103 protein-coding genes and 3 pseudogenes (1 of these 106 running past the window's edge) are annotated in these 115,343 nt (G+C 47.8%); 35 read left to right on the top strand and 71 right to left on the bottom strand.

Translation table 11 applies throughout. The features are described from left to right. The 11 genes from JUB14_RS28050 to JUB14_RS25905 all read right to left on the bottom strand — a co-directional run. Nucleotides 1–750, bottom strand: partial view of an RHS repeat domain-containing protein gene (locus tag JUB14_RS28050; RefSeq protein ID WP_207509787.1) — the start only. Its footprint begins 1,938 nt before the window's first position; 750 of the gene's 2,688 nt are visible here — the first part of the coding sequence; its start codon is at nucleotides 748–750; its stop codon lies beyond the left edge, outside the window. Between the two features lie 93 nt (nucleotides 751–843). Further along, nucleotides 844–1,224 (bottom strand): DUF6443 domain-containing protein, encoded by a 381-nt coding sequence (locus JUB14_RS25950; RefSeq protein WP_207509786.1) that lies wholly within the window; start codon nucleotides 1,222–1,224, stop codon nucleotides 844–846. Nucleotides 1,225–2,853: 1,629 nt separating this feature from the next. Beyond that, nucleotides 2,854–4,533: a hypothetical protein gene (locus JUB14_RS25945; RefSeq protein ID WP_207509785.1), complete on the bottom strand. Its 1,680-nt coding sequence runs from the start codon at nucleotides 4,531–4,533 to the stop codon at nucleotides 2,854–2,856. Between the two features lie 99 nt (nucleotides 4,534–4,632). Beyond that, nucleotides 4,633–5,592 carry a site-specific integrase gene (locus JUB14_RS25940; RefSeq protein ID WP_207509784.1) on the bottom strand — a complete coding sequence of 320 codons (960 nt, stop codon included), beginning with the start codon at nucleotides 5,590–5,592 and terminating at the stop codon, nucleotides 4,633–4,635. 719 nt (nucleotides 5,593–6,311) lie between these two features. Further along, on the bottom strand, nucleotides 6,312–6,593 hold the full coding sequence (locus tag JUB14_RS25935) for a hypothetical protein (protein ID WP_207509783.1): 282 nt from the start codon (nucleotides 6,591–6,593) through the stop codon (nucleotides 6,312–6,314). A 766-nt stretch (nucleotides 6,594–7,359) separates the two neighbouring features. After that, entirely contained in the window at nucleotides 7,360–8,262 is a 903-nt protein-coding gene (locus JUB14_RS25930) for a helix-turn-helix transcriptional regulator (RefSeq protein ID WP_207509782.1), read from the bottom strand. Nucleotides 8,263–8,335: 73 nt separating this feature from the next. Continuing rightward, on the bottom strand, nucleotides 8,336–8,908 hold the full coding sequence (locus JUB14_RS25925; RefSeq protein ID WP_207509781.1) for a GNAT family N-acetyltransferase: 573 nt from the start codon (nucleotides 8,906–8,908) through the stop codon (nucleotides 8,336–8,338). A 429-nt stretch (nucleotides 8,909–9,337) separates the two neighbouring features. Beyond that, entirely contained in the window at nucleotides 9,338–9,562 is a 225-nt protein-coding gene (locus tag JUB14_RS25920; protein ID WP_207509780.1) for a hypothetical protein, read from the bottom strand. Nucleotides 9,563–9,616: 54 nt separating this feature from the next. Beyond that, on the bottom strand, nucleotides 9,617–10,522 hold the full coding sequence (locus tag JUB14_RS25915) for a DUF932 domain-containing protein (RefSeq protein WP_207509779.1): 906 nt from the start codon (nucleotides 10,520–10,522) through the stop codon (nucleotides 9,617–9,619). 296 nt (nucleotides 10,523–10,818) lie between these two features. Next, nucleotides 10,819–13,137: a DUF3991 domain-containing protein gene (locus JUB14_RS25910; protein ID WP_207509778.1), complete on the bottom strand. Its 2,319-nt coding sequence runs from the start codon at nucleotides 13,135–13,137 to the stop codon at nucleotides 10,819–10,821. A 22-nt stretch (nucleotides 13,138–13,159) separates the two neighbouring features. Further along, the gene (locus JUB14_RS25905) at nucleotides 13,160–13,507 is read right to left on the bottom strand and encodes a hypothetical protein (protein ID WP_207509777.1); all 348 of its coding nucleotides are present in this window, start codon (nucleotides 13,505–13,507) and stop codon (nucleotides 13,160–13,162) included. A gap of 53 nt (nucleotides 13,508–13,560) precedes the next feature. Between JUB14_RS25905 and JUB14_RS25900 the strand changes: the two genes are divergently transcribed. Further along, the gene (locus tag JUB14_RS25900) at nucleotides 13,561–14,202 is read left to right on the top strand and encodes a M23 family metallopeptidase (protein ID WP_207509776.1); all 642 of its coding nucleotides are present in this window, start codon (nucleotides 13,561–13,563) and stop codon (nucleotides 14,200–14,202) included. 10 nt (nucleotides 14,203–14,212) lie between these two features. Here JUB14_RS25900 and JUB14_RS25895 read toward each other — a convergent pair whose 3' ends face one another. Then, nucleotides 14,213–14,626 carry a hypothetical protein gene (locus JUB14_RS25895; protein ID WP_207509775.1) on the bottom strand — a complete coding sequence of 138 codons (414 nt, stop codon included), beginning with the start codon at nucleotides 14,624–14,626 and terminating at the stop codon, nucleotides 14,213–14,215. A gap of 90 nt (nucleotides 14,627–14,716) precedes the next feature. Continuing rightward, nucleotides 14,717–16,909, bottom strand: coding sequence for a YWFCY domain-containing protein (locus JUB14_RS25890; RefSeq protein WP_207509774.1), 2,193 nt, complete (start codon nucleotides 16,907–16,909; stop codon nucleotides 14,717–14,719). Nucleotides 16,910–16,978: 69 nt separating this feature from the next. Here JUB14_RS25890 and JUB14_RS25885 point away from each other — a divergent pair, with 69 nt between their 5' ends. After that, nucleotides 16,979–17,392 carry a hypothetical protein gene (locus tag JUB14_RS25885; RefSeq protein WP_207509773.1) on the top strand — a complete coding sequence of 138 codons (414 nt, stop codon included), beginning with the start codon at nucleotides 16,979–16,981 and terminating at the stop codon, nucleotides 17,390–17,392. A 40-nt stretch (nucleotides 17,393–17,432) separates the two neighbouring features. Here JUB14_RS25885 and JUB14_RS25880 read toward each other — a convergent pair whose 3' ends face one another. Together JUB14_RS25880 and JUB14_RS25875 are read right to left on the bottom strand one after the other, a co-directional pair. Further along, nucleotides 17,433–17,771 carry a hypothetical protein gene (locus tag JUB14_RS25880; RefSeq protein WP_207509772.1) on the bottom strand — a complete coding sequence of 113 codons (339 nt, stop codon included), beginning with the start codon at nucleotides 17,769–17,771 and terminating at the stop codon, nucleotides 17,433–17,435. Between the two features lie 135 nt (nucleotides 17,772–17,906). Next, nucleotides 17,907–18,896 (bottom strand): ParB N-terminal domain-containing protein, encoded by a 990-nt coding sequence (locus tag JUB14_RS25875; protein WP_207509771.1) that lies wholly within the window; start codon nucleotides 18,894–18,896, stop codon nucleotides 17,907–17,909. A gap of 209 nt (nucleotides 18,897–19,105) precedes the next feature. On the opposite strand from JUB14_RS25875, the gene JUB14_RS25870 reads away from it, so the two are divergent. Next, nucleotides 19,106–20,629 (top strand): RNA/DNA-binding domain-containing protein, encoded by a 1,524-nt coding sequence (locus JUB14_RS25870; RefSeq protein WP_207509770.1) that lies wholly within the window; start codon nucleotides 19,106–19,108, stop codon nucleotides 20,627–20,629. 389 nt (nucleotides 20,630–21,018) lie between these two features. Here the strand turns inward: JUB14_RS25870 and JUB14_RS25865 are convergent, their stop codons facing one another. Next, on the bottom strand, nucleotides 21,019–21,828 hold the full coding sequence (locus tag JUB14_RS25865) for a relaxase/mobilization nuclease domain-containing protein (RefSeq protein ID WP_207509769.1): 810 nt from the start codon (nucleotides 21,826–21,828) through the stop codon (nucleotides 21,019–21,021). Further along, nucleotides 21,825–22,154, bottom strand: coding sequence for a plasmid mobilization protein (locus tag JUB14_RS25860; RefSeq protein WP_207509768.1), 330 nt, complete (start codon nucleotides 22,152–22,154; stop codon nucleotides 21,825–21,827). The genes JUB14_RS25865 and JUB14_RS25860 overlap by 4 nt, the downstream gene beginning before the upstream one ends. 428 nt (nucleotides 22,155–22,582) lie before the next feature. Here JUB14_RS25860 and JUB14_RS25855 point away from each other — a divergent pair, with 428 nt between their 5' ends. From JUB14_RS25855 to JUB14_RS25770, 18 genes are all read left to right on the top strand, one after another. Continuing rightward, on the top strand, nucleotides 22,583–22,999 hold the full coding sequence (locus JUB14_RS25855) for a hypothetical protein (RefSeq protein ID WP_207509767.1): 417 nt from the start codon (nucleotides 22,583–22,585) through the stop codon (nucleotides 22,997–22,999). A 6-nt stretch (nucleotides 23,000–23,005) separates the two neighbouring features. After that, nucleotides 23,006–23,740 carry a P-loop NTPase family protein gene (locus tag JUB14_RS25850; RefSeq protein ID WP_207509766.1) on the top strand — a complete coding sequence of 245 codons (735 nt, stop codon included), beginning with the start codon at nucleotides 23,006–23,008 and terminating at the stop codon, nucleotides 23,738–23,740. 3 nt (nucleotides 23,741–23,743) lie between these two features. Then, nucleotides 23,744–24,298, top strand: a complete 555-nt coding sequence (locus JUB14_RS25845) for a hypothetical protein (RefSeq protein ID WP_207509765.1) — start codon at nucleotides 23,744–23,746, stop codon at nucleotides 24,296–24,298. 13 nt (nucleotides 24,299–24,311) lie between these two features. Further along, nucleotides 24,312–24,704 carry a hypothetical protein gene (locus JUB14_RS25840; protein ID WP_207509764.1) on the top strand — a complete coding sequence of 131 codons (393 nt, stop codon included), beginning with the start codon at nucleotides 24,312–24,314 and terminating at the stop codon, nucleotides 24,702–24,704. Nucleotides 24,705–24,950: 246 nt separating this feature from the next. Next, nucleotides 24,951–25,274, top strand: a complete 324-nt coding sequence (locus JUB14_RS25835; protein ID WP_229368309.1) for a DUF4134 family protein — start codon at nucleotides 24,951–24,953, stop codon at nucleotides 25,272–25,274. Between the two features lie 18 nt (nucleotides 25,275–25,292). After that, nucleotides 25,293–25,649: a DUF4134 family protein gene (locus JUB14_RS25830; protein ID WP_207509763.1), complete on the top strand. Its 357-nt coding sequence runs from the start codon at nucleotides 25,293–25,295 to the stop codon at nucleotides 25,647–25,649. Next, the gene (locus tag JUB14_RS25825; protein ID WP_207509762.1) at nucleotides 25,646–26,083 is read left to right on the top strand and encodes a DUF4134 family protein; all 438 of its coding nucleotides are present in this window, start codon (nucleotides 25,646–25,648) and stop codon (nucleotides 26,081–26,083) included. Before JUB14_RS25830 ends, JUB14_RS25825 begins: the two co-directional genes overlap by 4 nt. A gap of 9 nt (nucleotides 26,084–26,092) precedes the next feature. Then, entirely contained in the window at nucleotides 26,093–26,431 is a 339-nt protein-coding gene (locus JUB14_RS25820; RefSeq protein WP_207509761.1) for a DUF4133 domain-containing protein, read from the top strand. After that, entirely contained in the window at nucleotides 26,428–28,959 is a 2,532-nt protein-coding gene (locus JUB14_RS25815; RefSeq protein ID WP_207509760.1) for a TraG family conjugative transposon ATPase, read from the top strand. Before JUB14_RS25820 ends, JUB14_RS25815 begins: the two co-directional genes overlap by 4 nt. 66 nt (nucleotides 28,960–29,025) lie before the next feature. Next, the gene (locus tag JUB14_RS25810; RefSeq protein WP_207509759.1) at nucleotides 29,026–30,213 is read left to right on the top strand and encodes a hypothetical protein; all 1,188 of its coding nucleotides are present in this window, start codon (nucleotides 29,026–29,028) and stop codon (nucleotides 30,211–30,213) included. Continuing rightward, on the top strand, nucleotides 30,210–31,394 hold the full coding sequence (locus tag JUB14_RS25805) for a TraJ family protein (RefSeq protein ID WP_207509758.1): 1,185 nt from the start codon (nucleotides 30,210–30,212) through the stop codon (nucleotides 31,392–31,394). Before JUB14_RS25810 ends, JUB14_RS25805 begins: the two co-directional genes overlap by 4 nt. A gap of 7 nt (nucleotides 31,395–31,401) precedes the next feature. Further along, nucleotides 31,402–31,629, top strand: a complete 228-nt coding sequence (locus JUB14_RS25800) for a hypothetical protein (RefSeq protein WP_207509757.1) — start codon at nucleotides 31,402–31,404, stop codon at nucleotides 31,627–31,629. Further along, a complete protein-coding gene (gene traK / locus JUB14_RS25795) occupies nucleotides 31,613–32,230 on the top strand; it encodes a conjugative transposon protein TraK (RefSeq protein ID WP_207509756.1) in 618 nt (205 codons plus the stop codon). Before JUB14_RS25800 ends, traK begins: the two co-directional genes overlap by 17 nt. Before the next feature lie 248 nt (nucleotides 32,231–32,478). Continuing rightward, on the top strand, nucleotides 32,479–33,879 hold the full coding sequence (gene traM, locus JUB14_RS25790; protein WP_207509755.1) for a conjugative transposon protein TraM: 1,401 nt from the start codon (nucleotides 32,479–32,481) through the stop codon (nucleotides 33,877–33,879). A 33-nt stretch (nucleotides 33,880–33,912) separates the two neighbouring features. Next, nucleotides 33,913–34,887, top strand: coding sequence for a conjugative transposon protein TraN (traN, locus tag JUB14_RS25785; RefSeq protein ID WP_207509754.1), 975 nt, complete (start codon nucleotides 33,913–33,915; stop codon nucleotides 34,885–34,887). 248 nt (nucleotides 34,888–35,135) lie between these two features. Beyond that, complete coding sequence (locus JUB14_RS25780; RefSeq protein ID WP_207509753.1) at nucleotides 35,136–35,909, top strand: ParA family protein; 774 nt, start codon at nucleotides 35,136–35,138, stop codon at nucleotides 35,907–35,909. Further along, on the top strand, nucleotides 35,890–36,726 hold the full coding sequence (locus tag JUB14_RS25775; RefSeq protein WP_207509752.1) for a ParB N-terminal domain-containing protein: 837 nt from the start codon (nucleotides 35,890–35,892) through the stop codon (nucleotides 36,724–36,726). The genes JUB14_RS25780 and JUB14_RS25775 overlap by 20 nt, the downstream gene beginning before the upstream one ends. Before the next feature lie 1,508 nt (nucleotides 36,727–38,234). Then, nucleotides 38,235–39,260, top strand: a complete 1,026-nt coding sequence (locus JUB14_RS25770) for a replication initiation protein (RefSeq protein WP_207509751.1) — start codon at nucleotides 38,235–38,237, stop codon at nucleotides 39,258–39,260. Nucleotides 39,261–39,996: 736 nt separating this feature from the next. On the opposite strand, the gene JUB14_RS25765 is transcribed toward JUB14_RS25770, so the two are convergent. The 5 genes from JUB14_RS25765 to JUB14_RS28195 all read right to left on the bottom strand — a co-directional run bounded on the left by JUB14_RS25765 (nucleotide 39,997) and on the right by JUB14_RS28195 (nucleotide 46,877). Further along, nucleotides 39,997–40,362: a DUF3703 domain-containing protein gene (locus JUB14_RS25765; protein ID WP_207509750.1), complete on the bottom strand. Its 366-nt coding sequence runs from the start codon at nucleotides 40,360–40,362 to the stop codon at nucleotides 39,997–39,999. Between the two features lie 35 nt (nucleotides 40,363–40,397). Then, entirely contained in the window at nucleotides 40,398–40,844 is a 447-nt protein-coding gene (locus JUB14_RS25760) for a Fur family transcriptional regulator (RefSeq protein WP_207509749.1), read from the bottom strand. Between the two features lie 9 nt (nucleotides 40,845–40,853). Next, nucleotides 40,854–42,053, bottom strand: a complete 1,200-nt coding sequence (locus tag JUB14_RS25755) for an efflux RND transporter periplasmic adaptor subunit (protein WP_207509748.1) — start codon at nucleotides 42,051–42,053, stop codon at nucleotides 40,854–40,856. 17 nt (nucleotides 42,054–42,070) lie between these two features. Continuing rightward, nucleotides 42,071–46,456 carry a CusA/CzcA family heavy metal efflux RND transporter gene (locus JUB14_RS25750; protein WP_207509747.1) on the bottom strand — a complete coding sequence of 1,462 codons (4,386 nt, stop codon included), beginning with the start codon at nucleotides 46,454–46,456 and terminating at the stop codon, nucleotides 42,071–42,073. A gap of 103 nt (nucleotides 46,457–46,559) precedes the next feature. Continuing rightward, nucleotides 46,560–46,877 carry a DUF6660 family protein gene (locus JUB14_RS28195; protein WP_374757833.1) on the bottom strand — a complete coding sequence of 106 codons (318 nt, stop codon included), beginning with the start codon at nucleotides 46,875–46,877 and terminating at the stop codon, nucleotides 46,560–46,562. Between the two features lie 226 nt (nucleotides 46,878–47,103). On the opposite strand from JUB14_RS28195, the gene JUB14_RS25740 reads away from it, so the two are divergent. The 3 genes and pseudogenes from JUB14_RS25740 to JUB14_RS25730 all read left to right on the top strand — a co-directional run bounded on the left by JUB14_RS25740 (nucleotide 47,104) and on the right by JUB14_RS25730 (nucleotide 50,724). Then, the gene (locus tag JUB14_RS25740; RefSeq protein ID WP_207509745.1) at nucleotides 47,104–47,664 is read left to right on the top strand and encodes a methyltransferase family protein; all 561 of its coding nucleotides are present in this window, start codon (nucleotides 47,104–47,106) and stop codon (nucleotides 47,662–47,664) included. 118 nt (nucleotides 47,665–47,782) lie between these two features. Beyond that, on the top strand, nucleotides 47,783–50,335 hold the full coding sequence (locus tag JUB14_RS25735; RefSeq protein WP_207509744.1) for a heavy metal translocating P-type ATPase: 2,553 nt from the start codon (nucleotides 47,783–47,785) through the stop codon (nucleotides 50,333–50,335). Between the two features lie 56 nt (nucleotides 50,336–50,391). Then, a pseudogene (locus JUB14_RS25730) lies at nucleotides 50,392–50,724 on the top strand (YnfA family protein). A gap of 135 nt (nucleotides 50,725–50,859) precedes the next feature. Here JUB14_RS25730 and JUB14_RS25725 read toward each other — a convergent pair. From JUB14_RS25725 to JUB14_RS25655, 15 genes are all read right to left on the bottom strand, one after another. Continuing rightward, a complete protein-coding gene (locus tag JUB14_RS25725; RefSeq protein ID WP_207509743.1) occupies nucleotides 50,860–51,636 on the bottom strand; it encodes an IS5 family transposase in 777 nt (258 codons plus the stop codon). A 265-nt stretch (nucleotides 51,637–51,901) separates the two neighbouring features. Continuing rightward, complete coding sequence (locus JUB14_RS25720; protein WP_310586201.1) at nucleotides 51,902–52,204, bottom strand: DUF305 domain-containing protein; 303 nt, start codon at nucleotides 52,202–52,204, stop codon at nucleotides 51,902–51,904. A gap of 295 nt (nucleotides 52,205–52,499) precedes the next feature. Then, on the bottom strand, nucleotides 52,500–53,054 hold the full coding sequence (locus JUB14_RS25715) for a DUF2911 domain-containing protein (RefSeq protein WP_207509741.1): 555 nt from the start codon (nucleotides 53,052–53,054) through the stop codon (nucleotides 52,500–52,502). Beyond that, nucleotides 53,038–55,176 (bottom strand): copper-translocating P-type ATPase, encoded by a 2,139-nt coding sequence (locus tag JUB14_RS25710; protein WP_207509740.1) that lies wholly within the window; start codon nucleotides 55,174–55,176, stop codon nucleotides 53,038–53,040. The genes JUB14_RS25715 and JUB14_RS25710 overlap by 17 nt, the downstream gene beginning before the upstream one ends. Before the next feature lie 33 nt (nucleotides 55,177–55,209). Further along, nucleotides 55,210–55,737 carry a hypothetical protein gene (locus tag JUB14_RS25705; protein WP_207509739.1) on the bottom strand — a complete coding sequence of 176 codons (528 nt, stop codon included), beginning with the start codon at nucleotides 55,735–55,737 and terminating at the stop codon, nucleotides 55,210–55,212. A gap of 124 nt (nucleotides 55,738–55,861) precedes the next feature. After that, the gene (locus JUB14_RS25700) at nucleotides 55,862–56,416 is read right to left on the bottom strand and encodes a DUF3347 domain-containing protein (protein ID WP_207509738.1); all 555 of its coding nucleotides are present in this window, start codon (nucleotides 56,414–56,416) and stop codon (nucleotides 55,862–55,864) included. Between the two features lie 72 nt (nucleotides 56,417–56,488). Continuing rightward, entirely contained in the window at nucleotides 56,489–57,691 is a 1,203-nt protein-coding gene (locus tag JUB14_RS25695) for an efflux RND transporter periplasmic adaptor subunit (protein ID WP_207509737.1), read from the bottom strand. Between the two features lie 3 nt (nucleotides 57,692–57,694). Further along, the gene (locus JUB14_RS25690) at nucleotides 57,695–59,020 is read right to left on the bottom strand and encodes a heavy metal-binding domain-containing protein (RefSeq protein ID WP_207509736.1); all 1,326 of its coding nucleotides are present in this window, start codon (nucleotides 59,018–59,020) and stop codon (nucleotides 57,695–57,697) included. Next, complete coding sequence (locus JUB14_RS25685) at nucleotides 58,998–60,248, bottom strand: TolC family protein (RefSeq protein ID WP_207509735.1); 1,251 nt, start codon at nucleotides 60,246–60,248, stop codon at nucleotides 58,998–59,000. The genes JUB14_RS25690 and JUB14_RS25685 overlap by 23 nt, the downstream gene beginning before the upstream one ends. Further along, on the bottom strand, nucleotides 60,232–62,163 hold the full coding sequence (locus JUB14_RS27955; RefSeq protein ID WP_207509734.1) for an efflux RND transporter permease subunit: 1,932 nt from the start codon (nucleotides 62,161–62,163) through the stop codon (nucleotides 60,232–60,234). The genes JUB14_RS25685 and JUB14_RS27955 overlap by 17 nt, the downstream gene beginning before the upstream one ends. Next, a complete protein-coding gene (locus JUB14_RS27950; RefSeq protein WP_207509733.1) occupies nucleotides 62,160–63,455 on the bottom strand; it encodes an efflux RND transporter permease subunit in 1,296 nt (431 codons plus the stop codon). The genes JUB14_RS27955 and JUB14_RS27950 overlap by 4 nt, the downstream gene beginning before the upstream one ends. Nucleotides 63,456–63,466: 11 nt before the next feature. Then, the gene (locus JUB14_RS25670; protein ID WP_207509732.1) at nucleotides 63,467–64,099 is read right to left on the bottom strand and encodes a DUF2231 domain-containing protein; all 633 of its coding nucleotides are present in this window, start codon (nucleotides 64,097–64,099) and stop codon (nucleotides 63,467–63,469) included. Nucleotides 64,100–64,354: 255 nt separating this feature from the next. Then, nucleotides 64,355–65,755 carry a multicopper oxidase family protein gene (locus JUB14_RS25665; protein WP_229368307.1) on the bottom strand — a complete coding sequence of 467 codons (1,401 nt, stop codon included), beginning with the start codon at nucleotides 65,753–65,755 and terminating at the stop codon, nucleotides 64,355–64,357. Between the two features lie 199 nt (nucleotides 65,756–65,954). Continuing rightward, nucleotides 65,955–66,383 carry an HYC_CC_PP family protein gene (locus JUB14_RS25660; RefSeq protein WP_445515045.1) on the bottom strand — a complete coding sequence of 143 codons (429 nt, stop codon included), beginning with the start codon at nucleotides 66,381–66,383 and terminating at the stop codon, nucleotides 65,955–65,957. A gap of 177 nt (nucleotides 66,384–66,560) precedes the next feature. Next, on the bottom strand, nucleotides 66,561–66,899 hold the full coding sequence (locus tag JUB14_RS25655) for a four-helix bundle copper-binding protein (RefSeq protein WP_207509729.1): 339 nt from the start codon (nucleotides 66,897–66,899) through the stop codon (nucleotides 66,561–66,563). 281 nt (nucleotides 66,900–67,180) lie between these two features. Between JUB14_RS25655 and JUB14_RS25650 the strand changes: the two genes are divergently transcribed. Continuing rightward, a complete protein-coding gene (locus tag JUB14_RS25650; protein ID WP_207509728.1) occupies nucleotides 67,181–67,807 on the top strand; it encodes a DUF305 domain-containing protein in 627 nt (208 codons plus the stop codon). Between the two features lie 128 nt (nucleotides 67,808–67,935). Here the strand turns inward: JUB14_RS25650 and JUB14_RS25645 are convergent, their stop codons facing one another. Next, nucleotides 67,936–68,601 carry a DUF305 domain-containing protein gene (locus JUB14_RS25645; RefSeq protein ID WP_207509727.1) on the bottom strand — a complete coding sequence of 222 codons (666 nt, stop codon included), beginning with the start codon at nucleotides 68,599–68,601 and terminating at the stop codon, nucleotides 67,936–67,938. 552 nt (nucleotides 68,602–69,153) lie between these two features. Here JUB14_RS25645 and JUB14_RS25640 point away from each other — a divergent pair. Beyond that, complete coding sequence (locus tag JUB14_RS25640) at nucleotides 69,154–69,594, top strand: 5-fold beta-flower protein (RefSeq protein WP_207509726.1); 441 nt, start codon at nucleotides 69,154–69,156, stop codon at nucleotides 69,592–69,594. Nucleotides 69,595–69,707: 113 nt separating this feature from the next. Here the strand turns inward: JUB14_RS25640 and JUB14_RS27810 are convergent, their stop codons facing one another. The 4 genes and pseudogenes from JUB14_RS27810 to JUB14_RS25625 form a co-directional block, all read right to left on the bottom strand. After that, entirely contained in the window at nucleotides 69,708–70,013 is a 306-nt protein-coding gene (locus JUB14_RS27810; protein ID WP_262897634.1) for a DUF6122 family protein, read from the bottom strand. A gap of 324 nt (nucleotides 70,014–70,337) precedes the next feature. Then, nucleotides 70,338–71,174, bottom strand: a complete 837-nt coding sequence (locus JUB14_RS25635; RefSeq protein ID WP_310586200.1) for a potassium channel family protein — start codon at nucleotides 71,172–71,174, stop codon at nucleotides 70,338–70,340. A gap of 38 nt (nucleotides 71,175–71,212) precedes the next feature. Continuing rightward, a pseudogene (locus JUB14_RS25630) lies at nucleotides 71,213–71,998 on the bottom strand (IS3 family transposase); the annotation flags it as partial. Between the two features lie 79 nt (nucleotides 71,999–72,077). Then, a complete protein-coding gene (locus tag JUB14_RS25625; protein ID WP_207509724.1) occupies nucleotides 72,078–72,392 on the bottom strand; it encodes a transposase in 315 nt (104 codons plus the stop codon). A 654-nt stretch (nucleotides 72,393–73,046) separates the two neighbouring features. Here JUB14_RS25625 and JUB14_RS25620 point away from each other — a divergent pair. After that, nucleotides 73,047–75,218 carry a TonB-dependent receptor gene (locus JUB14_RS25620; RefSeq protein WP_207509723.1) on the top strand — a complete coding sequence of 724 codons (2,172 nt, stop codon included), beginning with the start codon at nucleotides 73,047–73,049 and terminating at the stop codon, nucleotides 75,216–75,218. Between the two features lie 24 nt (nucleotides 75,219–75,242). After that, the gene (locus JUB14_RS25615) at nucleotides 75,243–76,037 is read left to right on the top strand and encodes a cation diffusion facilitator family transporter (RefSeq protein WP_207509722.1); all 795 of its coding nucleotides are present in this window, start codon (nucleotides 75,243–75,245) and stop codon (nucleotides 76,035–76,037) included. Between the two features lie 1,037 nt (nucleotides 76,038–77,074). Here JUB14_RS25615 and JUB14_RS25605 read toward each other — a convergent pair. After that, nucleotides 77,075–80,062 carry a Tn3 family transposase gene (locus JUB14_RS25605; protein ID WP_207509720.1) on the bottom strand — a complete coding sequence of 996 codons (2,988 nt, stop codon included), beginning with the start codon at nucleotides 80,060–80,062 and terminating at the stop codon, nucleotides 77,075–77,077. Between the two features lie 120 nt (nucleotides 80,063–80,182). Between JUB14_RS25605 and JUB14_RS25600 the strand changes: the two genes are divergently transcribed. After that, on the top strand, nucleotides 80,183–80,797 hold the full coding sequence (locus tag JUB14_RS25600; RefSeq protein WP_019991099.1) for a recombinase family protein: 615 nt from the start codon (nucleotides 80,183–80,185) through the stop codon (nucleotides 80,795–80,797). A gap of 37 nt (nucleotides 80,798–80,834) precedes the next feature. Here JUB14_RS25600 and JUB14_RS25595 read toward each other — a convergent pair whose 3' ends face one another. The 18 genes from JUB14_RS25595 to JUB14_RS25515 all read right to left on the bottom strand — a co-directional run bounded on the left by JUB14_RS25595 (nucleotide 80,835) and on the right by JUB14_RS25515 (nucleotide 94,030). Further along, complete coding sequence (locus JUB14_RS25595) at nucleotides 80,835–81,239, bottom strand: bleomycin resistance protein (protein ID WP_229252761.1); 405 nt, start codon at nucleotides 81,237–81,239, stop codon at nucleotides 80,835–80,837. A 26-nt stretch (nucleotides 81,240–81,265) separates the two neighbouring features. Next, nucleotides 81,266–81,475, bottom strand: coding sequence for a GDCCVxC domain-containing (seleno)protein (locus JUB14_RS27805; RefSeq protein ID WP_083940642.1), 210 nt, complete (start codon nucleotides 81,473–81,475; stop codon nucleotides 81,266–81,268). Between the two features lie 6 nt (nucleotides 81,476–81,481). Next, nucleotides 81,482–82,069 (bottom strand): mercuric transport protein MerTP, encoded by a 588-nt coding sequence (gene merTP / locus JUB14_RS25590; protein ID WP_207509718.1) that lies wholly within the window; start codon nucleotides 82,067–82,069, stop codon nucleotides 81,482–81,484. Continuing rightward, nucleotides 82,066–82,461, bottom strand: coding sequence for an ArsR/SmtB family transcription factor (locus JUB14_RS25585; protein ID WP_019991102.1), 396 nt, complete (start codon nucleotides 82,459–82,461; stop codon nucleotides 82,066–82,068). The genes merTP and JUB14_RS25585 overlap by 4 nt, the downstream gene beginning before the upstream one ends. A gap of 283 nt (nucleotides 82,462–82,744) precedes the next feature. Beyond that, on the bottom strand, nucleotides 82,745–83,227 hold the full coding sequence (locus JUB14_RS25580; RefSeq protein ID WP_207509717.1) for a cyclophilin-like fold protein: 483 nt from the start codon (nucleotides 83,225–83,227) through the stop codon (nucleotides 82,745–82,747). A gap of 44 nt (nucleotides 83,228–83,271) precedes the next feature. After that, nucleotides 83,272–84,486, bottom strand: coding sequence for a PQQ-dependent sugar dehydrogenase (locus tag JUB14_RS25575; protein WP_207509716.1), 1,215 nt, complete (start codon nucleotides 84,484–84,486; stop codon nucleotides 83,272–83,274). A 129-nt stretch (nucleotides 84,487–84,615) separates the two neighbouring features. Further along, a complete protein-coding gene (locus tag JUB14_RS25570; protein ID WP_207509715.1) occupies nucleotides 84,616–85,104 on the bottom strand; it encodes a cupin domain-containing protein in 489 nt (162 codons plus the stop codon). 23 nt (nucleotides 85,105–85,127) lie between these two features. Then, a complete protein-coding gene (locus JUB14_RS25565; protein ID WP_207509714.1) occupies nucleotides 85,128–86,252 on the bottom strand; it encodes an alpha/beta hydrolase in 1,125 nt (374 codons plus the stop codon). Between the two features lie 50 nt (nucleotides 86,253–86,302). After that, nucleotides 86,303–86,872 (bottom strand): DapH/DapD/GlmU-related protein, encoded by a 570-nt coding sequence (locus JUB14_RS25560; protein WP_207509713.1) that lies wholly within the window; start codon nucleotides 86,870–86,872, stop codon nucleotides 86,303–86,305. A 111-nt stretch (nucleotides 86,873–86,983) separates the two neighbouring features. Continuing rightward, the gene (locus tag JUB14_RS25555; protein ID WP_207509712.1) at nucleotides 86,984–87,862 is read right to left on the bottom strand and encodes a helix-turn-helix domain-containing protein; all 879 of its coding nucleotides are present in this window, start codon (nucleotides 87,860–87,862) and stop codon (nucleotides 86,984–86,986) included. A 374-nt stretch (nucleotides 87,863–88,236) separates the two neighbouring features. Beyond that, nucleotides 88,237–88,965, bottom strand: a complete 729-nt coding sequence (locus tag JUB14_RS25550; RefSeq protein ID WP_207509711.1) for a cupin domain-containing protein — start codon at nucleotides 88,963–88,965, stop codon at nucleotides 88,237–88,239. 126 nt (nucleotides 88,966–89,091) lie between these two features. After that, nucleotides 89,092–89,529, bottom strand: coding sequence for an RrF2 family transcriptional regulator (locus JUB14_RS25545; RefSeq protein ID WP_207509710.1), 438 nt, complete (start codon nucleotides 89,527–89,529; stop codon nucleotides 89,092–89,094). Nucleotides 89,530–89,734: 205 nt separating this feature from the next. Further along, nucleotides 89,735–90,130 (bottom strand): group III truncated hemoglobin, encoded by a 396-nt coding sequence (locus JUB14_RS25540; protein WP_207509709.1) that lies wholly within the window; start codon nucleotides 90,128–90,130, stop codon nucleotides 89,735–89,737. Then, nucleotides 90,127–90,534 carry a cytochrome C gene (locus JUB14_RS25535; protein WP_207509708.1) on the bottom strand — a complete coding sequence of 136 codons (408 nt, stop codon included), beginning with the start codon at nucleotides 90,532–90,534 and terminating at the stop codon, nucleotides 90,127–90,129. The genes JUB14_RS25540 and JUB14_RS25535 overlap by 4 nt, the downstream gene beginning before the upstream one ends. Nucleotides 90,535–90,538: 4 nt before the next feature. Then, on the bottom strand, nucleotides 90,539–90,796 hold the full coding sequence (locus JUB14_RS25530) for a hypothetical protein (RefSeq protein ID WP_207509707.1): 258 nt from the start codon (nucleotides 90,794–90,796) through the stop codon (nucleotides 90,539–90,541). Continuing rightward, a complete protein-coding gene (locus tag JUB14_RS25525; protein WP_207509706.1) occupies nucleotides 90,793–91,044 on the bottom strand; it encodes a hexameric tyrosine-coordinated heme protein in 252 nt (83 codons plus the stop codon). The genes JUB14_RS25530 and JUB14_RS25525 overlap by 4 nt, the downstream gene beginning before the upstream one ends. 20 nt (nucleotides 91,045–91,064) lie before the next feature. Beyond that, nucleotides 91,065–92,084, bottom strand: coding sequence for a cbb3-type cytochrome c oxidase subunit II (locus JUB14_RS25520; protein WP_207509705.1), 1,020 nt, complete (start codon nucleotides 92,082–92,084; stop codon nucleotides 91,065–91,067). A gap of 53 nt (nucleotides 92,085–92,137) precedes the next feature. After that, a complete protein-coding gene (locus tag JUB14_RS25515) occupies nucleotides 92,138–94,030 on the bottom strand; it encodes a cbb3-type cytochrome c oxidase subunit I (protein WP_229368300.1) in 1,893 nt (630 codons plus the stop codon). 104 nt (nucleotides 94,031–94,134) lie between these two features. Here JUB14_RS25515 and JUB14_RS25510 point away from each other — a divergent pair, with 104 nt between their 5' ends. The 3 genes and pseudogenes from JUB14_RS25510 (at nucleotide 94,135) to JUB14_RS25500 (ending at nucleotide 98,441) form a co-directional block, all read left to right on the top strand. Continuing rightward, complete coding sequence (locus JUB14_RS25510; RefSeq protein ID WP_207509704.1) at nucleotides 94,135–94,278, top strand: hypothetical protein; 144 nt, start codon at nucleotides 94,135–94,137, stop codon at nucleotides 94,276–94,278. Between the two features lie 813 nt (nucleotides 94,279–95,091). Then, nucleotides 95,092–96,786 carry a TlpA family protein disulfide reductase gene (locus JUB14_RS25505; protein ID WP_207509703.1) on the top strand — a complete coding sequence of 565 codons (1,695 nt, stop codon included), beginning with the start codon at nucleotides 95,092–95,094 and terminating at the stop codon, nucleotides 96,784–96,786. Nucleotides 96,787–97,029: 243 nt separating this feature from the next. Continuing rightward, a pseudogene (locus tag JUB14_RS25500) lies at nucleotides 97,030–98,441 on the top strand (IS3 family transposase). 681 nt (nucleotides 98,442–99,122) lie between these two features. Here JUB14_RS25500 and JUB14_RS25495 read toward each other — a convergent pair. The 7 genes from JUB14_RS25495 to JUB14_RS25465 form a co-directional block, all read right to left on the bottom strand. Continuing rightward, nucleotides 99,123–101,207 (bottom strand): sulfatase-like hydrolase/transferase, encoded by a 2,085-nt coding sequence (locus JUB14_RS25495; protein WP_207509702.1) that lies wholly within the window; start codon nucleotides 101,205–101,207, stop codon nucleotides 99,123–99,125. Nucleotides 101,208–101,305: 98 nt separating this feature from the next. After that, nucleotides 101,306–102,787, bottom strand: coding sequence for an arylsulfatase (locus tag JUB14_RS25490; RefSeq protein ID WP_207509701.1), 1,482 nt, complete (start codon nucleotides 102,785–102,787; stop codon nucleotides 101,306–101,308). A gap of 112 nt (nucleotides 102,788–102,899) precedes the next feature. Beyond that, complete coding sequence (locus JUB14_RS25485; protein ID WP_229368298.1) at nucleotides 102,900–104,270, bottom strand: sulfatase family protein; 1,371 nt, start codon at nucleotides 104,268–104,270, stop codon at nucleotides 102,900–102,902. Nucleotides 104,271–104,412: 142 nt separating this feature from the next. Beyond that, on the bottom strand, nucleotides 104,413–106,005 hold the full coding sequence (locus JUB14_RS25480) for a RagB/SusD family nutrient uptake outer membrane protein (protein WP_207509699.1): 1,593 nt from the start codon (nucleotides 106,003–106,005) through the stop codon (nucleotides 104,413–104,415). Nucleotides 106,006–106,042: 37 nt separating this feature from the next. After that, on the bottom strand, nucleotides 106,043–109,255 hold the full coding sequence (locus JUB14_RS25475) for a TonB-dependent receptor (RefSeq protein WP_207509698.1): 3,213 nt from the start codon (nucleotides 109,253–109,255) through the stop codon (nucleotides 106,043–106,045). A 312-nt stretch (nucleotides 109,256–109,567) separates the two neighbouring features. After that, nucleotides 109,568–110,710, bottom strand: coding sequence for a FecR family protein (locus JUB14_RS25470; protein WP_207509697.1), 1,143 nt, complete (start codon nucleotides 110,708–110,710; stop codon nucleotides 109,568–109,570). 87 nt (nucleotides 110,711–110,797) lie between these two features. Further along, nucleotides 110,798–111,421, bottom strand: coding sequence for an RNA polymerase sigma factor (locus JUB14_RS25465; protein ID WP_229368297.1), 624 nt, complete (start codon nucleotides 111,419–111,421; stop codon nucleotides 110,798–110,800). A 267-nt stretch (nucleotides 111,422–111,688) separates the two neighbouring features. Here JUB14_RS25465 and JUB14_RS25460 point away from each other — a divergent pair, with 267 nt between their 5' ends. Further along, on the top strand, nucleotides 111,689–112,147 hold the full coding sequence (locus tag JUB14_RS25460) for a DUF4172 domain-containing protein (RefSeq protein WP_207509696.1): 459 nt from the start codon (nucleotides 111,689–111,691) through the stop codon (nucleotides 112,145–112,147). Nucleotides 112,148–112,224: 77 nt separating this feature from the next. Here the strand turns inward: JUB14_RS25460 and JUB14_RS25455 are convergent, their stop codons facing one another. Continuing rightward, entirely contained in the window at nucleotides 112,225–112,509 is a 285-nt protein-coding gene (locus JUB14_RS25455; RefSeq protein ID WP_207509695.1) for an integrase core domain-containing protein, read from the bottom strand. Between the two features lie 203 nt (nucleotides 112,510–112,712). On the opposite strand from JUB14_RS25455, the gene JUB14_RS25450 reads away from it, so the two are divergent. After that, nucleotides 112,713–113,720 carry an IS110 family RNA-guided transposase gene (locus JUB14_RS25450; RefSeq protein WP_207509694.1) on the top strand — a complete coding sequence of 336 codons (1,008 nt, stop codon included), beginning with the start codon at nucleotides 112,713–112,715 and terminating at the stop codon, nucleotides 113,718–113,720. Nucleotide 113,721: 1 nt separating this feature from the next. Here JUB14_RS25450 and JUB14_RS25445 read toward each other — a convergent pair whose 3' ends face one another. After that, entirely contained in the window at nucleotides 113,722–113,925 is a 204-nt protein-coding gene (locus tag JUB14_RS25445) for an integrase catalytic domain-containing protein (protein ID WP_207509693.1), read from the bottom strand. 100 nt (nucleotides 113,926–114,025) lie between these two features. Between JUB14_RS25445 and JUB14_RS25440 the strand changes: the two genes are divergently transcribed. Then, nucleotides 114,026–114,463 (top strand): hypothetical protein, encoded by a 438-nt coding sequence (locus JUB14_RS25440; RefSeq protein WP_207509692.1) that lies wholly within the window; start codon nucleotides 114,026–114,028, stop codon nucleotides 114,461–114,463. 35 nt (nucleotides 114,464–114,498) lie between these two features. Here the strand turns inward: JUB14_RS25440 and JUB14_RS25435 are convergent, their stop codons facing one another. After that, nucleotides 114,499–115,116: a recombinase family protein gene (locus JUB14_RS25435; RefSeq protein WP_207509691.1), complete on the bottom strand. Its 618-nt coding sequence runs from the start codon at nucleotides 115,114–115,116 to the stop codon at nucleotides 114,499–114,501. Between the last annotated feature and the right edge of the window lie 227 nt (nucleotides 115,117–115,343).

The following is a 115,343-nucleotide window of genomic DNA, read 5'->3' as shown; positions in this document are numbered from 1 at the left end:
GTAGGCATCGCCCCCCATGCCGTACAGCTGGCGTACCACCTGGATGGGCCGCTCGCGGTTGTCGTAGTAGGTCACCGTCCACAGCCAGTCGCCATAGGTGCCATCGTCGTTGAGGATGCGGCTGCGCTGCCCCGTCACCAGCCCTTTGCGCGACTCGCCCTGGGGGTTGTTGACAAATTCGTTACCCGAAAGCTGCAGCTCATTGTCATAGCCCCGGAAGGGCGAGAAGCCGTAGTCGTCGTAATAGTTGTAGACCAGTGGGTTGCCGTTGACGCCCATCTCCCTCTGGCGGTTGGCCTCGTCGTAGAGGTAGTAGAACGGCTGGCCGCGGCCGTCGGTCATAGTTTCCAGCAGATCCCGGCTATTGTAGGCCATCGTGGCCACTCCGGCTCCGGGTACCTTCTTCTCGACTAGTAGCCCGCGGTTGTTGTACTTATAGAGGAAGGCATACTTGTTCAGATCGCTTTCCTGCTGGTACTGGGGCTGCAGCACCGCCCGTAGCTGGCCGATCTCATCGTAGACGTAGTAGGTGTCCAGATCCCCCCCGTCGTTCTTTACCCGGCGCAGCACCAGGCGCTCGTGGCTGTCGCGGAACTCCTGGACGGTGTTGTCGTTCTCGTCCTTGGTCTCAGTGTAGGTCAGCTGATTAGCCGAATAGTTGCCGTTCTGGGTGATTTGGTTGAGCCCGCCCCCACTGACTCCGTAGCGTTTGACCGAGCCGTCGGTGTAGACTTTGTAGTAGGTGCGCACGCCGGTAGAAACGCCGGGGGCTTTCTGTTCGCTGGCGCGGCTCAGGGGGGAGTTCTCGAAGTAGGTTTCGGTAAAGGGACTGCCGGTGGGAGCTCAGACCAGGCCACTGTTGCCGTAGTAGCCGTAGTTGGGGCTACTGACAAAGCGGCCGTTGTTGCTGGCGGCGGCGGCGGGCAGGTAGGTCTTGTTGGGGCGGTACTGGTTGTCGTAGGAGGTCTGGCTGATGAGGTCCTGTCCGGAGGGTCCCACAAAGGCATCGACCTGCTGCTGGGGCAGTCCCAGTCCGTTGAAGTAGGAGATCTGGGTGTGGACCTGGTCGGGGGTGCCCCAGTAGGTGTTGCCCTGAGCTTCGGTGGCCCCGGGCTGCTTGTAGGTGCGTGTGAGCACGTAGTTGCGCTCCGGCGTCTGACCAAACAGACACAAGGGAAATAGTAACAGAAAAATACTATTCTTTAATCTGGTAAATATGGGCATAGAGGGGTGGTTGTGGTATATAAGCTTTTATTGATATGAGCAAGTCTGTAAAGATTCAGTTAAGTATTGTAGCACTTATGGCTCTGGCACGGTGACTCCTCCGGCAACCGCTCCTTACAACAGGGTAAGTATATGACTACTAATTCTCTTCGTAAAAGGAGAATAGCAGTACCAGCTACAGATATGTCATAGCCATATCAGATAGTAGGAGTTTAGCGCCGAAATAAATCGACAGCAGGTCCTCTTGTCACAAATTCATTTTGCGTCAACAGCAAAGGCTTTTTATGTCTTTGTTGTATGATGCAAGCAAAGAATTTTCTTCCTAGTAGTTTATACCACTAGTATAGTGTGATTGCATCCTGCCAATGCCAACAAAACTTACTGAATGATTTGACTAAGAAAAGAAGGTAGCGAAGAAGTAAAATGTGGGGATAACAAATCTGAATTTGAATGCAGAGAGTAGAAAAACTTCATAAGACAATCACAGTTAGAATTAGGGATGGATAATTTAAAGGGTCTACTAATAACATTAACATGTTAGATATGATAGGCTATTGACAGTAAGCCTTTCAATATAGTGTGTGAAGATTTTTTTTAAAAAACACACCAAACATCATCCTTCCCTATTCCCTCTACTGCTCGATTGGTAATCCAAAAGTGTTTCAAGAAAAAATTTTTTCCAAAAAATTTTATTTAACGGTAAGGTGGTATTGCAAGGACGGAGAATGAAAAAAATTATGTTGCTGAAATAGAGACTTTTACAAGAAAAAGGACTAAAAGGGCACTAACAAACTAGGTAGTGGTAATTTAGGGTGTGATTTAGTAAATTTGGCACATGATAAGTGAAACAACTCATTATAGGTGCCAACTATAGATCATCAGCGGAAAGTGGACAGCTGTGGCCGGGCTGCCGGAGTAGTGAAAAGAGAAGAGAAGGTTTTATCCTCCTTAAACTTGCTGAAAAATATGAGCGCAGCGGCGCACCGCTTTTCCGGCGTTCAAGCATTGACATATGCTTGATTTTTTGCCGCTGGGCTACTATCTGATCCTGAAGACCCTAATAAGCATTCGCTGGCCTTTCGTTTTCTAGTGAGCGCTCCGGCGCCCCGATCATGATATCGTTGCTAAAAATAATAAGTTACCCACTCAGCCAGGCGGCTGCTCAGTTCATCAGGACTGAAATAGTGCTCTAATAACAACACATTTTTCATGGACCGATGCCGCGACGGCGTACCGTTAGCGTTCGATTTTACCGGCTCTGGCCGCCCGGTTGAGTCATTGGATGATACGGAGCACACCGGAGGTGATCGATGCCTTCCCCTTTCAAATATTCCTTTTGATACCGAGATACATAAGCTGACCCATTGTCTGACAAGTTACGAGGCCGCTGGTCTGTGCTCAAACTGCTGGCTTGTAGAGCCGCTTGCATCATTCGAATAGCAGATGCGCGCTCGAAATGAGATGAGGCTGACTGAGCCTTTTGGAGCGCCTAAGCGATTTTTAAGTTGTCTTGGACATAACTAAGGTAAATTGGGTGAAACAACCAGGTCGCCGGTGCGATTACTAAATTGTTTCTGTCCTTCTATCCATTTTTACTTGACTACGTACATAACTTACCCAACAAACCAGCTATTGTATAGCGGGAATATTGAGATCGAAGTCTTTTTCCATGGCCTGCAGATTCCTGACAAGATGATCTCCAGGCAACGTTCGTCGTAGATAGGCTTCGAAAGAAATGTTTGCCAGGTAATGCTCATGAAGATGCCCTTCCTTGATGTACTTTTTCTTGTTTTTTCGGATGTACGAAAAGTATCCGCTGATCAGATCGGTGAGTTGGGAAGGCCCCTGCTTCATATGTGCATAATACTTAATAAGTACATGGATGTTGATTAAAGTCACTGGTTTAATGGATCGTACTTGTTTATGTCCGTTAGACCTCACTGCGTCAAACTGCTCGTTCACGTAATCATTTACCCCGCTTACGTCGAAATTAGGATCAGAGTAGATGATGATTGGATATATAGTCACCTTATGCGGTGCCGAAATACCTAGTAAGTGTGCAAGGTCAGAGGTATCATCATACAGGTATTCAATTTGTTTTACTATTTGTGACAGCCCCTTGTTTTTTGTGGCACTGCTTTTAGATGTTAGCAAATTTTGATCAATAGTAGAGCGAAAGGCGTTGAAATCCATTTCCTCCAGGGTCTTCGCATGGAAAGTTGAGCTCTTGACTTCGATCACTAGCACTTTATTTTCCGTAGCCTTAATGATGAAATCTTGGTATTGTTCGCTGCTGATCACCTTTTGGTGAGGACGGTAGAAAATGGCCGATAAGTATTTTTTTACGAGGTACTGTTCGAAGTAATGATAGCCGATATAGCCTTGGAAGGCATTGTAAGAGTTAAAACGAAGGCCTTTACTAAGGCTTGTGTTCTTATATAGTAAGTAGAAAAAGCCCTGATCAATTGCGTATTGGAAAAAATTATAATCAAGGATGACCGCATTATTACCAATAAGGTAAAGAGGCTTGGGAATTATATCCATATTTATAGAAAGGGGTTTTTGTCTTTCTAATGAGCTTCGGTCAATTGTGAATTCCGAAATAATTGTTGGAGGGATGCCTTCCAGGTTAAAGGTATTTTTTCCTGACTTACCCTCAGCCAGCATTGCTTCAAAAATCATCAGGATAAATTTGCCAAAGAACCATGGATTGGCAATCTGGAAGTGCGCACAAAATTCGCGGCATTCTATGCTCAAGTCGTCAGCTTCTGATAAAAATTTTGATGCAAAGGCAAATTTTACCATCGTAAACATTTTCTGGTAAACATTAGATCTGATGTATGCCTGTTGCTGCATATCCAGCCGAAAAATTGCCTCGAAACTATCCCGCCTCAGGCTCGGATCATCTTTGAAGTAAAGACCATTGAAGATTAAGATAGTCTTAAGCAGGTCTAAGCCAAGACTATGGGGATGGTCGCGATGGTCAGCACCCAACGCAACGAAGTTTTCCATGCAAGCTTTCAATAAAAGGCTGATTGACGCCGATGCAAAATAGGCGCTGGTCTCAAAATCCTTAATGTCCGCCAATGGTATGGAATCGGTTCCGGGAAAAAGGATCTCTAAGCTGCGCGTGGTCTGGCGCGGGATGTCTAATTCCTGAAACAGGATTGCATTAATTTTAGAGAGCTTAATTACCAGCAAATCAGTGGGATATGCCCGGATAAACTTAAGTTTATCGTTAGGCAATATATCATTAAAAATTTCAGCATAGTTCCGGACAGCTATATATCTGGTCGAAGGGTTTATCATCAGTCTGTATATATGTAAAAAGTTTAGCTATGATCAGGATGCGACAAATCATCTGTTTGCATATTGCGCGTACCTGATAATGGCTTAATTACACTTTATTTATAGCCCCAGCTTCATGGCGGCATTATGCCTGACCACCTGCTGTACACGCGTATAGCGGTCGATCATCGTGCGGGTGCGGTGCTTGGTCTGCTGCATGATCTGCGAGTCGTCGGCTCCATTTAATTTAGCGATGGTCACAAAGGAGGCCCGTAATGAATGGGCCGAGTATTCCTGACCCAGATAGGTCTTGGTGGTGCGGGCCACCTGCTTGTCCGAGAGCCGGTCCCCGGTGATGTGGTTGCCTTTGCGAAAGCGGACAAAAAGGGGCCCGGTCGCACGATCCAATACCATTGTATAGTCCTGCAGGGCCCGGACGGGACACGTATCCGGATCCGGACTAAAAAACAAGGCCTTCTGCTCCGTTTTTCCGTACTGGTTGGTCTTACTCCCCTGGTAGGTAACTACGGCCCCTTCCCGGGTGAACTGAACACTTTCTATATTCAGGGCCACCAGCTCCGACCGGCGAAAGGCCCCCACAAATCCCACCAGGAGCAAGGCCCGCTCGCGCAGTCCGGCGGGGGTCAGGGGGATGGATCGAATCTTTGCCTTAAACTCTTCAATATCAAAGGCCAGGGCCTGCCCAGGTTCGGTCCCCAGGGTGCGTTTAATGCCTTCCAGCACCGTCTGTACGGTCTGGTCCAGGGCAGGATCGGGATGCTGGTGGAGCCGGTGCCACTTACGGATGGCGGCCAGGCGGCGGGAAAGGGTCGCCCATTTATGCCGGGTGGCCTCATCGGAGAGGTAAGCCGCCAGGGTGGCCGGCGTCAGGGGCAGATCGGCCAGCTCCCGCCGTTGCAGCCACTGCCGAAGCTGGTTGAGGTCCGAACGGTAGGCCAGCTGGGTGTTGAGGGCTCCTTCCAGTCCCCGGTTGAAAAAAGCCGCCGTCTGCTGGGCCAGCTCCTCGTGGGTGGCCAGCCTGAGCGCCTGACCCGAGACCTTAGCTGCTAGAAGTGTCATGGCGAAGAAAAGTAATATGTGGAGGCAAGATAGCCAAAATCCGGTTATGTCCGATAAATAAATGTTATTGGACATAATAATAGAAATCATTTACCTGCTTCCTGTACACATCGTGGCTAAAAAGGAGGCACTGAGATTTAGCTGTACGCAATTCCTGTTGCACCAGGGGAGCTATACGAAAATCTCAGCTCGATTAAAAATAGATAAATCAGGTTTTTCTCTAGTAGACTGATGTATGAGGCGAGCAATTATTTACTTAGCTTTTCGGAATAATTCTAATAAATGAAATAGACGTGGACGATGGATGCCCGAACAGGAATCTTCAACTGAGTAGCCTGAGCGATATATTAAAATATATTATAACTCAATTTATCGACATTCGACTTTATGCAACCAATGCCCTTTATATTTGAACAGGAATATTATTCTAAACAAGAGAGTAAACTGTAAACCTTAATTGGACTATTCCTCTTGGGGCTAAATGAAGCAGAGGTAGTCCTACACGTCGACAGGGCTCTAGGTAGTTTGCTCAAATAACGTTTACTTATTGTCGCTTAACTGCTATACCTCTTTTTGAAGGTCGAATAGTGCTTGACGGATGGTCTGATTCTCTACCTCGATGCCCGGCCTGCTGTAGCTGCTGGGCTTGCTGTAGGGCCTGGGCTAGTAGGTACTGCTCGATTAGCTGGTGTGACCACTTCTGGCTGCGCAGCAAGTTATTAACGATTGGCCGCTGCCATGCGCTTGGTGCCTGCCGGAGCATGCGCCTCTCCTAAGAGTTTACCTCCTAACTCGCTCAGCAAAAGGCTCATGCTGTTGTGTCGGTGACACAGGATGCAGCCTAAAAAAGCTATAAATGTACTTACCAGACGCCGGTCCAGTAGCTCATCGAGCTGCTGAGCCAATGGCCGAACAACTTCATAGAGCTGTCCGTAAAAATAACCAGCTTCTTGCTTGACTTCGTCAGCATGGATGTCGACTTTTACTGAGTCCTTGGACATAAGAAAACTTTCCGGTCAGTAGTTCGCACCACTAAATTCGGAAGGATTTTACTATTTCGCCATCCAAAAAAACTCCGGTAAGACTAATGCTTCCTGTTGCTGTTGGTGAGCACGCTACAGGATAAGGTTAGAGAAGAACTGCGGCGAAGATGGTGTTATCGAACAGGAAAGCGGTGCCAACTCGCGCTGACACCGCTTTACCGACTGAGAGCCGCACTAGCTGCTCTTTTTTCTTACAATCAAATCTTCGCCCAAAGTTCGGGATGACTCATGTAACCTACTCTTCCAATCCACATGACTTAACCTCTCAAAGCGACTCGTAAAACAACTTCACTATTTTCTCTTTTATTTTCAGGCTTAATCGCCCCCACGTCTCCTCTCCTATCTGGATCCTCATTCTAGGTACCAATACTACTTCCTCTACTCCCAGTGTGGAACAGGTAGTCAGGTAAGCAGGCTTTAAAGCATCAGCTCCAAATGGGGTGAATATATCTGGATTGCAAAGAAAGCAGGTGGATGTTTGATCTGTCTTTTGTCTACGGCTTGATGGGTTACTTTCTGATAGTTTCATAATTTCCGGTTCTGCACAATTCGCTCACACATGTTTTAAAGGCCTCTAACCAGTACTTAATTGATCAGCAAGGGCACGGTAGCAAATGTGCCAGAAACTACTACCGAAAGCAACTCGGATTTTGTCGTAATTAGCAAGGTATTTAGGCGAATCCAACCAGGGGACAAAGACGTATCAGCTTCACTATGCAGGCTTCTAACTGGCTGGTGGCTGCTCCTGCATTATCTTATGCAGCAATTCTGCCTTGTTGGTCACTTCCACCTTCTCAAATATCTTTTCTATGTGTTTCTTGATTGTACGCTCCTTAACCGCCAACTCACTGCCGACTATTTTATATGGTTTTCCGACTCTGACGAGCCGTACAACCTCCTTTTCCCGCTCTGACAATTGGTACAGGTTCATATTCGTTTCCAGCACCATCTCCTGATGGTCTTCATACCCTATACCGAGTATCTGAGTACCCATAGTATCTGCCTGTAGAAGCTCCAGCAGCCTGGCCCGATCCTGTCTGGATTGTAGGATAGACCTGCGGATAAACAGAACTGTTAAAATAGTAAAGCCACTATTTGTAATGATGGCTTCGGTTGCCTGGCTTATATCCGGAAAAAAAGCAATGGCAATAAAGGGGACTACCGAGCAGTACAAAAGGATAATTTCCCAATATTGTCTCATTTCAATCTCTTTTTGAAAGGCCTTTTGAATGGATTTCCACATTGCGGAGGCCAGCACCAGGCTGTATATGGCCGGTACTACGAGTCCGTGGGCAATGGCATTATCTATGTTACCTATTAGGGCATATTCAAATATAAACGTGAGAATGAAAGGCAGGTACAGGAACAGAAAAACACCGTACACCGCATGGAATCTTAACCCGGTAAGGTTATAGGACTTGTAGAAATAAAATGGGAAGTAAGAAGCCATGATAAACCCGGCAGCGTAGGTAAATCCGTACTGCATCACTATGGGAATATGCTCATACTGAGGATCCGGAAACAGCCCCATCGCCAAGTTCTTAGTGATGAGAAGGGCCAGAAGAATCAGGTAGTACTTTCGGTTAGAGTCCCTGGGCCAGCATAGGTAGTAGTACAGCTGGTACAACAAAAAGAAAACTTCAAGTACAATGAATGTAAAAGTTATAATGTGTATATCTGTGCCAAATACCCGCATACCGTCAAAAAGTTTTTCGTAATAAATAAAGTGTGTAGCTAAGTTCCAGATTGTGGTAAATGGAAAAGCCGTGCTTCTTGTACCATGGAAGGTTCTTCATCGTCGAGGTTTCCAAGAAGACAGGCCGGTTCATTCCTTTTGCCTCTTCCATCAACTCACGAAGTAACCTACCTCCAATGCCTGTTCCCTTGTATTCGGGCTGTACCCCAATAAACCAGAGGTGGTAGAAGGGAGTCTGAGGATGGTGCTTTGCAATCAGACTCTCCCGGTTCATGGCTTTACCAATGTTGCCCACTCCAATGGCATTTTTTATCAACCGAACCATCGGCACTAAACTGGTTAATGTGGTTTTCTTCTGATCCGGGAAGAGCACCAGGGCACATGCCTTACGATCATCTGACAAGACTACTTTTCCCGCTGTCTTACAAACCTCATACGAGTAGTCCATTAAAGCCCGGATCCGCTTAAATCGGTTACCATCCTGAGGTATAAGATAGTTCACGCTCTGATTCTCGTTGAATGCAGAGCTAAGTATATCTACCACTAGCTTTTTATCCTGGTCAGTAGCCGCGATCATGTTACAGGGTCACTATAAGTTTAGAAATTTGATTTCGTTTGATATAGGGGAAACTTCCTATCTATCGATTTGTAACCCTATGTTCACTTAAATGTTTTGAGAGCCATTTCAAAATCAGAATTTTTACAACTGAAAAAAGTAGTCATCATCCATTGTAGTTCTTTAGCTATGGCTTTAGTGAGATTTGCCATTAAAGGAGCTGTACTGGATGTACAATTAAAGGCTTGGTCGGAAATGAACGCTCTGATTGCTATTGGTTTCTTCTTTCTTGGTGATGAGCTCTGGCTCAGATGTTGTTATTCAAACTCTTTTTAACATCCGATTCCCGCACTTTTTACTTTTTCCTACATAGAAAGAAACTCATAAAGCAGTCCAACCAGGCAATTTTTCCATGGTTGAACTGCCTTATGTGTACCTAGCCCTGCTGTGTTATTGGAAGTTAGGCAGGGTAACGTAGTGCTGGTACCACGGATCAATGGCATAAGACAGGCATACCCCATCGGGACGCCCCCGGTAGAATTGCATAATTCGCTGACAGGCTGCTTCACTGCCAAAGATATAGAGGTCCTGACTACGGACCAGATAAGCCTGTACCTGCTCCCGGGCCAGCAGGCTCATCGTATCAGAATAGGATTGATTGATAGAAGTCATCATACACAAGATAATGGCACCCACCTTACTGGAAGCAGGATGAGTGCCGGTGAAAGATCAGGCCAGTAAATCACTAAAACTATTCAGGTCCGGGTTCTTGAGGAGTTGGGGACCCCGCGCCAGATGGAGGCAGTGCCCGTAGCCTTCTCCGTTGATCCTTTCGGCCCGATTGAACATCGAAAGTGTATTGTCACTACTACTCTTCATCACATGGGAAGTGTAGTGGGTCAGGCCATTGAAAAGGCCAAACAGGGTATAGCCCGTAGCATCCATCTCCGTTTGGAGACTTGCCTCTACACAGGTAATGATGTTCTTCTTCCGGGTGCTGAGTTCCTCCCTACCCAGGCGTTCTTCCCGGCTCAAATTAGTGATGCGAGCCACTAAACTATCGTGCAACTCCTGGGATACTTTTATCCTGGAAAACGAATCCAGAGACGTGTAGTAGTCTTTCAGACTTTGACGGTAGTTGTTGAACTCTTCCTGAATACGCTCTACGCCTACCGTAAGGTTATTAGAGTGCCTGACCTTGAGGGAACGGAACTGACGGGCAAAACGATTTTTACAGCGAACCATTATGTTAGAATGACCCACAAAAAAGGTCGTGCTGCCATCATGGCTGTTTCCTATAAGCAGATGGTCTTTGAAGGCAAAGCCACCTACTTCAAAGGGTTCGGTACAGCGTAAGTAGCCAAGCATTTTTTTACCGCCTTCCAGCTCATAGATAGCTTCGATGGGAAAATGAGTGACCTCTGCAAACTTTTCGACACATTCAACAAAGGCTGCATTGGTCATGGGTTGGTACCCCTGTCTGCAAACGTTCAGGAGCGCACCGGTATCACTACGGACCAGGGCTTTGTAGCCGGTGAGCTGCTGCGGCTCTCCCTGAAAATAAGAAGTGATTGGGGTTTGAACTACTTCCCAGTCTGATAGAGAAGTAACAAGGGATGGAGGTTGTAAAACCATGAGAAAGATGAATTAAGAGGTTTGAAAATGGCGGTCTGTCACCCGCTTTACTTACCTAAAGATACCACATTACAGCAATTGGTACAACTTAGTTAAGTACTATTTACCCTCTAGCTCCCCCTTTCCCACCGGTTCCGTTTTTCAGCAGGCTTTTCTTGCAAAAAGCGTTAATATTTTATTCTAATTCTAATAAGAGCCATTACAAGATCCTACTTGCAAAAGCTTTCAATTATACAGCCTCCGTACTTCTATTAAAATAATACAACAATATTACAGCGTATAGGTGCCATAGGCTCCTAGATTCTCATCCCTCTATTTTTGGGTACCGATTCCACTTTACCCGGTTCCGGATGATTCTTCTCTTGCTTACATTCTGTTTGCGCATGGCTATTCTCAACCCGTTGATAGGGTTCAAGAGGCACCCCGCTCAGCGACAGATTGCTTGACTCGGGCAGGCTTTGCCCGTTTCGGCTGCGCAGCACATCATTGAAATCGTTCTGAACGGCAGTGGGCCGTAAAACGGCGGTCAAACGCTGGCCATCCCGCCGAGTTATTTCCTCTGCCAGCTGGTCAAGAACCCTTTCCAGGAGTTTGGACTGATTCGGAAACCGAATCTCCGACTCAGTTCGCAGGGTACCCGTTTCAACTACTACAAAATTCTCCCGTCGTGTCTCAGTAGCCAACTTACCGGGGGGCTGGTACAGGTTTACCTTGTCGAGTAGACGCCCCAGTACTTCCTCGTTTTGGGCTCGGGCCTTTTCAAAACTTACCGAGCTGCTAAGTGGATGCTTGATTTGGAGCGTAAGTAAGTTAAATCCCACTTCTTTTATATCGGTTACATCCTTCCCCTCTCCGGGTACAGGTGTGGGGTTGTTGTATACCACCTGCGGATGGATGGCGTAGCTATCGTTCCGCAGGTGGTGTTTTGTAGCCAACAGATTGATGGCGAACCGATGCCCCGGTGGATTTCCGTCCATCCCGATGACGAACTGGGCCTTGGGATGCTCCTGCACGAAGCGGGCAATATGCCCCAGCTGCTCTTTGGAAGGATTGCCGGCGGGCGAAATGTACTGGCGGTACTCTCCTGCCTGGGGAGGCGACAGCTTGTGGTAAGACAGGGAATCGATGGGTGACTCGGAAATAATGATCCGGTTCGTGGGTATAGGGCTTAGGCTCCCCTTTTCAACGGGTACCGAAAGCACCCCTTCCACCGGATGGTCGGTATGGAAAATCTGCGAACTGCCCGTACCCGAGACAGTGCCTTTTGTCCCCCGCTCAAGCGGCACAAGTTTATCGCCCAGGTGGTACTCCATCCCGTGAAGGAGCTGCGCGTGTCCATTGCTTTTCCAGATGGCATCACCCTTGTTTCCGGGGGGGAAGCTTTTGAAATCATCGTTCCGGATATCCATGGAAAGGATGTTTCCTTTCTCCGACCTGAGCGGGAAGGCCACGTTAACATGGCTTCCCTTTTGAACGGTCAGAACCTGGTGCTGAAATTCTGGTGCCTGAACCGTCTCAGGTGCCAGCATCCGGCTTCGGGTCAGGTAGTCTGACTGCTGAGGGGAATACAGGGTCACGCTGTAGGTCTCCAGCAGGTCAGATTGCCTGAGCTTTTGATCGTTGAGGTACTGCCGGGGCGTAGCTACTGCCATGGGTGGGACCTGCGTTACCCGCTCCCGGTACGACGGATTCCCCAGCAACTCATCAACCACCTGGAAAACCCTCCTGTAGTCTCCTTCCTTGTATTTGATAAATCCCACGACATCGCCTTTCAGAGCATTGTTGTTCAGGTCCACAAACCCCTTAAAACCACTCCTGGAGTTGGTCATCACGGCAAAGCGCTGACTATCGCCGGTAATACCTGATTTATAGACCCGCCACAGGTCATTGGGTTTGGACTTGGAGCTAAGCTGGTAGCCGTAGTGCTGCAGGACCACTTCCATATCAAGCTCATTCCGAATCTGGGTGAAGTCGCGTTTCTCGTAGAGGGGAGTCTTCGTGTTGGGACGGGGTGCAGGCTTAGAGGCAATTTTTAGTGTGTTCTGCTTTTCCATGGTAAGGTAGGTAGATGGTTCAGCCAGAGGCGGACCAGAAAACGGAAACACTTTGGCTGCCTGGTACAGGACCGCCAGGTTGTACTCCTTCGCTTTCCCCCGGGTGTGGCCAACGTTGTGATATAAATCAGATAGTGATAAGTGAGAAAGCCTGACCACCTTATCCTGGGTATGATCCGGGGCCTCCAGGGTTGCGATGTCAACTCGCCTGCCGTAGGCTTGGGTAAAGTCCGTTCCCTTAAAGCCATTGATCGTAGGATAGAATTCAACGCTCAACGTATCGCGGGTTGCAATGCCATTGGTGGGGGCAAGAGGTTTCTTTTGCTCAGGGTCAAAATCGGCAGCCATCACTGCCCTGCCTGCCCCCTGTAACGCCTGGTTGAGGCGTTGCAGGTTACTGCCCTGCGTATCCACCCAAAGCTTTATGGTACTGTCGGTACGGGCCTGCTCGTAGGCATTGATGGAAAAACTGCCAAATGCCAGGTACTGCACCTGATGAGCGTGGAACTGCTGGAAGAGCTCCAGCCTGTCCGGATCCAGAAAATTAATGGGCTGGTTCATGGGGACTTTTTAGGGTACTGATTTATAAATGGTGATAAAAGGCGGCCAGCACAAACAGACGAAACTCCTGGGGCAGAGCCAGCCACTCTTCTACCGAAAGGCGCTCCCGTACGGTGGGTACCAGTATCGGATCTTCCTCCGTCAGGTCGGTACGGATCTGACAGGCTTCCAACGCATCTTCTCCATAGGTCTGGAATAGGTAATCAAGGGTACAGATACCAGGGGGCTTATTAATCGTGTTCATCGGAATGGACTTGTTTATACGTTTCAAGATCCTGAAATCAGTAGAGAAGGGTACAGGTATAAACCTACGGGTCCCAAAGCCTGCCCACATTTTCCAGCTCCTGCCTCTCTTCAGACTTTGTTTCATTGTATTCAAGCACAAATATATACCTTCGTATTTTAAATTTTAAAATTTATAATATGACTAAGTTTGAACATGTTTACCTTTGGGTTTTCCTGCTCTTACTTTCCAGGAGTCTGCCCGGCTACTCGCAGCATGTGTCGGAGGAACTCACCGTCAGGGATGTAATACACGACATGCGTCCGGAGGAGGTACTTAGGCTGTATGACCGGCTGGGAAAGGTGGATAGTACTTGTCTGGAAGAGATACCGGGTATATGTCCGCTCCATGAAGAAGAAGTACCTTACCTCACATCGGGTTATGGCCTGAGACTGCATCCGCTGGAGGGGAAGTTCAAACAGCACCAGGGCCTGGATCTGGCGTGTCGGCGCGGGTTTCAACTGGTCTACGCTACGGCCAACGGACGGGTAATCTGGTCAGGCCATCAGAAAGGACTGGGGCTGAGCCTAACGCTCCTGCACCCCAGTGGCTACGAGACAACCTACGGGCATCTCAGCGCGCTGTACATCCGCGAAAACGACTGGGTCAGACGAGGCGAAATTATTGGGACCATGGGACGTACTGGAAAAGCGACGGGTATTCATCTGCATTATGCCATCCGGAAGGCGGGACAATTCGTAGATCCCCTCCCCTACCTCCGGCTGTACGAAGAGTACATAAAAAATAAAGACGCCGGTCAGGCGTCTTCTTCCAGAGAGTAGTACTCAGTTACTACTTAGCTAACCGGGTTTTTACCGCATGCAGCGTTTGTTTGTCTTTGCGGCTGGCTCCTACTTTTTCAAGCGCCAGGTCGATGAGCTCTTCCGAGTAGTAGAGTTTGTCAAAATCATAGCCATTCCGTTCTACGGCCCGCTTAAAAGTCATCATAGTAACCGCCGTTCCTTTTCCCTCCTTAAGGGCCTGAAACTGCTGGTAGCCAACCCCGTATGGCTCCAGCAGCTGCTGTTCGCTGGGCCGCTGGTACATACGCTCAGCCTCTTCCTCGGTCAGTTCCCCCCGCTCCCGCCTGGCTACTACAATCAACTGGAGGCAAAGTGAAAACACCAGCTTGTTGAAAAATGCCACAGCGGCAGGCTCACTGTATATTTCATCGAGTTTCCGGTGAATCTCAGGATTAGAAGTCATGGCAATCGTAGGTTACCTGGTGGTACGTTATTCTATTATAATTTATAAATTCAAAACTAGTACATTTTATCTTGGAATAAAATAATCGCGTTATGGCCTACGGTTCAGTTTAGGCACCACGGGCTCCGCAGTTTCACCCGCTTTTGAAAACTCCTCGAATTCCAGCCTGATCAGTTCGGTTACCTCCTTTTTAATGGACCGGTAATTATCCTCCAGCAGACGGGCTTTCCAGGACTCCTTGTCCTTCGGGTCGTACGTTGCCTGGGGGTAATACTGCTTCACGAGCTCTCGGACGTCCTTGATCACAGGAGTGGAATAGGTGCTTTTTTTCATTCCTTCCTGGTCCACCCGGATCAATCCCTTAAAGGTTTTTAACCGGATTTCTTCTCCGAAGTTATCAGCAAACTGCCCCACAAACTCTCCCTGTGAAAGGGAAGAAATCTTGGAGGCCGGAATTACCTCCTGCAGGGAAGTCGAAAGGGTTACTGAAGTATCTTCCTTTCCAAAGGTGATATTCTCTGACTCCTGCTGGGTCTTCCCGAACCGGCGGGATAGTTTCTCGGCCGATTCGAACACCACCTGTCCGGAGAATACATTTCCCGGCAGGTTCATGATCACCCTGGACTCTTTCTCCCCGTAACCAGCCGTCAGCTGTTCAAAGTCCTGAAAGCCCAGCCAGGTGGCCACCCGGTTGCTGCGGGCGGTAGCCATAAGAGAGGAGATGCCCTTGAGGAACATGGTAGGGAGCTCGTCCCAGAACAGGGCCGACTTCAGCCGTCCCGGCCGGTTGACCTGTTTCATCATCTTGGAGGTATACAGGGAAAACACCGCTCCGTATACCTCATCACGCTCGGGGTTATTGCCGGTACACAGGATCTTGGGACTCTCGGGATTGTTGATATCCAGGTTAAAATCATTTCCAGACATGATCCAGTAGAGGGTCTCGGAAGAAAGCCGGGCCAGGGGAATACGGACCGAGGCAATCTGTCCTTCGAGCTGCTCGGCCGCGCCGTGCTGGGCCGCACTGGCGAAGGGTCGTACGTAGGCCTCCAGCTGCGGGTAGGAAGCCATGATGGTAAACATTTCCTTGTAATCCTTCTGACAAGCAAATTCCAAAATGTGCGGAAAGGTACACACCCGCTGAAAGCGCTTATACAGCCTCAATTTCTCCTGGTTCCGCCGCCCCACTGGTTTTTGAAGCTCCTCCTCATACAGGTGGGTGTACTTGACCGTTACCAGCTTCATGTACCAGATAACCGAAGTCAGAAAGTTAATGGCTGATTCTACGAAAAAGTCCCCCTGTTTGTCCACCCAGGTACGGTTCAGGTTCAGCATAATTGTCGCCGCGCTCTGGTAGCCGTCCAGGATCTCAGTCATGCCCGAGGGAACCAGCGGGTTGCACCGGTGGGAATATTCAATGTCATCAAAATTAATGATATAGAACTGGGGGACGATCAGCTGCCCTTGTGCGTCTCGCCCCCAGGCCGCCGGATTTTCCCGCAGGGTCTTCTGGTAGGCATTGTAGGCTTCCAGGGTCAGCGTGGGAAACTTGAAGTCATAGATGTAAGCGGTGTAGCCCTTCCAGATGGACTGCCAGATGGCCGGCACCAGCACCGCAAAGGATTTACCCGAACCCGGTGTACCCAGGATCATGTTGGCCCGAAAGGGATTGATTATGTTGATCCAGCCATCCCGCCACTGCTTTTGGAAGTAGTACAGTGTCTTGAAATGAATAGAGTCCGCATTCTCTTTGTACTGCTCGTTCTGAGGAAAGGTTTCATTCTCGCTGTTGAAAATATCATTGGTATTACGGAAGTACATGATCCGGGAGGCGTACTGACCAGCTTTGATCAGACAGAAAAGGGACAGGCTGTCCAGGATGAGGTAGGTAAGCCCTGACATACGCGGCGGAAAAAACGACGTGGTAAGCAGGAGACAGTCCAGGAAAAACAGCAATGTCCCGATCAGGGCGTAGGGATATACATCCTTCACCTGTAAACCAGGATCCAGCTTCCCGCGGGTACCCAGCGCGTGCAGGACCAACAAAAAGAAGAGCGCCAGTTTCGTATTCAGGGGGTGATAAAACAGCCCATGCCGCTCGTCCAGCCTACCCAGTACGTGCGTGAGTAGTTCCTGTGGGCGCAGCGGCCCTATCTCCAGTAAGGGAGCCAATAGCTCAAAGTTAAACCAGTAGTGGTGCAGGAAAAACAGTAAAAGGGCTAGGTAAAAGAGAAAGTCTATGCCTTTGGTGCGACCATCTTTCTCGGCGGAGGTTGTAATCATATGGGCGAATAAATAAATTATCAAATTTATAATTTATTTTTGTCATCACAACCATAACTACCAAGGCGTATGAAAAAGAGAATGAATTGGGTCAGGTACTTTCTCCTCCTTTGTGGAGCAGCTAATCCGGTAACAGGGTGGACACAAGCACCGGTTGTGAAGGCAGAGCTTACAAATACTAAGGTGTTTCCGGCTTCATCAGTCGGACTACTACCCGCTACGTTTCGGGCTTCCAGTGTCGGTGAAGACAGCCTACGCACGGAGAAGGAGATTTCTCCTCTCCTGTCGTCGGACAAGGACCTGGTCCCACCACAATTCAGGGCTGAGACAGTTATTTCAGTACGTGAACAGCAGAGAATACAGGAGGAGCAATCGAGCGAAGCCCTCTACCGGGCTCAATCTGATCCGGCCTATTTCGAGCAGCAAAGAAAAAGGTTTAGGGAGGAATATCAACGGCGGGTAAAGGTTAGAAATAATCAGTAACCTTCTACTAGAAAAGGACACCCGTCCGTGTCCTCTTTCTTTACTTTCTGGTTTTTGTATAGGTAAACGTGAACCCATTTTGGATGGTAATCTTACCATCCTTCAGGAGCAGGGGCCTATTACCCAGCGGAGTGACAGCATAGTAGTAATTACCTGAAGCTTCGTACTGGAGGGGATGCGTCTCGCCATTCCGGTATTTGAGAAACACGCCCCTATCCTGCTCGTAAATGGTGAATCCCTTCTCCGCTTTCTCTACTCGTTCCCAGCTGCCCAGGTAAGCTGCTTTCGTCGTTGCTTCTTCGGTGGATGCTCGTTCACACGAAAAAGTCAGAAACAGGAGCACTAGTCCCTTTATCACCCTCCACCCGCTGGTTATCATACGCTACTGCTTTGAGATAATATATAAATTATAAAATTTATAACAAAAGTATAGTATCTCAACATTACATCCAACCATAGCAGCTGCTAATCTTTGGAGCAAAAGTGACATCCTGTCACTTTTCTTTTAGGCTTCCTACTCCAGTGTATTTAGGAGAGCCTGTGCCTTATGAATTATTAACTGGATCACCTCTTTACTTGACAAATCTCCCTCTACGAGTTGTTTTAGCTCCTGCCGCAAGCCGACTGCTTTGGGAGCCTGGCGTTTTGTCTGCTTCCGGCCCCCCACAGCCTCCGTCTCCTCTCCTACCAATCTTTGAATCAAATTTGTGATTTCCCGAGACTTTTCATCCTCCTGCGCTTCCGGTGTTTCTTTCAGATCATCCAGACTGGTAAAAGCCTTTGGTAGCCTTTCCAGTAACCGGTTCAGTTCCTCCGCGTTCTGAATAGGCTTGTCGGGCTTTTCTTTGGCCAGCGCTTTAGCCGCCGCTCTGGGAAACTTCGTCTTTCCGCCTAACACCTCACTTTTCAAACCAGGCGATAACTCATCCAGCCCTTTCGCATACTCCGCATCCCGCTTGATAGTCCGAGTACTCACTTTGTATTCCCCGGCCAGATGCTCCGCCACGTTGATCCGCTCTGAGCGGTTTTCCTCCTTCATTTTATTATACCTAAGGCCTCGCAGGTAAGACGCCTGCTCGGGCGTCAGGTTCCGGCGTCCCAACTGGTAGTTGATCATGTAATCCCGGACCTGGCTTATATCGTCAAAATGCAAGATATGAACCGGGTAATCCAGCCCGTGTTGCCGGGCGAGGGTGTAGCGGTTGTGCCCATCAATAAGGACATAGACAGGCCCTTTACCCCCCTCCTGATCCGGGAGGTTGCCCGCGGCACTGGTGGTACCTATCACGTCTGAAGTAGTTTCCCAGACAGTTAGAGGATCTTTAATGCCATCTGCCAACAAATTGCTTTCCAGTTGCTGAGTTTCCTCCGGCCGCAGCGGTGGAATCAGGTCCCGGAGTTCCGGCAGGATGACCAGGTTAGATTTAACGTATTGACTGCTGTCTACTTCTGGAGAGGCAGGCTCCCCGAGCTTTTCTTTATCAGTAGTTTTGGTCTTAGCCATAGGTTTGAAGGTTACGTCTTACTCTAAGAGACGGCAAAGTTTGAAAATTTAGAGTGTATTAAAAGGCCCTAGATGACTATAAAACTACTATTTTTGAAGATAGATAGTGCTCTGTCATCCCTTCTACTGCCTGGTAGCAGCAAGCTGGAAACTTTTATTCAAGAAAGGGTATGTAGGAAAGTCCCGCTGAGCCATCTCTTTGCACAAAAATGAACCAGGAACGAACCTTACGTCTGCTTGGAACCTGCGAAAGTATTCGTCTCGAATACAAGGAAGCGGCTAGTGACCTACCCCGTAATCTATTTGAAACCATCTGCTCCATGCTTAACCGTGATGGAGGTGATATCCTACTGGGTGTTAATGACCAGGGGCAGGTTTCAGGTATTGCACCGGATGCTGTAAGGACCATGATCACTAACCTGGTTAATCTATCCAACAATCCCCAAAAACTGGATCCACCTCATATCTTATATCCAATGTCGCTTCAGGTGGATGGAAAGACAATCATTCATCTCCAGGTGCCTTCCAGTTCTCAGGTGCATAACACATCCGGGGTAGTGTTTGACCGCAGCAACGATGGTGACTTTAAATTAACAAGCACGGCCCAGATTGCTGACCTATACAATCGAAAACGTACTCATTATACTGAAGGATTGGTGTATGCAGGCCTGCGCTTTTCCGACTTTAAGGAAGAGCTATTCCCTAAAATACGAAACCTGATTAACAGCCATCACCCCACCCACCCCTGGCTAGCCCTGTCTGATGAGCAGATGTTGGAAAAGGCCGGGCTCTGGAAGCGGGACCCCCAGACTCAGGTAGAAGGCTACACCCTGGCAGCAGCGCTTCTGTTGGGTAAAGATGAAGTGATACAGAGCGTCCTGCCACACTACAAAATTGATGCGCTGGTACGCCGCATGGACCTAAATCGCTATGATGACCGGCTGTACATTCAGACTAACCTAATAGATGCTTATGATCTGTTGATGGATTTTGTGGCCAAGCATCTACCTGACTCGTTTTTTATGGAAGGCTCCCAGCGGGTAAGTCTGCGCAGCAAAATTTTCAGGGAGGTCGTGGCAAATCTGATTGTGCATCGGGAGTATACCAACGCCTATCCCTGTACCTTTATCATCAAAGAGGATGTGCTTGAGACGGAAAACGCCAACAATCCCCATGGTTTTGGTCCGATCGATCCGGAGCGGTTCTCCCCCTTCCCTAAGAACCCGACCATTGCTAAATTCTTCATTCAGTTAGGACGTGTGGAGGAGCTAGGCTCCGGGGTACTAAATATTAACCGGTATCTTAAATTCTACGCAGGACAAGGAGCCCCTGAATTCGTAGAGGGAAATGTTTTCAGGGTACGCATTCCCCTTCCGGCGAAAGAAACGCCGAAACCAGCATCATCGCTTCCCGTTGAAAGCGACCCTATACTCACCAAAACGATGGCTGCTATAGATGCCCTGCTTAGCGACTCCTATGATGGCGGCATAAATGGCGGTATAAATGGCGGTATAAATGGCGGTATAAAGCCAGAAATAGCTAAACTTATAATTTTCATTGCAGATAGTGCGGGAGTAAGCTCCAGACAAATCAGCTCTACCATCCAGAAGTCCACAAGGACTACGGAAAGGTATTTACAAATTGCTCGTCAAGCAGGCCTTATAGAGTATAGGGGGCCCTTGAAAACAGGTGGATACTACTTATCATTGAAAATGGCTGAGCAATTAAAGTAAGGGAAGCATTCTGGCGTTAACTTATTGCTAAATATTGTTGTTACTGGTTGTGCAGTGCATAGATTGTATATCTACTAACAACCGGCCTGGCTAATCTTTCCATATACATTTACCTGCGGCCCACCGCTGCGGCACGAACTCTGCTTTCACTAAATTTTCATGTAGGCCAGGTACAGTATAAGAACTGGAGGGGCACCAAACGATAGCTTAACCCAGCAGGGGGTTCGGTATAATTGATTAAAAATTACAGAGCGTTCCAGGGGAAACGCTAGGGAAACGATGGGCTATTCGGTCTGTTCGAATTGCTAACTGCAAAATTTAAGTGACAAAAGGCGAAAAAGAACACATAGAAGCATCTCTCTTTTCTATCGTATCTTTCACAACACCTACTACCTGCCTAGCTTTGGTCTTACAACCGATTCAGTTATCTTAGTTTTACTATCCTCTACCATCAGCAAATTCTTATCCAGCCTGGTCTGCAGTTGTTTGGCTGTAAATCCCACGTCCTGCCCTTTGATAGGTACACCCTGATAGCAGTAGCTGGAATATTTCAGCTTGCCTCCTTCCAACTGGTACCTACACTCGATCCCCTTTTCTTTCAGCCGTCGCTCCATATCTACCGGGTTATGTGACTTCTCCTTCAATGCTTCCCGAATGGCCAGTTGAACTACCTGCTGGGCTTCCAACTGGTTAGGCGTTACTTGCCGTAGCTGCCCTTCTTTCAGTCGCTCTACCCTGGCAAAACTCAGTTCCTGGCATATCTCCCGGCATATTCGCTCGTTACGAGCATAATTATGAGAAGTAGCCAGAGCTGTCCCTCCATCGGTGGGTACCCGATTAATGTAAATGTGAATATGCCGGTGAGGCTGGTCGTGGTGCTGGTACACTACGATCTGGTGATCGGTAGGGTCAGCGCCCATCTTCTGGCAGTAGCTTTTTGCCGCTACGATCATCTGCTCCCGCGTAGGATACTCCCCCGGCTTCCAGTTCAGAGAAGTGTGCCAAACAGGCTTCTTACACCGTCCATAGGCAGCTTCCTGTTGCATCTCGTCGGCAATCCCTTTTGGATCCTGTGATACAATGTTATTGAGCAGCAACAACTCTGCTTTTCCTTTGATTATGGTTCCGTCCAGACGATACCCAGCACCATAGTGGATGGCTCCGTGGAAGTCCGAGCCAATAGACGTTTTCGCAATCATACCTTAAGGAGGCTTTTCAGTTTGTCTAATAGATCCAGCAGCTGCTTTTCATAAAGAAGGCCTTTGTGGGCGTAAGCCGTTAGCTGATTCAGGTTGTTGCCGATACCCTGAAGATTCCGCTTTTCCTCCTTCTCAAAGCGGGCCTTTACCGGATGGTTTATACCCAGCCTCCTCAGGTAGTGTGATACGCTAAGACCAGCCAGGGTAGCATTGGCTTTAATGGTTTCATACTCTTTCTGATTGACGCGTAACAGGATCACCTTATCTTTCTTTTCCCGCTTTGAGGCAGTAGTCTTACGGGGATCATAATGAGGTTTATCTTCCATAGCTATGGTAGTAGGATTAATTTGTGAGGGGCTTGGGGCCTTCCCCAACAAGGCAAGGGAGGCACGACCGGTGTGTTTGGGTATAGAATTGAGAAGCGGAGCGCCGGAGATTGTATATACAAACACATGGCTTGCTTCTGCTTTTCATCTACCGTTTTTGCCCTTTTAAGAGTCATTTGTTGTTCAGGATCGTCTTAACGACACTTTATGTTATGTTGTGTTACTGACATGTTACCTTCGGCAAGAGATGTGTTGGTTTCGTGCTACTACCATGTTGGTTTATGTTGACTTGTGTTACTGTCATGCTAGTTTGTGTTGCTGCCATGTTAACATCACTAGTTTTTTATATTTTTTTACAAATTTTATAATTTATAATTTGTAAATTAAGTAAACAGCCCGGATATTTGAAGAAAGTTTGAGGCGAATCAATGGACGAAGGGAAAGAGCGGACTTCTAACAGGCAGGCACGGGAGCGGCTCCATTTTTTACATGAACATGGAATACAAAAAGGCCGCGGGGAGCTGTTGATTCAGCTGTACCGCCGGGAGATTCATGAGCTATCCTTAGTAGGGGCATCCAAGGTAATATCACAGGACCTCGGCATTCCCGTTGGGGTACAAACCATACGAACACTTCGCGTCAAACAAAGTAAGCAGGAAAAAGGGTTTGGAACGGGTGGGGGAAGAGTCGAATCAACGGTAGAGCCTCTCCCCTCCCCTGGCAATAGCCTAGAGCAAGCAGGTCTTCCGGATGGTCTGAATGGATTCAAACCTTTAGATGTATTCGCCGACGAAAATCAAATAAAGCCCAACCTGATCCGGTGGGCCGCACCAAAAAAATCATAGTGTAGCATGGAAGAGGGGACCGCACAGAAGCGATTCAACTTTATTATTCAAGCCAAAGGTGGAGTGGGAAAGTCGTTTTTAACGTACCTGATCGCGGTCAAGTACGAAAGGGATGCTACCAGGACTTTCATAGACGTGGATGGCTCCACCCGTACGAGTACCACCCAGCTCCGATTTCTGGCCCGGCACGACAGGCGGCTGGCCGACATTGACTTGCTGGACGGGTATCGGAAGATTGCCCGGGATCGCCTCTTCGACAGCTTGCAGCAGCTGGCGGATGTATCCAATCAAGTATTTTATCTGGATTTCGGGGCTCCCGAGTCGGAACAGATACCGGCGCTGCTGACCCTGGACCTGGATCAGGACGAGCTCCGGGAGTTTGAGCAGTACCTGAACGCCCATTTTGTCTTTCATGTGGTCGTCGCCGGAGGGACCGCCTATACTGCCTGCGTGGAATACCTTATGAAAATCTACCAGGCCGTTGGCAGAAACTTCCCCATCGTCGTCTGGATGAATGTGAATACCTTTCAGACTTTTCCCCAGCAAAGGGAGAATCTGCTGGAAATGGCCAGTACGTGCCGGCTGTCCCTGGAAAGCTTTGGAGACCTGGAACCTCAAACCGAACTGGCTAACAAGATAGTCCGTATGATGGAGCGCGGTGAGGGACAGGAAGGGATTCAGTCGGCCGGTTGGTTTGCCAAAACTAAGATGGAGAAAATGGTCCAATCACTAACGATATAGCGCATGGACTCTGCTTCCGAGATTACCGGGGAGGAGCTGCGCAGGATCTGTGGACGGTACCAGAAGAAATACGGCATGGCCATGGATTCCATGACCGCTACCCTGCTGAACGAAATTCAGGAAAAGGAACAAGCCGGTGTACTGCAGCAGAAGGAGGCGCTGGGAAAAGTAGAAGACGAGCTTAAAAGGATGAGACACTCTATACAGCCCTTTGCTACGGCCGATCCGCGGGTCGCCTTCGCGTACGGCCTTGGCAAGAACGCCTGGCTGTGGATAGGAATGCTGGTGGCAGGTCTTGGGATCATCCTTCAGCACGTCCGGGAAACCACCAGGGCTGACTACCTGCGAGCAGCAGCTATCATTGAGCGGTATCCCCATCTGAGCCAGCTTGAACCCCTGATTCAATCGGCATGTATCCTTGAAAAGAAACAGGGCCGTTTCCTGCTGATAGCGCCCGCCCGGAGCGAGCTCCTCCTGGGTAAAACATATCTGCTGAATCCAGGTACCCGGCCTCCCGGAGAGGCTCCGGACATACTGATTCCCCTACAATTTAATTAAGGCCATCTATATCATGTTACTGCTAACCCTATCAACCGGAACCTACATCCTGTTCTCGTTTGCTGGCTACTGCCTGTACGTCTTTCTGTACCTGTCCTACCTGGGTCTACCCTCCCACCGGCAGGGAAACCTGGAGCAACGCCCAGAGGTGGGTGGCTTTGACTCGATGCGGAGCGGTAATGCTCCTCTCTCGCCGGAAGATAGAGACTGGTTGCAAATGCGCCCCCACATGCACCAACCCGAGAGCGAAGCTCCCTTCTTTGACCATGAAGCTACTTTTCCAGGACCAGTAGCTACCGCAACGGTACCTGTACCCAGACACACCTCGGTTGATGCAGGTAGCGAGGAGATTGCGCCAGAGGAGGAAGAAAACGACTGGCCGGTGCTCCCCCTTAGAAGTCTATAACTTCTCGGCAGAAACGAGAAGGCTCCCGGGCTCCATTTCCAGAGAGCTAAGAAGTACATGCTACTACGTGTATAAATGTACGTTAGTAAACATGATGGGGACAAAAATTAGTGGACATGCTAAAGCAAGTAATAACAATCTGCCTGCGATGGGGAACGTGGAGGCCACTCGTGACCTGGGCGGCGGCAGAATCACCGAAACAAACGAAATTTTACCATTACTTTAAACCAATACGACTACAGAATCATGAAAAAGTACACTGGAAGTATGGCCCTGGCCGGAGCGGTGCTCCTGGCCCCCTGGAATCTAGTTTTTGCGCAAAATGCGGGTATTCAGGCCGGTGCCCAGGCTATTCAACAGGCCGCCACTGACTTACAGTCCTATTTTGAACCCGTTACTACGCTGGTGTATATCATTGCCGCGCTGGTAGGCATGTTTGGTGGTTTCCGGATCTATTCAAAATGGCAGGGCGGCGACCAGGAAGCTCATAAAAATGCGATCGGCTGGGTAGGAGCTGTTCTTTTCCTACTATCCATAGCCGCCGTTCTGCAGGCTGTCTTCTTTGTTTAACCCAATCCGGTCCCACCTATGCCCGTACCATCTTTACACCTGCTCATCTTGGCGCAATCTATTCTGGGTACCGGAGCAGGATCTATGAGCGGTTCGCTGCTCGATCAGTACGTGACCCATCCGATTTCGGATAACCTGGCTGTGTTCTCGAACTTTGTATTCTCCGTCTGTGCTATTATGGGTCTCGTAGGAGGACTGAGGATATACATCCGGGTGATGAACGGGGAGGAGCAGGTGAGTGGCTACGCCTTCCGCTGGCTGGGAGCAATTCTGGCTGTCCTGGTCATAGGAGCTACCCTGCAGCATATAGCCGGATCCCAAACACCCATGCAGGGAGATAGCCACATCCGAAGCTTCATGAACAGCGAGCCATGAGCATAGAACACGCCTGGGCTGTTACCAAGATTGTGACGCTCGCCCTGATCGCGGTGGCGGGATTGATAGCTGGTCTGGGAATCTACCAAGGGATGCAACGGGGTGAGGAGTTTGAAGGACCACTCTTTCGCTGGTTTGGGGGGCTGGTGGGCGCATCCGCCCTGGTATACGCCGTAGAGTACTTTATCTACCAGGATAGTGCCGGCTGGGCCCAAAACGGAACTGCCCCGCATTTTGTGGCGGCATACTACGCAGCCGAAGCCCATCAGGCAGCCCTGTATATCGGTTTGTTGATGGCCGTCATCGGCCTGATCCGCGTGTACCGCAAGTTCAGGGACGGCGACGATAACCTCTACGAATTCATGCTCACCTGGTTTGGCTCGCTGATGTTTCTCTTTATGATGGGGTGGATAATTAATACAGTACTAAGTTAAAATCAGAAAGTGAAAAGGTACCCAATCTACCGGGGGGTAGATAACGAGATCGAATTTAAAGGGCTCCGGGGCCGGTATTTCTACTACGCGGTCGGGGGAGGAGTCGGGTGTATCATGACCGCCCTGTTCCTGCACATCCTGGGAGTACCCATTCTGCTAAATCTCTTTTTTCTGGTAGCCGGCTTGCTGGCTTCCTACCTGATCCCTACCACCTACAACAAATCGCACGGTCGGTGGGGCTTTGATAAACTATCCGTACAACGGCTTCAGCCCCGCTACGTCGTCAGGTACCAATCCATCCGGTCCCTGCTGAAAAATCGAGTCCGCGCTCACAAAAATAATCCATGAAAGAAAAGATTAAACGATTTGAGGACCTCTACCCCATCTTTCGGGTAGAGGAATCGACCGGTGTGATTGTATCGGTCGACGGGGATCTTACGGTGGCATTCGAAGTCACACACCCCGAGATTTTTACGTCATCCGATGGAGAAATAGACCTGTTGACGGAAGCCTACCTGGGAGCGATCAAAAGTCTGCCCGTGGGATACATCCTGCACAAGCAGGACTGGTACCTGAGCTACGCCTATGAGCCGGATCTGCACTCACCCGCGGTGCGGAAAGGGAATTTTGTGGCTCGGGATAATGAACTGCACTTTGCCGAACGGCCCTACCTCCGCCACAAAGCGTACCTGTACCTGACACGCCCCAGTCAGCCCGGCGGGGCTTCCGGCAGAAAAACAAGCCGGCACTCCTCCCTACTCAAGCGGCATCTGGTGCCCAAAGACCTTCTCCAGCAAACGACCTGGGACGGGTTTCTGGACATTTGCTCCCAGTTTGAGTACCTGCTCAACGGCTCGGGCCGGATCCACGTACGCCGCCTTCCCCACGGTGATATCATCGGGACTGAAACGGCAACCGGACTTCTGGAAAACTACGCGAGCCTGAGCTTCCACGACCGGAGCCTCTACGAACTGGCAACCAGCGACGACGGCTCCTTACAGGTAGGGGGACAAACTGCCTATACCTACATCATTTCCGAGCTGCAGGCCTTCCCCCCTACCCTATCCAACTCCCTGATCTTTGAGCCGTACTCCTCAGAACGTTTTGGTATACCGGTCAGCACAGGGGCTTTCCTAGGACTGGGCCTTTCCTTCAACCACCTCTACAACCAGGTCATTCAGATCGAGGACCGGGAGGTGCTATCCAAACGGCTGGTGGCGGAAATAAAAAGGCACCACTCCTTTTCCGAGTGGGAAAAAAGCAACCAGGTTTCTATGGGCTATAAGGATGAGTACCTGCTGGAAATGGAGAAGAACGCCCGGGTAGCCGTCAAAGCTCATTTCAACGTCATGGTGTGGGCCAGGGATCGTGAGACGGCCGAATCCTACCGGTCCACAACAGCTTCGGCTCTTTCTAACCTGGGATTTACCCCCCGTCTGGCTAGGCACGATGTCTCCACCCTGTACTGGTCCTGTATTCCGGGTAACATCGCGGAGCTAGGCAGGGACAACTGGCTCACCTGCTTTGCGGAGGAAGCCCTCTGTCTGCTGGCGCTGGAAGGGAACTACAACGACGCTCCCTTCTCCCAATCCGGCATTCGGATGACAGACCGCTTTGGCAGCCCTAGAATGGTGGATCTCTTTGATGAACCCCTCCGAAAGGGGGCCATCTCCAACCGGAACACCTTCATCGTGGGCCCCTCGGGCTCCGGTAAATCCTTTTTCACCAACAATATGGTATACTACCTGCTGACGGCGGGTATGCACGTCAGCATCGTGGACGTCGGGCACAGCTACCGCCGGTTGTGTGACGTTATGGGGGGCCGGTACATTACCTACGAGAAGGAAAATCCGATTAGTTTCAATCCATTCTACTATCAGAACCTGACGCCCCGGGAGGAAGATGAAGATGCTCTCTCGGAACTGTTGTTGTCGCTCTGGAAAACAGATAACGAACGGGTTACGAACGCGGAGCTGACCACCATTAGGGACATTATCCACAACTACTACCGATCCCTACGTAGTGAACGGAAAGGAAACAGCCGGATATTTCCCTGCTTTGACACCTTTTACGACTACACCCGGCACTCCTATCCGGACGTATTTGCCCTCAACGGGGGACGGGAGGGAAAAGAGTTTGACCTGATGAATTTCCTTTACTGCCTTAAACCCTACTACCGGGACGGTCAATATGGGTTTCTGCTCAACTCCCGGCAAAACATTGACCTGATGGACCTGCCCTTCGTCATCTATGAGCTGGACAACATCAAGGACCACCCCGTGTTGTTCCCCGTTACGACTATCATGATCATGAATACCTACGTGCAAAAGCTATTCAGCCTGAAAGGGGTCATCAAGGTACTCATCATTGAAGAAGCCTGGAAAGCGTTGACCAAAGAGAAGTTTTCCAACTTTCTCCGCTGGGCTTCCAAGACCGTCCGAAAGCACGACGGGGCGCTGGTGGTGGTCACCCAGGAACTGGACGACCTGGTAGGAAACGAGGTCGTGAAGGATGCCATCATCAATAATGCTGACATCAAGGTGCTGCTGGACCAGAAAAACTACGAAAACCGCTTTTCGGAGATAGAAGCGCTGCTCGGGCTAAGCCCTAAGCAATCGGCGCTGGTACAGAGCGTCAACCGTTCCCTGGATCACCGGCGCCCCCCCTACCGGGAGGCTTGTGTCATGCTTAGGGACCTGACCAAGGTGTACGGCATAGAGGTATCGCCTACGGCCTACGCGGCCTTTACCACCCGGAAGAGCGAGGTAGAGCAGATCGAAAAGCTGGCGACCCAAGTCTACGGAGGAAACATTGAGAAGGCCATTCGCGCCTGGAACCGTGGTGAACAGACAGAATCCAACACCAAAAGTGACTAAGTGTCACTTTTGGCTCTACTCCAACCCCATGTATGTCCATTTAGTAATTATCAGTCCCAACGTACCATGAGTCATCGGCAGCAGCGCATCCTCCTTGTAGTTTTTCCCTACCTCCTCCTGATAGGATACCAGGTAAGGTCACAGATGGTCACCTACGATCCTATTCATACGACCGTTACAACCATTATTAAGTTTTTTCAGGAACCCTCGTTTGGCCAGCTGGTGGGAAACGTCAAAAAGCTGGTGCAGATCTCCCAGTTCATCCGGCAAGTCGGACGCGGGGTAGAGTTGGCCAAAGAGGCTACTACTACCCTATCACTGATCAATAACTACGGCCGGGTCATGGCCGCTGACAAGCACATCCTTCCTTCGGAGTACGGGGTTATTTCGAGGGACTTCCTGTCCTTTGCCAAAGAGGTGGCGGCCATTACCGCGGATCTGGCCGAGGTGGTTCAGCAGAAAAATTCATCCATGGACGACGGGCACCGCCTGAAATTCGTCAATGACGCCTCTGAAAGGCTGAAAAAACTGAACATGGAGATTCGAAGCTACGTGGGGCGGATCAACTATATCTCCCAGCGCCGCTCCTTTGGCGTGGAAGACAAAGCCGCCACGGCCCGGCTCTACCAAATTGCTTCCGAGGTAACGCGGGCGGGGGGGAGCGCATTCGGCGGAGTAGGTGAGTTTCCGGGCTATACATACGGAAACACGTACGATAACGAGGAAGTAGACTTTGAGGTGGAAACCCGGATGGCTCAGGAGGCAGCTCTGGTGCAGCAGAAACTGTACCAGGAGTACCAGGCCAAGGTACGTATCGCTGAGCTGGAAGCCGAATCTCTGGCCAGCCTGCAAATACCCAAAACCACCAAAGAAGGGTTTTACTACGTAAAAATGAAAGAAGGCTCTTGTCCCATGATTCCGCAGCTGACCCCCCAGAATACCTTTTTTGCGACGACCATGCACTATGACTCGGCCAGCGGAGCTACCATGACCACGGTGTACGAGGACAAAGGAAAAAATGCCTTTGATAAAGCGCTTAAGGACTGGGACTACCAGATGGAAGAAATCTGCGGTCCCCTGTGGGAGGCGTACGTAAAGAAAATTGACTACGAAAGAAACCGGATCATTCAGGAAACCATCGCTCCCTTACGGGAGCAGTACCAGCGGGAAATGAATGAGCAACTGGCCGCCGCCACCGCTGCCATTGCGGAAAAATACAGGGGCCAGACCACTACTAAACTGAAAACACCTTGACTCTGCTTTCCCTCCTGGCCTTTGGCAGTACCGATCTGCTCAGGGTCATTGATACCATGTATGCCCGCGAAATTGCGCAGCATGCTTCCTCCAGCGGCATTGGCAGAGAGCTTATGCAGGCTTCCCGGGCCATTGCCGGCATAGCTGGCCTGGTGTACATTGCTTCAAAAGTTACGGGCCAGATCGTCCGGAACGAGAGCCTGAATTTTATTCCACTGCTACGCCCGTTTGGTCTGATCATTCTGATTGGCCTTGTCCCGCAACTTACGACGCTGATTGATGCTACCTTCGAACGCGTAGCGGTGGCAGCCCAGGCTGACAACGAGTCCGTACGAGTCCGGGTAGCCCAGCTTCAGCAAAAACGTGATGAAGCAGTCAAGAAGAAGTGGAAGGATATTGAAGCCAATGAAGACGCCTATTCGATGGAATTTGGTGAGCCTGACGAGGGCATGATGGGTATGGTCACCAAATCATTCAATATCGCGACGGGTAAAATGGCTGACGATTTCAAATCTGCGCTGTATGACTTCACTCAATCTATGCTCTCGCTCCTGGGCGATATCGCTTACATCATCCTGTACCTTATTTCGGCCGTGTATCGGATCATCCTGCGGGTGATTGCGCCCCTGGCCATCGCCTTTGCCATCTTTGACGGCCTGAATCACAATGTCCTTGAATGGTTTGGCAAATACATCAACTATGCCCTCTTACCCATGGTGGCCGGAATCTATCAGAACATTGCCGTTACACTGAACATGGGTTTTCTGAATGAAATGATGCTCTCCGGGGATATGTCTGGCAATCTGCCGGCCCAGGATCCCTTTGCCTTTGGCCTGGTTTATACGGGGGTCCTGATCATCCTGCTGGTGCTCTATACCCAGATCCCTTCGCTGACCAACATGATCCTGGTCGTGGGGGGTACCTCCGGTATGATACAGGGGCTCACCGGCAAAGCCATGGCTGGGGCCGGTAGCGCTAGGCGGATGGGATCTATGCGTGTTGCGGCGGGTTCCATGACCACCCCGGTCATGAGCGCTGCGGGAGCCATGGGATCCGTCGTTAAAGAAATGGCCACCACCCGCCTTGGGCCCGCTGAAACCACGGGACGCCGCGGGGCCTTTGTGCGGCCGGAGGAGCCTTCCGGAGGCGGAAAAGGAAGAAAATTCACTCCACCTATATAACCGACCCATGAGAAGAAATTCCATTTACGAAAGCTATCTGCGGATACAGCTGGAAGCCCTGATCCTGTGTACCCTAGTCATCACACTTACGGTCTGCTGTCTGCTGTGGTCCTACCGTCACTACCGGCAAGCCACCCGTCAGACCTACGTCCACCACCAGGGAGTCACCCTGCAGGTCTATGAGGAAAATGTAAAACAGAACCCCATACAACACCCTGATGAAAGAGCTAATTGAGTTAGAAAAAGGACACCGGCGGGCCCGGCAACTGGTACTTACAGTGGTGGCCGGATGCCTGTTGCTGTGCATTGTGTCCGTAGTACTTGCCTTCCGGTACGCCGACGACGCTTCCCGACGGATTTACGTGGTCAACCGGGGCGTAGCCCTGGAGGCGTTTAGTGCCAATGTGCTAGAAAATCGTCCCGCCGAAGCCCGGTTTCACATAACCCGGTTTCACGAACTTTTCTTTACCAATCCGCCCGACGCCCGGTCCATTGAAGCCAACTTTATAAAGGCTTCCTTTATGGCCGATGAGTCCGTGAAAGTAACGTTTGAGCGGTTGAAGGAGGATAACTTTTACCAGAAGTTGATCCAGACCAATACCAATCAGAAGGTACTGGTTGAAAAGGTGGAAGTAGACATGAAAAAATACCCGTACCGGGTTCGTACCATATTTACCATTACGCAGGAGCGGGCTACCAACAAAAGTACCCGACATCTGGCCTCCGAGGCCACCCTGGTGGACGTTACGCGGTCAGAAGTGAACCCACAGGGGTTCCTGCTGCGCAACTTCCGAATCACCGAGCGCAGCGAGGCTTACGAAGAAGTCATTCCTTAGCATGAAAAAACGAGCACTCACAACCACGGCAAAACGGCTTTATTCTGGACATCCCAACCAGGGATATGCTTTAGGGGCAGCCCTTCGGGAGAAAGGGCATCAGAGAGCCCTCCGGCTAGGAGAGGTCTTGAACAGATGTCAGCATCGGGCAGGAACCCGCACGACCGGCCTGCTGGTAGTGCTGCTCTGGCTGGCTGCCTTCTGCTATTTCACATACCAACTTCTCACTTTAAAATTGTAGCCTCTTTATGTCAGAATATAGTGAATTAAAGGCCGACAAGGCCCGTCAGCTGTCTCTGCCGGCCAGGCACCTGTTTCGCCTGCTGCTTCCGTTACCCATACTGGTATGCGTTGGTTTTGTGGGCAGCCGCCAGGGATGGATTGGCAACAAAGGCCCCCGTGCCAATGCCGGAACAGACGTGGTACTGACAGTTCCGGACGCGAAAGTCAAAGAGCTGGAAAAAGATAAAAAGTATTCTTCCACGCTGAGTGGACAGTCGCTTACAGCGGTCAACGGAGTAGGACTATCTCTAGATGAAAATTCAAACATAAATTCCCGTATGCTAAGTGGGGACCCGGCCAGCGCCGTGGGAATCGAAGCCAATTCTCTGCGGGCTACCGAACAGTTAGCCCAGGAAATGGGAGTTACCAACCAACCCGCTACACCGTCGACCTACAAAGCTATGCAAGTGAGCAGTCAGCAAAGGAAAAACCAGATACGCCAACAGCAGGCCAGGCAACAGCATCACCTGAACCGACAGGTACACACCACCATTCAGGGATTGTACCAGCAGCCGGGTGTTACTCCCGAAGAAAAGGCAGAACGGAACCGGGCTGAACGGGAAGAAGAACAGCGGCTACGGGCCAATGAAAAGTTACTGGCCCTGCTGGACCGCCAGGTACAACAGCAGCAGCCACTTGCTGGACCGCAGCAGGAGAGGGCGCCAGTGCTAACCAGGTCCCGTGCCTCCTCTGGCTCTGGATCCGACATTTACGAGATACATCCGTATCAACGGGTAATAGGAACTTCTAGTCAGGAAAGCAGTAACGCCTTTTACGGCTTGAACGGACGGAGAGAAAAAAGCTCCCGCCCCTCAAAAACCGGCCACTCCATCCGGGCCGTAGTACACGGAGATGGGGAGGGCATTACCGTTACCAATGGTACATCCATTGCCCTGCGTATGCAGGAAGAAACCCTGATTTCGGTAGGAGGGGAGCCGCTGGTTCTACCGGCCCATACGCTGGTATATGGGCAAACCCACCTGAGCGGAGACCGTATAGACATTACAGTCACTTCCATCCGGCTGGACAACTATATATACCCAGTACAACTGGCGGCCTATGATCTGGACGGCCGGAAAGGGCTCTACGTCCCGGACATGAAAGTGAAGCAGCAAACACTGGCTACCCTGACGCAGGGAAGTTCACAGTTGGCCAGTCCGGGATACATCATGGGAGGATCCGTCGGGCAGCAGGTAGGAGGGCAGCTGGCTAGCCAGGGCCTTAATGTAGCGTTAAATGCCGGAAAGAACCTCATCAACCGGAAAGCGCAGCAGCCCAAAGCCCAGATCCGGCCTAACCACCAGGTGCTGCTTCGTTCTGCATCGGGAAGCTCGTTTCCTGACTACAGGGAAGAAGTGCAAGAGTAAAATGACGTACACAATCTGATCAACCTCCAACCCATGAAATTTGTACTTATACTAGGTTGCATGCTGGTAACCCTGGGCCAGGGTAGTGCCCAGCTTGTCAATACCGATACCCTGGTCCCAAATAGTGCGGCCCGGATGGCTCCCTATCACCGGCCCCTGGTGATCAAACCCCATCCTTTTCTGCTTCCCATCGCCCGGGCGTCGGTACAGGGAAGCTACCCTCTGGAACTCTCCTTTTCCAAAACAACCCACATTGTTTTTCCGACCAAGATTAAGGATTTTGATGCGGGCAGCGGGGTGATTATCGCCACGGTACCTGACAAGCTCCTGAACGTGCTCAGGGTAAAAGCCGACATCAAGGGATTCCTGGAAGAAACAAACATGACCGTGTTTACCGAAGATGGCGGCCTGTACAGCTTTCTGGTCCGGTACAACGAAAACCCGGAGGTGTTTGCATTGACCCTATCCAACAACAGGAACTCGGACGAGCGGGTGGCCCATTCACTCGGTATCGGATCTCAGGCCCTCCCTGCATCTCCCTACGTCTTGCCGGAAGGTAGCTACGTGGAAAAAGACATAGAAGCAGCCTCCCGGGAAGTAGTAGGCAAAAAAGACTTCATCAAAAACATCCGTACGAAAAAAGGAGATCTACAGGTGGCGGTCAAAGGTATATACCTGAATCAAAATAAGGTAATGTACCTCAAGCTGGAGATGCACAACCGGAGCTACCTACCTTACCAGATCGATTTTATTAAACTGTTTGTCCGGGACAGAATCCACCTCCGCCGTATGGCAGTCCAAAAGGAGGAAATTCCAACTATCCTACACTATCCCACCACCCTTACCCATCTGAATGGGGAGCAAAAGGTAGTAAAAGTAATTGCTATCCCCTTTCAGACCCTGGTAGAAGGGAAAGTGCTGGATCTGGAGATCTACGAAAGGGGAGGAGGGCGTCATATTTCCTTACAACTTACCAACGATACCTTATTAAAAAGTAAACCGCTGTAAAACCCTATTGATATAGTACCTTTGGAAAGATAACAGATAGTAAGAGGTTTGTCATCACCTGCCCCGGTTGCCTGTCAGCAATCGGGGCTTCTTATTGGTGGCTCTTTTAACTCCATAATTTGACCATACATAGTCAAGTCGACAAATTGTCGACTTGACTTACGAATACCTGTTTCAATTCTTTTTTAACTGAAGTTTTTTCTAGTACTTTACCAAGTCGACAAATTGTCGACTTGACTAATTCCACTATGGCCAACTATTCGAAAGTAATCTCTTTTTTTAACCACAAAGGAGGAGTGGGTAAAACCACCACCACCCTTAATCTGGGAAAAGCGCTGCATCTGCTAGGCTACAATGTGCTCCTGATTGATCTGGATCCGCAAGGAAATCTAACTCAATCGTTAGGATATGAGGAGTTAGAAAAATCTATACTTACTTACTTGGACTCGGATAATCCGCAAGATCTGCCCCTGATCAGGATTGAAGACAAGTTTAACCTGATCCCAAGCAGCCTGGAGCTGGAGACGGCGGTGTACAGCCTGGTTGGAAAGCCGGATGGCCAGTTCAAGGTAAGGGGAATCATCGAGAGCGTAGAAGGCTTCTACGACTTTATTCTCATTGACTGTCCGCCCTCGCTGGGCATTCTTTCGGTCAATGCCCTTACAGCCAGCGATGAAATCATAATCGTAGTGGATGCGGAGAAGTTTTCCATCAACAACCTATCCAACGTAATCAGCACCATCGAAGGGGTCCAGAAACGATTGAATCGGGAGCTCCAGGGATATAGGTTGCTGATCAATAAGATGAGTAATCGAGTTATCAAAAAGGAGATCAATAAGGTGGTCAGGGATAGTTACGGAAAATTAGTATTGAAAACAGAAATACACGATCGCATTGCTGTGGTCGAGGCGGCTGGTCAAAATACGGATGTGTTGTCTCACGATGCGGATTCGCCTAGTGCAAAGGAATATATTAGTCTGGCAAAAGAACTTATCTCTCTCCATGGCAAAGAAATCATTTGATATTAAAATACCCACGAAGGATAATAAAGATATCCTGACCACCGTAGGAGAATTCACGCAGGCCCATAAACCCATTGAAGTCCTTCCTGAACTGGAAAACTTTATTACTCCGCTCTCCAAAGAGGCGCTTGAACAACTGGAAGAAAACATCTTGGAGGAAGGCATCCGTGAGCCTCTGCTGGTGTGGATTCACGGGGAAAGGGAAATTCTGGTTGATGGTCATAACCGATTCAATATTGCCCAAAAGCACAACCTTCCCTATAAAAAGATCAGGAAGAATTTTAGGGGAATGGAGGAAGTAAAAAAGTGGATGATTCAGAACCAGCTGGGCCGCCGCAACCTTACGGATCTGGAACTTTCTTACTTTCGGGGCCTGCTCTACCACCAGAAAAAAAGTGGTTGGGGAGGAAAGCGGGAGGCCGAGGGTACTAATGCCAAGACGGTCGAGCTTGTTGCCGAAGAATATAAAGTAAACGAAAGAACCATTTTACGCGATAAACTTCTATACCAGGGTCTGGAAAAAATTGGGAATAAGAATCCGGTGTTAAAACGCCAGATTCTTACGGGTGAAGTAAAAGTCCCTAAGGGAAAGCTTCAGAAACTAGCCGATCTGGAAGAAGATGAAGTAGGTAGTCTGGAAGACATCTATCAGCTACTGGATACCCTAGGCCAGGATCGAAAATCGTCAGAAGGCTCTCAGCTCAAAGAGTTGGTCAGCCAGTTAAAGGGAATACTAGCGGATATTGTTAAGTCCAAAGACAAGCAAAAGCTCCGTGAGTTGGAAAAGGGAATAGAACGGCTCAGAAAACTACTTTGAGACTATACCCCGCTCCACGAGGTTAGAGGAACCGATTTTGTGCTTGCAACGACAAAAGTCCACTAGATGTAGTTAGTGGACTTTTGTCGTTGTTGCGCTGTTTGGGACAAACTTGCAGTCAGCAGTAGAGTGGAGTGTACTTTGTCCCGTATCCTGGACACACGTTGAATTTGGGCCATTTCAGGTTCAGTAACTAGTGGACTTTAGTCGCTAAACAGGGTATGGTCTACATTTTGCCTTCTTTCCGTAGAATAGGGTAGGGGTGGATTGAATTTTGATTCCTATCTTTTGTTTCCTGCTGTACGTTTGATTGAAGTACCGGAAGCTTGGGCCATTACACGCTGTCAAAATAAAGCTCAGTAGTGAAAAGAATGATGAATAGGCAACAAAAAGCCAAAAATGGAATTTTAAACAGCGACAAAAGTCCACTGAGAGCGGTGGACTTTTGTCGCTGTTTGTACCCCTTTACCGCAGCAAGCCGTTTTTCTTTTTTAAGGAATAGTGGACTTTAGTCGTTGTAAGATACATACCCCCACCGTTCTGATTGGCTACTGCAGGGGGTAGCAGGTAATGAAATAGGGTAAAAATCCGTCTATTTTATAAGCTAGTCAGGTATAAGGGAAGCCCCCGCTACTATTACCGATTCATGTAGAATGGAAAATTAAAGATCTAGCCATGAGCCTGTAAAGGGTAAGCAGATTGGATTGCGAAACAACGACAAAAGTCCACTGCGCTGAGTGGACTTTTGTCGTTGTTAACCCGGCTAAACTGGCAACAAATACTGAGATAGACCTGGGTGGACTTTAGTCGCTTTATAGGATTTCAGACAGTAGCAGAGTTGATAAGTATTAATAATACAGTGGCCTTTTGTCGTCATACAACAGTTATCTACCGTATTTCTTCTTAAAAAAGGGTACGCGTGGCCTGATGCACGATGTTTCTACCACTAGACCCTGATACTGACAAAAAAGATGCTTCTGGCTCTCAATTATCCTACGAGCCAGTAGAAAGGGACCAGTAACCTCCAACAGACGGGTAGTAAAGGGGATACGGATAAAGCGACAAAAGTCCACCGACCGGAAATCTCTTTTTTAGTAGAAGCCGCTGGTCCCTGCTTTGTCACGCTTAAAACTAGTAGTCGAGTAGGGGGGGGAATCAAAAGGGAAGTGAGCGAGATCACCTTGAAAAAACAAAAAGAAAAAGCCCTTTTAATTATCTTCTTTTTTCTATTTATTATTTATTACATATTTAGGATGCCGTAACTCCCTGTTAATCAATCTGTACTAGTACGAATAGACGATAAAAGTCCACTTTCATAACGACAATTGTCCACTTCACAACGACAGAAGTCCACTCTTCAGTGACTAAAGTCCAGTGCTAATAACGACTGCCGTCCACTATACCACGACTAAGGTCCATTAGACAGCGACAAAAGTCCACTTGAAAGAATTAAGTGTATATAGCGAAAGATTTTTATTTTGTCGCTATATTGTTGAAAAAAACAGGATATGACCAAAATCGTCAATCGGAAGGCTACCCAGCACAATCATCTCGTCAATGCACGCTTTGATATGTCTACCTATGAGATGCGTTTATTCATTACGATGCTGAGTCGCATTAGTAAAACGGATACGGATTTCAAGGAGTGTAGCATCCATATCAGCGATTTTATGGATCATTCGACCGGTGGCAAGACCTATACCATCATCAAGGAAGCCTGTATCAGCCTCAGTAAAAAGGTCATCCAGATTGAATCCATGGTAGAGGGTAAAAATGGAGGCATGAAAAAGAAATTTGTAGTATTGCCTTTAATGGCAATGGCTACGTACCAGGAAGGGGAAGCTACTATTACCGCCCAATTTAACAACAAACTCAAGCCGTACCTGCTCAATTTAGCCGGTAATTTTACCCAGGCTGAAATCCGGCAGTTGTTTAAACTGAAAAGTTTTTACAGTTACCGGTTGTACTGGCTCCTGAAGCAATACCAGTCATTTGGCGAGCGCTACATCGATTTAGGGGAGTTACGGGAAATGCTCAACCTGCAGGAAAAGTATGACCGCTTTCAGGACTTCAAGGTTAAGGTAATTAACGCTGCCATGCGGGAGCTAAAAGAAACAGATATGGCCTTTACCTATGAACCAGTTAAAAAAGGTAAGACAGTAGTAGGTATTAAGTTCTTTTTTTTACCCGAAGATTCTGCCAGCCGTGCTATCGAAGCAAAGAAAGGACAACAGGCGCTGTTTACACAGTTTGAAGAAGTAGTACATCCGCAGGATTCAAAAGAAGCTCCGGACTCGGCACCGGTAGGGAAGATATCTGTACGCGAAACGCTGGCCAAGTTCAAGCTATCAAATCTACAGATCAATCGGATCATTCAACAGGTTACTTCGGACGAAATCTATAAAACAGCCTATCAAATCAATCTTTACCTCATCGACAACAAGCAGCTTGTGCCGGCCGCCTACGCCTACAACGAGTTTGAACGCCGTTTCTTTCCCAAGGATAAGGAGGTAAGTAGGGGAGGTTGTGAGTAATATAATTACAACCTATTGGTGTACGATATCAATTTTATATCGTTATTAATATGTTTTTATAATAGTATAGTTATAAGCGATGCCAGCTTATAGCTGCTGTATTTGTCCCTCTATTCACTTCAGACACTATAAGTAGATTATCAACGACTCTGTGTAAGAACAACATTTCCAAATTCTAGCAGATAGTCCGACTTGATAAAGGCTAGGTTGTAGCCTGCTCAAAAACCATAGCCTCAGGTATAACATACCAGGTTGAGCTGTTTCTGATAGAATGGATTTATCGGAAGTGAAACAACAAGAGATGCAGAAAAGCCAGAAAGGTATTTCTATCTATATGGGTGTAAATTAAAATCAGTATAGAGCATATGATCTTCCAATGTACCTAACAGGTCAAGCTGGATTGAACCATATAGCAATCAGCGACCAAAGTCCACCCCTATCCTTATAGTTTTTCCAGAGTGCCTTCCAGGTCCAGATGGATTGAAACACCAACTATAACAATATCACGATATGGCAATAGTTTATGTACATAGTGTAGCTTATAGAACCCTGTTCTTTAGATTTTTCGGGCTAGGCCAAGTGTTTCGCACCTCCATGAGCCCACTAAACGAGCGCCACTAATACAATTGCCTGAGTCTTATACCCATATTGAATGGGTATAGATATAGATTAAGTATGCATACCTACCCGCCTACCCTCATAGGGATTAAGGGTGAGTTCCCAATAGCCGGAGCAGCTACCTTTTCGTATCCAGTATCTGCTTTAAATCCTCTGGTATGGCCATGGGCCGTAGGGGCGGCACATTGGCTCCGCCCGTATTTCCTACGGGTATCACTCCGGCCCAGGACTTGACACCTCCCACCAGCAGGCGGGGCAGCTGTCCCACGATTTCTTTCCCATTTTTGGTCTTAAAGCCGAACAGGAGCATCATCCAGTGTACCTGCGTATGCTCGATTGGATAGGGTTGCCCCAGGATATGGGCGCGCTCCAGGTGTCGCCAGGCTTCCAGTACCTGACCCTTCTCCCATAACATTCGGTAGGCTGACAGCTCCTTCTGATAGTAGGGAACGAGCGGTTGGGGCATTGTCCAGTAGAATTTCATAGTCTTAGCATTAGGTATGATTAGTTGATCCAAAGTTACGGCTCCTTGTCCTGCAAGCTGATAGTATTTATCCGGCAGGCAGCGCAGATACCCTTTATGATCAGGTTCACTTCCTCGGTCACGAAGAAATCCGGCAGATCTATATCCGGGATCTGGGAGTCGGGCAGGCAGTAGGTCTCTGAGCACTGCCTGCAGTGGAAGTGTACGTGCAGATCTGCGTGTTGCTGATGCGAACAGCTCTGGGGGCACAGAGCATACTTGACAGAACCCGTTCCGTCCTTGATATCGTGGACCAGCCCTTTTTCTTCGAAAGTACGCAGCGTTCGGTAAAGGGTAATACGATCCGAACGCAGAAAGCCAGCTTCCACATCGTTTACACTGACAGCGGCTTTTTGTTTCAGCAGAAAGTCCAGTACCAGCAGCCGCATGGCCGTGGGTCTTATCTGCTTTTCCAGCAGTATTTGTTCCAGATTCTGTAGCATACGTTTTATTTAATGATGTCCGCCTTCGTCCTCGGCGTTGCGCATCTTGGCTAGCAGCGAGTAGGCTCCACTGAGCACAAAGTTTTCGGATGTGGTTTCTATCCCCTCGGGTAAACCTACCTGTACATAGCCACCCGCCTCCACGCCTTTTTCCACGGGGAGCATCCGAAACTTTTTGATCAGCTCTTCCCCCTCCTTTTCTTCACCCGTATAAAGATACACAAAGTAGCTGCCGTTGTCCTGGACAACAGCCGTTTCGGGCAGAGCCAGGACCTGTTTTCCGCTCAGGGCCACCTGCGCCTGTACAAACATACCCGGAACCAGGTCCTTGTCTTCTTCTTCCATGTGGGCGTGTACCTGTACGGTACGTTCCGGGCTGATTTCCTTCCCTATCAGATAGACGGTAGCCTGGTGTCTGGCCACTTTCTCATTGGGCAGGGAATAGAGTACCCGCTGGCCCTTCCGCAGCGCGGCCACATCCTTTTCAAAGACCGTAAGCTCCACATGAAGGTGGTCCGTATCAGCGATCCGGAAAAGCACATCCGACGGGTTTACGTACTGCCCCACACTGGCACTGATGTGGGTCACGTAGCCGCTGATGGGGGCATAGATTGGCAATATACGGCTGATCTTGCCAATCTGTAGGGTAGCGGGACTGATCCCTATGATCCGTAACCGCTCGGCCAGGGCTTCCACCCGGGCCTGGAACGACTGGTATTCGGCCCGGGCCTGCTGAAAGTTCTTGGCGGCGGTTACCTGCTCCTGGGCGAGCTCTTTCTGCCTTTCGTATTCCAGTTTGAGGTATTCCAGACGGCTCCTGGCCTCGAGATAGTCCTGCTGCAAGCTGACAAACTCGGGGTTTTCTATTCGTGCCACGACCTGTCCTTTCCTTACCCGCATCCCTTCCAGCAAGGTCGTACTTTTTACATAGCCTCCCAGGGGAGCACTGATGGAGGCCATGTTCTGGGGGGGAAGATCCAGTTTGCCCGTCATGGTCAGCAGGTCGCTCATACTACGCATCTGGGGTTTTCCCAGTGTAATCCCCGCAATCTGGTACTGCTGCCGGGTCAGCTCGGCCACCTGGGGATCTTCTTCCTGGTGGGCCTCGAGAGGCTGCTTTTCGGCGCTTTCCGCCCCTTCCGGCTGGCTTCCACAGGAGGCCAATAGCAGGAAGCTACCCATGTATAGTAAGAATCTGATCGCTTTCATGTGTAATGCTATTGCTTTCATTGGGGTTGATTTTCGGTAAAGAAGTAGAGCTCAATGACAGCCCGGTCATAGTTGTACAATACCTCCAGATAGTTCTCACGAATTTCCAGGGCCCGGTTAAGGCTCAGCACGTACTCCTGATAACCGATCTCACCGGCCCGGTAGGCTTTGGTGGCCTGGACAATAATGAGCTCTGCCTGGGGCAGGGCCGTACTGGTGTAGAAGTCCAGGCTGCTCTGAAGCTTTAAAGCCTGCTGCCGGGCCGCATGGACCTGGGCGTACAGCTCGTTTTTAATGCTTTGCAGGTTCTTTTCGGCCACCTGGATCTGAATACGGCCCGCCTCCACGCGCCGCTTCTGGGGCTTGGCCCAAAGTGGAATCCCCAGCCCGAAAGACACCGTATGAGGCGGTTCTACCCGGTCCAAACCATTCACCCGGTGTGCCCCGGCCAGGGTTCGGTTCGTATATCCCAGGCGCAGTTCGGGGAGCAGCCGGGCCTGTTCCAGCTCAGTCTCGGCCTGGTGTACGCTCAGCTGCTGCTGAGCCTGTTTTAACTGCGGATTCTGTTCCAGAAGCTGCTCACTTACCGCGGGCAGGGGCAGGGGGTACAGAACTGTATCTGCGGGAGCGATCAGGCTGTCCGTAACCAGCAGGGCTTGCAACCTTTCCTGAAAGACCACCCAGTCGGCCTCGGTCTGAAATATTTCATTCCTGACCTGTGAAAGCTGCGTTTCCGCCGTTACCTTTTCCAGCAGGTTTGATTCTCCGGTGCGGAGCTTTACCTGAGCTGCGTGCAGAAACTGGGCGTAAAGACTATCCTGGTAGACCAGCAGCCGGGTTCGGGACAGCGCGTAGATCAGGCCAAAGTAATTCAGCCGCACCTCCCTTACTATTTCCCGCTGGCGCTGGGTCAGGTTCACCCGGCTTACCTCCGCTACTTGTTCGGCCAGTTGGGCCTGCTTCCTATACACGGCGGGAAACGGCATGGACTGACTGACCGAAAATTCGTTGTCATAGTCGCCCGTGGCCAGCCTTCCCGTCGAGTACTGGAGCTGGGTCTTCTCTATATTCCAGGCGGCCCCCCGAAGCGTCTCACTCCTTTGGATGTCCAGCCTGGCGGCTTCCACGGCTGGATTCTGACGAACCGCTCTGGCAACGGCTTCCGGCAGGGAATATACCTGCGCGGATTGCGCCTGAACCAGGGGTATAGAACCTACACTCATGCCGGCAAACGCAAGCAGGAATAGCCACCCGGAGGCGGCTATTCTCCCTGCTGCTTTCTTTTCAGATTTCTTCATATAGTATTTTTCGGTCAGTATATACAGGACAGGGAGCACTACGAGCGTGAGCAGGGTGGACGTGATCAACCCCCCGATGACCACTGTGGCCAGTGGCTTCTGGACCTCCGCCCCCGCCGAATTAGAAAGGGCCATGGGAAGAAAGCCCAGGGAGGCTACCGTGGCTGTCATCAGTACGGGCCGCAGCCGGATGGCGGTACCGCGAAGCACTACCTCCCGTAGGTCCACAGTCCCCTCTTCCAGGCGTTGCCGGTTGAATTCGGCAATCAGTACAATGCCGTTCAGCACGGCTACGCCAAAGAGGGCAATAAAACCCACTCCCGCCGATATACTAAATGGCATATCTCTGATCCAAAGGGCCAGTATCCCCCCAATGGCTGAGAGTGGTATCGCCGTAAAGATCAGCAGGGAGTGACGAATGGAGCCAAACGTAAGAAAGAGAAGCAGAAAGATTAGGGCCAGGGCCGCCGGAACCGCCACCGAAAGCCGCTGATTGGCCTCCTGCAAATTTTCAAACTGACCGCCGTAGGTGATAAAGTAGCCCGCAGGCAGCTGCACCCGCTGATCGATTCGCTGCTGTACCTGCTCTACCACGCTGGCAATATCCCGACCCCGAACATTAAAGCCCACGATGATGCGGCGCTTGGCGTCCTCGCGCTGGATCTGGTTGGGTCCCTGCTGATACTGAATATCCGCTACCTGTTCTAAGGGTACCTGTACTCCCAGGGCAGACGTGATATAGAGCTGCCGGACATCCTCTATCCCCTTCCGATCTTCCCGGGGCAGGCGTACCACCAGTTCAAAGCGCCGGTCCCCCTCATAGACCATCCCGGCACGCTGGCCAGCAAAGGCGGCATTAAGGGCCTGGTTGACGGCTTCTACATCCAGTCCGAACTTGGCGATCTGTCCCCGGTTGATGTCTACCACGATCTGGGGCAGGCCCGACACCTGTTCCAGGTACAGGTCTTCCGCTCCTTCCACTTCTGCTACGATCCTGCCTATCTGCTGGGAGAGCCGGGTTAGCTGTTGCAGGTCCTCTCCGAAGATCTTTATGCCTACATCCTGGCGAACACCCGAGATCAGCTCGTTGGAGCGCAGCTGGATGGGCTGTGATACGCCAAAGGTGACTCCTGGTATGTCTTCCAGCGCCTGGGTCATCTGATTGGCCAGCTCTTCGCGGGTTTTGGCGCTGGTCCAGTCTTTTTTATCTTTCAGGATAATGGTCACATCGGCCGATTCCATGGGCATGGGATCCGTGGGAATCTCGGCGGCTCCAATCTTACTGATGACCTCTTCCACCTCCGGAAACCGCTCCTGTAATAGGCGGGAGGCCAGCGATACCTTTTCTATGGTTTCTGACAGGGAACTGCCCGTCAGCAGCCGGGTTTCTAGGGCAAAATCTCCTTCTTCCAGGGTGGGAATAAACTCGCTACCCAGACGAGAAAAAACCAGCAGGCTCAGCCCGAACAGGCCCAGCGCCAGCAGAATAACCAGTGCCTTCATGCGCAGAGCTCCCTTGATCAGTGGATCGTACTGCCGCTGGAAAAAGGCCATCATCCGATCTGAGATGTTTTGCTTGTGGGAGGGTTTCTTGCTTAGCAGCAGCGCGGACATCATTGGCACGTAGGTAAGCGATAAGAGAAATGCACCTAGAATGGCAAAGGAAACCGTCAGGGCCATGGGCCGAAACATTTTCCCTTCGATGCCCACCAGCACGAGTATGGGTAGATATACAATCAGGATGATCAGCTCACCAAAGGCGGCTGATGTCCGGATTTTCCGGGCCGAATCATAGACTTCCTCATCCATCTGGGACTGGGTGAGCCTGCCTGCGCTTCGCCGGGACAGGTGGTGCATGGTGGCTTCCACAATAATCACGGCTCCATCCACGATAATTCCGAAATCAATCGCTCCCAGGCTCATTAGATTCCCCGACACCCCAAAGAGGTTCATCATGATAATGGCAAAGAGCATGGCCAGCGGAATGACGGACGCTACTACCAGACCGGCCCTGAGGTTTCCCAGAAAGAGCACGAGTACAAAAATGACAATAAGCGCCCCCTCGATCAGATTGCGTCTGACCGTGCTCATGGCCCGGCCGATGAGCTCACTGCGGTCCAGAAAGGCTTCAATCTCCACCCCTTCCGGCAGGGACTTTCTCACCTGGTCAAGGCGGTCTTTCACGCGCGCTATCACCTGGTTGGTGTTATCTCCTTTTAGCAGCATGACAATGCCACCCACGGCTTCCCCACCGGCATTACGGGTAAGGGCCCCATAGCGGTTGGCGCTACCAAAACCTACCCGGGCCACATCGGATATCAAAACGGGAGTCCCGTTGGAGGTATTGGTCACCACTACCTTTTCTATCTCCTCCAGACTTTCAATGAGGCCTTCGCTGCGGACAAAGTAAGCGTTCGGCTTTTTATCAATGTAGGCTCCTCCGGTATTCTCGTTGTTACGCTCCAGCGCGGTAAGAATATCACCAATGCTCAGATTATAGGCCCGGAGGCGGTCGGGATCAACGGCGACCTCATATTGTTTCAAGAACCCGCCGAAGCTGTTCACCTCCGCTATTCCGGGTGTACCCAGTAGCTGACGCCGCACGATCCAGTCCTGGATCGTGCGCAGCTCCATGGCTGAATAGCGGTCTTCGTAACCCCGTTTGGGATGCACAATATACTGGTAGATCTCACCAAGTCCCGTGGAAATGGGAGCCATCTGAGGACTTCCCACCCCCGGGGGGATCTGATTACTGGCTTCGGCCAGCCGCTCACTGACCTGCTGGCGAGCCCAGTAAATATCCACGTTCTCTTTAAAAACAATGGTCACCACTGACAGGCCAAAACGGGAGATAGATCGGACCTCCTCGATGCGGGGAATGGTAGCCATGGTCTGCTCAACGGGAAAGCTGATCAGCCTTTCTACCTCCTGGGTCGCCAGGGAGGGGCTCGTGGTGATGACCTGTACCTGATTATTGGTAATATCCGGCACGGCATCGATGGGTAGCTGCGTAAGGGAATAGCTCCCCCCAATAACAAGCGCCAGAGTCAGAATACCTATGACAAGCTTGTTATGAATGGAAAAATAAATGATTTTATCTAACACCTTTCAGTATTTAAAGCCTAACAAACATAAGCGTGTAGATACAGGCGCACCCCTCCCTGCTACTTAGGGGAGGCTACCGGTATACAACAAGTAAGCGTTTTGGCTACAACCTGGGCGGATGCCAGAAAGCAAAGGAAGGAGAAACGGCGCTGGTCCGGACATAGATATCAGAAACCGTATTTATCGGCCTCAGTCGGGGGGGGATCGAAGTGGCCAGTTGAAAGAACAGGGCAAATCCCCCGCAGCAGTTGCACTGGCAGAAGGGAGGGCAGAGATCCGCCTCCTGGCCATGGTTCTGGTGGTCATGACTGAGCTCTACTCTCAGCGTATCCCTTACGGCGGAAGCGGCCTGGCTATCGGTGCACGGAAAGCACGATAGGAGCAGCAGAAAAAGCGCGCTAAGGACAGAGAGTTGTTTCATCCTCACAAAGGTAAATAATTTTTTACTTTATGATCTGCATATAGGTGTATACAAGCCGCCTTGTAGCCAACAATGCAATCCGATTGCGCAGGTGCCAGCCCTACATTTGAGAATTCAATCCTAGACCTGGGAGCTGGTTAAAGAAAAGCAGGTAAAGTACTGCCAACCCTTACTTGTGCTTTTTAGAGTTATAATCAGGATAGGATACCAATTAATGTTAACAACTATGGAAGTACCGTGGATAGAGTGGGCCTATTATGTCACGTTAGTCTGTGAACTGCTGCTACTGGGTTGCCTGGTCTGGTCGTTGATCTATCCCGGCCAAAGAATATGGCCGCCACCCGGTAGAAGGAGCTGGCAATTCTGGATGGCCTGGGTACTAACCCTGCTGGCCTGGATTGGATATAACATTGTTTTTTTTAGCTACTTCGATACCAGTCAGGCCACCCTCTCACTTCGGTTATGGACAGGTATTCCCCTGCTGGTACTTGGCGCGGGACTGGCCTTATGGGGAGTGTACTCCCTGGGCACGATCAATTCATTAGGAATCAAAGGCCAGCTGATAGATAGGGGGGCTTACCGGTTTTCAAGAAACCCCCAATACACGGGTGATGCTTTGCTGATTACGGGCATGATGATACTCTGTGGCTCCGAGCGGTTTTTGCTGATGGGCTGTATAGCGGCATTATGTTTTGTTATTGCCCCCTTTACCGAAGAACCCTGGCTACAGGCCGAGTATGGCCAGCCTTACATAACCTACAAAAAAAAGGTCCGCCGATTCTTATAAACGGACCTGCAGGAGCCTCAGAGAGGTTAAAAAACCATAACTGAACCTGATGTACCCGGTTACTATACTACGTAGCGCCTGGTAACTTACCCATCAAAGTACTTTTTTAAGGACACCTATGAAAAAGCTAAAAATTGAAATTCCAGTCTTACTCCCGGAGGTAGCCCATGAACAAGACGCCTGTGTACAGCGGCTTATCGAGCAGTTAGAAGGCCGGGAAGGCATAGAAGAAATCCACGTAGAAAATACTCCACCGGGTGTTAAAGAATCCCTGCTCTGCTTTCACTACCAACCGGAAATCATTCCGGTAGCCCGGATTCAGGCCCTGGCCCGCCAAGTGGGGGCAGAACTTACAGCACGATTTGGCCATATGGTCCTGGAAGTAGAAGGCATCCGGCATCAACGACATGCCCGGGGGGTGGAAAGTGCCCTGGAAGAGAAAAGTGGCGTTCTGGACGCGGAAGTATCCGGTTCGGGTGTTATACGACTGGAGTACGACCGTCAATTAGTCTCAAAGGAAGCCTTGTACCAGGCGATCCAGGAGCAGAACCTGGGCATCCGTTCCGGGGTAGTGAATAGAGCAGGTGGCAAAGACCACGCAGCGCATGCGGCACCGTCTGGCACCTCCTCGCCTAAAAAGCAGGAGCATGTGCACACAGAGGGGGAAGAGCATGAGCACAAGGAAGGGGAAGAACATGAACATGGTCATGCGCATGGGGGGCCTTTTGGCAAGAACTCGGAGCTTATTTTTGTCTTGCTTTGCGGGGCACTGCTGGGTGTTGGATGGGGTCTTACTTTTATAGATGGAATCACCAGCTGGATCTCCCTGGCGTGCTATATTGGAGCTTACTTTTTCGGGGGCTACTATACGGCCAAGGAAGCCATTGAGAGCATAGCCGTGAAGCGCTTTGAGATAGACTTCCTGATGCTTATAGCCGCTATGGGAGCCGCTTTCCTGGGAGAATGGGCGGAAGGGGCTCTGCTGCTTTTCCTGTTCAGCCTGGGGCACGCCCTGGAACACTACGCCATGAACAAAGCGCAAAAGTCCATAGCCGCTCTGGCCGAACTGGCCCCCCGTACGGCCCTGCTTAAACGTAGTGGCCAGCTTGACGAAGTCAGTATTGATCAGCTGCAGGTGGGGGATGTCATTGTTGTTAAGCCCAATACCAAAATACCCGCCGACGGAGTGGTAGTGGACGGAAAAAGTAGTGTTAATCAGGCCCCGATTACGGGAGAAAGCGTACCCGTTGACAAAGAACCGGTGAAAGATCCACAGGCCACTTTTACCAGGCAACAGGAAGTACCTGCCCAGCACTGGGTGTTTGCCGGATCCATCAACGGGAACGGCTCGCTGGAAATAAAAGTACAGAAACAGGCCAGTGATTCGACGCTTTCCCGGCTGGTCAAGCTCGTAAATGAAGCCCAGACCCAGAAGTCACCTACGCAGCTGTTTACTGACCGTTTCGAACGCATCTTCGTTCCATCGGTGCTGGTCCTGGTTGTGCTGCTGCTGTTTGCCTGGGTCGTGGTAGATGAGCCTTTCAGCGAAAGTTTTTACCGGGCAATGGCCGTACTGGTCGCGGCCAGTCCCTGTGCCCTGGCGATCTCTACACCCAGCGCTGTTCTGAGCGGAGTGGCCCGGGCTGCACGAGGCGGGGTATTAATTAAAGGAGGCCGCCCCCTGGAAGATCTGGGTGTTCTGACGGCAATAGCATTTGACAAGACTGGTACTTTAACGGAAGGTACTCCCAGGCTGACGCATGTAGTTCCCTATGGATCAATAAGCGAAGAAGAATTGCTGCGGATCACCGTAGCGGTAGAACAACTCAGCGATCATCCCCTGGCCAAAGCGGTAGTCAGGGATGGATTGAAACGGTTTGGGCAGCCTGACTCTGGAGCCCGGAAAGTACCCCAGGCCGAAGACCTGCAGGCGGTACTTGGAAAAGGAATCCAGGCCCGACTCAATGAAACTACGGTGTACATAGGCAACAGGGCCCTGTTCGAGGAGCTGGGAGGAGCGCCGCTGCCGGCAGACCTGAATGAGAAGGCTGCCCGGCTCGAGGACGAAGGAAACACCACCATGATTATTCGCCAGGATGAGCAGTACATAGGGGTTATTGCCCTGATGGACACGCCCCGTCCCGAGGCGAAAGCCACCCTTGAGAAGCTAAAGAAACTTGGCATTCGTCGAATGATCATGCTTACGGGGGATAATCAGAAAGTGGGCAATGCCGTAGCCAGAGAAATTGGACTGACCGATGCCTGGGGCAATCTGCTTCCTGAGCAAAAAGTAGCGTCCATCAAAGAGCTCAAACAACAGGAAAGCAAGGTGGCCATGGTGGGCGATGGGGTGAACGATGCCCCTGCTATGGCTCATAGCACCGTAGGAATTGCTATGGGCGCAGCGGGTTCTGACGTAGCGCTGGAAACAGCGGATATTGCCCTGATGGCGGATGATCTGACGAACCTGCCTTTTGCCATAGGCCTAAGCCGCCAAAGCAAAAGGATTATTCAGCAGAATCTATGGATGAGCTTAGGGGTAACGGCATTTTTAATACCGGCTACTATTTTCGGCTTTGCCAGTATAGGAATCGCTGTGCTCATCCACGAAGGATCCACCCTAGTTGTTGTTTTCAATGCCCTGAGACTCCTGGCGTTCAGGAAGGAATAAGCGTACAGCGGCATTTCTTACTTTTCAGCCTCACATATCAGTTATGATAGATTCCTATGACCACCATTGTAAAATCCTTACTCATCTTCGTTCTGGCTGGCCTTTGTGAAATCGGTGGCGGTTATACGGTATGGCTCTGGCTAAAAGAAGGAAAGCCGGTATGGTACAGCCTGGCAGGCGGAGTCATCCTGGCTCTGTACGGATTAGTCGCTACCTGGCAGGTAGAGGGTTTTGGGCGGGTCTATGCTACTTACGGAGGGATCTTTATTGTGCTGGTCATGCTCTGGGCCTGGTAAGTGGATGGCTTCAAGCCCGACTGCTACGATATCCTGGGTGCAGCAATTGCATTGATAGGTGTGCTCATTATCTACTATGCGCCACGTCAGTAATAAGTAGGGGGGTGCCACCTCCGGTAACCCCTCACATCTTTACACTTTATACGACCTATTCTTTACATAGTGATTCTTATAGAACTGCGTGTTGGCTACTATTTACCTGATGCCAACTTAGAACATGTTTGGGAATTATGTTTGGTCTGTTGTCTTGAGTCGTTGTAACATGATCTGAATGTTAGCCAAAAGTAGCCAGCTAACCGAAGAAGATATCGTATACTCATAATCCTTGACAATCCTTCGGAAAAAATTTGTCCAAGCAATGCTCCGCTCAACGACCCATCGCTTGGCGACAGGAACAAAGCCCTGAACCGATTCCGGACGCGAAGCCCTCTCAAATTCAATTCCCCACTTTGATAACTCCCTGGCGAAAACGCCCCCGTACGAGCGGTCGCCAAACACCTTCTCAACCCGATCTCCGTACCACAGGATGTCGCTTATCAAGGGCAGTGAGGACGGCCCATCCGCCTCATTCGCCGCATGCACATCAACAGCCCATAAGCGCCCACAGGTATCTACCAAGAATTCTCTTTTGCGGCCATTGATTTTCTTGTGGGCGTCAAGACCTCGATACTCACAGATCATCGGAGCTAGTTTAACGCTCTGGCTGTCAATACAGAACACCGATGGATAGGCTTCGCGATTTTGCTGCTTGCGGTCCAACTGATTCAACTCCCGGTTGATGCGTTCGAGTGTGCCATCTGTTTTCCAGCGGCTGAAGTAGTAGTACACAGCTTGCCAATGCGGGTACTCAGTGGGCAGGTTTCGCCATTGGCACCCGGTGCGCAATAGCCATAAAATGGCATTCATAACCTCGCATAGGTCAATTTTACGTTTGCGAGCAATGGGTAAAAAGGGCGATATTGCAGCCCACTGAGAGTCGGTCAGCTTATTGAACTGTTTGGTCACATCCTTGCATTTTGCCGGGCCGCCGTGCGGTCGATACAAAGATGGCACGACTCTCAGCTTTCTTCAATTCCCAAACACGTTCTTAGATAAGCGCTATCTGTCGGAAATAGAATCAACAAATGGTACTGGAAAACGAGTAGTTCATTTTTAAAAAATGTGTAAACCAATATCAAGATGCGATTGTTTGGGCTCTTCACACGAATCCCAAAGAGCGAGGGCAAAGGATCCAGGCTCAAAAAGGTACTAACGTTTTGTAATACATGCTTTACTTTTGAAGACGATTCAGCATCGATTTCATTTGGGCAATTTCTTTTTCCTGTGCCTTTATAATCTCGTCGGCAAGCTTTATTAGTTCCGGATCTTTAAGAGCGGCTTCCTGGCTCGTTAAAATAGCGGAGGAATGGTGCGGAATCATGGACTTTATGTACTGCACGTCCCCCACTGACGACTGATTCCTTAAAAGAGCCAGTACTGCTACAAACACAGCTATACTAGTAATAACGATGGCTGTATTTACCTTCCTGTTCTTGTACATGTCGCCCATAAAAGCCAGCATAAGCAAAGCCATAGGTGTTATCATCAAGAGCGCCATATAGAGCCTGTTCATGTTAAGGTAGATATGGTCCAGCCTGTCAACATTTAGGAACATAACGGAATACATGATGATGAATGAAATTGTCAGCATTAACGCAAATTTAGAATAAGGGCTGCTTTTCATTGTATGGTGTTTTGGTGAACATTAACTATATATAAATGAGCCTCTACTAAGAGAAGCCTTACTGCAATGGAATCGCTGAAAAATTACTTTCTTAATGGCCAGCTTTTACGTCCCAGCCCCTTATGGTGTGGCCAGTAATAAGTACTTATCTATTCTGAAATGGAAGAGAAACGCTTAACTTTTCCCAGTTCATTTTGATTTCCCCTTTTTTACCTTCCGGTACTATTTCGTAGGTTAGTGATTCTGTCAAGTTATCATGCATCTGAGGGTTCACCTTCACCCGTACCAAATCCTGTTCGGGATTATAGTCATCCGCCAGATGCATATCCCAGTCTCGGTTTAGAATCAGGGTCCACTCCTTAGGACCGGGTATGGTAAAAAAACCGTATTTCCCTTTGGGGACCAGCTTTCCATTAATCGTTACATCATTGGAGAAATCAATCCAGGTTGCCTTATGGGCTCCCGTTGACCACACCTGGTCGTAGGCTACCAGCCCGTTCCAGATCTGTCGGCCCCGCACGCTGGGTGAGCCGTAATCAACATGTACGTGGTTGCCTCCCACTATAGCCATAGCGCTTTGCCGGGGGCTTTTGGGTTTGGATTTTGCAGAGCTCTTTTCGGCCTGCTGAGCATGCTCGTGCTGAGCGTAGGAAAAGGTGCTGATTAGAACTGCAAAGAGGACTTTAAGAATGGTTTTCATGTGTAGTATTGGTTTGATTAGGTTTCATTTGTTTTTTGAGCAACTGCGCGTTGATAGCTACAATTATAGTACTCAGGCTCATCAGAGCCGCTCCTATGGCCGGTGAAATCATGATACCCTGGTTATACAATACCCCTGCCGCCAGAGGCAGAGCAATAATGTTATAACCCGTTGCCCATATCAGGTTTTGAATCATCTTCCGATAAGTGGCTTTCCCAAAAAGAATCAATTTGGCTATATCCTGCGGGTTACTGTTGACCAGGATAATGTCGGCCGTTTCGGCGGCTACGTCCGTACCCGAGCCTACGGCTATGCCCACATCGGCCTGGGCCAGCGCCGGGGCATCATTGACCCCGTCCCCGGTCATGGCTATAAATTCCCCCTGCGCCTGGAGTTCGCGGGCCTTTTCCTGCTTCTGATGGGGCAGTACATTGGCCATGTACCCATCCATGTGCAGCGCATCGCTTACGCTTTTGGCCACCCGCTCATTATCACCCGTGATGAGCAGGTTCTTGATGCCATTTTCTTTCAGAATCCGGATGGCATCCGCCGACTCGGGCCGGATCTGGTCGCGCAGCGTAATGTAGCCTGTCACTTTACCTTCGAGTAAAACATACACCACAGTCTCCACGCCTTCTTCCGCCTGCTCAGTAGGAGCATCAATACCGAACTCCCTGATATAGTTAGGCCCTACTACCTTCACATCCTTTCCCTCTACTTTGCCCTCCAGACCTTTTCCGGGCAGGTAGTTGAAAGCCTCGGAAGGCGGTACGGTAATACCTCTTTCCCTGGCCTTTTTAAGGATACCCTGTGAGATATAATGCTCTGAGTTCTGTTCTACCGCCGCAGCCAGCCTTAGCATTTCAGCCTCACTGACGCCCGTATCCAGAGCTACCACGCGAGCTACCTGGTGGGAGCCCTGGGTGAGGGTACCGGTTTTATCGAAAAGTATAGTGGTGATCTTCCGGGAGTTTTCAAAGGCGGTGCGGTTGCGGATCAACAGACCATTTTTGGCCGAAATAGCGGTGGAAGTAGCCACTACCAACGGTATAGCCAGCCCCAACGCATGCGGACAGGAAATCACCATAACGGTCACCATCCGCTCCAGGGCAAAATCCAGCTCGGCCCCCGACAGCCACCAGGCTAAAAAGGTAGCAAAACCCGCCGAAAGCGCGACGTAGGTAAGCCATTTAGCCGCCTTATCGGCCAGATTTTGTGTTTCTGACTTTGTCTTCTGCGCATCCTGTACCAGGTTTACCACTTTTTTAAGGTAGCTTTCCTCCCCGGTATGTTCTACCTGCACCTGAATCGAGCCGTTCCCATTGATAGAGCCCCCAATTACTTTATCATCTTTCTGCTTCTGGACCGGCTTGCTCTCTCCGGTAAGCATACTCTCATTGAGGTGGCTTTCTCCCTCCACCACCAGGCCGTCAGCCGGCACTTTCTCGCCCGGCTTGACCAGGATGAGATCCCCTTTCTGCAGCTCTTCGATGGGTATCTGTACGGTCTGCCCGTTTCGGATCACGTGCGCCTGGGAGGGCATCATACTGACCAGCAGCTCCAGGGCTTTGGAAGCGCCCAGCACTGATTTCATTTCGATCCAGTGCCCCAGCAGCATAACCAGGATCAGCGTAGCCAACTCCCAGAAAAAGTCCATGCCCTCTAAACCGAAGACGGTCGCTGAACTGTATACGTAGGCGACGGTAATAGCCACCCCGATCAGCGTCATCATACCGGGGGCGCCTTTTCGGACTTCCTGCACCATACCCGTCAGGAAGGGCCAGCCCCCGTAGAAATAGATGATGGTAGAAAGACCAAAGGCTATGTAATCAGCATAGGGGACATCCAGGGTGAAGCCCAGAATATGCTGCACCATGGGACTCAGCAGAATCACCGGTACAGACAGCACCAGCGATACCCAGAATCTTTTCTTAAAGTCCTGGATCATCATACGGTGATGGTCATGATGGCCCTGGTGGCCTCCGCCTTGCCCGGTGTGCCCGCTATGGTCAGTCGCTTTCTCGTGCCCATGCAGAGTTTTCTGCGCGAGCTGTTCTTGCTCTCTGTCCAATTGCTGGTGGGCTTTTTCTTTTGGCTTATGGTGATGGTGTGTATGATCCATAATAATAGCGGGTTAGTGTACTAATGTAGATGCCTACTTTTTTAACATCCGGTAACTAAGAACATAAATGAGTATTGGCAGTAATGTAAATTGTAAAACGGGAGAAAGGCCGACATGCACAAATGGAATTAATGGCATAGAATCAGCATAAGCCCAATTCCCGGCAGAAATGTGCCTTATCTCACCCAGAATAGCCCCTATTCCGCCGACCAACATTAGTAAGAGTCCACGGGTAAAGCTAAGCTCTCCAATCCAGAAGGGTTCTTTTAAAATAAAAGCAAAGCCTAAGTAGAGCAGTACGGCCATAATAGCATCGGCCACCGAGGCTAACGTGCAAAAAGCGATATGTTGAAAATCATATTCATACCCTTTGTACAGGGTTCCTTGCGCCAGCTCCCAAACCAGGTTCAGAAAAAAAGCTATTAGGGCTATATAGATTACCAGCTGCTTAAAATCCCGCTCTCTACCCGTTTTTTTAGATACCTTGCCAAACAGCACGATGACCAGTAGTAGAACTACGGCAGGTACCACAAATATGTCAATTTGCAAATCCTGTATCATAGGTGGCTTGTTTACTTTCGTTAGTACTCCTTCCTACGGCATACAGCCCTACCTTCAGCTTGCCACAAACCATGAATTTAGTCAGGGCTGGAACTCTCAGCCTAAGTTCCAGCCCTGCGATTGACTACTGAACGGTTTCCCGGGTTTCGCCGCATTTGAGCATCTTCTCCCCCATGTAGGGATTGCGAATCTCTTTGTTAGAGCTAAGCCAGGTAGCCCCTTTATCGTTGTTGGCCATTGGGCAGAACTGAACGAATACTTCTCCATTTTCTACACCGGCTTGTTTTACCTGCTTTACCATCTCGCTGCTCAGCTTTACATAGGCGTCTCTTTGTTCTTCTATACTGGAAGCAGAGGTTATCTTAGCCGCTGAGGAGGCTATGGCATTGCCAGCCTGCAGGTCTTTTGCCCCAGCCTCAATGGCATTGGCCGCTGATTTAGCCTCGGCTACATCGCTATTGATCAGAGCTGTAGTTAGGTGTACATAATGCTGATACACCGCATTCAGCTGGTCGTTTTCTATAACCACTGAGCCACCAGTAGCCCCGGCTTCGGGCTGGCTGTGATCCATGGTAGCATGATCCTGTTCCTCATTTTTAGCTTCCTGATTGTTTCCTCCACAGGCTGTCAGCATAAGTGCCAGTGCAAAGGGAGCTGCTAATCTGATTACATGTTTCATAGTCTATAATTTTTGATTGTTGGTTAATTAATAAAATACTATTCCTTCAGGTAGCCATCCGGTGACCACGCATTAATGATTGTGCTCACCGGCCGGTGTTTTTCCTTTCTTTAAGACAAACTCACTGTACAAGAGGTAGGCACCGGTAATAACCGCGACCTCACCTTCCCGCAAACCTTCGGTGATTTCAACCCGATTAAAATTTTCAGTTCCGGTTTTTACCGTACGGGCTTCGAAGACATTAGGCTCCGTTTCCAGCCACACGTGCGTACCATCACCATCCCGAATAACAGCATCAACCGGCAGGGTTAACGCCTCACTGATACTGGCAACGGGTACCTCCACGAAAACCTGCATACCGGGCCGGTAACGGTTGGCGGGATTCTGGATCTTTCCGCGGATCGTCAACAGCTGGCTACCCGGCTGCAGGGCCGGAGCAATGAAATCAATCCGCATCTTTTGGGCTTCATTTTCATAACCGGCTACGTTCACCTGGACCACCTGTCCCTTTTTTATCAGATTAGCTTCGGTAGGGTAGACATCCGCTTCGACCCACACGCTCTGATAACCTTCAATCCGCATCACTGCCCCCCCTTCTGAAACATACTGTCCCTGAGAAACCAGCAACTCCGCAACCATTCCACTTACGGGTGAGGCATAGCTGACATAGGGGCTCGTTTTCCTGCTGGTTCTTAGTTCCAGGAGTTGACTTTCCTTCTGGTCATACAGCAGCAAACGTTGCCGGGCTGCTTCTGCTATCTGCTGGAACCGGCTATCGTTAGGAAATTGCTCCGCCTGCGCTGTGGCCACCAGGTACTCCTGCTGCAGGGCAGCCAGCTGCTCGGAATAGATCCTGTAGAGTACCTGACCCTTGCGAACGGGCACTCCTGCCTCTCGAATATACAAGTCTTCAATCCGGCCGGGAACCCGGCTGGATACATACTCAATCTGCTCGGGGTTAATGGCTATTCGGCCATTTAGCTGCCTGGTGGTTGAAAAAGCGCCGGTTCGAACGGTATCCGTAGTCACGTTGGCCAGCTGGCGCTGGCGATCGCTCAGCATAAGACTGGCCTCTTCTGTGTTTTTCTCAATGGGTACCAGATCCATGCCACAGATAGGGCAGGTCCCTGGCTTGTTCTGGACGATCTGCGGGTGCATAGGGCAGGTATAGCTTTGCCCGCCCAAAGCATCTCCTCCATCCGCCTCCTCACTCTTACAGGAGGTAGCCAGCACTATACTAGCGAATAAGAATAAGATATTAATAGTCTTTATCATGGCTTAAAAGTCTGCTGGTGCTCGAATAAAACTTTCATTATCTACCAGGTAGCTGGCATTACGGGCGACCTGCCACTGCGCTATATCATCCAGTATCTGGACCTCACCCTTCGCACTGATACCCGTTCTTACCTGTCTGGGGACAAAAGCCCCCCCTTCTTTTTTGAAGACCACGGACTGATTACCCAAACCTACTACCGCTGATTGCGGCAACCACCACCCCTGCTTTTCAACAACCGGCACCTCTGCGAGGAGTAGCTGTCCGGGTTGCAGATCAGATCCACTCAAATACACCCGTGCGGTAACAAAGTTTTCACCCGCTCGTTGGGCCGGCTCAATAAGTCCGATGGTACCCGTAAAAGCCTGATCGGGCTGTGCCACCAGGCGAAATACCAGTTTTTGCCCGCGCTTTACCTGGGTGCTCAGCGCCGGGTCCAGGTAAAAGTCCGCGACCATGCTGTTAGCCTGGTAGATGCTAAAAACTGTTTCACCAGTACTAACATACTGCCCTTCCCGAATCAGTATAGGCGAGTTATTTATGTCCGGCTGCGCGGGGGCGGGTGCTGTTGCCTGGGCGGCCCCCATTCCATCCATACCCGTACCAGAGGATGAAGAGGATGCCGTAGCAGGCATTGGTCGCTGCGGGGCGGATGTAGCCAGTGAAGTCTTATCGACAATATATCCACTAACAGGGCTATACACCGGCACCCGGTACAGAGGCTCACCCGTTCTGATGACTTGATCTATCTGCGCCGGCTGCATTCCCAGCAGTTGCAGCTTCTGCCTGGCTTTTTCCACCAGGCCGGTCGTTTTATCTACCCGGCTGATGTAAATAGCTTCCCTTTGAGCAGCGGCCAGTTCCGGGGAGTAGATCTCCATCAGCAGCTGTCCTTTTCTGACCGGTTGAAAATTGTACCGGATGTACATATTTTCAATCCTGCCCGCTACTCTACTGGCTACGCTCACCTGTTTTCGCAGGTCATAGGACACCACGCCCTGGGCCGTCAGGGATAGAATCCGGGTCTCTTTTTCGGGGCTGATAGCTGGCACATTAGCAACTACGCGTTCGTTGGTTGGCTTGAGCAGTGGTATAAGGCTGGTATCTACCGCCCCTTCGCCGCTCATGGCCTCACTGCTGGCAGCCATGGGTACCAGATCCATTCCACAGATCGGGCAGTCGCCGGGCTCATTCTTTATGATCTGTGGGTGCATCGGGCAGGTGTACTTTTGCCCGTGCTCGTGAGCGGTTCCCTGCTCTTGCTTACAGGAAGCAACGGCAAAAAACAGCAGAATGCCTACTATCACGTTACCTATATAGTTCCTTTTCATAATCTACAATCATTTGATAAAGCTTGCCCCGCTCATCCAGCAGGTCCATTTGCATCATATTTAGCGCCTCCCAGGTTTCCAGCAGCACCGTCAGGGACTGTTTGTTTTCCTGGTACACCAGAAAGTTGGCATCAAAGGCTCTTTGCAGGGCCGGAATAACTTTGGTCTCCATAGAGGCAATCCGGGCCTGCATGGCCCTAATCTCTGCCTGCATAGCATACAGCATTCCCCGGGTTTCCTGCAGCATGGCCGCCCTTTCCTTTTCCATGGCCCGGATACTGAGCTCCATGGCCCTTACGTCCGACTTGTACATCCGCGACGACCAGGAAGCAAAAGGTATGGTTACCATCCCCATCAGGCTAAATGACTGGGGCATCCGGGAAAGGGGAGCCATGTGATCAAACTGGATCCTGAACTCCGGCTTGCGCTGCAGCTGCATGGCTTCGATGTTCAGCTGCATAGAGCGTATCTCCTGGTTCATCCGGATGATGTCACTCCGCTGGGCAGCCAACAAACTAGTATCAACGCCAGTCACCGGCACGAAACGAGGCTGATACGATGTATCAATTTGAAACTCTGGACCTGACGGCCGGTTCATCAACGCGTTGAGGGTAGCTTCGGCTCGCTCGATATCCCCCACCTGCATGGTGATCATGTTCTTGTTCTTTTCGATTTCAGCGTCGGCCCGATAGATACCACTGAGCGGCGATTGATTAAAGGGATATCTGACTTCTTCAATCTTTTTCATCATCTGCAGGACCTCTTCATTCTTCTCCAGTACCCGGATTTTCTGCGCCGAAACCAGCCATGCAAAGTAGCTACTCCGGGCCTGCGCCCTAAGACTGTTGAGTGCAACACTCCTGGCGGTACGCTCGGCGTCTCCCTGGGATTCGATGTACCTTCGCTCGGCCCTCTGTCTGCTCACATTCGGGAACTGCTGCTCCACCCTGAACATGAGCATCCCCCGGTCGCGCGGCTCCATGATCATTTGCCCCGGGTAAGGGGTCATAAAGGTCCCTACCCCGACCATAGGGGCCATCCAGGCCGTAGCAGCCTCGGCCCGGTAGCGGTAGCTGTCGGCTCTAAGCCCGTAGGTCTGTAGCAATAGATTACTTTCCTCAATGCGCTGAAGGATTTCGGGCAGAGACAACACCTCACCTGGCTGTGCGAAAGACAGCGCCGGAACCACCAGGAGCAGCCATAGCAGCCTCTTAGTGCTGTGTATCATACACCTCAAGCTTTCCGTATTTGCGTAATTCATATTCTTTAGTCATTAAAAAAATGAGCGGAGTTACCAGCAGAATGTGCGTAGAAGAGGTGAGTACTCCACCAATCATGGGCAGTACGATCGGTTGCATCACATCGGTGCCTACACCCGTGGCCCACAATACCGGAATCAATCCAAACAGGGATACACACACGGTCATCAGCTTGGGGCGCAAGCGCTTGGCCGCTCCTCTTATTACATATTCCCTTAGGTCCTCCTGGGTAATTGTTTCACTTGAATTTCCTTTTTCTTTGATCAGTTGCTGCATAGCATCGTTCAGATAGATCACCATCACAATTCCGGTTTCGACCGCAATGCCAAAGAGGGCAATAAAACCTACCGCTACGGCTACCGAAAGATTGACTCCCCAGAAATAGATGATGTAGGCACCGCCAATCAAGGCAAAAGGAATCGTAATCAGGCTCAGGAAGGCTTCCCGAATTGAGCGGAAGGCAAAGTACAGGGAGAAGAAAATAATAACCAGAACGATAGGGGCAATGATCAGCAGGGTACGCTGTCCCCGGATCAGGTTCTCGTACTGCCCACTCCATTCCAGGAAGTAGCCCTCAGGCAGGATGCCCTGCTGCCGGTTGATCCGCTCCATGGCTTCCTGGACAGTACTTCCCAAATCCCGGTCCCGAACATTGAACATAACCGCTCCCCTAAGAATGGCATTTTCAGAGGTGATCATGGGAGGACCATCCTCAAATACTACATCGGCTACGGCACTCAGAGGTACTTCCCCAAAGCCCGGCGACTGTAGCGGGATTCTTTTGATCTCCTCTACGCTGTTGCGGTAGTTCTGCGCCAGACGAACGCTAATGCCAAAGCGCTGGCGGCCTTCAATGGTTTGTCCTACCGAGGCTCCCCCCAGTGCAGTCTCCACCGTACTATTGATGTCATCGACACTTAGTCCGTAGCGTCCCAGATCAGCCCGCCGGACATGGATGGAGAGATATTTGCCCCCGGTGATGGGTTCTACGTACAGGTCGGTTACCCCAGGTGTGCCCTCCAGAGCTGCTTTAACCCGCTCCGACACGGCTGCTATCTGTTCCAGTTCCTGACCATATACTTTAATACCCACATCGGTGCGGATCCCCGTAGCCAGCATATTGATCCGGTTGATGATCGGCTGGGTCCATCCGTTTACAACGCCCGGAATCTGTAACTTTTTGTCCAGCTCGCTGACCAGATCCGCCTTGGTGATCCCCTCCCTCCACTGGCTCTTAGGCTTTAAGATGATGATTGTTTCAATCATACTGATTGGAGAGTTATCGGTGGCGGTGCTGGCCCGGCCGGCCTTCCCCAGCACTTTATCTACTTCGGGTACTGATTTGATAATCTTGTCCTGCACCTGCAGGATCCGCTTGGCCTCGGCATTGGAAATATCCGGCAGAGTCACCGGCATGAACAGTATACTCTGCTCATCCAGGGGGGGCATAAATTCATTACCCAGACTTCCCAGTAAGGGAATGGATATAAGAAGCGCTATGACATTAATAGCCAGGGTGGTTTTTCTCCACTTGAGCACGGTACGAATGGCCGGTTCATAAAATCTTTCCAGAACCCTATTTACCGGATTAGCCGTATCAGGTCTGAACTTTCCCTTCATAAAGAAGGAAATCAGAACCGGAGCCAGCGTAAGTACCAGCAACGCATCCACCAGCATGATAAAGGTCTTGGTGTAGGCCAGCGGGTGAAACAATTTGCCCTCCTGACCCGTAAGCATGAAAACCGGCAGGAAGGAGGTTATAATGATTATGGTAGCAAAAAAGACCCCCCGAGATACCTGTTTAGTCGATTTTTCAATAACCGCCAGACGTTCCTCTTCTGAAATCCAGCTTTCTGCTTTTATTTTTTTTCTACGCCATTTCATACGTCATTATTTTTTTGTTGCTGTTCCCAGAGCGCATACCGCTCAGCCAGATGCTTATAGGCGTTTTCACTCATGATGATTCCATTATCTACAATGACCCCGATAGCCAGGGCAATTCCGGTAAGTGACATGATATTAGACGAAATGTCAAAGGCATTGAGCAGGATGAAACTAGTTGCAATAGTGATAGGAATCTGAATGATAATGCTTAGAGCGCTCCGCCAGTGAAACAGGAATATGATCACAATGATCGATACCACGATCATTTCTTCAATCAGCGTATTGCGGATGCTGTCGATACTTTCCTGAATCAGCTCACCCCGGTCGTAGATGATATTAAATTTCACCCCTGGCGGTAAGCCGCGGGCTACCTCCTCCATTTTAAGTTTTACCCGCTCAATGACCTGGGCGGCATTTTCACCGTACCGCATGACGACGATCCCGCCTACCCGCTCTCCTTCTCCATTCAGATCAAAGATCCCCAACCTGGTTTCTCCGGCCATCTGCACCGTAGCCACATCGGCAACCCGTACAGCAATACCATTCTGGGTTTTAACCGGAATATCTTCTATTTCCTGAGTACTTTGCAGGTAGCCCGACGTATTGATCACGTATCCAATGTCGCTGAGCTCAAACTTGCGCCCCCCGCTTTCATTATTATTGGCTCTTACAGCCGCTATGATAGTATTGACCGTCAGGTCGTAGTACAGAAGCTTGTTGGGATTGACTGTTATCTGATACTGCTTCTGGAAGCCGCCAAACGAAGCTATTTCGCTTACTCCCGGTACATTCTGCAAACCAAATTTGATGTACCAGTCCTGTATAGCCCGCAGCTCGCCCAGATCAAGATCAGGAGCCTCCAGCGTATACCATAATACATGACCGACACCCGTTCCTTCGGGTCCCAGCTGCGGACTTACGCCCTGGGGAAGGCTTTGAGCACTGGTGCTGATACGTTCGAGTACCCTTTCCCGGGCCCAATACAAGTCTACATCATCCTCAAAGATGACGTAGACAAAGCTCATACCGAACATGGAGTTGGCGCGCACGTACTTGACGCGCGGGATTCCCTGCAGGTTAGTGACTAAAGGATAGGTAATCTGGTCTTCGATGAGCTGCGGCCCCCGCCCCATCCATTCGGTAAATACAATAACCTGATTTTCGGAAAGGTCGGGTATGGCATCAATTGGGTTGTCCCGTACAGAAATAGCTCCCCAGATGAAGAGTCCCGAAGAAAGTACCAACACAATGAACCTGTTGCGTAACGACCATTCTATTAGTTTGTGAACCATAACTTTACTTTTTAATGGTGGTGCTGCTCAAGCATGTACCCCCTCGCACCAATTCCATATTTATGCACCAGCTCCGCACCGTGGTGGCCCGCCAACATAACACAGGCTCCAGCCACGGTGATCAGTACAGCTACCAGTAGGTTTACCCATTTAAGTTGCTTGAGCAAAAACAGGTTAGCCGACTGCACCAGTAAGGCAATGCCAGAAGCCCACTGCGTATAACTGGCATAGGCTTCATGTTCTTCTAATAATTTCTGCACGCTCGGAGGTAGAGCTACGGTATGGGCGTGAAACCAGGTAGAAGCAGCGTACGCGCCAATAAAACCAATTAATAAAATTACCCAGGCCGTCCAGGTTAACTCCCGCTTAAACAAAAAGAGAGATACCCACTGCATCAGGGCAGCCAGCAGCAGAAACACAATAGGAATATGCACCACCAAAGGATGAAAAGTTGCAAATTCATTTAAAGGAGGCAACTGCTGATCATCCATCCCAAATTCGTTTGCTGTGGGACTAGGGGGGGGCACCTGTAAAGTAGAGGCGGTATCCGCCTGTTTTTTATGCTTCTCGTTATCATGTCCTTTGGCAGAGGGTACTACCAAAAGCAGGAGAAGCCATATGAGAATGGTTTTACTATCCATCATTATCGAACTGTAAGTTTCTGCCCTTCGGCGATTAGTTTCTGACTTAGATCTACCTAATTCTGAAGTCCATCTTTTGGAGCACCAAAACCCTTCTTCCTTTTGTGACCGGATGCAAATAGGAAGCTTTAATGGTAGAAAAGCCTACCTGCTGAACGGTAATCGCCTCCGGATGAGGAAATAAGATTGAGTTGTGCCCTAGGCTCCAGAACTGTTGTTCATAGAGTTAGATAAAGCATTAGCGTATCTTTCATCTTGTTACTTTATCTCAAATTGAAGCATCATGCCATCATCTTCGTGTTCCAGATTATGGCAATGGACAACAAAGCGGCCTGCGTGATCGGCAAATGTCATTTGTATTTTCACTATTTCGCCGGGTGCTACCAGTACCGTGTCTTTCCACCCCCGCTCATGGGGCTGGACTCCTCGCTGACCTGTACGCCCTATAACCCGGAACTGGACGCCATGCAGGTGCATAGGGTGGGGCTCATCGCCTTTGGAATTATCAAAAACCCATACTTCTGTATCCCCTTTCTTTACTACTTCATCCACTCTGGCTGGATCATACACTTTCTGGTTAATCCGGTGCATGCCCATACTGCCCATGCTGCCATGTCCAGCCATTGTTTCCATCATATCCAGCGTAAAGGTGCGGGTGTTGGTAGCGGCAGGCAGAGGTGTAAGAGTCGAAAGCGTGGTGGGCAAATTGAATCCGCTGCCGGCTGACTTAGTAATACCAAAAGATAAAAGGTTGAAAGCTTGACGTCCCTGCGCCTGGCCCCCTTCATTAAATGGTTCTGAGCGAAGAAATGCTTTCCCCTGGCTGAACTGACTGAAATCAACCAGTAGGTCTACCCGTTCACCCGGCGACAACAAGACCTGTGAGACCTTCTGGGGGGTATCTAAAAGCCCGCCGTCCCCTCCAATCAGGGTAAAGCTACTGCCTGTACCAAAGCCCAGGTTATAGATACGTGCATTGGAGGCGTTGAGTATCCGCATTCGATATACGGTGGGTGCTACCTCGTGGTATGGACCAGCAACACCATTTACCAGTACAGTTTCGCCCATAAATCCTGTCATTACCTCTTCCATGGAAGGATTGTACTGCAAAGCACCATCCGCACTAATACGCTTATCTGATAAAATCAAAGGCAATTCATATTCCCCAGCTGGCAGCCCCAGTTGTTGTTCCTCTTCATCCTGTACGATGAACATGCCGGCCAAGCCCATATAGGCCTGCCTGGCCGTAGCTCCGTGGGGGTGGGGATGATACCAGTAGGTACCCGCCCGCTGGTTAACAGGAAAAGTAAACTGGAAGCTTCCCCCATTAGGAATGGTAGCTTCCGGGTGACCATCCATGGCAGCAGGAATGATTAGACCATGCCAGTGAATATTGCTTTTTCCCCCCGTCTGATTTGTGTATTGAGCACTGAACTGCTTTCCTTTGTCCACACGAAAAAGCGGATTTGCTATCGAGTTAGAGGTAAAGCTAAGGACAGAGGTATTTTTGTCTTTTATGACTGGTGCCAGTGTCTGCCTGGCTACCAGTGGATAATTGGCTGGGTTTACCACTGACTTAGCAATACTAAGCGGTTGAGAAAACGGTGGCTCCACCACGGATACATACGCCTGCCCATCCGGAGACATATCGTGTTTCATGCAGCTTTGCAGGACATTAGCTCCAGCTACAGCAGTAACTGAACCTACGCCTAGGCGATAGATAAATTGCCGACGTTTCATTCTAAAAGGAAAGTAAACTCGATCCGAGTTATGATGAAAAAGATAGGAAGAGTCACTATGCCCAAACCATGGACAATAGAGACTTAGAGTTGGTCTATAGACCGGCAGTAGGAGAAAATCAGATCAGCCAGATACACAGTAGGGCCAGGTATTGGCTACTGGTGTAGATAAGGGGGCTAGGATTAGGAGGAGTACGTAGAGCAGCGCCCGACCCGGTCAGAAACGTTTGAGAAAAGAGATAAATGGCTGCCTCAAACACCAGGGCTGGGGAAGTAGGAGTAGTAACCAGTAATGGTGTACTGGATAGGGAAGAAACATCCAGTCGGGAAAAGTTAGAAGTTTCTTTACAGCAGGACTTCTTTTTAACCTTAGCGACTCCTTCTTCCTGTTGTGACGGTGCTGCTTTCTTAGCGGCTGGACAATGCATTTTGCACGTTTCCTTACCCACCCACATAGATTGCGTCTTGCCTCTCATCTGGCAAATGTGCTCAACCATGACGAACCCTGTGCTGCTTACCAGCATTAGGATCGCCATCAAAAGGCACATATACCGAATTAAGAAACGTTGACGCACAAGCACAACAGTTTTGGTTATCACTGCAAATAAACTCATTATGAACCGTACTACTATTACATAATTTTTGTTTTTAGTACAATTTTTATTAAAAGCTAAGCCGCAATCATTGGTACGGCTTAGCAGGTAAAAGGATATAACGAAAAAATATTAGGCGGCCATGGAAGCCATGCTGCGGCACTCTTCGGCACATCGGCGACAGGCTTCGGCGCAACGCTTACAGTGATCCGCTTCATGCTTCTCACACTCAGCTGCACAGGCATCACATATAGTAGCACAAACCTCACAGATCTGGGCAGAGAACTGGCTGTTGCTCGACATAAACTCCACAGCGGTAAAGCAAATGTTGGCACAATCGCGGTCCAGCCGAATACATTCAGCCATCATTTTCACATTATCCTCACTCAGACAGGCATCCATGCACTGGCTACACTCCACGGCACACTCCTGGCAGGCCTGGATACAAGATTGAAACTGTTCGCTTGTCATTGTTTTCAAGGTTTAGTTAAACAAAATATTAGTAACCTGTTACTTGTATTTCTAACCTCGTCTGCTGTTGTTTGTTTAAATAAATAATTTATGTAGCTGATAGTGAGCTTGCTGGTTAAGTGCAATATGTACTTAGTTGAATAGTACGTATGTTTTGTACCCTTTATCTTCCTGTACAAAATTTTTCTACTTCACAACCTTCCTAGCTATCTAACCTGGGGTGGCATGATTTTATCTACTTGCAGTGGTGTAAAAAGTAGTTTACTTAATGAAGAAGACATATGATAAAGAGAATCTTTTCCCTTTCAGCCGCTCTGCTGGTTTCAGCAGGCCTTTTAGTGAGGTGCAAAAATGAGCAGGACTTAAGTCTAATGGATCATGACGAGAGTGAACTTATGCGTATCTCCCACGCTAATATGGAGCAAATGCATATGATGAAGCCAACAGGTGATCCAGACTATGATTTTGCGATGATGATGAAAATGCACCATCAGGGAGCTATAGAAACATCGCAGGAGCAGCTAAAAAGTGGCACAAACCAAGAAATGCGGGACTTTGCCCAAAAAGTAATTGATGATCAGCAGGCAGAGATTGACCTATTTAATCAATGGTTACAGTCGCATTCCCCCCTGCCCGAAGAGGATGCCGCGGCTTTCCGACAGAAGTCTATGATGGCTATGGAAAAGATGGAAAAGGCTCAGGATATCCGGATCCTGACTGGAAGGACAGACATTGATTATGCACAATTGATGATAGACCACCACCAAAGTGCCTTAGAAACATCCTCTGCGGTAATTGAACATGGGGATGATCCAGAAATAAAGGAAATGGCTACCAAGATAATTCAGTCCCAACAGGAAGAGATTTCCCAGTTACAAGAATGGCTAATTAGCAATAAAACCTTTTAATAAGGTTCATCCTAAAGAGTTGCACAATAAAAGCAGGCTCTATCTTGGAGCCTGCTTTTATGTATACTGTAAGTGCAGAATCTTGTAGTGCCTTTGTGTAAGCAACCAAATGTTAGAAACGGAATGTATTATTGAGAATGCTCCTGTAGCCACTTATTTAAACGTTGGATATCGGCTTGCTGCTCATCTATTATTTTTTGAGCCATGGCTTTAATCTCCGGTACCTTAGCCTTAGAAATATAAGCGTTGGCCATTTCTATACCACTTTGGTGATGCATTTTCATCATCGTCGCGAATTGTTGATCTGTAGTTCCCTGCATGTCATGATTCATATTGGTCATCATGCCCTGCATGGACTGCATCAGATTACTAGTTGCCGAGGTATCCGTTGCCGTTGTTTTGTGATTTCTAGCAAACTCTTGTAGCCTTTCCTGCTCCTGCTTTTGTTTAGAGATATCTTTTCTGGCCATATTTACAAGCATAGTATCTGATCCACTTTCAATCTGTACTTCTGACATCTTAATGGCTCCCTGGTGGTGAACTGCCATCAATAGGGCAAAATCGTGATCAGGATCCCCCTTTCTTTTTACTTCCTGCATTGACCGCATATTCTCATGCATCAAGGCCATCATATTATTGGACCCCTCAGCTTCCATATTGTGGTCAGCATGGTCTTCAGCTTGATCCGTCTGGGCAGTTTCAGTTTGGCTGGCATTCTGATTACAGGCGCTCATAAAAAGGGCTGTACAGCAAAGTACAGCAGGCCATTTCGATCTAAATACGTTCATTTTCATAGGTTTGGAATTAGTAAAATAAGGTTAATAACTCTGGCATGGTGGAAAAAGGGTGTTCACAACACCTTGTAAGGGGACTAATAGATAGTTCGCATAAAACCAGAACTGCAGAATAATGTTCTTCCAGGGGTGCTTTTTTTCCTTTTACAGAAAATCTAAATCTACACTTATGAGTTCTTTCAAGCGAAAACTCATCTCTCTAATTGCCAGTCTGTCCCAAAGACTACTTATTGGTACGTCAATTAGTTCGTAAAGCTTCCCTTCTATTCTATAAGGTGCTGCCGCCGGAGGAGCGCCTCCCGGAGGAGCGCCTCCGGGAGGTAGCAGAGGCATAAGTGCTACAATACTGATTAAAGCCTTTACTGACTTACTCACTTAATAATAATGTGACTAATGTCACTCTACCAATTGATAAGCATCAGCAGGTGGTAAGGAGGCTCAGACTAATTTTGTAGCAGATAAAAATTCTTATGGGCGAGGCCACAAGGCGGCTTAAGGCAATCGTACAGACGGAATAGAATTAACTTTAATGTACCTTAAACATCAAAAATCATGAACACCTTTCGTACCGCCTTCGCTTGCCTTGTTTTTCTCCTGAGTATTCATTCTTTTCTGCAGGCGCAAAACGTCAGCTACAAGCAGCCTTTTACCATTAGTCAAAATGGTTTAATAAAAAATGCTTCTGGTCAAACCATTGGAAATGTTTCCATGAACCAAATTATTAAAGATCATACTGGTACAAAAATAGCCTTTGTTGATGCTCAGGGTAATCTGATTGATGCCATTAGTAGTAAAAAATTAGGCCGTGTAGGTAAAGATGGTAATACCTACTACAACGCCAAGGGGCAGCTACACCTGGTGGTGAAAGAGAAAGGAGAGACCTGCGATATATTTGATGCCAAAGGTAACAAGATCGGTAATGTGCATAGCAGCCTGAAAAAGTCAGCTTGTGCACTGCAGTGTTTTCAACAGCAGCACAACAGCAGGCCCTAGAAGAGTTAAAACTCTCAAATTTTTGGTTGCCTATTATTCTGGAACAACTAGATGATTTATATCCTTATTCCTTTTTGGAAAAAAGTACCTATCTGAAAATACAGTAGTAGCTGTCAAAGACACGCCAGCCAATCAAGTAAGATATGTATAACTAGCCCTAATCCTATTAGTCTGGTTTTAGGAAAAACGCTCAGCAGCAGATACAGTGGGATTACATAATAGCTATGCAGCGGATGGAAACCCACACTGCATCTATCAGGATCAACAATGGGATCAGCCAGCAAGTGGTCCAGATCTATTAGAATTCCTGCGAACATTATCAAAGCTGCTCGCTTGAAACCAGGACGAAAGAACAACCAGGCTATAATCATTGGTACAACCAAATGAAGGACAATATGCCAGATAAACCCACTATTCATGCTGAATCATTCATTAAATTAGTTTAAAGACAATATGCTATTAACAATACCATTAAGATCTACTAGTTTAGTTACTAGAGGAAGCTGTAGCTATCCAGATAACAGTTTGGTATGTTTTTGAATAGGCTAAGACAGAAAGGAGATGACGTTAATATGGAGAAATCAAAAGCACATAACCTAGTAGAAGTTATTGAATAATGTCCCAAACGCTGTCCTGAGCAAGACCATTAGTAAAAAATCGACCGGCATTATCACCGTCTCTTCGTTTGATTATGGAGTTACCCACCGTGTAGCAGCAAGAACCCCTTACATCACAGGTGAGCTTCAAACTTTCAAACCAGCCTTCTTTTTGACAGTAGGTTCATAAATGTCCTGCCACGACCAGCCATCCTGAACCAAGAGATTTTTTAGTACAATCCTATTCTTCTGAATATTATCTTCATGTGGTACACTCACTTTATGAGTATCTACAAAGCCAGCTTTTTGTAGCTCATTTATTTTTGGAGCATCAGGAGCAGCCCCCTCCTTCTTTACAGATGAAACCTCTTCAATGACTTCAAGGTAGTTTTCCATGGCCTCAACTAGGGAGCTCAAATCGTTATTACTCGGCCTAATCTCTTCCTTTATAAAATACTGAAGAATAAGTAACGCCTCATAAAGTACAGTTAATCGTATAATTATAGCATGCCTAGCCTTACGCGTGTGGAAGTAGTGAATAATCGGATAGGCTTTATGATTTTGGCTATGCATGATGAGCATGTTAGATAGACTTGATACCTGCGTAGTTAACCGATGAAAGCTTTTACCATCCCAACTGTTAAGTACTACTTGCTGCGGAGTTTGTCCCAGACTACATAAGAAGATACCTAAGTTACGCTGCAGGATTACCCCCGAAAGAACTGGCACAAAATAAGTGATAGACATTGTTATAAGGACCAATCCAGTAAATGCATACACATCGGTCAGGATCCTCCACCAATTATTCGAGCTAATATAATCGCCTACCCCAAGTGTAGAAATAGTAAAACCTGCATAGTAGAGCTTTTGCCAGAGATCTGCTGGTAATTTGGTGCTACTGCTGATGATCGAATCAGGCTGAGAAAGTAGTAACATGAAAAAGCTGGCCCACAAACAAATTACCCACAGCAGAATAATGATCACCAGCAAAATGAACTTGCAATAAAAGACTGGACAAAAAGTTAAGCTGCTTTTTGCAGTTGATTAATTTTCACTCCGTACTGTTCGGGGGTCATGTAGCCAAGAGCCGCATGTATTCTCTGCCTATTATACCAGATCTCAATAAATTCAAATACCGCTGTCTTAGTAGCTTGTATAGATTTGCATTCCATCTGGTATATTAACTCCATTTTCAGTGTTCTAAAAAAGCTTTCAGCTACGGCGTTGTCCCAGCAATTAGCTTTTCGGCTCATGCTCTGGCTAACCAGCTTGCTTGCCTGGAGAAGCTCTCTAAATTCATGACAAGCATACTGTATACCTCTGTCAGAATGGAAGATCAAATTAGAAGTAATGGGCCGATTGCTTACTGCCATTTTCCAAGCAGGAATGACAGTATCACAAGTTCTCAGCGTCTGACTCAATGCCCAGCCTATAACCTTCCGGTCACCAAGATCTACTACCGTTGTCAGGTAGAGCCATCCTTCTAGCGTTCTTATATAGGTGATATCAGATACCCAAGCTTTACCAGTTTTCTCAGGAGCAAAGTCTCTATCCAATAAGTTTTTTGCTACCGGATAGTTATGATTAGAATCCGTTGTTTGGATTCTAAATCTTTTGTGAACGATGCTTTTAATACCATGAGCTTTCATAATTCTGGCTACTCTGGGCCTTGATACTTGGATTCCTATCTTTCTAAGTTCAATGGTGATTTTAGGACTTCCATATCTGCCTTTGCTTTTCTGATGAATATCCTTGATCAACCTCAAAGCTTCCTGATTACTTAATCTTCTAGTAGATGGTTTTCGAGTGAGCCAGTGTAAAAACCACTTCTACTGATTTTGAACACTCTACACATCTTCTCAATGGCAAACATAGTTTGGTGTTCTTTCATGAATTGGAAGATTTGCCATCGCTCCTGGAGAAGATGCTTACTGCCTTTTTTAGTATATCCCTCTCTATTTCCACTTCACGTAATTGTTTCCTGAGGCTAGCGATCTCTGCCTGCTCAGGAGATAATGCTGATTTGCCATGCCCGGAGAAGCTACCTTCCTTACTTTGCTGATACTCTCTTTTCCAGCGGCTTAGTAGATCTGAGCGGATACCCAGCTCCTTAGCAACTTGGGTAGCAGGTTTTCCTGAAAGACATAGCTCCACGGCCATTAATTTGAACTCTTTATCAAATAGTCTCCTTTCTTTTTTCATGTCAGCTAAGTTAAATAAATTAGACTTAACCTAGTGTCCAGTCAAAGGTAGCAGGTCCAACCGCTGGAATCACAAAGCTACAGCTACTACGGTCTCAGGCTCATGTACTAAGAGCAACTGAGCAGGCCACAAATGTAATCTTGAATAGTTGTCATCTCAGTAGAAAGCTTGGTAACTATACAAGCAAAGACATGGACTTACATACGAACAAAACAAGCTTGAGAAGCTTTTATTTTATAATTTTATGGCATGAAACTGTTGCAGATTATTTTGGCTCTTCATGTGTTGGTGCTATCCGTACTGCCCTGTGAAGCTGTGTGCTTGGATGAATCCGCTCCGGTTTCTACCCAGACATCGGCCCCTACCTCCGATCAGTCAGAGGATGATGGTTGGTGCTCCCCCTTTACTATATGTACAACCTGTTTAGGTTTTTCAACTCCCGAAGCTCCGGGATTTGTCTGGGCCCTGCCTTCAACAGTATTTTATTCAGCAACTGCTGTGCCGCTTTACCAATCACATCATGAACTAGACGTCCCGTCTCGTATCTGGACTCCCCCACAGTTGATTTAATAGCTCTTTCCCGCTTTTATACCGCCCGGTAATCCGATGGCGGTTAATTTCTATTATTCGCTATTCTTCTAATTTTGATCATCTATGAAATACCTCATAGGTCCTTTGCTATTGGCATGGCTCTCTCTTTCTATAGCCTTTGGACAAACTCCCTTTGCGGCTATCGTTACCGATGCAAAGACGGGCCAACCTTTGATGGGGGCCAGCGTTAGCATAGCTGGAACCACCTTGGGGGCAGTATCTGACTCTAATGGTTTTATGACCATTCCCGCCGTACCTGACGGGCAACAAGTACTCATATTTTCCTACATCGGCTACGAGGCCCATCAGGATACGCTGACCTTTCCCTTGGCGACCCGTGAACCCATCACCATAGCTTTATCTGCCGAAGGCGAAGAGTTGGAAGAAGTGCTAGTTACTTCAACCCGTAGTACCCGCAGTATTGCCGATGAACCAACCCGTATTGAGGTAATTGCTGCCGAAGAACTGGAAGAAAAGACTAATATGAATGCGGCCAATATATCGATGCTCCTCCGGGAGACTCCCGGTATTCAGGTTCAGCAAACTTCGGCCACATCCGCCAATCAAACCTTCCGGATCCAGGGGTTGGATGGTAGATATACGCAACTGCTGCAAAATGGTTTGCCGCTTTACTCAGGCTTTGCCTCCGGCTTAAGCCTGCTGCAAATCCCCCCGTTGGACCTGCGGCAGGTAGAAATTATCAAAGGTAGCCAATCCACCCTGTATGGTGGGGGAGCCATTGCCGGTATCGTTAACCTGGTCACCAAGGAGCCAGGACAGGAACGGGAAAACCTGTTACTACTTAATGGTACTTCGGGCGGTGGTCTGGATCTCAACGGGTTCTTTAGCGGTCGGGGGGAAAAGCTTGGCTATACGCTTTATCTTTCACGGAACACGCAACGGGGCTACGACCCTAATCAGGACCAATTTACAGACATACCCCAATCCCGACGGTTCACCGTAAACCCCCGTCTGTTCTGGTATTTATCGGAACGAACAAGCGCCGATGCAGGCCTGAATGTAAGCGTTGAAAATCGAATCGGTGGCGACCTGGCTACCATTCGCGATGGTGCAGGTGGTTACACGGAGCGAAATATATCTAACCGCTACACGACCCAATTTAATGTGCAGCACCAGCTCACCGACCAAACCAGCCTTTATGCCAAAAACAGCCTGACCTGGTTCAACCGGGATCTCACTACACCCAATTATACATTTGGAGGTCGGCAGCAAGCGTCTTTCAGTGAGGCCGGTATTAGTCGGTATGGAAAAAAGCTCGAATGGGTGGGCGGATTGAATCTATGGACAGACACCTTTCAAGAGCAAGTCGAACCTGTCTCCAACCAAGCACGAAACTATACTTTAAATACGGTAGGAGCCTTTCTGCAGAATAACTTTAAGTACTCAGCCTCTTGGACGCTGGAAACCGGCTTACGGCTGGATCATCAGCCCATCTACGGAACCTTCCTGCTGCCCCGGTTTTCTCTGATGGCTAAGCTGAGCGATCAGCTAACTTCCCGTCTGGGCGGTGGCCTGGGCTACAAAGCGCCAACGGTGTTTAGCGAGGAAGCCGAACAGCGGTTGTACCAAGGAGTACTGCCTATTGAACCCCGCACTACCGAGGCCGAAACCTCCCAGGGTATTAATTGGGACTTTAATTACCGTACGGAGCTGACCGAAGGGTTGCAGCTTACGCTAAACCACCTGTTTTTCTATACCCGGATTCAGCGCCCCCTGGTCCTTGAATCAGAGGGAGCCAATCAGTTTGTGTACCGGAATGCCAATGGGCATCTCGATACTCGAGGTTTTGAGACGAACGTGACATGGCGTTTTGCCAATTATAGGCTTTACAGCTTTTACACTTTCACTGATACCAAGCGCTACTACGAAAATTTACAACGGCCCCTACCACTGACAGCTAGACACAGGGCAGGAGTGGTGGCCATGTATGAGTTGGAAGAAAAGTGGCGAGTAGGCTACGAAGCCTATTATACCGGACAGCAAGAGCTTGAAGCCGGTACACGTACCCGGCCTTACTGGACAATGGGACTTATGGCTGAGCGCCGATGGGAGCATATAAGCTTATTTCTCAATTTTGAGAATTTTACCGATGTGCGCCTGTCACGCTTTCAAACTCTGGTTTCAGGACCACGCCAGCAACCCGAGTTTGTGCGGGAGATATGGGCACCAACCGAAGGCCGGATTATTAATGGTGGTGTAAAATTTCGTTTTTAAAACTTCACAAATGACAGTAAAGACATGAATAAATCAACATTCAAAGTAGCTAAAATGGACTGTGCTGCCGAAGAGCAACTTGTACGGATGAAATTGGGTAATCGTGAAGACATTGAAGGTCTACAGTTCGACCTGGCCAACCGGCAACTCACCGTAGTACATACCGGCCCTGTTGAACCCATTGCTCAGACATTGGATGAACTGCGGCTGGATAGTAGCCTTCTTGAAACGGAAGATGCCGGCTTAGCCGAGCTAACCGAAGAAGCGCCCAGTGACCGACGTTTGCTCATCATTGTGCTGGTGATAAATGCATTCTTTTTCATAGTGGAACTGATTACCGGATTCTTAGCCCGATCCATGGGCCTGGTAGCGGACTCCCTGGACATGCTGGCTGATGCATTGGTATACGGTCTGGCATTGTATGCAGTGGGACGAGCAGTCAGTGCGCAAAAGCGGATTGCGAGAATCAGTGGCTATTTCCAGCTGGCTTTAGCGGTGGGCGGACTTTTTGAAGTCATTCGGCGGTTTGTCTCCCCCGAAGCTATTCCAAACTTTTGGTTGATGATGGGCATCTCGTTTTTGGCGCTGCTTGGCAATTCGGCTTCGCTCTGGCTACTTAATCGCTCTAATAGTCAGCAAGCCCACATGCAGGCCAGCCAGATTTTTACTTCAAATGATGTAATTGCCAATATAGGAGTTATCATTGCTGGTGGGCTGGTATACTGGACCGGCTCTCCGCTACCAGATTTAATTGTGGGCTTAGTTGTCTTTATCCTGGTCGCTCGCGGAGCTTTCCGCATATTTCAATTGTCACGGTAGATGCCTACAAAGAAGGGCACTGCTAGTACTACCTGTGAAAACGGCTGCTGGTATAGATGTACTGGTAGCCGTTTTTATTAAAACCCTTACTTATTATATCACTTCTTCATAGACTAGAAGTAGGCAAGCTTGTCAGTACATTCACCATAGCTCCAAGACCACGATATATAGCTAGTTTTGCGTGCAATTTAGGTTAAAAGAAATCATTAAAAGTCTATGCTGCTTCTATTACATCCCCAAATCTTTCATAAGAAAAGTGATTTTTAAGTATGCAATGTAAATTGACTGTCTTAGCCCCAGAACAGGTTGTCAGATTTACACTACTAAATGAAAATTAATTTTAGTACAAGTCAGTCCAAAATATTATAATTTATACGGTTATATAAACTATAATGAATATTAGAAGAAAAGGCCTTATTATTACATCGTAACTGTTATAAAATATTACGATTAATAAGGTTTTCATCTAGTCTCTACAAAATGCCTCGTACCATTGCCTATTTACGCGTCTCCACCTTGGATCAAAACCTGGAAAAGAACAAGGCCGACATCCTGCACCTGGCTAACGAAAAAATCTAGGGAAGGTGGTGTTCATTCAAGAGAAAGTGTCGGGTAAAGTTGCCTGGTGAAACCAGAAAATTGCTAGATTTTATTCATAAAGCGGCGACAAGTATTAGTTAGAATCCCTCCAAAGTGCCCTCCTTCGAATGCGCCCTGCAAAAAGTTTATCTAACGGCTCATACAAGCCTCCTCTACTTCATCAGCTGCTCAATGATAACAGGGTGTAGCTTAATCACTCCATCCTCAGCCTTGGCTAGGTAAAGCCCCCCTTTCTCGTCCTTATACACTGCGCGGTTGTTACAGCCCTCGCAGATAAAGCTTTCAGACCTGCCCGGGCTTAAGTCCAGAGCTATCGCTGCCAGGTCAATGTCGGGATATTCGAACGGGGTACACTCTGAACAGAACTCAGCCATATTATCAGATGTTTCTATAAGTGAGGTTCTTCTTACAAATAGCCGGAAAACGGCGTTAGTAAACTATGTATTTAGTTTTGGCTTTCTCAAAGGCCGTAAGCCATTGACTCCAAGATCCGGGTTTGTGTTGAAGGAGTATTTTCCCAACCGGTTGATATGGGCAAATGGAGCAGGAGAGATAAATTCAAAGTCATTTTCATCTATCGGATATCCTTCCTGGTGTAATTCTTTGATAATTTCTTGTATATAAACCGTGTTCCATACCAGGACAATATTGGTGATCAGGTTCAAGCTCCTGACCACTTTTTGCTGTTGTTCTTCTTGTTTTCTGCGTACAATCCCATCGCCGCCAAACCAAAGATAAAGTCTTAGGTTGTGCAGCTGCTCTCCTTTGATCAGCTGTGTGTTGATCTTTCTACGTAAAGGCATGCTAAGCAGGTATTTAAGGATAAAAATGGTTTTTACCAGCTGGCCATAAGCCTGCAAAACATACATCAGGTTATTTTGGCGCGGGTACGATTGAAGCTTAGAGATTAGCAATGAAGCGGTTACACGCCCTGATTTAATGGAAGCTGCGACTTTGAGAAGTTCGTCAAAATGTTGTTTGAGATAATCAGGATTAACACGACCGGTGAATTTCAAAGCAGGGTATTCCCATTCCCGATCCTTGATTTTACACAGCCGCTGATCTTTTATGTCCCGGATCCTTGGACAAAAATCCATACCCAGCAGATCAAACAGCGCAAAGATTAGGTCCGAATATCCTGACGTATCGGTTGTATGTTCGAGTATTGTCAAATCGGTTTCATTGCCTATAATTTCATCAAGTACGTAAGTGGCGTCCCTTTCGGTGGACGAAATGCTCCGGCTGCCATACTGGCTATATTGATCCGAGGTATGTGTATAAAAGGTAATTCCCTTACCGTAACCAAAATAATTGGGGAGCGCCTTCGCATTCCGGATTTTCCCGCTGGTCGGGAACCGCTGCCCGTCCGAGGATGAAAGTGTGCCCCCGCCCCAATAGCCGCTCAACCATTGTTGATAATGAAAGTTAACAAGTGCATCGTTGGCTTTTTTAAGATTCTCTTCTGAGAGATAGTTATTGCTTGTCCACCAAAGCGTTTGATAATCAATCTCACAAGACCTAGCCAAATCCGACAGAGGAATATTACATCCGGATGCAAAAACAGCCGCATATAAAATAGACTGGTGTTCCTGGTTACGCGGTTCATTTTCCAATCCATGAAGATGTTCGGAAAAATTTATCCATGCATCCACTTCTTTAATTATATCTGTGATGTTGACTTTCGGGAGCCGTTGATTGATTTGTTCCCGGAGTGCTTTTGCTGAAAAGGGTACATCTTCTGCCGGCAATGCAGGCACTACCAGGATGCCTTCTTCAAGCCGGATCTCTCCACCCGCATTCAAGAGCTCATCCAGCGGTTTCAACAGTGATTCCAGCTCTTGCAAGCGCTGGTCGATACGCTCGGTGGGAAGAGTTGGCATTGACATTTGATTGCAAAAATCCTGTCGTAGCAGTTCCCACTGCACATTTGAAAGAAGCAACGAGTTAAAGTCGGCATATTTTCGGGAGATATTGATAAATACATCGCCCGCACGGAGCCGGTCCCGCAAGTTGGCCAGGGCACATAATTCGTAAGGTTGGCGTTGTGGAAGGGCTTCCGGCTGTTGCTGATCGTTTTCAAAAATCAGTTTGTTCCAGGAAGGCGTTATAAAATCAATCGGCGCGTCATCAGGCAGTTTTCTTCTTTTGCCCGTTTGCAACCCGGTCAAAATATCAAGCACACCCAGAAAGCCATCTTTGGAATGGGCAATTTGAAAGTCAATGGTTTTAAGAAGGTTAGGGGTGAATTGTTTTAAGGTTGTATAGTAGTTGTTCAGATAGTATAAGTAAGTTTGCCTGGCTGGGCGAAGAGCAGCCCCGGTTACCAGTAATGCCTCCCTGAGCATTTCCTTTGGATATATTTCAAAAATACAGGTACGGAGCTGATCGTCTGTAATGGTGTCATTGATGATAATACTAACAGTCTGGGACAGGGTTTTCATCGCCTCGTTCTGTGATTTGAACAAGGTCTGCTGATATGTGTCGAGTTGCTTTTTTGATCCGTTGACAATGTGCTCCCAATAATCATCAAACATTTCCAACACCTTGTCATTGGTATCTATCAGGCTCTCATACAGGAAGCAAATTAAAATCGGGTACCGCCTTGTAGCGTTCATCCGCTGTAGATACTTGTTAGAAACATTCCTGGCTATTTGGGCCAGCCTTTTTCTGCGGTTTAGGCTTATTACCGATAAGTCCCATTCATGGACGTTTAATGATTTTAAAAAATTGATCTTTTCCAACGTCTGGTTAATAGCCCTGGGCGTATTGCTGGTGGGGACTTGGCAAAGCCAACGGTGCAAAGTGATGCCGCCGGTATCGTCCAATTCGACTATTTGCGTCAGCCTGGCCTTCATTTCCTCGGTCAGCAGCAAACTAAGCCTTCGATAGGTTTCCTGGTGCAGCTGTTCATCCAGGCTACCAACAATCCTTTCCAATGTCCCAATAGACGGGCTCATAATTTTTTCCTGCCCCAGTTTTAAACACACTTGCCTGAGCAATATCGGCTGGTTGTCATGTTCCATCCCCTTATCGAGCAGCCAGGGCAAAAGCCAGATTTCATCCAGGGGCTGCCACCGGCGGAATTTCAAATATTTTAAGATTACATTTAAATGCTCCGTTCTGGTCTTATCCCGTTGCCCGTATATTAATAACAGTTCAATATCAGAATCCAGTTGCCTACTTACCATGGCAGCTACATTTGCCGGGATCTGCTGCTGCCATTTGTCTGGAAGAAAACCCATGAACCGGACAATCCCAATCTGGAGTGCGATCGCTAGCCGGTTGTGCTCCCCTCTGAACGATTTAAGAAAAATATTGTCCTGCCGCGTGATTTGGAAAAATTGCATCAGGTCATATTCTGATATTTCTGTCGGGACCTTTTCGTAACGTTCACGCTGGGATTGGTTCAAAAATCGTGATGCCATATGAAAATGGGGCTATCAAAAAGGGTATCAAAATTCACCCCGTCTGCAATAGGTTTAAAGCCTGTTTTTAAGCGTTAAAAAGTATATTTGTAAAGGAGTTCCTTTTTGATAAGCAATTAAATGAAAAAACAGAACAATCGGGCCAAACGGGTAGCACTATATGCCAGAGTATCTACTCTGGATAAAGGGCAGGATCCACAGACCCAGCTGGACCAGTTACGGGACTACGCCCAAAGACGAAACTTTGAAGTCATGGGAGAATTTATAGACTACGCTTCCGGAACAACCCAAGACAGGGTCCAGTATAAATTGATGATGGAAGCGGCCAGAAAGAGAAAGCTGGATGTAGTCCTGGTTTGGCGGTATGACCGCTTTGCCCGCTCAACCCAGGCACTGGTCAATGCCATGAAGGAATTTCAGAGTATGGGAATAGATTTTATCTCCTATCAGGAAAATATTGATACCACCACGCCGACTGGTGAGCTGATATTTCATGTGATGGCTTCTCTGGCCCAATTTGAGAGCTCACTGATCAGCCAAAGGGTTAAAGCCGGTATGGCAAGGGCAAAAGCACAAGGAAAACGTATTTCACGGCCAACTATATCAATGGATCGACAGAATGAAATTTTTGATTTGCAAAAGCAAGGATTATCAATGAACAAGATTTCTAAACAACTAGGAATAGCTTATGGAACAGTTTACAACTACCTATCCAAAGCGAAGGATACTCTTTAACCGCGTTAATTTAGCATCAATGATGATCTTGGCTTTTCTAAATCTCCTCATAAAAAGTTAACAGATTGCGATGGTGGTCTAGTGCCGGAAATTCCCGGTCTCCCCATGGCTGCTCTTGTACAACAGTGTCAGTATCATAAATTACACCTTGCTTTTTATATTCTTCGTACAACTCATCAATACCCTGGACTTCAATCCGGCAACTGGCCGTGCCTGCCAGAAAGCTTTCAGCCCCACTGCAAATTGGATCTGCTACCAGGGATAAGCCTTTATTCTTCCAGCTTTCATCCGAAGATGCCCACAAGTGGATTTCAATTTCGTCCCGGACTACTTTTGCAAAGCCATCGTCATAATAAGGTGCTGTAAAACCTAACTTTTCAGAATAGAATTTAACGGATTCGTCAATGTTTTTAACAGGAAGAGCTGGGATCGTTTTCTTCATTTTCATAGATACTGATATCATTTAGTTCAAGCACAGCACGACTTATTCAATTGTATCGGGGGACATTTTTGGGTTCCATAAGTGCAAAAAACACAGCAGTCACCGGAAGCAGGCTTTAACAATGTTTTGCAATTTGTACACTCGTAAAAGTACATACATGCATCAACAGGCATTGTTTCCAAGCGTCGGGTGCCGCAATGCGGACAAGTAAGTATGGATTCCAATATTAAATTCATAACTGCTTAGTTTGTTTCAACAACTTTATAACCAGTAGCGTCGACTGCCTTTTTAATTTCTGCCAGTGACGTTTTCGTACTATCATATCTAACGGTTGCATTGCCATTCTTATACGAGACCTGAACCTGCCGTATGCCTTTTAACTTATTAACTTCCTGTTTAACATGATGTTCACACCCTTCACAGGTCATTCCCTTAATTTTTATATAGGCTGTTTGGTCTGTTTTGGAAACCGGTTGTTGTGCTTCCTGCTTTTGCTGATAGGCCAGTCCTGAATAACTTGGGACGGCAATCAGAAGTACTGCTGCAAGGGTTACCAGGCTTAAAAACTTTTTGGTTTGCATAAATGGTTTGTTTTCAGGTCCACAATTACATGAGTCTTCGGAAGCGGGTTTTAACTGCTGATACCATGCAAAACCCAAAATCAATACGGTTCCAGCAATAAAATAAGGACGTGCAGGCGCAATCCAATCAAAAGTGGTTGCCAAGCTGCTTGTCCCGGCCACCATGGCCAATAATGGTGTGATACAGCAAACAGAACTTGCCAATGCAGTTAGTATGCTGGCATTAGCGGTGATTTTGGACGCTTTCATAAGGCTACACTTTCTTGACTGGGGATATCAACAAATAGTTGACCGATGATACTGGCCTGATCAGGTATGATCGAATAAAAGATAGTTTGTCCAGTTTTTCTGGTACGTACTAAACTGGCATCTTTCAGTTTTCGCAGGTGCTGAGAAATAGCAGGGACGGTCATTTGCAAAATATCACTCAAATCGCAAGGACAAAGCTCGTTCTGTTGCTGGATAAGATAAAGTATTTTAAGCCGGGCCTCATTTCCAGCAAGCGCATAAACCTGCGCTAACCTGGTAAAAGCGTCTTCATTTTCGTCTAAGGTTTCCTTGCATAGTTGGATCTGCTCTTGATCCGCGAACAAACGGATGCAGCTACTAATTTGATCTGACTCTTTTTCTACATCTTCCATATCTGCCACTAATATTTGGGCAAATATAACAGTATTTAAGTATTTGCTTAAATACTTTTGAAGATTAAAAACTATGTGCAGATAGTCAAACAGAGTAAACTAACTCATTGGCGGCCGCCGCTGCGGTTGGGGCCGGGTTGGCGGACCAGAAGAACCCTATTTCAAAGCAACTGGAAATTGCGTATAGAACAGTGTATAAATTATGCCTCAAAACTAAAAGCGTAGTTTACTAACGCCGTTTTCCGGACATTTGTAAGAAAAACCTCATACTCTGGGAGCAGCATTACTCTAATTCAAAGGTGACCGTCACATTACCCGAGCCAACTGCGGCAGCCAGTCCCGCAGGATCATTGATACGTGCTAGTCTAGTATAGCTGTAGGATGTGGTAAAAGTTTTATAGAAGAGGACCAGGGTTCTGGATCCGTAGAGCATCAAATCACCGTTTTGGATCGTTCGGGGATTGGATGCGCTGGTTGGCAGGCTGGCTGCCAGATCAGAATACTTCTCGTTAGCATTCAAATCACTCATGATCACGGTAAAGGGCAATAGGGCTTTGAATGCGGTAGCAGCGGCATTATCGTAGAGCATGGCGGTGAAAGTGTGGGTTCCAATCTTGATTTTCATTTGACTACCTGTTGGATTAGGTGACTGGTTCTCTTGAATACCCGAACCAGGGGTGCCTGCCACCAAGGTTTCTTTTTTACAGCCTGCAGAACTCCCAAACAGGGTAAAGACGGAGAAAAGGAATATTAGCGTATATCTCATGGTATTTGTAATTGTTAGGTTGAAAGCACAGGCGGGAATATCTATTACTTTCCGATTCGATACAGACGCCCCTGCGCCGTGATAGCATAGAGTGCCTCATCGGGCCCCTGAACGATGTGCCTGAAACGTTGAAGTTCATCTGCCAGCAGCCTTTCTTCCCCTATGACACGGTTCGTCTTGTGATCAATCACCAGGCGAATAATATGAGATCCTCTTAGTGCTCCTACAAAAAGATTATTTTTCCATTCAGGAATAAGTTTTCCAGTGTAAAAGGTCATACCAGAGGGAGCTACTGCCGGGTCCCAGTAGTAAACGGGTTGCTCCATCGCTTCTTTTTGGGTAGTACCGCTTAAAGCTCCCCCGCCATCTGCAAGTCCGTAGGAAATAAGTGGCCATCCGTAATTGGCTCCGGGGCGTATACGATTCAGTTCATCCCCGGAAGTCGGGCCATGTTCGGAGGCCCATAGCTCGCCTGTTACAGGATTGAAAGACAGGCCCTGCGGATTTCGATGACCTATTGTCCAGATTTCCTTCAAAGCTCCTGCGGTAGTAGCAAATGGATTTCCGTTTGCAGGAGTACCATCTTCGTTTATCCGGATGATTTTACCTAATGAAGAACTCAACTGCTGCGCCTCACCTCTGACCGATTCCTGAAAGCGGTCGCCCAAAGTAACATACAGTAGTCCACTCTTATCAAAAAGCATACGAGAGCCTAGATGAAAGCCGTCCTGTCCTTGGGTCGATGCCCGGTAAATTATCTTCACATCTTCAAGCGATGTTTCATCGGAAGACATTTTACCCCTAGCAACACAATTGACACTTTGGTTCTCGCCTATGGGCTCGGCATAGGTCCAGAACACAAAACGATTTCTGGCAAAATCTGGAGAAACCTTTATATCCATCATGCCGCTTACGCCAGCTGTTCTCACCGCAGGGACGTTTTGTAAAGGAATGCCTATCTTGCCTTCTTTTGAAAGGATACGAATATTACCCTCCAGTTCACTGACGATCATACGGCCATCAGGCAGAAAATCGAATCCCCACGGATTTGACAAGCCATCGGTAAGTACCTTTACACTGAATAGAGTGCTGGTTTTTACGGCCGCAACCCTTGTTTGCGCCACAAAAGCAGGTTGCTGATTCGTTGCCACCTTTGTACTGGTCTCTACCGATTGTCCCCAGGCGATATTTATAAGGGATAGCAGAAAAAGGCATTGCAATGACAGATGTATCCGTCTATGTACCTTAATTTTCTTCATTTTACTTATGTGCTTTACAGTTTTAGGATAATTAGGGAGAGCCTGAACAGCGGCTACGTTCAATCCTATTCAGGACGAAAATACGAAGGTGATTTGCGGCTAATACGTTTAGATGCTGCTATTGGCCTCTTACTGCGCCCCCGTAGAATATTCTTCATCCGAAACAGGATGCAGCCATTGAACTATGCCTTTCTCCGTATTAGATATAATGTACATCTGTTGCATTCCCGACTCAGGGCTTGCGCCGTGCCAATGCATCACGTTGGGCGGGCACTTTACCACGTCACCTTTTTTAATTGTCTGCCGGGGCTGTCCTTTGATCTGGTGGTATCCTATACCATCTGTAATGATCAGGATCTGGCCAGCCGGATGAATGTGCCAGTTGCTTCTGGCGCCCGGTTCGAAATAGACATTGCCTACAACAGTATTGTAGGTACTGTCATTCGCCACTAAGCCAATATTCCAGGCCCTTCCGGTGAAGTTTTCCGCTGGTCCCAATTGGCCTTTTGGGAAGATGCTTTGCAGTTCGGCACTAGTTCCCTGCATAGAGGTTTGCACTTTACAGCCCGTAACTAGCAGGGCTGTAAAGGCAAAGGCTGCCATCAATGAAAGTTTCATGCTGCTCATTAATATAAGTACTACTAGTTACCATTAGCTACACCAATTCCCATTGCCTTCTTTATTTGAGCAGGCTTGCCGGTTACCAGGTGTTCGTTAAAGAATAGGGTCAGTTTATCAAATGGAATAACATCCAGCCGGTCGTACAAATCTACGTGAGCGGCGTTTGGGATGATTAGTAGCTCTTTTGACCCGACTGCTGCTTTGTACGCATCTTCGCTGAAGTAACGGGAATGGGCTTTTTCGCCGGCAATCAGCAGAACCGGACAGGGTGCTATTTCTTTAATGTAGGTCAGCAGTGGCATATTCATGAACGACAGCGCATTAGTAGCCGTCCAGGCACCGTTTGAATTAATCGAGTTGGGATGAAAACCACGTGGTGTTTTGTAATAGTTGAAGTAGTCGACTACAAATTGGGGTTCGTTGCCCTGCAGCTTTGCCGGTAAATTATTGGTGGATGGAGCAGGGGCACCCTTCTCGGCATCTGCCCAGCGCTGCTGGCTCATTTGTTCTAGCATTGTAGTACGTTGATCGCTGGTAAGGTTATCAAAATAGCCTTTGGCCATCACCCGTGACATATCATACATGCTGGTGGTTGCCACAGCTTTAATGCGTTTATCGACAGCGGCCGCATTCAGGGCCATGCCCGCCCATCCACAAATACCAATAATACCAATGCGGACTCTGTCTACCGATGGTTGCAGACCGAGAAAGTCCACGGCGGCACTGAAATCTTCGGTATTGATATCGGGTGAAGCCACATGACGGGGTTCGCCTCCGCTCTCACCGGTATAGGACGGATCAAAGGCAAGGGCAGCAAAACCACGCTCCGCCATGTTTTGGGCATATAGACCCGATGATTGTTCTTTTACCGCACCAAATGGACCGCTGATTGCCAGGGCCGCCAAAGGCTCACTGCCACGGCTTTTTGGAAGGTATAAATCAGCAGCAATCGTAATTCCATAACGGTTTTTGAATGTGACTTCCTGACGAGTCACTTTATCACTCAATTGAAAGGTATACTGGTCTTTTATATCTGTCTTTATCATAGTTTTTGCTTTTTCTGATTTTACATTCTGCTTCGTCTGGGCATAAGCCTGCCCCCAAACCATCAGGGACGTAAGGACTAAAACGGTTATTCTTTTCATAGTTTTTCAAAAGTAAATTGGTCCGACTGATAGAGGCGGACTGTACATGATCATTCTATTGCTTTAATATATCGGGCAGGTACACCGCCGACTACGGTATTAGCAGCCACATCAGTAGTTACAACGGCACCAGCCGCTACTACAGCGTTCTCGCCTATGGTTACTCCTGGGAGTATGGTAGCTCCGGCACCAATCCAGGCATTACGCTTCACGAGGATTGGTTTTAAAATAAGTGCTTTTCGAGTAGTGGGATCTACCGGATGATTTTCGGTGATAAGGTTTACCTTGGGGCCTATTAGTACATCATCTTCAATGGTAATACCTCCCATATCCAGAAAGGAGCAGGCATGGTTGATAAACACATTGTTGCCGATCCGGATGAACCGGCCAAAATTGGTGTAGAAAGGGAGAAATACAGTGGTACTCTGATCCAGTTGGGTACCTATGATGTCACTTAGCCGTTCGCGTACCTGGTCCACATCGGTGGCCGCATTAAGTTCGGCAGATAATCGGATGGTACGGGATACAATCTCCAGCACCTTTGGATACTGCGGGTCATCTAACCGCAATAATTCTCCGGCTCTCATCCTATCAAATATATCCTGATTCGCTTGATTCATATCTTTGGTGTGTTTTCGGGAAGCGCTGGCTGCCCTCTGATTTTGAAAACACAAATATACACTACCCATTACCCCGACGGGTAATAAGAATCAAACCAATCATTAAGAATTTCAAACCTCCTGCTCTCGCAAGGATTTAGGGTTGGTACCAGTTAGTCGCTTGAAGTAGTTGTTGAAATAGGAAGGGTACTCGAAGCCAAGTGCATAGGCTATGTCGGCTATATTCCAGTCCGTATGCTGAAGCAGAGCCTTGGCTTCGCTGATGATGCGCTCTGAAATATGCGTAGTGGTGGGCTTGCCGGTCACTTCCTTCACGGCGCGGTTCAGGTAGTTGACATGCACATGCAGATGATCTGCATAGTCCTGTGCCGTCTTGAATTGCAGCGGCCGGTCGGACCCTTCAATTGGGAACTGTCTTTCCAGAAGCTCCAGGAACACGGAAGTAAGGCGGGAGGCGGCGTTCTTATGCTGGTCATAGTTCTGCGAAGGCTCCAGTTTAAGCGCTTCGTGAATGATCAGATGGATGTAGTTACGTATAAGGTCGTCTTTATAAGCATAATCCGTCTGCTGCTCATCAATCATTTTCTTAAAGATGGTATTCAAGAACTCCCGCTGCTGCTCGCTTATCTTTAGGATGGGAGTACCGCCAATCTTGAATAGCGGGGACTGCTGCAGGCTTTCCGAGCGGTCGGATACCTTTAAGAAATCTTCTGAAAAGAGGCAGGTGTAGCCTACATAGGTGGTGGAAAGGGTCTCCCAGGAATAGGGTATATGGGGATTGCCAAAGAATAAAACTGTACCCTCGGCTTCAAAGCTCCGGTCCGCATAGTGAATGATGCTCTTACCAGTAGTCAGACAAATTTTATAAAAGTCCTTTCTACTGTAGATGCGTGTGGCCTGACCGTCACTTTCAATTTGAAAGACATTGAAGCCCTTTAGCTTCAGCTCAGTATTGAACTGTGAGATTGAACGTACTATCTTGTCTTGCATTCCACAAAGTTATGAAAAGCAAACTTAGGTATCAATAGGATTGGGTTGATTACAAAAAGATATTAGTTGTTCCGATCAGAAGAAGACAATAATTGAAATTAAGTAAAATGAGCAGCTGATGCGGCTTATTGTCTTAGCCTGGTGCGGTTAAAAGAAAAGACCGTAAAGTAAACAGTATAGCATCAAATAATGCTTACAGTAGTAGGCCAGACAGGCAATGCTCATAGAGCTCTGAAAACAGCAAATGGTACATTCTAGGTACCTTTTGCTGTAAATTTACTTTTCCTTATTTCGATTAGAGAGAGCGTATAGGCACATTGGCCTGCCGCTTTGATTTTATGAGCAGGCTTATCGCTAACAACGCGTAAGTTCTACTATGTAACTGGATTAGTAGTCAATGTCAGCAGGAATACAGACTCCTCTGTAGCATATACACTGTGCGATATACCTGCCTGCAGCGCCAGCATCTGCCCCTGGCCCAGATGAGCCACTTGCTGCTCAGCAGTAAACTTTATTTTCCCTTCCAGCACTTGAACACTTATGCTACCGGGGGCAGTATGTGTTTTCAGCTCTGCTCCTTTGTGGAGAGCAATCAGTACAAGACGCATTCCCGCTGATTTTAGCAGGGTAATGGCATTCCGATCACCTTTATCCCAAGCCTGCTCCTGCTTAATCTGCTTCCTGAATGCAGCCAAATCAATTTCTACCACTGGAGCATCCAGCAACCGATCTCCCTGCGGATGTAGAGGGGTGGCTTCGTTCGCTTTCTGATGGACTATATCCTGTACTTTTTTTATAGTTCCGAATGAAGTGGTATCCTTCAGAGCTTTTACCAGGTCATTGGATATACTGTCGCTGTAGATACCATACCCATCCACCAGGGTGCCTTTTACGTTGTGTTTCTCAGAAGAAATTGCGTAGACCACTGCCCCATCGCCAGGGTCTGATATACCTTCGAAGCGAAAGTGCCGGTCCACTACAAACTCTTTTGGATAGAGCTTCAAGGGATTGCCATGACAGATCAGGCAGTTATCACTCAGGTTAAAGTCCGCAGTATAGCCTTCATTTTTAAGTTTGCTCAGTACTTCTGAAACAGTGGTCATGGTTTTCATTTGAGTAGTATTTACCGTGTAGACTTGTATTTACTCCTGATATCGTTTCATACCCTATAAGTTATGAAGTATCGTGCCTTTAAGAAAAACCCTTCAAGTACCTGGTCCAGGATTGTATTATACCTGGCTAGTGAGAAAGGTAGTACCTTTGGACAATTCATTGGCTAGTTGCCGAATAGTAGTCTGCTGAAAGACATCGCGGAGGGTTTCTCGGGCAATCTTAAACTTATCGTGCATCGGGCAGGGATGTTTTTCTGAGCATTGTTTCAGGCCTAAGCCGCACTCCCGAAAGATAGACAGGCCATCAATGGCATGTACAATGTTTAGTACCGGCTGCTCCATTTGATACTCTTCAATGTAAAAGCCTCCGTAGGGTCCTTTAAGGGAAGTAATAATGCGGTGCTTGTTGAGTATCTGCAGCACTTTAGCGGTAAAAGCCTCGGGTGCATCTACTTCCCTTGCTATCTCTTTTACATTTAACTTAATTTCCTGGCCTGCCTTGGAAGCTACAAATGCTGTTGCTCGTATCCCGTACTTGCATGCTTTTGAAATCATCGTATTCTCATTTAAAGTTACCTGTTACCCCTGCAAAAGTAGTTGGTAGTTATCTGTTTATTAGCAAAGGAAACGAACCAATTTGGTACTGCTGCAACACCTTAACCCTACAGCGGTCGACCTAATGGTCAATGTCACATCCCTCGATGTACCTGCAACAGCGGTACTTTTTAACGCGAAAGCTGCACAGCTTTAACGGTGGCGTTTACACCTGTGTTCTCCTGCCTGTTCCCTGCTGTTCCTGGATACGCCTATAGAAGGTTGCCGCCATAATTCCGGCCCGCCTTCTGGCATCGTCTGCCACGGGGCCTTCAAAATGATTTGCCACAGCTCTGTTGAAGAGGGTCAGCCATTGCTCAAAATGTTCGCTACTAACGAGCATTGAGGCGTGCCTGGCAAAAGGGTTGCCTACATAGCCCCGGACGCCAAAAAGCGCTGCATTCCAGAAGGCATACATTTTCTCCAGGTGTGGCCCCCAGTTATTATGTAGGTGCTCCTGAAAAATTGGTGCCAGCAGTCTATCCTGGCGCACATAGTCGTAGAAAGTATCTACAAGGACTTTTATATCGGCCAGTCCGTCAATGTCGTGTTTCGCAGTCATGGTGCAATAAAGAGTTGGGTAAGGAGGTAATAAATGGCCCAGCCACCAAAACCGATGTGCAGGACCCAAATCCAGTTGGGGATGCTGCGAGGGGTTTCGCTGCCTTCTATGAGGAATATTTTCTGGTCCCCCTTGCCATAAGCACTCACCATTATGGGCAAAACACCATCTACCACTTCGTTCTCCTGAAGGCCTTCTACCGTAATGTCGGGACCATTGCGGACGGTAAAAGGTATTTTGCGAATGCCCTCTTTGCCGGATGGATCCTGGCTCACGATACGCAGAAAGTGCTCTCCGTCGGGTAGCTTGCGTGTATCCAGTTCAAAGTTGATAGGCGATTTAAAAGAGCCTACCGGTTGCTGGTCATCATCTATAAAAATTATTACAGAACTTCTGTCTTCCATGGTTTCAGAATTCTAATACGGTTCTTTTAATGTGCTCCTCGCTTTTTTCGCCAGGCTTAACTAGCCACTTAATAGTATAAAAAAGTGTAGCCAGCACAATGAGTACTGCGGCCCAGACAATTACATAATCCCAGTTGCTTTGCGGCCCTGCCCCGTGGCTGACGCCCCTTAGGAGCTCAGGCTGTTGCTTTTCGCAGGCGGGACAGGCAAAAGCAGCAATGCTTAACAAAAGTAGAAGGCTTGTAAGCAGGAATCTATTCATGGGTTACTCGTTTTTTTCCAGTAATTGTTTGCCTGCGCAATGGTCTGAAACTCTACTGCCACTACCTGTGCAGAGGCAATGAGCTGTGCAGTATCATTAGCGTAGCTATCGCGCAGCTGCTGACGAATGCTGGCATCTGGCTGTATGGTGCCAATGGTTTTTCTGGCCAGGGTAATGGCCAGCTGCCGTCCTTCAAAAGGTGTAGCAGTCAGCAGGCTTGGTAGGTAGTCTTCCTGTGGGTGTTGCATGGAAATAGGGGTTTATACTGTTATTGTTTTGTGGTTTGCTTCAGGTAGTCCATTATTTTCTGAACCTCTTCTTCGGTTACCAGACGCGCCTTGTTGCCCCAGTTAGTCCGCTCGTGGTTCATAATGGCGGTAACTTCTGCTGCTGTTAGCTTGCTGTTGGTGCCTACGGCTGGCATGGAGGCATACTCAGGGTGGGCGTCGTAGCCATTCATAATCACCTCCACGTACAACTCCGGATTATCATCCAGCACAACACTGCTGCCTTTCAGCGGCGGGAAGGCCCCTTTCAAACCCTCGCCATTGGCCTGGTGGCAGCTTTGGCAGTTGGCAGTATAAAGGGCAGCTCCATCCAGCCCCTCCGTCTCTCCTGCTCCTGTGGCAAGCGCAGCAGCTTCTTTCTTCTCCTGCTTGTAAAGGAAATTGGGGGCGGGCATGGTACCTGGCAGCTCTACCTGTTTCAGAGACTGCAGGTACGCCACCAGTTTAAGGGCCTCATCGGTTGCTACAATTTTTCCGTTTACACCAACTCGGAATCGATCTGGCACCACCACCTCTACATCGCCTTCTTCTACTACTTCCTTTTCTTTAAACAGCCATGGGTAGGCCGGCATGATAGATTCTTCCACTACGGCCCGTGGCTGGTACAGGTGCAGTAAATTCCAGGTAGCGCTAGGCTGGCGGGATCCTACATTGGCCAGGTCGGGACCGGTACGTTCGGTACCCATCAGGGTAGCGGTATTGCGCCAGAGGTCCATGCGGTTGATATCGGCATAGTCGGCGGCAATGCTGGGCCGCGCCCCCCAAACCCTGTCCATCTCCAGGTTACGCACCTGCTGGGTGTGGCAGGCCACGCAGCCATTTGATACATATATGGCCTTGCCTTCCAGGGCCTCACCCTGAAGTGCAACAGCATTGGGTAGCGGACCATTGTTGTTCTGGTTATCGAAGGCAGGTAAAATGGCCACCAGCACCGTTAATAACAGAAAGAGGCCCAGTGCAGATGAGTACAGTTTTCGGTAATCATTAAAAAATTCCATCATATGCTTTGGTTGCCAACCGGCAATTTATGATTTATGCTAATTTGTTTCTGGCCTTAAACAGCTGGCTTTTCCTTGTTCACTATGTCCACCAGCTCATAGCCATCTCTGTCAAGAATACCGATAGCCGTATTGTTGATGTTGATTATTTTACGCGGCTTTATCATGCGGTACATGTTGTAGGCGAAGATGAAGTGTGACACCCACATGAGCGTGCCACCAATTGCGCGCCATAGCCAGAAAGGGGCCATCAGCACTACGCTTTCAATAAAGGGAAGCCCTTCTATCCACATTAGCCCGCGCAGGGTACCGCCCCACATTAGCGGAATGGTGTAGAACATCATGCCGATAAAGGCCATCCAGAAATGAATACCCACCGTTACCTGAGGCGGTTCCTGTCGGGTAATGCGCGGCACGATGGCATAGATGCCTCCCCACAGGAAAAAGGCGATAATGCCGTACATGGTCAGGTGCGAGTGTGCTACGGTAAAATCTGTAAAGTGCCAGATGAGGTTAGTGCTGCGGAAAGCCTCGGCCGTGCCCTGCAAAGAGCCGGTAAAGTAGAAGATAATGCCGACGATAAAGAACGGCAGAGTGTAGCTGCCTGCTACCTTGTGCCAGGCACCGCGGAAGGTCATTATGAAGTTCGTGGTACCTGCAATTACCGGAATGGCCATACCAGCGCTCCCTACAATGGCAACGGTTTGCAGCGACCAGGGAATGGCACTAAACACAAAATGGTGGGTGCCAATGACGGTATAAAAGAATATCTGAGACCAAAATGCCAGTATCCCCAGACTGTAGGAATAGATAGGTTTATTAAGCTGCTGGGGCAGGTAATAATAGACCAGCCCCAGGGTAAAGAGCATGAACCACATGCCGACGCCCTGGTGCATGTAATAGCCCTGGATAATGGTTTCGCCCAGACCAGACTGATAGCTGGGCACATACGCCACAATGGAAATTACAATGGCAAACATTACCGCTGCTACTATGTACCAGTTAGATACATAGATTTCTTTCGTCTTGCGTTTGGATACTGTTCTTATGAAATTGTACAGCGTAATAATCAGCCCTATGCCAAACAGCAGCTGAATGGGCCACACATATTCGCGGTATTCGCCACCACCGTTGTTAATGCCGGCCATAAGGGCAAGTGAGCCCAGCATAACAGCCGCATTAATGAGAATGAGCGTCCACCAGCCTGCTTTTAAGCTATGTAGTCTTACGTTACTTACACGCGGTACCACGTAATACCCAAGCCCCAGCATGGCCAGCGATGACCAACCCCAGAAAACTGCATTGGTATGCACTGGCCGCAGCCTGCCAAAGCTCAACCAGCTCTGGTGGTCAATATCGGGTGCTACAAACTTAATTCCCAGGTATTGGCCAATGCTAGTGCCGAAAAGCAGCCAGAAAGTGGCCGTACCCAGCAACCACAAAATAAGCCGGGAAAGCTGGGGGTCTACCGCAGGGCGCTCCAGAGATTTGCGCTTAGCCGCGATAAAGCGGATGTTGGCCTTATGGTTCACCCTGCTCAGGAGCCCGCGCGTATCCTCAGGAGCAAAAGGACCAGTGAGCTCCCCCCCCTTCAGACGATATTCCTGATTCTTTTTATGGGTATGTAAAACACTCAGTTGCTCTTCACTAAGAGTTTGCAGGTATTCGGCATAGCGGCTGGCTTCTACAGCATGCTTTTTGGTGCGTAAGTGCTTTAACAGCGCCCATACTTTAACTACCAACAGCAGCAGAGCGCCTGAAATCGGTATCAGCAGCAGTGTAATGGTAATAAGAATACCAGGCATGCTCATGAGCCCTTCTTTGGTGGGAGTAGTTTCTGTTTGTGCCGTTACACCTGTCGCAACAAAGCAGAAGGCGGTTAGTAACAGGCCCGACAACAGCTTGCTTAACTTTCGCAAGCGGGGCTTTATAGGATGGGCTACATTCATTGTAAAAATTATTAAGCTCTGCGGTTAAAGTAGACAATTATTCTAAAAAAGACAAACATATCTTAAAAAGGTTTTATAAATTATCGTTTGGGTAGGTGTCAAGGATGCAGGATCAGCTTATCAATCGGCAGTATGACCTGCACGTGTTGCAACTGGCGTATGCCAAAGCCTTGGAAAGGGGGCAGAATAAAAAGCGCATTCTATCATCGAAGAATATTGTAAATGAACGGCGTGGTCTCTCATTCTGACTTTTTACACCTTGTCCAGTGTCAAGCTGCTCTTTTATACTTTTTGACCCACAAGGCCGCCTGAGCGGTTTGACAGCGTGGCTTCTGTGATGCGGTAACGGTCGCCAATGTACTTCTGAGTGGAACCATTCAGCAGCAAGGCTTCGATCTCTGACCTGAACCCATCATTTTAGTACATAGGTAAAAAAGACGGTAGAGTTTTATCAGGACGAGACACTAATATACCGGATTTGCAGTATTGACTAGCCACTGCAAAAGGCGTTACCTTGTGGGTAATTTATCGCCTTGGTGGAATTTTCTGCAAATTCTACCAAGGCGTTTCTACTTCCGCTTGCTCGCCTGGCTCCTGCTTTATGCCTTGGTTATCTCGAGGCTGACAATGGATTGACTGTTAGAGTAGGTGGGGATGGAAAAGAGACTCGACCTTCTCGTATAGAAATAATTGATCGACCCGAATTTATCAAGCTTGACTAAGCCGACTCTTCGATCTTTTAAAGTACTAATGCTTTCTATCAACGACTAACCAGGAATGTCTTTCCGTCAATTATGGGATGTAATAGTAAGACGAGGGTATTATTTGGCAGGTGGTGTCTTGGTGCCACCTGTTTGCTTTTTGGCTGTGTATTGCCAAACAGCATACAAGCGCAAAGGGAACAAAGTCGTGTTGAATTTTATCCTGAAGAGCCCAGGCGAGGGGACACCCTAAAAATTGTGTATCGATGTTCGGGGGGCCAGGATGTCGATTGTGGTAGTGTACGGTGTATAGTATACGCTAGTAACACAAGTGCCATTCCAACAGCAAAGGAGATTCCCTTGGTAACGGACGGTTTGACCGCTTCTGGTGTGTATCATTTAAAAGATCAAGAGGTAAGTGTTCTAACCATCTTCATGGACTCGGCCCGAAATATTGACAATAAGACCGGAAAAGGGTACTGGGTTTTACTGAGGAACGAAGGTAATGCCGTTCCATTGGCACACGCAAGTATTGCGGAGTTCTATGCGGGAGCCTGGAGTCCCGAAACGTATCATCTGGTTGCACAGAAGAAGCAGGCGAAAGAGCTGTTTGAAAAGGAATTTGAGCTTTATCCACATCTGAAATCAAAATACATTCGCCATTATCTCAAAACATTAGACTTAAATGACAGCCATGAGAAATCCATTTTCATTCGGGAGCTCGATTTTTACGCAAACCTGCCTACTCTGACGGAATGGGATTATTTGACTGGAATTAGCAATTTTTATCATCTCCTGGGTGAGGAAGAATTATCCAGGCACTATAAGTCGGAGGTTTTCAGACGATTCCCCAAGGGATCCTGGGCGTTACAGACTGAATCTTTGCAATCACTAAAAGATGCATACCTGACCAATGACTTTCAAAAGATTTATGATATCTATCTTGATTTTAAGAAGACATATGTCCCAAGAATCCCCGACGAGTGGACCAGGCGAGTCCTGACCAATCGGGGTGTTCAACTGTTGACTAAAGTTGCGGAGGCTTACAAGGGACCGGAAATGCCGACTTTCTGGCAAAATGAGGTTGATTCTTTACCTGCTGAGTATAGAAAGTATGCCTACACTACTTCGGCACGACTAGTTCTTCGTTCTACTTCTAGGAATCTAGCGTTGGGCGAGCTACTAAGCAGGAGATCGGTGGAGGAGCATCGTCTCCGTTTACACGATCCACGTATTCCGATTGAACGTCCTTACTTAACCGATTCTATGGTACAGTCTCGTCGAAACGTTGACCTGGCCGAAGCGATCGAACAGCATGCCAAGTACCTGACTTTACTCAAGCGTCACTCGGAGGCCTTGCCACTTTTAAGGGAAGCGGCCATAACATTGACGAAAGGAAGTAAGGCCGCAATCAACCATAGCTACATCCAATGTTTGATAGAACTGGGAATGGTTGCGAAGGCTAGGCAAGAAATTGAGGCAATATTGAAACGTAATGGAAAGATTGATCCTGACTTTATCGCAAAATATGATCAGGTGTTTAAAAGCAAGAATAGTCTATCAGATGTAGAACACCAGCTTAGGGAAGAGAGGAGGATTACCATTCAAAATGAATTTATTAATGTGCCGTTTCCAAGGGACTTGTCTTTGCAGGATTATCGAGGTAACGCTATTGCGCTTGGCGATCTTACGGGAAAAATCCTGGTCATTGATTTTTGGGCCTCCTGGTGTGCGCCGTGCATAGCGGGTCTACCAGGGATGTCTGACTTGGCTAAACGATATAAAGAAGAATCAGATGTGCTATTTCTTTTTGTAAACACAAGTGATAGTAATCGTCCCAAAGCCCTGCAATTGTTTCGTAGAATGCCGCAGCATACACTTTATTTCGATAATTTTAGTTCGGTGGCTTCATCATTAGACGTAACAGGATTACCAACAAAGCTTGTTGTCGATAAGGGGTTTAACATCCAGTATAGAAAGATTGGGATAAGTAGTGATCTTAATGACGATGTTCGGGAATTATCTGATGTAATTGAGATTCTTAAGTCAAGATAGGGGTACTCTTGCTGACCTGTCCTATATTAAAATGACCGTTTCTGTACATATTGAGGTGTACAATGTAGCTTCACAAGATCAATATTAAACTACATAATTGCAGGTACTAACGAAATTAGATACATTTACATTAAAGGCATAACAATAACGACACAATTGTACATAGTCAAGTAAAAATGGACAGAAGGGAAGAAAAAGGGAAGAGACAATTTAGTAAATTGTTTCACCCAAATTACCTTAGTTATGTCCAAACCATCTAAAAGAACGCCTAGGCACTCCAAAACGGATCAATCAGCCTCATCTACTCCGGAGCGCCCATCTGCCTTTTCCATTATTAAAGATATTCAGCGACAAAGCCGGCGCCAATACACTGCTGAGGAGAAAATCCGAATCGTACTGGAAGGCTTGCAAGGCGAACAATCTGTGGCTGAAATCTGTCGCCGCGAAGGACTCAACACCAACGTGTACTATCGCTGGAGTAAGGAGTTCCTGGAAGCAGGTAAAAAACGCTTGGCGGGTGATACGACCCGGGAGGCCACTGCTCCAGAAGTGCAAACCATCAAGTCAGAAAATGAAGCACTCAAGCAACTGGTGGCCGAACTGAGCCTGGAGAATAGGGCATTAAAAAAAAGTCTTAAAGCCGACGAATAATCCCTATCATCATATGACTCAGTCCGAAAAAATGGAAATTATCACGTTGGTTGAACAGTCAAGCGTTAGTGTAAAAGCAACCTTGCAGGAGTTAGGTATTAATCGATCTACCTTTTATCAATGGCGGTCCGCCGCTGCGGTATAAACGCTATTTGAATGATGGTTACGATGGATTGGCTGATCAACCTTACCAACGCACGAGTAGTTGGAACCAACTGCCCCCTGCTGAAAAAAGTCGGATCATAGAGCTAGCTCTGGAACGACCAGATCTTTCCAGTCGAGAACTAGCATGCTATATAGTTGACAATGAAGGATGGTTTGTGTCGGAGTCCACAGTCTACCGTATTCTGAAAAGCCGAGGTCTGGTGACTACGCCTGCTTACCGACTAATGGAAGCTGCCGAGCAGTTCTACAATCCCACAACTGCGCCGAATCAGCTGTGGCAGACGGATTTTACTTATTTCAAGATAAAACAGTGGGGCTGGTACTATCTCTCGACAGTGTTAGATGACTACTCGCGCTACATCCTGGCTTGGGAACTATGTCCAAGCATGCAGGCGGTAGATGTGGAGCGAACGGTGCAGGCGGCTCTACAAGCTAGTAGTTTGAGTACAGGTCAGCGGCCTCGTATCTTGTCGGACAATGGATCAGCGTATGTATCTCGGTATCTAAAGGAATATTTGAAAGGGGAAGGCATTGATCACGTCCGATGTGCTCCCTATCATCCAATGACCCAGGGTAAAATTGAACGTTATCATCGATCCATGAAAAATGTGTTGTTATTAGAGCACTATTTCAGTCCTGATGAACTAAGCAATCGTCTGGCGGAGTGGGTAACTTATTATAACTACCAACGATATCATGAATCACTAGAAAACGTAAGGCCAGCGGATGCTTATTGGGGCCTTCAAGATCAGATCTTGGCCCAGCGGCAAAAAATCAAGCATATGTCAATGCTTATACGTCGGAAAAATCATATTTTTCAGCAACTCCAAAGAGGATAAAACCTTCTCTTCTCTTTTCACCCGCAGTTGTCCACTTTTCGCTGACGATCTACATTATAGGTACTGTTAAATTGATTATCCTTTAATAAACAGGCTCATAGAAAATACATTATCACGTTAATTCTGTAAGAATCATTACTTAACAATTTAGTTGCTATCAGCACCTATTGCCCAGTATATGCTAAACGACATGCTTGCTATTGTGTATTTAGTACCTTATCGGTACTCATGATTGTCAGCAGCTTTGGGATTTTTAAAAATACTTCTGATAATGTTCACTTATCGGAAGAAGAAATTCTTGCAAAAAATATTTTTATGTACAAGTTCATGACTGATGAAAAAAGATTTTGATCTGGAACACCTCCTCAAAAGAGCCCATATAGCTATTCTTCCGCTTTAAATTCACATGGATCTCAGGAGCAGTTTTTTTGTTAATCTTATTTGGCCACTTAACCTTACTAGATACTAGCACCTATCTCTGCATTTGTCGTTAGTAACCTAGTTTAAAATATGAAACCTTCTCACAATTTTTAATTTGGAAACTTTAGGATTTTAGTCTGACTATGATCTTTGACCACTAAATGCCTTTGGCTGGATCAGTAGACGTGGCTATACCAATAAGAAGATTTTTCATTTATTTCATGTTTTCAATTTTAATGCCAACTAAATTTTGAACCTCTCTTACTTTCCAGTTCTGCTATTGCTGCTATGTTCGGCTTTGTGATGAAGGGCTAACGGCTGCATTGTAAAACCGGGGCCACTCCAGGTAGTTCTAAGAGTAGGTACTGTTTCTGCTCCTCCAGCGTATACCAGGCGGAGTGGATGGAAGCCCTTCTCCAGATAGACCCTACTACTCAGGGTAGTACCTGACTTGTATCCCTTATCAGCATCCAGGATAGTAGCATCATGCAGTCGGAGTACAGCTCCTCCGTCCGTCTGAATAGTAAAGGTATATTCACCGGTTTGAGGTACTTCCAGTAAGCCCTGGTACTCAATAACTATGTCTTTGTCACGGGTACGCATACTCAGGTCCAGCCCCTTGCTCTGGCCGACCTTTTTGGGTTTTACAGCAAGGCTACCTGGTACCGGTGTCCAGGGAGTGGTAACTTCATACACCCCATATTCAAGTCCCTCCTCCATAGGTTGTACCTCGGCAATAGCTGGAATGGCTACGGTGTCGTAGGGCCTGACAGCACTGGTATCGGGACGACGCAGGCGGAGTACCCGTTCTTTCATTCGCTTCTGAAGTTCTTGAAAATACGGGGTGCTGCTGCTTAGGTCATTTTTCTCTTTGGCGTCGCTCCGCGTATCATAAATCTTAAAGTTATTCTGCGATGAATGTATATTAGTACGTATGCCTTTGTACCCGTCCAGATATAGGACCTGCATCTCTCCGTGTGCCTGCCCTTGATGGGAGGCTTCGAAGATCTCAAAATCGGGAGTGTTTCCATTGACCTGGTACTCGATGTACACGGTAGAAGGTTGCTGCTGATTTGCTTTTCCCGTTAGGGTGGGCACCAATGATAAACCATCGGTATTGGCCGGTGATGGAACACCCGCTAGCTGCGCAAAGGTAGGTAACCAGTCGTGGAAACCACTGGGGGTATCGTTTCGCTGCCCTACGGGCGTATGCCCTGGCCACCGGACAATGGTGGGAACACGGATGCCCCCCTCCCAAACATCTCGTTTGATGCCATCCATGACTCCGTAGCTGTCAAAGAAAGTAGGTTTATAGGGACCATAGCCATAGGACTCCGTATGGGGACCGTTGTCGGAAGTAAAGATCACCAGGGTATTTTCATCAATGTCCAGATCTTTTAAAAGCTGCATCAGATCACCTATGCTATCATCAATACGGCGCACCATTGTAGCATGACGCTTTTGCTCATCGGGCCAGTCTTTGGAGGCATAATCGGGATGAATATAGTAGTCAATCGTATCTGATACTGTATTGATGAAGCTGCCTGCCTTCCCTTTCCACTGTATTCCTCCCTTCAGACCTCCTCCGGCCGGATAGGGTGAGGCAGGTACCTGCAGCCCTGCGTGGGGAGTGTCATACGCCAGATATAAAAAGAAAGGTTTATTAGACTGCTTTTGCTTCTGATCAATGATCCATTTTTTTGCTCCGGCTGTAAACAAATCGGCGGTATATACTCCTTTAAGCTGCTTTGATATCTCCTCCTGTCCATGGTAGAGTTCTACCGGGGGACGCTCTCTGGCATTGTGGGCAGGATAGTGGTTGTGTCCATCGCGGTGGCGGACATAGCCCAGGAAGTAGTCAAAGCCACGTTTGGTTGGATAGGCCTCCCAGGTAGTTGGACTGTTACCCTCCAGACCCTGTAACCCCCATTTTCCTACAATTCCGGTCGCGTAGCCAGCCTCCTTCATCACGGATGCCAGTGTATGATTGTCAGCCAGAGCTTTATCAAATTGATTGTTCCGTATGTTGGCGTGTCCCTGGTGCTGTCCTAACATCAGCGAGGCACGGGAAGGTGCACAAACAGGGGCTGGTACATAATGACGTGTAAGAAGCAGTCCCTGACGAGCCATCTCATCCAGATGTGGTGTTTTGAAAAATGGCTTTCCTTGGGTCTCTCTGCCATTCTGAAACAATACTCCTAGATCACCATAACCCAGATCATCCGTGAGGATGAATATGATATTGGGAGATTTTTGAGCGGCACTGGATTTTTCTGCTGGTTTTCGGCAGGCTATTTGACTGAGTAGAACCAGTAGGGGCAGTAAGATACTTGTTACTCTTATCATGAGTTAACTTCTTGTTTAAGGATGTTGTGTTAGGGGAGTATTCCGGCCGCTTTACAAGGTGTTGATACCCTACTAAATATAGTTTATCTTTCACCTGGCTACCTGATATCAGTCTGTACAAACTCCCACTCAGGTATGTGGGAGGGCCGGTGCTCCTTTTTTACTATCTGATCAAATCTTTTTATAATATCAGGATGTTTAGCAGCCAGATCTGAGGTTTCACCTTTGTCTTTTTCCAGATCATAAAGTTCCCACTGAGCCTTCTTGTTCTTTTTCATATCTACCTTGACTCCCTTCCACTTGCCTGACCGAATAGCTAGTTGCCCTCCTTTTTCGGGATACTCAAAATAGAGGTACTCATGCTTTTTCTGCCGGCATGTTTGCCCCAGTAAAGTGGGAAGGAAGGAGATGCCATCTGTTTCTACAGGGCCCGCTTTTACCAGCTCGGCCAGGGTGGCCATAACATCATAATGGACGGCTACATGATCTGTTACGCGACCTGGAGCTATCTTCCCAGGCCATCTGGCCACCATCGGCATCCGAATTCCTCCTTCATACATATCCATCTTAAGACCTCTGAACGGACCTACGCTTTCGAAGAATTTAGCGTCTACCCCCCCGTTAAAGGTTGTCCCATTATCAGAGGTGAAAATGATAATGGTATTCTCATCGAGTCCCACCTCTTTGACCAGAGCCATTACCTCACCTACCTTCTTATCCATATAGGTGATCATTGCGGCATAGGTAGCACGTGGGTAGGGCGTAGATGCATAATTTTGCTGTCCATAGTAAGGCTTTTCCTCGAACTTCCCTATGTATTCTTTAACTGCTTCTTGGGGAGCCTGCAGAGAAACATGAGGTATGGTGAATGGCAGATACAGAAAGAAGGAGTTGTTCTTGTTTTCCCGGATAAATTTATGAGCTTTCTCTGCCATTCTATCAATGGCAAAGTCCTTACCTTTGTAGTAGTTAAAATCATCAGCCGTTGCCGTTTGAGGATCAAGACGACGGTGTACATCTATTACGGGATTATTCAGTGTGTCCCATTTTCCATTTTCCCATAAGTGGGTAGGATAATAGTTATGGGCTTGTTTCTGATCGTAATACCCATAGAAATAGTCAAAGCCTTGCCTGTTGGGGTTGCCGGTACTATATCCCATGCCCAATCCCCATTTTCCAATACAAGCAGTTTTATAGCCAACCTTCTGTAGCATAGTCCCGATTGTAGCTGTGTTAGACGGAAGAGGTAGTTGACCTCTTTCAAGGGAATCTGCGAAGCCTCCTAGTTCATAGTTGCCTCGGATATAGGAATGTCCAGCGTGCGTACCCGTCAGGAGTTGACACCGGGAGGGCGCACATACGGGTGTGCTGGTGTAGTAATCAGTGAAGCGGATTCCTTCCCTGGCAAGCCTATCGATATTCGGTGTACGAATTTTCTTCTGACCGTAGCAGCCCAGCTCTGCATATCCTAAATCATCAGCGTAGATATATATAATATTAGGCCTCGAAACTTTCTGAGCCTTTACCAGCAGCTCACTGCTTAGGATAGTGAGGAGTAGCAATAGAATAATAGTTCGCATTGGATTTGAAGTTCAGAAGTAATCAGTAAAGGGCTTCAACTGTATCATGCAAAAAAGTGGATAAGTAGCTAAAGAGTGCCTTAGCTACTTATCGGGTTTGGAAGTACCAGGTTTATTTAGAAGCTACACCGCTTTCACGGACATTACTTCCAGATCTTTTCGTGATATCATCACCCAGATCATCGCGTGCCTCTTCCGCTATTTTTTGTAGCTCAGCCACAACGGCCGGATGCAGGTCCTTTACATCATAGCGTTCCCCCGGGTCACGACTTAGATTGTAAAGCGCCATGGGGAACGGATGATTCTCAGGGGCTGGACCTGGCAGGCCATCGGTGCCCGGTCGCTGCCCTTCGTATGATCGTCCCTCATGGGCAAAAACCAGCTTCCAGTCGCCCTTCCTGACAGCTTCCAGGCTGTTGCGCCGGTAGTAGTAGTAGAACTTCTCACGGGGAGTGACACTGTCGTCTCCTTTCAGGAGAGCTTTGAAGTCAACTCCATCTATTTTTTGTTTGGGTAACCTTGCACCGCTAAGTGAAACAATTGTTGGGAGGATATCAATTGTAGACAGCAGCTTGTTGCTTACCCTGCCGGCCGGAACCTCTCCGGGCCAACGGATAATACAAGGTACGCGATGTCCACCGTCAAATGAGGTTCCTTTTCCTTCTCTGAAACCACCCGACGAACCAGCATGGTCCCCATAGTTGAGCCAGGGACCGTTGTCACTGGTGAAAATAACGATTGTGTTTTTATCCAGTCCCTGTTTTTTTACTTCATCCAGAATCTGGCCCACCGACCAATCCAGCTCCATCATCACATCACCAAAAAGTCCACGGGAGCTCTTGCCGCGAAAACGAGGAGAAGCCGCCAGGGGAACATGAGGCAAGGGATGAGGGATGTAGAGGAAGAACGGACTCTTCTTATGGTTACGGATAAACTGCACTGCCTTATGGGTAAAGGTAGCCGTTAATTCACTAGCATCCTCCAGAGTATTAACGGGCTTAACGGGTTTATTCCCTTCAATCAAATGCAGGGTTGGGTAATTAGCTCTTGCCTGTGCCGGATGCAATGGCCACATATCGTGTGAATAAGGAACACCATAGTACTCATCAAAACCATGCTGCAAGGGCAGGAATTGGGGCTGATTACCCAGATGCCATTTTCCGAATATACCAGTTGCATATCCTTGCTCTTTTAATAATTCAGGTATAGTCTCCTCGTTGGTGTTGATACCAATGGGCGAGTTTGGCCCCAAAGCCCCATAGAGCCCAATGCGATTTGGATAACAGCCCGTAAGCAAAGCGGCCCGTGAAGCTGAGCATACCGCTTGTGCCACCAGAAAGTTAGTGAAACGTGTTCCCTCGGCCGCCATTCGGTCAAGATTAGGCGTTTGATAACCCAATGCACCGTAGCTGGATAAATCACCATATCCCATATCATCCATAAAAAAGAGAATGACATTGGGTTGGTTGGGTTTCTTTGACATAGGTAGAGCCAAAAAGCCTGAGAGAACTACCGTTACAAGTATGGCTACAACTATTCTTTTCATAATACTTGACATTAGAGATTACTTTCCTTCTGATAATTAGGAAGAAGGAAAGTAATCAGGATAGATAATAGGGCTGCTATTACCAGCCCGGATTTTGGGTAAGTTCTTTATTCAAATCCAGTTCTTTTTGAGGAATGGGCCACAAATAATCGCGATTGGGATTAAAGACCCGTTCAAAAGCTTGTACCTGTACCGTCTTCAGGTCGTTGTTATCAAGCCATGTCATACCGTATATGCTGCCAGGCATAACTTTTTCAGCCGTCTTCCAGCGTCGGATGTCAAATAGTCTTAGTCCTTCAAATGCGAGTTCAACCATCCGCTCATGACGAACTATATCACGCAGTTGTGCCTGTGATAAACCAGTAGTGATAGAGGGGAGCTTTACGTCCTGACGGCCGTTACGTACCAAATTAATGGCGTCGTAAACCGACTGATCTAACTGGTTTTGTTCAATTTTAGCCTCGGCATAAGTCAGCAGGACTTCAGCATACCGTATAAGAATTAGATTGATACCACTCACGGCAGGGGTAGCAAAGTCCTCCGGATTGATGTATTTTTTTAGGACATAGCCAGTAGTGGTAGCCAGGTATGTATTACCGATTGCATCCGCAGTTCCGCTGTTAGGCTCTGGACGAAAAGCAGCCCCACTGGGAAGGGGATCACCCGACAGAAACATCGTAAAGCCCATACGTGGATCCCGATTCTTATAAGGATCACGCGGATTGAATCCACTTGATGGGTCTGTGATCGGAAGACCATTCGCCATAGTAAAGGCGTCAGCCAACTGTTTAGTCGGAACAAAGGTATTATTGGCTGTTTTCTGGCTGTAAGGTCCCATATTGGCAAACACATTATGACTTAGCCCGGCACTACTAATATACTGATGGTCGAGAATAACTTCGGAATTGTTTTCTGCCGAATAGCTAAACAGTTTGCCATACTGAGGGTAGAGGCTATATCCCAACTTCATCACTTCACTGGCAGCCTCAGCCGCTTGCTGATAACGGCCTGAATAGAGGTTAGCCCGGGCCAGCAGCGAAAGGGCAGCTCCCTTAGTAATACGCCCTTTGTCAGCTGCCGGATAACTGGCAGGTAATACGTTAGCTACGGCGGTCAACTCTGTTGTAACAAAGTCCCATACTTTCTGTACATCATCACGTTTAAGCTGCTTGGCTTCGTCAGTAGTTAGTGTTTTAGTAACTAAGGGTACCCCTCCATATAAACCTGCGAGATTGACGTAGTGAAAGGCACGCAGAAAACGCATTTCAGCCTTCAGGCGCTCAATTAGCGCACTATTGGTGGTTGTAACCTTGTCTACATTTTCAAGAAAGTCGTTCACCGTAGCTATACCCGCATAGGCGTTGGCCCACTCATCATTTATACGTGAGTTGGAGGCATCATGGGTACCACTCTCAATAAAAGCGTTCACATTGAATACTTGATTCGTATGGCCAATATCTGTGATTCCATCCAGAGCAAACATGTTGAGTCCTGTCAGGTAACTGTAGGCTGCATTAGCCGCCAGCAGGGCATCACTCTCCGTTTTCCAGAAAGTGGCTGTTGAAATGCGATCGTTAGGTATGGGATTCAGCAAATTCTCCTGACAGGAAGCCAGCATCAATGACATGGCAGCCATTGATAAGAGAAGACGGGTTTTTGAACAGAATTTCATATGCTATATATAATTTATAGTCTGGTAAAGAATCGAGTTAGAATTGAAGGTTGACACCCAGGGTCTTCATAGCAGATTGAGGATAATAAACACCACGTCCTGATTCCACTTCGGGATCTAAGTTCCATTCATTAAGCTTAGAGATAGTGAAGACATTGGTGGCTGAAACATAAACGCTAGCCCGCTGAATCCAAAGCTTGCTGCTAAACTTCGCAGGTATGTTGTATACCAGCTGGATGTTTTTGAGGCGCAGGTATGAACCATCTATAATCAGGCGATCAGTAGTAGCCTGATTACGCAAATCGAGCTTAGTAGGTCGGGGAAAACGGGCACTAGTGTTCTCGGGAGTCCAGTAGTTATTGGTATAAATCTTATGCGTGAACCCTTCATAGTTTCCCTGCTCTGAAAGTGCACCTGACAAACGTACATCTACATCAGCTGTACCCTGGAAAAGAATATTCAACTGGAAGTTTTTGTATCCGGTACTGCTATTGAGGCTGAAGGAATACTTAGGGAATGGGTTTCCAATCAAGGTCATATCAGCCGTAGTGATGATCCCGTCATTGTTCAGATCTACAAAGTCCACGTCACCAGGCTTAGCTGTCCGCTGAAAATACGGGGATGACTCAGCATCAGCTTCCGTTTGGATAAGACCATTTGTCAAATACCCCCAGTGGGCATTGATGGGTAAACCTTCCTGAATGATATAGCGGGGATCTATATCGGAGCCTGTAATATAAGGACCTGTTCCGTTCAGACTTAGTACCTTGTTATTATTCATGGAGAAGTTACCATTCAGGCTATAATCTAACCCTCCACTAGTTGTATTCTGGAAGGAGACTCCCAATTCTAATCCTTTATTTTCCACTATACCTGCATTCTGTGGTCCAGGCAAGAGTCCAATCGTTTGCGGGATAGGCAGATTCAGCAGGATTCCATCGGTTATTTTCTTATATACATCGAAGGTAATGTTAAGCTTTCGCTGTAACAGCGAGGCATCTAATCCAAGGTTTGTTTGGGTGTTGGTTTCCCAGGTAACGTTAGGATCTATACGAGTAGCCTGACGGTAGCCTGCCACCACATTACCACCAAATGTATAGCTGGTTGCTGTTAGCTGAGGGAAGAACAGGTAAGGAGAGATGGCCTGGTTACCAGTTTGCCCATAGGAGCCACGGAGTTTTAACTCATTGAATACATTCTTTAAAGAGCTAAAAAACTCCTCTTCGGAGATACGCCAGCCCAAAGATCCCGATGGAAAGAAGGCAAATTGGCGGGCAGGCGAGAAACGGGAGGAGCCATCCCGCCGGGCGTTCAGCTCAAGCAGGTACTTATTGGCATAGGTATAGTTGACCCGGCCAAAGAAGGACCGAAGGCCTCCTTCTTCGTCGTAACCACCGTTGTTTTTGGTAGCATCATTAATTCCCTGCCCTATTGACTGGATATCATTGTTATAGAACTGCTGACGATACGCATTCAGTCCAAAAAATTGGTAGTAGTATTCCTGGTAGCCCCCCATGATGCTGAAGTTATGGCTTCCCCAGTCGCGGTGGTAAGTCAAAAGATCCGTAATAGTATACTCGCGTCGCTGATTCCGTGTTTCAGTCAGCGAATTATTGGCGATTGTTTTCACTACACCTGTATTGGGATCCCGGTTGGTAAAGGCGTTATTGAATTCTTTCTGGTAGATTCCTGTATAATTTCCGGCTATCTGTACCGAAAGGGTAAGGTTGTCCAGAATGTCCCATTCACCTTTTACACTACCCAGCATTCGATCTACTGCTTCACGGTTTAACCCACTCATTTCTGCGTACATCAGCGGATTATTTCCCTGCTGGCTCAAACCATAGGTACCATCCGGATACTTAGGTACAGCCCATAATGATCCGTGGTAAAAAAAATTAATTACGTTTCCGGTTGGTGCCGTAGAAGTATTATACCGGTAGTTGACATCGGTATTAAACCTGATCTTTGGAGATACATTAAAATCTGTATTGAGTCGTATCTCCTTGATCTTAGCGCCATAATTGGTGATCATACCTGCCTGATCCATCATGCGTATACTTGCTCTCGCTCTGAAATTTTCATTACCCCCGCTTACGGATAGGGTCTGGTTGGACATGGGAGCAGGATTAAGCATGGTTTCAAACCACGTATTGGGTAAGGGATACTTTAATCGATCAGTAGCATTGATCCAATTATTAATAGATTCATCCGTATAACGAGGTGGCAAAGCGGCACCTACATTGCGGTAAGCAGTTTGCTGAAGGCGCATGTAGGGCTCCAGGTCCATCATTTCCGGGCTATTAATCGAGGTTTGAATTCCGTAGTAGCCATTGTAGTTTACAGAAACCTTACCTGCTTTCCCACGTTTAGTCGTTACTAGTATAACTCCATTGGCACCGCGAGATCCATAAATGGCCGTGGAAGAGGCATCTTTCAGTACTGTTACCGATTCGATGTCCTCCGGGTTCATATCAAACAGCGTTTGCTCTACTCCGTCTACTACGACTAGTGCGGAGTTGTCACCGAGTGTACTAATACCCCTGATTCGCATGGTAGCACTTGTCCGGCCCGGAGCACCACCACGGTCCAGTACTGTTAAGCCTGGTGCTAAACCCTGCAGAGATTGCTGAACATTGCCAACCGGACGGGAAGTAATCTGTTCATTTTGAATGGTAGATACAGCACTCGTCATGGTTACCTTTTTCTGGGTACCAAAACCAACCACCACCACTTCTGACAGATTAGCTACGTCAGATTCCATCTGAATTGTGAAAGTAGTCTTAGTTCCTACTGTCACTTCCTGACTTTTATAACCCACGAAGCTAAAAACCAACACAGCAGTACCATCAGGAACATCTAACTGAAATTGCCCCTCTGCATTGGTCGTTGTCCCCCGCTGAGTACCTTTTAGAATTACACTTACCCCAGGTAGCCCCTCTCCTTTCTCGTCAGTTACCTTACCGCTTACCGCCTGAAGTGTGGCACTAGCTGAATTTAAGTCCTTGTTTTGTAAAGTGCCCTGCTGTTTAAGCTCATTACTGAGTATGATCTGTTTACCAGCTTGTTCGTAACTGATTTGCAAGGGTTTAAAGAGCATGTCCAGCACATCCCTGAGTGGCCTGTTCTGGACATTTAAAGTTACCTTACGACCTGATTGAATTACCTGTGGACTATAAGAGAACTTTGTCTCCGCTAGCTTCTCAATTTCTTTCAGCACCTCTTTAACACTCTCTTCCGTGACCTTCAATGTTATTCTGCGTTCTAAAACTTCCTGAGCAGAAAGACTACTTGACCAAGCTGAACTTATGAAAATAAAGGCAAGAAAGCCTTGGACCATTGATATTTTCATACACTGAATTAGTATAGAATTCACATGTTTCATACATTTAGTTGTTTTGTTCTTTTTCAAAGATTAGGGCAAAAGATTCCCTGTCAGCCAGATGAGGCTGTTTGGGGTAGCAAGCCAGCGGTGGGGCAACAGCGCTGACTACTTCTAATACGGTAAGGGTAAGTAATTATGTAATCATACTATTCTGTGGGTTAGATAAGGTTTAAAGGTTTAGGATTGAAGGGATTTACAACCGGAAGAATGAATAATGATATAGGCATCTACCACTTCATAGGTTGCGCCAATTGATTTGCAGATAATGTTTAACTTATCCTTGAAAGCTTCATTAGAAAGTGAGGCTGTTAGCTGACAGGTCTCTAGCTGGCTTTTTGTATAGATGATGTCAATACCATAAGCCTTTTCAAGATCCTCAAAGACAGAAACTACACTGGTTTCCTCGTAAGTGAAGCTAGGAGCTTGTGATGTATTCTGGATTACAGGCAGTGGGGAGTCAACAAGTTTCTTGTTGAATTCTTCGGATTGCCGTGAAAATTTCACTTGCTGGTTTTGCTTTAGTACCACCCCTGCCTGCTCAGCTTCTGATTTGTGCTCCGTTGTCAAGGTACCATTTTTGAATACACTTACCTGTCCACTCAGCACTTTTACAACGACGTCCTTCGAATCTTCGTAAGCTTCAACTTCAAAGCGGGTGCCAAGAACCCTGGTAACTAATTCATTCGCATATACGATAAAGGGCTTTTCTGGATTTTTAACTACATCCAGCATGGTTCTACCTGAGATACTCACAGTACGGTTTGTTTTTCCAAATTCAGTTGAATAACTGATCAAACTTCCTGGATATAGTAGAACAGTCGAACCATCGGGTAGCTTAATAGAGTCAACTTGTGATGTTGTATTAGCTTTTTCAATAACTGAACTAAAAAGAAGGGCTTTATGCCTGTTGTATATCGTTCTACTATCCTCGGTCTTTTTGCCGTAAAAATAATTGGCTCCGATACTGAGCATAATCAGCAGACAAGCAGCCACCGCGAAAATTTTCCCCCAGGTGGCACTTACTATTGCAGGTGATCCGGTAGAGCCATGGCTATATAGTGCATTGGTATTGAGAATCCGGTTTAGAAGCTGTTCTTCTGCTTCTTTGGAAAGAAAGGTTCGGGTATAGTCTTCTAAGCCCAGCCGTACTGCCTCAAGAAGCTTTTGGGCTTGTTGCCACTCTTCTACTTGAGATGGATTACGTGCTAACCAGTTTTCCCAGAAGGATTGGGAATCTCTGGTAGGATTAAGGTGATGCTGTAAAAAAGCATCATCAGTAGCAAAATCAACAATAGTGAAGCTTTTGTAATCTTTTTGCACGGTAATAGGGCTGTCTTTTCATATAGATGACCAACTCCCTACTATCATACTCACTTGTTTATAAAAAAAGGAGAAAAATTATAATAATTATATAGGTATCCAGCTCCTAAGCTTCTCGACCGCTCTATGGACTAAGTTCTGTGCAGATTGCCGATTGACAGAAAGCATAGATGCGATCTCACCATAATCCATATTTTCCACGTACCGCAGTCGAAGCGCTTCCTGTTGACGAGGGGAAAGCTGAGCAACTAATTTATTTATTAAATCCTGTCTATTGAATAGCTCATCCATCCGGAAGATTTCATCCGAAGAGTCATCCCAGAGATTATCGTAATCTTCCTCTGTAAGGGGGACATAAACCTGTTCTTTCCGTTTAAGTAGATGCAGAATCCTTACCTTAAGTGACTTCAATAAATAATAGCGAATATTATCTGGGACGGAGAGCCTTTCCCGTTTGATCCATAGCTCTGTAAAAACATCGTGAATACAATCAAATACAAAAGCTTCAGACACAGAAACCAGACTCATCCCATACCTGTACATGACTTTTACATGTAGGCGATACAGCTGAGTATAGGCCTCTTCATCACCTGATTGAAAGGCTTCCCATAACAACATTTCCTCTTTCTTATAACTCATGTTGAGGATCTTCACTATCTGTAAATGGTTAAACAGGAAAGTAAACTTATATCGCTTCTTACCCGTTGCCATTTGCTTTTAATGCTCCCAGATGTTGTTGCGCTAAGTCTCAGCTAGGATACACATAAAGAAATAAATTCCAAGTGTCGTTGTGCTGGAAGTTCGCTCTTAGATAACATAAGTGGAACTTATGGGAAGCAGATGTAACATGATGTATAGAAAGTCGAGAAATGTAAACGGTGCAAACTACTATCAGGATGAGATTGTTAACGAGCCCTTTGCAGTTTGCCCATCTTATCTCCTTTAATAGCATCAGTTATAAAAGTATTTCTTTAACTGATGACGTGGATTTGGGAACTAGGGAACTGGCCGAAGTTCACGTATGATACAACAAGGTTTACCTATTTTGAGCGAGAGTTTCATCGCAATGCAGGCTTTTTTATTGGATCGCTGACAGCGATCTCTTCGGATGAAGTTGATGAGCTACGGGTTGCCCTATTCAGTAAGGCAGCAGTAGATACCTCAAAAATTGAAGGGGAGATATTAGACCGAGACTCCGTTCAGTCGTCCATCAGAAAACATCTGGGGCTGCAAACCGATGGAAGTAGATGCGAGCCAAAGGAAACAGGCGTTTCCCAGTTGATGGTGGATTTATATAGAAATTATGAGGAACCTCTTGGCGAAGAACGAATCTTTTTATGGCATAAAATGATTTTGAATGGAAGGGTCAATTTGAAGATAGTTGGTGGCTACTGTAGATCGTCAGCGGAAAGTGGACAATTTAAGTTAAAAGGCTAAGAGATACTTTACGAATTCTGGACTTTTTGACAAATATAATCGCAGCGGCGCACCGCTTTTCCGGCGTCTCAACATCGTTAACTCCGGGGCGCCGACGGTCTGTCGCAGCAGTGCGACTTGGCTTTTTGCCGCTCCGCAAGGCGCTGATGCTGTAAGCCCAGATATGCTTCCATAGGGGTGACGTTCTCGAGTGACTCATGATAACGCTGTTGTTTGTAGTATGCCACCCATTCGGCCAGCCGCGCTTTCAACTCCTCGGGACTATAGTAATGCTCCAGCAACACCACATTCCTCATCGACCGGTGATACCGCTCAATCTTTCCGGCTCCGGCCTTTAGGTTTGCATAGTGGTGAAATTTCAAGAAGTAGTGACTTTCAGAAAGAAACACAGAGCGGGCTTCCCTATGGCATGCCGGCCAGGTTAACGACCAATGGGTGGATTTAGGACCCGCTCTGTTCCAACTTGCCAAGGTTCGCATAGAAATTCGGGATGAAGCCCCAGTATCAAGGTATTGAACAACATGGCAAGTGTACCATTTACTTCACTACTAAACTAGGTTTTATTATGGACATTCGCTATTTCGTGGGGATCGACATTTCTAAGAACACTCTAGATTGGGCAGTATTTGAGTCAAATAAGGTCATCTTGCAGACTAATACGCCTAACTCTGTAGCTGGCATCAAAACAGCACTTCGATTATTAAAAAACCTACCAAACTGGAATCCTAAACAGGCTATTTTCTGCATGGAGCACACGGGAGTTTACAATGCTCATCTGTTAGATTTCCTTCACAGATTGCAATTCCCGATCTGGTTAGAATGCAGCTTACAAATCAAACGGGCCGGTGGTTTACAGCGTGGCAAAACCGATACTATCGATGCTCAAAGGATAGCTGAATATGCTTACCGGTTCCGGGATCGTCTGCGATTATGGCAACCTCCCCGTCCAGTTGTTCAACGGTTGGCCTTCCTAAGTGCGACCAGACAACGGCTTATTCAAGTGTATAATCAATTGGCTAACCCGTTATCTGAACAACAAAGTTTTATTGAACCATCCCTACAAAAGCAGCTCCAGAAAAGCTGTAAAGCCTCATTAGCAGCCTTGGAGCGAGACCGAAAAGCCATAGACCAGGCTATTAGTAGGCTTGTTGAGCAGGATGAGTACCTTCAACAACTCTTTGGCCTAATTACATCCGTCCCGGGAGTGGGCGTAGCAACCGCTACCGAAGTAATCATCGCCACTAATGAGCTGAGAACCATCGCGGATCCCAAACAAATGGCTTGCCATGCGGGTGTTGCCCCGTTTGAATATAAATCTGGTATAAGTATTCGCAGTAGACCGGGTGTGAGCCAGCACGCTCGAAAACGGCTTAAAAGTCTTTTTCATTTAGGAGCAATCTCAGCCATTCGAGTGAAAGGAGAACTACGTGACTATTATCTACGGAAAGTTGGTGAAGGGAAAAGCAAGATGTCAGTGATCAATGCGGTACGCAACAAGCTAATTCATAGAATATATGCAGTCGTCAGAAGGGGCGAAAAATATGATAAATTTTATTCCCCTTCTGTTGTTTAAATCATAGAAATCCGCCCGGCTGTGTCATGGGATGCAGGGGCGCTCCTCGTACGTGATCAATATGTTCCCCTTTTAAATACTCTCTCAGGTGGTGAGAAACATAGGCTGAGCCATTATCAGTTAGGATTCGAGGTCGCTGCTCAGGCTTGAGTTCAGCCTGCTCCAGAGCTAACCGAATCGTCCGTTCCGCATCAGTAGCCTGCATGCTGGAGCAGAGCGGCGTCGGCCGTCCGATCCCAGGCAATAATATAGCGGGAGAAGTCATCTAACACTGTTGAAAGAAGTTGTGGCCTTTATGGGAAGAGTTGACAGAAGTCATACGTATTCATTCTAGCTATGAATTGCTTCAATTTTTGTTTTTGAGATTCGATTATCAAAATGATGGATGGAATGAACATGCCGAGTATTGGAAGCCAATGGAGGGAAAATTAGGCGTTTATAAAAAATGGTTTGAGGAATTTGGTAGACATAATATATCTGCTGCTGTAAGATTAATGTCTGACATAGGACTTAAGGAATTGGTACCGGGCTGTCTTCCATGGCTTAGTGACGAACTAGTGGATCATGAAAAAGATGATACACTAATTCATTCTTTGGAAAGACTAGTGCAGCGCTCCTATTATCGCCATAAGCAGGAGATGCGAAGAAGTCAGTTATATCGAGAGAGCTTCCTTAAAATCCTTGAATGGCTTATTCAGTATAATTCACCAGTTGCCTATGAGCTACGCGATAGATTTGTATAATCTTTGTATCGTCTTGATGTAAGTTTACACCAGTGTCAGGCAGCTCTTTTGTATTTTTTGATACCATTCTTTTTAATCCAATTCGATAAAGTTGCCTCTGTGATGCGGTACCGGTCGGCAATGTACTTCTGTGTTGAACCACTCAGCAGCAAGGCTTCTATCTCAGGCCTGAACTGGTCCAGCTTACTCTTGCCCGGGCCCATAGGTCTACCCAATTTTACTCCGGATAATTTCTTTGCCGCCAGTGACTCCCGGGTGCGCTTACTGATCAGGTCTCTTTCTATTTCTGATGCCATCGAGAAAACCATGGCCATGACTTTGCTCTGGATCGAGTCGTCGAGCTGCCAGGCTCCTTTGACGGTGTAAATTTTAATGCCCTTTTGCATAGCAATGGAGATGATCTCCATACATTCCAGCATGGACCTTCCGAGCCGGGAGAATTCACTAAGCAGAATCACATCTCCCTTCCTGAGCTCATCAAGGAGCGGGCCAATTTTCCGGCTGCGCCAAGCGACCTTACCTGATATCTTTTCCTGGATAAACTCGACCTTACCAAGGCTTTTCTCGTTGGCCAGGTGCAGAATGTTGGCTTTGTTCTTTTCCAGGTCCTGGTCCAAAGTCGAGACACGTAAATAGGCAATAGTACGGGGCATTTTATGATGATTAGATAAAAACCTTATCCAAGTGCTTATTCTATAATAATAGAGGTGTAATATTAAAAGGTTTTCATCAAATTATCCTTATGGTTTATATGACCGTTTATTCTATAATTTTTTGACTGCTCCAGTACTCCTCACTAGATCCTGATGACCCTTCTTTCTGCCATTGTTTATGTTGCCATGTAATTTAACTAAGTGTATTATATCCGCACTTGTTGAGT

The organism is Telluribacter humicola, assembly GCF_017355935.1.
GTDB classification, from domain to species: Bacteria; Bacteroidota; Bacteroidia; order Cytophagales; family Spirosomataceae; genus Telluribacter; species Telluribacter humicola.
The sequence above is the reverse complement of the archived record's forward strand: the minus strand, read 5'-3'. Positions and strand labels throughout refer to the sequence as shown.

Bases quoted from the DNA above. Each gene is read 5' to 3' on its own strand.
- JUB14_RS25950 (WP_207509786.1), bottom strand. From the start codon at position 1,224: ATGCCCATATTTACCAGATTAAAGAATAGTATTTTTCTGTTACTATTT.
- JUB14_RS25945 (WP_207509785.1), bottom strand. From the start codon at position 4,533: ATGATAAACCCTTCGACCAGATATATAGCTGTCCGGAACTATGCTGAA.
- JUB14_RS25940 (WP_207509784.1), bottom strand. From the start codon at position 5,592: ATGACACTTCTAGCAGCTAAGGTCTCGGGTCAGGCGCTCAGGCTGGCC.
- JUB14_RS25935 (WP_207509783.1), bottom strand. From the start codon at position 6,593: ATGTCCAAGGACTCAGTAAAAGTCGACATCCATGCTGACGAAGTCAAG.
- JUB14_RS25925 (WP_207509781.1), bottom strand. From the start codon at position 8,908: ATGATCGCGGCTACTGACCAGGATAAAAAGCTAGTGGTAGATATACTT.
- JUB14_RS25920 (WP_207509780.1), bottom strand. From the start codon at position 9,562: ATGATGACTTCTATCAATCAATCCTATTCTGATACGATGAGCCTGCTG.
- JUB14_RS25915 (WP_207509779.1), bottom strand. From the start codon at position 10,522: ATGGTTTTACAACCTCCATCCCTTGTTACTTCTCTATCAGACTGGGAA.
- JUB14_RS25910 (WP_207509778.1), bottom strand. From the start codon at position 13,137: ATGAACCAGCCCATTAATTTTCTGGATCCGGACAGGCTGGAGCTCTTC.
- JUB14_RS25905 (WP_207509777.1), bottom strand. From the start codon at position 13,507: ATGAAACAAAGTCTGAAGAGAGGCAGGAGCTGGAAAATGTGGGCAGGC.
- JUB14_RS25900 (WP_207509776.1), top strand. From the start codon at position 13,561: ATGACTAAGTTTGAACATGTTTACCTTTGGGTTTTCCTGCTCTTACTT.
- JUB14_RS25895 (WP_207509775.1), bottom strand. From the start codon at position 14,626: ATGACTTCTAATCCTGAGATTCACCGGAAACTCGATGAAATATACAGT.
- JUB14_RS25890 (WP_207509774.1), bottom strand. From the start codon at position 16,909: ATGATTACAACCTCCGCCGAGAAAGATGGTCGCACCAAAGGCATAGAC.
- JUB14_RS25885 (WP_207509773.1), top strand. From the start codon at position 16,979: ATGAAAAAGAGAATGAATTGGGTCAGGTACTTTCTCCTCCTTTGTGGA.
- JUB14_RS25880 (WP_207509772.1), bottom strand. From the start codon at position 17,771: ATGATAACCAGCGGGTGGAGGGTGATAAAGGGACTAGTGCTCCTGTTT.
- JUB14_RS25875 (WP_207509771.1), bottom strand. From the start codon at position 18,896: ATGGCTAAGACCAAAACTACTGATAAAGAAAAGCTCGGGGAGCCTGCC.
- JUB14_RS25870 (WP_207509770.1), top strand. From the start codon at position 19,106: ATGAACCAGGAACGAACCTTACGTCTGCTTGGAACCTGCGAAAGTATT.
- JUB14_RS25865 (WP_207509769.1), bottom strand. From the start codon at position 21,828: ATGATTGCGAAAACGTCTATTGGCTCGGACTTCCACGGAGCCATCCAC.
- JUB14_RS25860 (WP_207509768.1), bottom strand. From the start codon at position 22,154: ATGGAAGATAAACCTCATTATGATCCCCGTAAGACTACTGCCTCAAAG.
- JUB14_RS25855 (WP_207509767.1), top strand. From the start codon at position 22,583: ATGGACGAAGGGAAAGAGCGGACTTCTAACAGGCAGGCACGGGAGCGG.
- JUB14_RS25850 (WP_207509766.1), top strand. From the start codon at position 23,006: ATGGAAGAGGGGACCGCACAGAAGCGATTCAACTTTATTATTCAAGCC.
- JUB14_RS25845 (WP_207509765.1), top strand. From the start codon at position 23,744: ATGGACTCTGCTTCCGAGATTACCGGGGAGGAGCTGCGCAGGATCTGT.
- JUB14_RS25840 (WP_207509764.1), top strand. From the start codon at position 24,312: ATGTTACTGCTAACCCTATCAACCGGAACCTACATCCTGTTCTCGTTT.
- JUB14_RS25835 (WP_229368309.1), top strand. From the start codon at position 24,951: ATGAAAAAGTACACTGGAAGTATGGCCCTGGCCGGAGCGGTGCTCCTG.
- JUB14_RS25830 (WP_207509763.1), top strand. From the start codon at position 25,293: ATGCCCGTACCATCTTTACACCTGCTCATCTTGGCGCAATCTATTCTG.
- JUB14_RS25825 (WP_207509762.1), top strand. From the start codon at position 25,646: ATGAGCATAGAACACGCCTGGGCTGTTACCAAGATTGTGACGCTCGCC.
- JUB14_RS25815 (WP_207509760.1), top strand. From the start codon at position 26,428: ATGAAAGAAAAGATTAAACGATTTGAGGACCTCTACCCCATCTTTCGG.
- JUB14_RS25810 (WP_207509759.1), top strand. From the start codon at position 29,026: ATGAGTCATCGGCAGCAGCGCATCCTCCTTGTAGTTTTTCCCTACCTC.
- JUB14_RS25800 (WP_207509757.1), top strand. From the start codon at position 31,402: ATGAGAAGAAATTCCATTTACGAAAGCTATCTGCGGATACAGCTGGAA.
- traK (WP_207509756.1), top strand. From the start codon at position 31,613: ATGAAAGAGCTAATTGAGTTAGAAAAAGGACACCGGCGGGCCCGGCAA.
- traM (WP_207509755.1), top strand. From the start codon at position 32,479: ATGTCAGAATATAGTGAATTAAAGGCCGACAAGGCCCGTCAGCTGTCT.
- traN (WP_207509754.1), top strand. From the start codon at position 33,913: ATGAAATTTGTACTTATACTAGGTTGCATGCTGGTAACCCTGGGCCAG.
- JUB14_RS25780 (WP_207509753.1), top strand. From the start codon at position 35,136: ATGGCCAACTATTCGAAAGTAATCTCTTTTTTTAACCACAAAGGAGGA.
- JUB14_RS25775 (WP_207509752.1), top strand. From the start codon at position 35,890: ATGGCAAAGAAATCATTTGATATTAAAATACCCACGAAGGATAATAAA.
- JUB14_RS25770 (WP_207509751.1), top strand. From the start codon at position 38,235: ATGACCAAAATCGTCAATCGGAAGGCTACCCAGCACAATCATCTCGTC.
- JUB14_RS25765 (WP_207509750.1), bottom strand. From the start codon at position 40,362: ATGAAATTCTACTGGACAATGCCCCAACCGCTCGTTCCCTACTATCAG.
- JUB14_RS25760 (WP_207509749.1), bottom strand. From the start codon at position 40,844: ATGCTACAGAATCTGGAACAAATACTGCTGGAAAAGCAGATAAGACCC.
- JUB14_RS25755 (WP_207509748.1), bottom strand. From the start codon at position 42,053: ATGAAAGCGATCAGATTCTTACTATACATGGGTAGCTTCCTGCTATTG.
- JUB14_RS28195 (WP_374757833.1), bottom strand. From the start codon at position 46,877: ATGAAACAACTCTCTGTCCTTAGCGCGCTTTTTCTGCTGCTCCTATCG.
- JUB14_RS25740 (WP_207509745.1), top strand. From the start codon at position 47,104: ATGGAAGTACCGTGGATAGAGTGGGCCTATTATGTCACGTTAGTCTGT.
- JUB14_RS25735 (WP_207509744.1), top strand. From the start codon at position 47,783: ATGAAAAAGCTAAAAATTGAAATTCCAGTCTTACTCCCGGAGGTAGCC.
- JUB14_RS25720 (WP_310586201.1), bottom strand. From the start codon at position 52,204: ATGGCTTTGCTTATGCTGGCTTTTATGGGCGACATGTACAAGAACAGG.
- JUB14_RS25715 (WP_207509741.1), bottom strand. From the start codon at position 53,054: ATGAAAACCATTCTTAAAGTCCTCTTTGCAGTTCTAATCAGCACCTTT.
- JUB14_RS25710 (WP_207509740.1), bottom strand. From the start codon at position 55,176: ATGGATCATACACACCATCACCATAAGCCAAAAGAAAAAGCCCACCAG.
- JUB14_RS25705 (WP_207509739.1), bottom strand. From the start codon at position 55,737: ATGATACAGGATTTGCAAATTGACATATTTGTGGTACCTGCCGTAGTT.
- JUB14_RS25700 (WP_207509738.1), bottom strand. From the start codon at position 56,416: ATGAAACATGTAATCAGATTAGCAGCTCCCTTTGCACTGGCACTTATG.
- JUB14_RS25695 (WP_207509737.1), bottom strand. From the start codon at position 57,691: ATGATAAAGACTATTAATATCTTATTCTTATTCGCTAGTATAGTGCTG.
- JUB14_RS25690 (WP_207509736.1), bottom strand. From the start codon at position 59,020: ATGAAAAGGAACTATATAGGTAACGTGATAGTAGGCATTCTGCTGTTT.
- JUB14_RS25685 (WP_207509735.1), bottom strand. From the start codon at position 60,248: ATGATACACAGCACTAAGAGGCTGCTATGGCTGCTCCTGGTGGTTCCG.
- JUB14_RS27955 (WP_207509734.1), bottom strand. From the start codon at position 62,163: ATGAAATGGCGTAGAAAAAAAATAAAAGCAGAAAGCTGGATTTCAGAA.
- JUB14_RS27950 (WP_207509733.1), bottom strand. From the start codon at position 63,455: ATGGTTCACAAACTAATAGAATGGTCGTTACGCAACAGGTTCATTGTG.
- JUB14_RS25670 (WP_207509732.1), bottom strand. From the start codon at position 64,099: ATGATGGATAGTAAAACCATTCTCATATGGCTTCTCCTGCTTTTGGTA.
- JUB14_RS25665 (WP_229368307.1), bottom strand. From the start codon at position 65,755: ATGAAACACGATATGTCTCCGGATGGGCAGGCGTATGTATCCGTGGTG.
- JUB14_RS25660 (WP_445515045.1), bottom strand. From the start codon at position 66,383: ATGTGCCTTTTGATGGCGATCCTAATGCTGGTAAGCAGCACAGGGTTC.
- JUB14_RS25655 (WP_207509729.1), bottom strand. From the start codon at position 66,899: ATGACAAGCGAACAGTTTCAATCTTGTATCCAGGCCTGCCAGGAGTGT.
- JUB14_RS25650 (WP_207509728.1), top strand. From the start codon at position 67,181: ATGATAAAGAGAATCTTTTCCCTTTCAGCCGCTCTGCTGGTTTCAGCA.
- JUB14_RS25645 (WP_207509727.1), bottom strand. From the start codon at position 68,601: ATGAAAATGAACGTATTTAGATCGAAATGGCCTGCTGTACTTTGCTGT.
- JUB14_RS25640 (WP_207509726.1), top strand. From the start codon at position 69,154: ATGAACACCTTTCGTACCGCCTTCGCTTGCCTTGTTTTTCTCCTGAGT.
- JUB14_RS27810 (WP_262897634.1), bottom strand. From the start codon at position 70,013: ATGAATAGTGGGTTTATCTGGCATATTGTCCTTCATTTGGTTGTACCA.
- JUB14_RS25625 (WP_207509724.1), bottom strand. From the start codon at position 72,392: ATGAAAAAAGAAAGGAGACTATTTGATAAAGAGTTCAAATTAATGGCC.
- JUB14_RS25620 (WP_207509723.1), top strand. From the start codon at position 73,047: ATGAAATACCTCATAGGTCCTTTGCTATTGGCATGGCTCTCTCTTTCT.
- JUB14_RS25615 (WP_207509722.1), top strand. From the start codon at position 75,243: ATGAATAAATCAACATTCAAAGTAGCTAAAATGGACTGTGCTGCCGAA.
- JUB14_RS25605 (WP_207509720.1), bottom strand. From the start codon at position 80,062: ATGGCATCACGATTTTTGAACCAATCCCAGCGTGAACGTTACGAAAAG.
- JUB14_RS25600 (WP_019991099.1), top strand. From the start codon at position 80,183: ATGAAAAAACAGAACAATCGGGCCAAACGGGTAGCACTATATGCCAGA.
- JUB14_RS25595 (WP_229252761.1), bottom strand. From the start codon at position 81,239: ATGAAGAAAACGATCCCAGCTCTTCCTGTTAAAAACATTGACGAATCC.
- JUB14_RS27805 (WP_083940642.1), bottom strand. From the start codon at position 81,475: ATGAATTTAATATTGGAATCCATACTTACTTGTCCGCATTGCGGCACC.
- merTP (WP_207509718.1), bottom strand. From the start codon at position 82,069: ATGAAAGCGTCCAAAATCACCGCTAATGCCAGCATACTAACTGCATTG.
- JUB14_RS25585 (WP_019991102.1), bottom strand. From the start codon at position 82,461: ATGGAAGATGTAGAAAAAGAGTCAGATCAAATTAGTAGCTGCATCCGT.
- JUB14_RS25580 (WP_207509717.1), bottom strand. From the start codon at position 83,227: ATGAGATATACGCTAATATTCCTTTTCTCCGTCTTTACCCTGTTTGGG.
- JUB14_RS25575 (WP_207509716.1), bottom strand. From the start codon at position 84,486: ATGAAGAAAATTAAGGTACATAGACGGATACATCTGTCATTGCAATGC.
- JUB14_RS25570 (WP_207509715.1), bottom strand. From the start codon at position 85,104: ATGAAACTTTCATTGATGGCAGCCTTTGCCTTTACAGCCCTGCTAGTT.
- JUB14_RS25565 (WP_207509714.1), bottom strand. From the start codon at position 86,252: ATGAAAAGAATAACCGTTTTAGTCCTTACGTCCCTGATGGTTTGGGGG.
- JUB14_RS25560 (WP_207509713.1), bottom strand. From the start codon at position 86,872: ATGAATCAAGCGAATCAGGATATATTTGATAGGATGAGAGCCGGAGAA.
- JUB14_RS25555 (WP_207509712.1), bottom strand. From the start codon at position 87,862: ATGCAAGACAAGATAGTACGTTCAATCTCACAGTTCAATACTGAGCTG.
- JUB14_RS25550 (WP_207509711.1), bottom strand. From the start codon at position 88,965: ATGACCACTGTTTCAGAAGTACTGAGCAAACTTAAAAATGAAGGCTAT.
- JUB14_RS25545 (WP_207509710.1), bottom strand. From the start codon at position 89,529: ATGATTTCAAAAGCATGCAAGTACGGGATACGAGCAACAGCATTTGTA.
- JUB14_RS25540 (WP_207509709.1), bottom strand. From the start codon at position 90,130: ATGACTGCGAAACACGACATTGACGGACTGGCCGATATAAAAGTCCTT.
- JUB14_RS25535 (WP_207509708.1), bottom strand. From the start codon at position 90,534: ATGGAAGACAGAAGTTCTGTAATAATTTTTATAGATGATGACCAGCAA.
- JUB14_RS25530 (WP_207509707.1), bottom strand. From the start codon at position 90,796: ATGAATAGATTCCTGCTTACAAGCCTTCTACTTTTGTTAAGCATTGCT.
- JUB14_RS25525 (WP_207509706.1), bottom strand. From the start codon at position 91,044: ATGCAACACCCACAGGAAGACTACCTACCAAGCCTGCTGACTGCTACA.
- JUB14_RS25520 (WP_207509705.1), bottom strand. From the start codon at position 92,084: ATGATGGAATTTTTTAATGATTACCGAAAACTGTACTCATCTGCACTG.
- JUB14_RS25515 (WP_229368300.1), bottom strand. From the start codon at position 94,030: ATGAATGTAGCCCATCCTATAAAGCCCCGCTTGCGAAAGTTAAGCAAG.
- JUB14_RS25510 (WP_207509704.1), top strand. From the start codon at position 94,135: ATGCAGGATCAGCTTATCAATCGGCAGTATGACCTGCACGTGTTGCAA.
- JUB14_RS25495 (WP_207509702.1), bottom strand. From the start codon at position 101,207: ATGATAAGAGTAACAAGTATCTTACTGCCCCTACTGGTTCTACTCAGT.
- JUB14_RS25490 (WP_207509701.1), bottom strand. From the start codon at position 102,787: ATGCGAACTATTATTCTATTGCTACTCCTCACTATCCTAAGCAGTGAG.
- JUB14_RS25485 (WP_229368298.1), bottom strand. From the start codon at position 104,270: ATGTCAAAGAAACCCAACCAACCCAATGTCATTCTCTTTTTTATGGAT.
- JUB14_RS25480 (WP_207509699.1), bottom strand. From the start codon at position 106,005: ATGAAATTCTGTTCAAAAACCCGTCTTCTCTTATCAATGGCTGCCATG.
- JUB14_RS25465 (WP_229368297.1), bottom strand. From the start codon at position 111,421: ATGGCAACGGGTAAGAAGCGATATAAGTTTACTTTCCTGTTTAACCAT.
- JUB14_RS25460 (WP_207509696.1), top strand. From the start codon at position 111,689: ATGACGTGGATTTGGGAACTAGGGAACTGGCCGAAGTTCACGTATGAT.
- JUB14_RS25450 (WP_207509694.1), top strand. From the start codon at position 112,713: ATGGACATTCGCTATTTCGTGGGGATCGACATTTCTAAGAACACTCTA.
- JUB14_RS25445 (WP_207509693.1), bottom strand. From the start codon at position 113,925: ATGCAGGCTACTGATGCGGAACGGACGATTCGGTTAGCTCTGGAGCAG.
- JUB14_RS25435 (WP_207509691.1), bottom strand. From the start codon at position 115,116: ATGCCCCGTACTATTGCCTATTTACGTGTCTCGACTTTGGACCAGGAC.